Annotated in this window: 101 protein-coding genes and 4 pseudogenes (2 of these 105 running past the window's edge); 61 read left to right on the forward strand and 44 right to left on the reverse strand. The window is 58.6% G+C overall.

Going from position 1 to position 115,343, the window contains the following annotated elements:
• From B3229_RS17895 to B3229_RS17950, 12 genes are all read left to right on the forward strand, one after another.
• On the forward strand, positions 1-747 hold the 3' portion of the coding sequence (locus B3229_RS17895; RefSeq protein WP_286873010.1) for a hypothetical protein. The gene continues 315 nt to the left of window position 1, outside the view; only the last 747 of its 1,062 coding nucleotides appear in the window; its start codon lies off the left edge, out of view; its stop codon occupies positions 745-747.
• A gap of 2 nt (positions 748-749) precedes the next feature.
• On the forward strand, positions 750-1,094 hold the full coding sequence (locus B3229_RS17900; RefSeq protein WP_286873013.1) for a hypothetical protein: 345 nt from the start codon (positions 750-752) through the stop codon (positions 1,092-1,094).
• 142 nt (positions 1,095-1,236) lie between these two features.
• Positions 1,237-2,010 (forward strand): hypothetical protein, encoded by a 774-nt coding sequence (locus B3229_RS17905; RefSeq protein ID WP_286873015.1) that lies wholly within the window; start codon positions 1,237-1,239, stop codon positions 2,008-2,010.
• Complete coding sequence (locus B3229_RS17910; protein ID WP_286873018.1) at positions 2,010-2,381, forward strand: hypothetical protein; 372 nt, start codon at positions 2,010-2,012, stop codon at positions 2,379-2,381. The genes B3229_RS17905 and B3229_RS17910 overlap by 1 nt, the downstream gene beginning before the upstream one ends.
• Before the next feature lie 58 nt (positions 2,382-2,439).
• Complete coding sequence (locus tag B3229_RS17915; RefSeq protein WP_286873021.1) at positions 2,440-3,096, forward strand: Gp138 family membrane-puncturing spike protein; 657 nt, start codon at positions 2,440-2,442, stop codon at positions 3,094-3,096.
• On the forward strand, positions 3,093-3,446 hold the full coding sequence (locus B3229_RS17920) for a hypothetical protein (RefSeq protein WP_286873024.1): 354 nt from the start codon (positions 3,093-3,095) through the stop codon (positions 3,444-3,446). Before B3229_RS17915 ends, B3229_RS17920 begins: the two co-directional genes overlap by 4 nt.
• On the forward strand, positions 3,446-4,648 hold the full coding sequence (locus B3229_RS17925; protein WP_286873027.1) for a baseplate J/gp47 family protein: 1,203 nt from the start codon (positions 3,446-3,448) through the stop codon (positions 4,646-4,648). Before B3229_RS17920 ends, B3229_RS17925 begins: the two co-directional genes overlap by 1 nt.
• Positions 4,645-5,217 carry a DUF2612 domain-containing protein gene (locus tag B3229_RS17930; RefSeq protein WP_286873030.1) on the forward strand — a complete coding sequence of 191 codons (573 nt, stop codon included), beginning with the start codon at positions 4,645-4,647 and terminating at the stop codon, positions 5,215-5,217. Before B3229_RS17925 ends, B3229_RS17930 begins: the two co-directional genes overlap by 4 nt.
• 1 nt (position 5,218) lies before the next feature.
• Entirely contained in the window at positions 5,219-6,067 is an 849-nt protein-coding gene (locus B3229_RS17935; RefSeq protein ID WP_286873032.1) for a hypothetical protein, read from the forward strand.
• Positions 6,068-6,135: 68 nt separating this feature from the next.
• On the forward strand, positions 6,136-6,588 hold the full coding sequence (locus B3229_RS17940) for a tail fiber assembly protein (RefSeq protein ID WP_286873035.1): 453 nt from the start codon (positions 6,136-6,138) through the stop codon (positions 6,586-6,588).
• 208 nt (positions 6,589-6,796) lie between these two features.
• A complete protein-coding gene (locus B3229_RS17945) occupies positions 6,797-7,036 on the forward strand; it encodes a DNA polymerase V (RefSeq protein WP_286873038.1) in 240 nt (79 codons plus the stop codon).
• Positions 7,036-7,356 (forward strand): phage repressor protein, encoded by a 321-nt coding sequence (locus tag B3229_RS17950; RefSeq protein WP_286873041.1) that lies wholly within the window; start codon positions 7,036-7,038, stop codon positions 7,354-7,356. Before B3229_RS17945 ends, B3229_RS17950 begins: the two co-directional genes overlap by 1 nt.
• Before the next feature lie 159 nt (positions 7,357-7,515).
• Here the strand turns inward: B3229_RS17950 and B3229_RS17955 are convergent, their stop codons facing one another.
• Both B3229_RS17955 and B3229_RS17960 read right to left on the reverse strand, forming a co-directional pair.
• Positions 7,516-8,226 (reverse strand): DUF6602 domain-containing protein, encoded by a 711-nt coding sequence (locus tag B3229_RS17955; RefSeq protein WP_286873044.1) that lies wholly within the window; start codon positions 8,224-8,226, stop codon positions 7,516-7,518.
• A 264-nt stretch (positions 8,227-8,490) separates the two neighbouring features.
• Positions 8,491-8,910 carry a YkgJ family cysteine cluster protein gene (locus B3229_RS17960; protein WP_286873047.1) on the reverse strand — a complete coding sequence of 140 codons (420 nt, stop codon included), beginning with the start codon at positions 8,908-8,910 and terminating at the stop codon, positions 8,491-8,493.
• Positions 8,911-9,162: 252 nt separating this feature from the next.
• Here B3229_RS17960 and ompW point away from each other — a divergent pair, with 252 nt between their 5' ends.
• Positions 9,163-9,795: an outer membrane protein OmpW gene (ompW, locus tag B3229_RS17965; protein WP_048781908.1), complete on the forward strand. Its 633-nt coding sequence runs from the start codon at positions 9,163-9,165 to the stop codon at positions 9,793-9,795.
• A gap of 50 nt (positions 9,796-9,845) precedes the next feature.
• Here the strand turns inward: ompW and B3229_RS17970 are convergent, their stop codons facing one another.
• The 6 genes and pseudogenes from B3229_RS17970 to B3229_RS17995 all read right to left on the reverse strand — a co-directional run bounded on the left by B3229_RS17970 (position 9,846) and on the right by B3229_RS17995 (position 16,866).
• On the reverse strand, positions 9,846-10,160 hold the full coding sequence (locus tag B3229_RS17970) for a BON domain-containing protein (protein ID WP_048781906.1): 315 nt from the start codon (positions 10,158-10,160) through the stop codon (positions 9,846-9,848).
• A gap of 145 nt (positions 10,161-10,305) precedes the next feature.
• On the reverse strand, positions 10,306-11,112 hold the full coding sequence (gene trpA / locus B3229_RS17975) for a tryptophan synthase subunit alpha (protein WP_048781904.1): 807 nt from the start codon (positions 11,110-11,112) through the stop codon (positions 10,306-10,308).
• The gene (gene trpB, locus B3229_RS17980) at positions 11,112-12,302 is read right to left on the reverse strand and encodes a tryptophan synthase subunit beta (protein WP_286873051.1); all 1,191 of its coding nucleotides are present in this window, start codon (positions 12,300-12,302) and stop codon (positions 11,112-11,114) included. Before trpB ends, trpA begins: the two co-directional genes overlap by 1 nt.
• Before the next feature lie 43 nt (positions 12,303-12,345).
• Positions 12,346-13,707 carry a bifunctional indole-3-glycerol-phosphate synthase TrpC/phosphoribosylanthranilate isomerase TrpF gene (gene trpCF, locus B3229_RS17985; protein WP_286873054.1) on the reverse strand — a complete coding sequence of 454 codons (1,362 nt, stop codon included), beginning with the start codon at positions 13,705-13,707 and terminating at the stop codon, positions 12,346-12,348.
• Positions 13,708-13,709: 2 nt separating this feature from the next.
• A pseudogene (trpD, locus tag B3229_RS17990) lies at positions 13,710-15,304 on the reverse strand (bifunctional anthranilate synthase glutamate amidotransferase component TrpG/anthranilate phosphoribosyltransferase TrpD).
• Complete coding sequence (locus B3229_RS17995) at positions 15,304-16,866, reverse strand: anthranilate synthase component 1 (RefSeq protein ID WP_048781894.1); 1,563 nt, start codon at positions 16,864-16,866, stop codon at positions 15,304-15,306. The pseudogene trpD and the gene B3229_RS17995 overlap by 1 nt, the downstream one beginning before the upstream one ends.
• Positions 16,867-17,145: 279 nt before the next feature.
• Here B3229_RS17995 and rnm point away from each other — a divergent pair, with 279 nt between their 5' ends.
• Entirely contained in the window at positions 17,146-18,030 is an 885-nt protein-coding gene (gene rnm, locus B3229_RS18000) for an RNase RNM (RefSeq protein ID WP_286873058.1), read from the forward strand.
• 12 nt (positions 18,031-18,042) lie between these two features.
• Entirely contained in the window at positions 18,043-18,663 is a 621-nt protein-coding gene (locus B3229_RS18005) for an L-threonylcarbamoyladenylate synthase (RefSeq protein ID WP_033746785.1), read from the forward strand.
• A gap of 8 nt (positions 18,664-18,671) precedes the next feature.
• Here the strand turns inward: B3229_RS18005 and B3229_RS18010 are convergent, their stop codons facing one another.
• Positions 18,672-19,319 carry a serine protease gene (locus B3229_RS18010; protein WP_179944750.1) on the reverse strand — a complete coding sequence of 216 codons (648 nt, stop codon included), beginning with the start codon at positions 19,317-19,319 and terminating at the stop codon, positions 18,672-18,674.
• Between the two features lie 634 nt (positions 19,320-19,953).
• On the reverse strand, positions 19,954-21,303 hold the full coding sequence (locus tag B3229_RS18015; RefSeq protein ID WP_286873064.1) for an MFS transporter: 1,350 nt from the start codon (positions 21,301-21,303) through the stop codon (positions 19,954-19,956).
• 225 nt (positions 21,304-21,528) lie between these two features.
• Between B3229_RS18015 and rluB the strand changes: the two genes are divergently transcribed.
• The gene (gene rluB, locus B3229_RS18020) at positions 21,529-22,413 is read left to right on the forward strand and encodes a 23S rRNA pseudouridine(2605) synthase RluB (protein ID WP_048781888.1); all 885 of its coding nucleotides are present in this window, start codon (positions 21,529-21,531) and stop codon (positions 22,411-22,413) included.
• Positions 22,414-22,449: 36 nt separating this feature from the next.
• Here rluB and cobO read toward each other — a convergent pair whose 3' ends face one another.
• Together cobO and B3229_RS18030 are read right to left on the reverse strand one after the other, a co-directional pair.
• Entirely contained in the window at positions 22,450-23,040 is a 591-nt protein-coding gene (cobO, locus tag B3229_RS18025) for a cob(I)yrinic acid a,c-diamide adenosyltransferase (RefSeq protein ID WP_286873067.1), read from the reverse strand.
• Positions 23,040-23,801, reverse strand: coding sequence for a YciK family oxidoreductase (locus B3229_RS18030; RefSeq protein ID WP_286873069.1), 762 nt, complete (start codon positions 23,799-23,801; stop codon positions 23,040-23,042). The genes cobO and B3229_RS18030 overlap by 1 nt, the downstream gene beginning before the upstream one ends.
• Positions 23,802-23,976: 175 nt before the next feature.
• On the opposite strand from B3229_RS18030, the gene sohB reads away from it, so the two are divergent.
• Positions 23,977-25,026: a protease SohB gene (sohB, locus tag B3229_RS18035; RefSeq protein WP_033746799.1), complete on the forward strand. Its 1,050-nt coding sequence runs from the start codon at positions 23,977-23,979 to the stop codon at positions 25,024-25,026.
• A 109-nt stretch (positions 25,027-25,135) separates the two neighbouring features.
• On the opposite strand, the gene B3229_RS18040 is transcribed toward sohB, so the two are convergent.
• Positions 25,136-25,384, reverse strand: a complete 249-nt coding sequence (locus tag B3229_RS18040; protein ID WP_286873072.1) for a YciN family protein — start codon at positions 25,382-25,384, stop codon at positions 25,136-25,138.
• A 371-nt stretch (positions 25,385-25,755) separates the two neighbouring features.
• Between B3229_RS18040 and topA the strand changes: the two genes are divergently transcribed.
• The 4 genes from topA (at position 25,756) to acnA (ending at position 33,486) form a co-directional block, all read left to right on the forward strand.
• Positions 25,756-28,353: a type I DNA topoisomerase gene (gene topA, locus B3229_RS18045; RefSeq protein WP_048781879.1), complete on the forward strand. Its 2,598-nt coding sequence runs from the start codon at positions 25,756-25,758 to the stop codon at positions 28,351-28,353.
• A gap of 198 nt (positions 28,354-28,551) precedes the next feature.
• Positions 28,552-29,526, forward strand: coding sequence for an HTH-type transcriptional regulator CysB (gene cysB / locus B3229_RS18050; protein WP_048781877.1), 975 nt, complete (start codon positions 28,552-28,554; stop codon positions 29,524-29,526).
• Between the two features lie 494 nt (positions 29,527-30,020).
• Positions 30,021-30,179, forward strand: coding sequence for a YmiA family putative membrane protein (locus B3229_RS18055; RefSeq protein ID WP_071997406.1), 159 nt, complete (start codon positions 30,021-30,023; stop codon positions 30,177-30,179).
• Positions 30,180-30,804: 625 nt separating this feature from the next.
• On the forward strand, positions 30,805-33,486 hold the full coding sequence (gene acnA / locus B3229_RS18060; RefSeq protein ID WP_286873079.1) for an aconitate hydratase AcnA: 2,682 nt from the start codon (positions 30,805-30,807) through the stop codon (positions 33,484-33,486).
• Between the two features lie 115 nt (positions 33,487-33,601).
• On the opposite strand, the gene ribA is transcribed toward acnA, so the two are convergent.
• Positions 33,602-34,198 carry a GTP cyclohydrolase II gene (ribA, locus tag B3229_RS18065; RefSeq protein ID WP_033746813.1) on the reverse strand — a complete coding sequence of 199 codons (597 nt, stop codon included), beginning with the start codon at positions 34,196-34,198 and terminating at the stop codon, positions 33,602-33,604.
• Between the two features lie 229 nt (positions 34,199-34,427).
• Here ribA and pgpB point away from each other — a divergent pair, with 229 nt between their 5' ends.
• The 5 genes from pgpB to yciH all read left to right on the forward strand — a co-directional run bounded on the left by pgpB (position 34,428) and on the right by yciH (position 38,049).
• The gene (gene pgpB, locus B3229_RS18070; protein ID WP_277268738.1) at positions 34,428-35,192 is read left to right on the forward strand and encodes a phosphatidylglycerophosphatase B; all 765 of its coding nucleotides are present in this window, start codon (positions 34,428-34,430) and stop codon (positions 35,190-35,192) included.
• Positions 35,193-35,320: 128 nt separating this feature from the next.
• Complete coding sequence (locus B3229_RS18075; RefSeq protein WP_033746819.1) at positions 35,321-35,629, forward strand: LapA family protein; 309 nt, start codon at positions 35,321-35,323, stop codon at positions 35,627-35,629.
• Between the two features lie 6 nt (positions 35,630-35,635).
• On the forward strand, positions 35,636-36,805 hold the full coding sequence (lapB, locus tag B3229_RS18080; RefSeq protein ID WP_033790325.1) for a lipopolysaccharide assembly protein LapB: 1,170 nt from the start codon (positions 35,636-35,638) through the stop codon (positions 36,803-36,805).
• A gap of 201 nt (positions 36,806-37,006) precedes the next feature.
• Positions 37,007-37,729: an orotidine-5'-phosphate decarboxylase gene (gene pyrF / locus B3229_RS18085; protein WP_286873085.1), complete on the forward strand. Its 723-nt coding sequence runs from the start codon at positions 37,007-37,009 to the stop codon at positions 37,727-37,729.
• Positions 37,726-38,049 (forward strand): stress response translation initiation inhibitor YciH, encoded by a 324-nt coding sequence (gene yciH / locus B3229_RS18090; RefSeq protein WP_048781865.1) that lies wholly within the window; start codon positions 37,726-37,728, stop codon positions 38,047-38,049. The genes pyrF and yciH overlap by 4 nt, the downstream gene beginning before the upstream one ends.
• Positions 38,050-38,132: 83 nt before the next feature.
• On the opposite strand, the gene osmB is transcribed toward yciH, so the two are convergent.
• The gene (gene osmB / locus B3229_RS18095; RefSeq protein WP_033746828.1) at positions 38,133-38,348 is read right to left on the reverse strand and encodes an osmotically-inducible lipoprotein OsmB; all 216 of its coding nucleotides are present in this window, start codon (positions 38,346-38,348) and stop codon (positions 38,133-38,135) included.
• A gap of 351 nt (positions 38,349-38,699) precedes the next feature.
• On the opposite strand from osmB, the gene araD reads away from it, so the two are divergent.
• The 3 genes from araD to B3229_RS18110 all read left to right on the forward strand — a co-directional run bounded on the left by araD (position 38,700) and on the right by B3229_RS18110 (position 41,724).
• Positions 38,700-39,401 (forward strand): L-ribulose-5-phosphate 4-epimerase, encoded by a 702-nt coding sequence (gene araD, locus B3229_RS18100; RefSeq protein ID WP_048781863.1) that lies wholly within the window; start codon positions 38,700-38,702, stop codon positions 39,399-39,401.
• Positions 39,402-39,733: 332 nt separating this feature from the next.
• The gene (gene kdgT / locus B3229_RS18105; RefSeq protein ID WP_048781861.1) at positions 39,734-40,717 is read left to right on the forward strand and encodes a 2-keto-3-deoxygluconate transporter; all 984 of its coding nucleotides are present in this window, start codon (positions 39,734-39,736) and stop codon (positions 40,715-40,717) included.
• Positions 40,718-40,857: 140 nt separating this feature from the next.
• Positions 40,858-41,724 carry a crotonase/enoyl-CoA hydratase family protein gene (locus tag B3229_RS18110; protein WP_048781859.1) on the forward strand — a complete coding sequence of 289 codons (867 nt, stop codon included), beginning with the start codon at positions 40,858-40,860 and terminating at the stop codon, positions 41,722-41,724.
• A gap of 12 nt (positions 41,725-41,736) precedes the next feature.
• On the opposite strand, the gene pdeR is transcribed toward B3229_RS18110, so the two are convergent.
• From pdeR to B3229_RS18135, 5 genes are all read right to left on the reverse strand, one after another.
• The gene (gene pdeR, locus B3229_RS18115; RefSeq protein ID WP_286873092.1) at positions 41,737-43,722 is read right to left on the reverse strand and encodes a cyclic di-GMP phosphodiesterase; all 1,986 of its coding nucleotides are present in this window, start codon (positions 43,720-43,722) and stop codon (positions 41,737-41,739) included.
• A gap of 159 nt (positions 43,723-43,881) precedes the next feature.
• Positions 43,882-44,166 carry a YbdD/YjiX family protein gene (locus tag B3229_RS18120; RefSeq protein ID WP_033790312.1) on the reverse strand — a complete coding sequence of 95 codons (285 nt, stop codon included), beginning with the start codon at positions 44,164-44,166 and terminating at the stop codon, positions 43,882-43,884.
• Positions 44,159-46,225 (reverse strand): carbon starvation CstA family protein, encoded by a 2,067-nt coding sequence (locus B3229_RS18125; protein ID WP_048781853.1) that lies wholly within the window; start codon positions 46,223-46,225, stop codon positions 44,159-44,161. Before B3229_RS18125 ends, B3229_RS18120 begins: the two co-directional genes overlap by 8 nt.
• 181 nt (positions 46,226-46,406) lie before the next feature.
• The gene (locus B3229_RS18130) at positions 46,407-48,341 is read right to left on the reverse strand and encodes an exoribonuclease II (protein WP_286873097.1); all 1,935 of its coding nucleotides are present in this window, start codon (positions 48,339-48,341) and stop codon (positions 46,407-46,409) included.
• 122 nt (positions 48,342-48,463) lie between these two features.
• Complete coding sequence (locus tag B3229_RS18135) at positions 48,464-50,767, reverse strand: FdhF/YdeP family oxidoreductase (RefSeq protein ID WP_286873100.1); 2,304 nt, start codon at positions 50,765-50,767, stop codon at positions 48,464-48,466.
• Between the two features lie 250 nt (positions 50,768-51,017).
• Between B3229_RS18135 and B3229_RS18140 the strand changes: the two genes are divergently transcribed.
• Positions 51,018-52,604: a PTS transporter subunit EIIC gene (locus B3229_RS18140; RefSeq protein ID WP_048781846.1), complete on the forward strand. Its 1,587-nt coding sequence runs from the start codon at positions 51,018-51,020 to the stop codon at positions 52,602-52,604.
• A gap of 49 nt (positions 52,605-52,653) precedes the next feature.
• Entirely contained in the window at positions 52,654-52,863 is a 210-nt protein-coding gene (locus B3229_RS18145) for a hypothetical protein (RefSeq protein ID WP_033746856.1), read from the forward strand.
• Positions 52,864-52,919: 56 nt separating this feature from the next.
• Here B3229_RS18145 and B3229_RS18150 read toward each other — a convergent pair whose 3' ends face one another.
• Positions 52,920-53,132: a hypothetical protein gene (locus B3229_RS18150; RefSeq protein ID WP_048781844.1), complete on the reverse strand. Its 213-nt coding sequence runs from the start codon at positions 53,130-53,132 to the stop codon at positions 52,920-52,922.
• 285 nt (positions 53,133-53,417) lie between these two features.
• On the opposite strand from B3229_RS18150, the gene B3229_RS18155 reads away from it, so the two are divergent.
• The 3 genes from B3229_RS18155 to B3229_RS18165 all read left to right on the forward strand — a co-directional run bounded on the left by B3229_RS18155 (position 53,418) and on the right by B3229_RS18165 (position 54,979).
• Positions 53,418-53,630 (forward strand): cold shock domain-containing protein, encoded by a 213-nt coding sequence (locus B3229_RS18155; protein ID WP_048781842.1) that lies wholly within the window; start codon positions 53,418-53,420, stop codon positions 53,628-53,630.
• A 17-nt stretch (positions 53,631-53,647) separates the two neighbouring features.
• Complete coding sequence (locus B3229_RS18160) at positions 53,648-53,791, forward strand: hypothetical protein (RefSeq protein WP_286873105.1); 144 nt, start codon at positions 53,648-53,650, stop codon at positions 53,789-53,791.
• Positions 53,792-54,061: 270 nt separating this feature from the next.
• Positions 54,062-54,979, forward strand: a complete 918-nt coding sequence (locus tag B3229_RS18165) for a LysR family transcriptional regulator (protein WP_286873536.1) — start codon at positions 54,062-54,064, stop codon at positions 54,977-54,979.
• Here the strand turns inward: B3229_RS18165 and B3229_RS18170 are convergent.
• From B3229_RS18170 to sapC, 5 genes are all read right to left on the reverse strand, one after another.
• Positions 54,955-56,082: a CMD domain-containing protein gene (locus B3229_RS18170; protein ID WP_286873108.1), complete on the reverse strand. Its 1,128-nt coding sequence runs from the start codon at positions 56,080-56,082 to the stop codon at positions 54,955-54,957. The two genes, B3229_RS18165 and B3229_RS18170, sit on opposite strands and share 25 nt — an antisense overlap.
• 195 nt (positions 56,083-56,277) lie before the next feature.
• A complete protein-coding gene (fabI, locus tag B3229_RS18175; RefSeq protein ID WP_033746867.1) occupies positions 56,278-57,066 on the reverse strand; it encodes an enoyl-ACP reductase FabI in 789 nt (262 codons plus the stop codon).
• Between the two features lie 118 nt (positions 57,067-57,184).
• Positions 57,185-57,988, reverse strand: a complete 804-nt coding sequence (sapF, locus tag B3229_RS18180) for a putrescine export ABC transporter ATP-binding protein SapF (RefSeq protein ID WP_048786201.1) — start codon at positions 57,986-57,988, stop codon at positions 57,185-57,187.
• A complete protein-coding gene (gene sapD / locus B3229_RS18185; protein ID WP_033746872.1) occupies positions 57,989-58,984 on the reverse strand; it encodes a putrescine export ABC transporter ATP-binding protein SapD in 996 nt (331 codons plus the stop codon).
• The gene (gene sapC, locus B3229_RS18190) at positions 58,984-59,874 is read right to left on the reverse strand and encodes a putrescine export ABC transporter permease SapC (RefSeq protein WP_048786206.1); all 891 of its coding nucleotides are present in this window, start codon (positions 59,872-59,874) and stop codon (positions 58,984-58,986) included. The genes sapD and sapC overlap by 1 nt, the downstream gene beginning before the upstream one ends.
• Before the next feature lie 397 nt (positions 59,875-60,271).
• On the opposite strand from sapC, the gene B3229_RS18195 reads away from it, so the two are divergent.
• From B3229_RS18195 to arnF, 9 genes are all read left to right on the forward strand, one after another.
• Positions 60,272-60,481 (forward strand): DUF1471 domain-containing protein, encoded by a 210-nt coding sequence (locus B3229_RS18195; RefSeq protein ID WP_048786208.1) that lies wholly within the window; start codon positions 60,272-60,274, stop codon positions 60,479-60,481.
• Positions 60,482-60,585: 104 nt separating this feature from the next.
• Positions 60,586-60,990, forward strand: coding sequence for a cupin domain-containing protein (locus B3229_RS18200; protein WP_048786210.1), 405 nt, complete (start codon positions 60,586-60,588; stop codon positions 60,988-60,990).
• 799 nt (positions 60,991-61,789) lie between these two features.
• Positions 61,790-62,926 (forward strand): UDP-4-amino-4-deoxy-L-arabinose aminotransferase, encoded by a 1,137-nt coding sequence (gene arnB / locus B3229_RS18205; protein ID WP_286873117.1) that lies wholly within the window; start codon positions 61,790-61,792, stop codon positions 62,924-62,926.
• 1 nt (position 62,927) lies between these two features.
• Positions 62,928-63,914, forward strand: a complete 987-nt coding sequence (gene arnC / locus B3229_RS18210; protein WP_286873120.1) for an undecaprenyl-phosphate 4-deoxy-4-formamido-L-arabinose transferase — start codon at positions 62,928-62,930, stop codon at positions 63,912-63,914.
• Positions 63,911-65,890 carry a bifunctional UDP-4-amino-4-deoxy-L-arabinose formyltransferase/UDP-glucuronic acid oxidase ArnA gene (gene arnA, locus B3229_RS18215; RefSeq protein WP_286873122.1) on the forward strand — a complete coding sequence of 660 codons (1,980 nt, stop codon included), beginning with the start codon at positions 63,911-63,913 and terminating at the stop codon, positions 65,888-65,890. The genes arnC and arnA overlap by 4 nt, the downstream gene beginning before the upstream one ends.
• Entirely contained in the window at positions 65,887-66,771 is an 885-nt protein-coding gene (arnD, locus tag B3229_RS18220) for a 4-deoxy-4-formamido-L-arabinose-phosphoundecaprenol deformylase (protein ID WP_286873125.1), read from the forward strand. The genes arnA and arnD overlap by 4 nt, the downstream gene beginning before the upstream one ends.
• 33 nt (positions 66,772-66,804) lie before the next feature.
• A complete protein-coding gene (gene arnT, locus B3229_RS18225; protein ID WP_286873539.1) occupies positions 66,805-68,466 on the forward strand; it encodes a lipid IV(A) 4-amino-4-deoxy-L-arabinosyltransferase in 1,662 nt (553 codons plus the stop codon).
• Complete coding sequence (gene arnE / locus B3229_RS18230; RefSeq protein WP_286873128.1) at positions 68,463-68,795, forward strand: 4-amino-4-deoxy-L-arabinose-phosphoundecaprenol flippase subunit ArnE; 333 nt, start codon at positions 68,463-68,465, stop codon at positions 68,793-68,795. Before arnT ends, arnE begins: the two co-directional genes overlap by 4 nt.
• Positions 68,792-69,172: a 4-amino-4-deoxy-L-arabinose-phosphoundecaprenol flippase subunit ArnF gene (arnF, locus tag B3229_RS18235; protein WP_286873129.1), complete on the forward strand. Its 381-nt coding sequence runs from the start codon at positions 68,792-68,794 to the stop codon at positions 69,170-69,172. Before arnE ends, arnF begins: the two co-directional genes overlap by 4 nt.
• On the opposite strand, the gene B3229_RS18240 is transcribed toward arnF, so the two are convergent.
• The 7 genes and pseudogenes from B3229_RS18240 to B3229_RS18270 all read right to left on the reverse strand — a co-directional run bounded on the left by B3229_RS18240 (position 69,167) and on the right by B3229_RS18270 (position 77,135).
• A complete protein-coding gene (locus B3229_RS18240) occupies positions 69,167-70,690 on the reverse strand; it encodes a sensor domain-containing diguanylate cyclase (protein ID WP_286873132.1) in 1,524 nt (507 codons plus the stop codon). The two genes, arnF and B3229_RS18240, sit on opposite strands and share 6 nt — an antisense overlap.
• A gap of 174 nt (positions 70,691-70,864) precedes the next feature.
• Positions 70,865-72,361 carry an HAL/PAL/TAL family ammonia-lyase gene (locus tag B3229_RS18245; RefSeq protein ID WP_286873135.1) on the reverse strand — a complete coding sequence of 499 codons (1,497 nt, stop codon included), beginning with the start codon at positions 72,359-72,361 and terminating at the stop codon, positions 70,865-70,867.
• Positions 72,358-73,152 (reverse strand): ABC transporter ATP-binding protein, encoded by a 795-nt coding sequence (locus B3229_RS18250; RefSeq protein WP_048786228.1) that lies wholly within the window; start codon positions 73,150-73,152, stop codon positions 72,358-72,360. The genes B3229_RS18245 and B3229_RS18250 overlap by 4 nt, the downstream gene beginning before the upstream one ends.
• A gap of 1 nt (position 73,153) precedes the next feature.
• Complete coding sequence (locus B3229_RS18255) at positions 73,154-73,882, reverse strand: ABC transporter permease (RefSeq protein WP_033746902.1); 729 nt, start codon at positions 73,880-73,882, stop codon at positions 73,154-73,156.
• 11 nt (positions 73,883-73,893) lie between these two features.
• Complete coding sequence (locus B3229_RS18260) at positions 73,894-74,613, reverse strand: ABC transporter permease (protein WP_286873140.1); 720 nt, start codon at positions 74,611-74,613, stop codon at positions 73,894-73,896.
• A gap of 12 nt (positions 74,614-74,625) precedes the next feature.
• Positions 74,626-75,478 (reverse strand): annotated as a pseudogene (locus B3229_RS18265) (transporter substrate-binding domain-containing protein).
• An 802-nt stretch (positions 75,479-76,280) separates the two neighbouring features.
• Positions 76,281-77,135 carry an alpha/beta fold hydrolase gene (locus tag B3229_RS18270; protein ID WP_286873143.1) on the reverse strand — a complete coding sequence of 285 codons (855 nt, stop codon included), beginning with the start codon at positions 77,133-77,135 and terminating at the stop codon, positions 76,281-76,283.
• Positions 77,136-77,232: 97 nt separating this feature from the next.
• Between B3229_RS18270 and B3229_RS18275 the strand changes: the two genes are divergently transcribed.
• Positions 77,233-77,628: a VOC family protein gene (locus B3229_RS18275; protein WP_286873145.1), complete on the forward strand. Its 396-nt coding sequence runs from the start codon at positions 77,233-77,235 to the stop codon at positions 77,626-77,628.
• A 51-nt stretch (positions 77,629-77,679) separates the two neighbouring features.
• Here the strand turns inward: B3229_RS18275 and B3229_RS18280 are convergent, their stop codons facing one another.
• Positions 77,680-78,768 carry an NADH:flavin oxidoreductase gene (locus B3229_RS18280; protein ID WP_286873146.1) on the reverse strand — a complete coding sequence of 363 codons (1,089 nt, stop codon included), beginning with the start codon at positions 78,766-78,768 and terminating at the stop codon, positions 77,680-77,682.
• 105 nt (positions 78,769-78,873) lie between these two features.
• Here B3229_RS18280 and B3229_RS18285 point away from each other — a divergent pair, with 105 nt between their 5' ends.
• From B3229_RS18285 to B3229_RS18305, 5 genes are all read left to right on the forward strand, one after another.
• Positions 78,874-79,782 (forward strand): LysR family transcriptional regulator, encoded by a 909-nt coding sequence (locus B3229_RS18285; RefSeq protein ID WP_286873148.1) that lies wholly within the window; start codon positions 78,874-78,876, stop codon positions 79,780-79,782.
• Between the two features lie 348 nt (positions 79,783-80,130).
• A complete protein-coding gene (locus B3229_RS18290; RefSeq protein WP_286873150.1) occupies positions 80,131-81,795 on the forward strand; it encodes a ShlB/FhaC/HecB family hemolysin secretion/activation protein in 1,665 nt (554 codons plus the stop codon).
• A gap of 12 nt (positions 81,796-81,807) precedes the next feature.
• Positions 81,808-93,603: a hemagglutinin repeat-containing protein gene (locus tag B3229_RS18295; protein WP_286873153.1), complete on the forward strand. Its 11,796-nt coding sequence runs from the start codon at positions 81,808-81,810 to the stop codon at positions 93,601-93,603.
• Between the two features lie 11 nt (positions 93,604-93,614).
• Positions 93,615-93,866, forward strand: a complete 252-nt coding sequence (locus B3229_RS18300; protein WP_286873155.1) for a MafI family immunity protein — start codon at positions 93,615-93,617, stop codon at positions 93,864-93,866.
• A gap of 631 nt (positions 93,867-94,497) precedes the next feature.
• On the forward strand, positions 94,498-94,902 hold the full coding sequence (locus B3229_RS18305; protein ID WP_286873157.1) for a DUF6911 family protein: 405 nt from the start codon (positions 94,498-94,500) through the stop codon (positions 94,900-94,902).
• Between the two features lie 446 nt (positions 94,903-95,348).
• Here the strand turns inward: B3229_RS18305 and sapB are convergent, their stop codons facing one another.
• The 3 genes from sapB to B3229_RS18320 all read right to left on the reverse strand — a co-directional run bounded on the left by sapB (position 95,349) and on the right by B3229_RS18320 (position 99,148).
• Positions 95,349-96,314 carry a putrescine export ABC transporter permease SapB gene (gene sapB / locus B3229_RS18310; RefSeq protein ID WP_033746932.1) on the reverse strand — a complete coding sequence of 322 codons (966 nt, stop codon included), beginning with the start codon at positions 96,312-96,314 and terminating at the stop codon, positions 95,349-95,351.
• Positions 96,315-97,937 (reverse strand): ABC transporter substrate-binding protein SapA, encoded by a 1,623-nt coding sequence (sapA, locus tag B3229_RS18315; RefSeq protein WP_286873160.1) that lies wholly within the window; start codon positions 97,935-97,937, stop codon positions 96,315-96,317.
• A 596-nt stretch (positions 97,938-98,533) separates the two neighbouring features.
• A complete protein-coding gene (locus B3229_RS18320; RefSeq protein ID WP_286873162.1) occupies positions 98,534-99,148 on the reverse strand; it encodes a TetR/AcrR family transcriptional regulator in 615 nt (204 codons plus the stop codon).
• A 101-nt stretch (positions 99,149-99,249) separates the two neighbouring features.
• Between B3229_RS18320 and B3229_RS18325 the strand changes: the two genes are divergently transcribed.
• Positions 99,250-100,278 (forward strand): NAD(P)-dependent oxidoreductase, encoded by a 1,029-nt coding sequence (locus B3229_RS18325; protein WP_286873164.1) that lies wholly within the window; start codon positions 99,250-99,252, stop codon positions 100,276-100,278.
• A 112-nt stretch (positions 100,279-100,390) separates the two neighbouring features.
• Here B3229_RS18325 and B3229_RS18330 read toward each other — a convergent pair.
• Together B3229_RS18330 and pspF are read right to left on the reverse strand one after the other, a co-directional pair.
• Positions 100,391-100,576, reverse strand: a pseudogene (locus B3229_RS18330) (glutathione peroxidase); the annotation flags it as partial.
• A gap of 128 nt (positions 100,577-100,704) precedes the next feature.
• Entirely contained in the window at positions 100,705-101,694 is a 990-nt protein-coding gene (gene pspF, locus B3229_RS18335; protein ID WP_286873542.1) for a phage shock protein operon transcriptional activator, read from the reverse strand.
• 163 nt (positions 101,695-101,857) lie between these two features.
• On the opposite strand from pspF, the gene pspA reads away from it, so the two are divergent.
• The 7 genes from pspA to tyrR all read left to right on the forward strand — a co-directional run bounded on the left by pspA (position 101,858) and on the right by tyrR (position 107,599).
• Positions 101,858-102,523, forward strand: coding sequence for a phage shock protein PspA (pspA, locus tag B3229_RS18340; RefSeq protein WP_033746938.1), 666 nt, complete (start codon positions 101,858-101,860; stop codon positions 102,521-102,523).
• Between the two features lie 36 nt (positions 102,524-102,559).
• Positions 102,560-102,784 (forward strand): envelope stress response membrane protein PspB, encoded by a 225-nt coding sequence (gene pspB, locus B3229_RS18345; RefSeq protein WP_033746941.1) that lies wholly within the window; start codon positions 102,560-102,562, stop codon positions 102,782-102,784.
• Positions 102,781-103,128 (forward strand): envelope stress response membrane protein PspC, encoded by a 348-nt coding sequence (gene pspC, locus B3229_RS18350; protein ID WP_048786256.1) that lies wholly within the window; start codon positions 102,781-102,783, stop codon positions 103,126-103,128. Before pspB ends, pspC begins: the two co-directional genes overlap by 4 nt.
• 56 nt (positions 103,129-103,184) lie before the next feature.
• Entirely contained in the window at positions 103,185-103,430 is a 246-nt protein-coding gene (pspD, locus tag B3229_RS18355; RefSeq protein WP_048786259.1) for a phage shock protein PspD, read from the forward strand.
• Positions 103,414-104,808, forward strand: a complete 1,395-nt coding sequence (locus B3229_RS18360) for a YcjX family protein (protein WP_286873168.1) — start codon at positions 103,414-103,416, stop codon at positions 104,806-104,808. The genes pspD and B3229_RS18360 overlap by 17 nt, the downstream gene beginning before the upstream one ends.
• The gene (locus B3229_RS18365) at positions 104,805-105,872 is read left to right on the forward strand and encodes a YcjF family protein (protein ID WP_048786264.1); all 1,068 of its coding nucleotides are present in this window, start codon (positions 104,805-104,807) and stop codon (positions 105,870-105,872) included. Before B3229_RS18360 ends, B3229_RS18365 begins: the two co-directional genes overlap by 4 nt.
• A 146-nt stretch (positions 105,873-106,018) precedes the next feature.
• Positions 106,019-107,599, forward strand: coding sequence for a transcriptional regulator TyrR (tyrR, locus tag B3229_RS18370; RefSeq protein WP_033790210.1), 1,581 nt, complete (start codon positions 106,019-106,021; stop codon positions 107,597-107,599).
• A gap of 19 nt (positions 107,600-107,618) precedes the next feature.
• Here tyrR and tpx read toward each other — a convergent pair whose 3' ends face one another.
• On the reverse strand, positions 107,619-108,122 hold the full coding sequence (tpx, locus tag B3229_RS18375; protein ID WP_033790209.1) for a thiol peroxidase: 504 nt from the start codon (positions 108,120-108,122) through the stop codon (positions 107,619-107,621).
• Positions 108,123-108,264: 142 nt separating this feature from the next.
• Between tpx and ycjG the strand changes: the two genes are divergently transcribed.
• Positions 108,265-109,248 carry an L-Ala-D/L-Glu epimerase gene (gene ycjG, locus B3229_RS18380; protein WP_286873173.1) on the forward strand — a complete coding sequence of 328 codons (984 nt, stop codon included), beginning with the start codon at positions 108,265-108,267 and terminating at the stop codon, positions 109,246-109,248.
• Here the strand turns inward: ycjG and mpaA are convergent.
• Positions 109,223-109,930 carry a murein tripeptide amidase MpaA gene (mpaA, locus tag B3229_RS18385; RefSeq protein WP_286873175.1) on the reverse strand — a complete coding sequence of 236 codons (708 nt, stop codon included), beginning with the start codon at positions 109,928-109,930 and terminating at the stop codon, positions 109,223-109,225. The two genes, ycjG and mpaA, sit on opposite strands and share 26 nt — an antisense overlap.
• Before the next feature lie 156 nt (positions 109,931-110,086).
• Here mpaA and B3229_RS18390 point away from each other — a divergent pair, with 156 nt between their 5' ends.
• From B3229_RS18390 to B3229_RS18400, 3 genes are all read left to right on the forward strand, one after another.
• On the forward strand, positions 110,087-111,706 hold the full coding sequence (locus tag B3229_RS18390; protein ID WP_048786274.1) for a peptide ABC transporter substrate-binding protein: 1,620 nt from the start codon (positions 110,087-110,089) through the stop codon (positions 111,704-111,706).
• Positions 111,707-111,825: 119 nt separating this feature from the next.
• Positions 111,826-112,809: a zinc transporter ZntB gene (zntB, locus tag B3229_RS18395; protein ID WP_286873177.1), complete on the forward strand. Its 984-nt coding sequence runs from the start codon at positions 111,826-111,828 to the stop codon at positions 112,807-112,809.
• A gap of 306 nt (positions 112,810-113,115) precedes the next feature.
• A complete protein-coding gene (locus B3229_RS18400) occupies positions 113,116-113,262 on the forward strand; it encodes a hypothetical protein (RefSeq protein ID WP_193390104.1) in 147 nt (48 codons plus the stop codon).
• Positions 113,263-113,313: 51 nt separating this feature from the next.
• Here the strand turns inward: B3229_RS18400 and ttcA are convergent, their stop codons facing one another.
• The 3 genes and pseudogenes from ttcA to B3229_RS18415 form a co-directional block, all read right to left on the reverse strand.
• Entirely contained in the window at positions 113,314-114,243 is a 930-nt protein-coding gene (gene ttcA, locus B3229_RS18405; protein ID WP_048786279.1) for a tRNA 2-thiocytidine(32) synthetase TtcA, read from the reverse strand.
• Positions 114,244-114,322: 79 nt separating this feature from the next.
• Positions 114,323-114,391: pseudogene (locus B3229_RS18410) on the reverse strand (hypothetical protein); the annotation flags it as partial.
• A 158-nt stretch (positions 114,392-114,549) separates the two neighbouring features.
• Positions 114,550-115,343, reverse strand: partial view of an MFS transporter gene (locus B3229_RS18415; RefSeq protein ID WP_286873180.1) — the 3' portion only. It continues 415 nt past the right edge of the window; 794 of the gene's 1,209 nt are visible here — the last part of the coding sequence; the start codon falls outside the window, past its right edge; it ends in the stop codon at positions 114,550-114,552.

Raw genomic sequence — 115,343 nt, forward strand, 5'->3', positions numbered from 1 at the left:
ATGATCTTCAGCGGAGAAATCCGCTATACAGTGACAGGCAAGGACAGCCCGATCGACTCCTATGTGCTGATTCAGGCCGCAGACACAGATCAGGCATTCGCCACCAGCATCAGCGTCCAGACGCTGGCTGCCGGATACACGCCGGCCGACCTGAACCGCGTGCTGATGAAAGATTTTTCCGTACACGGTGCGACCGAAGGGCTGACACCGGAAATGCCTCCCACGGTCTTCCCGCGCGGGCGCGTGGTGTTCGGCATGACCCGGCACCTGATGGACAACGTAGCAGAGCAATGCGACGCGACCTGGCAGTTCGTCGACGGCCAGCGGGTAATGGTCAAAAAAAATGAGGTCGTACACGATGCGATCGTGCTCAACAGCGCGACCGGCTTAATCGGCATGCCGCAGCAGACGATCGGCAACGGCGTCAACGTCCGCGCGCTGATAAATCCAAACATTCGGGTTAACGGACTTATTCAGCTCGATCAGGCCTCAGTGTATCGCACTACGCTGTCGAGCAATGATATTGCGATGGCTGGTGGGCGAATAACGGACCAGAATACGGACGGTAACATAACGATCAACGGGACGACGGCACAGCCCGCCAGCATCGCCACTGATGGCGTTTATATCGTCCGTGGCATTATGTACACTGGCGATACACGCGGGCAGGCGTGGTATATGGACATGATGTGTGAGGCTCGAGGTGCTGCTGACTTGCGGACTCAGGAATCACTTAACAGGGGGTAAACTTGAAAGGAATCATTGTTTTTATTGCCTCAATACTATCTTTTGGGGCTGCAGCAAGCGGCTACACTGCTTATTGTGGGCCTTATACCATTGTCGCAAAATTAGGCGAACTGGACACAATTAACGGTGAGCGAGTTACTTCTCAGAAAATTACATACTTAGGGGCTGACGGGGTAAAGATCGACATGGGCCTTATGCCGGCGCGAGATGGTAACAACTACGGTTTTCAATACATTCATCCGGACGGCAGCACCAAGCGCTGGCTTAACGTCCAACTCCTGCAGAACAGCATGGATGCGCCACGGATCATCGGCTCTTTTCCATGTAAGAAGGTAGCGGCGCGGTAGTCGCACCCATGGTTAGGTTCACTTTTGCCTAGTGACTGCCGATACACATGCCGCAAAGAGTGCGAAGATTTTTGACCGTTGCCTTTTCCATACTGTATCTTTAGTACGTAACTTTGTAAGACCTTAACGTCATGGCGATTAAATGATCCCACCCAAAACAAAAGGATTACATGAGACGATTCAAATGCTTGCGTCTCATATTGAGCATGGAACAGAGCTTGATGCATTTACTTTGAAGCGGACAGTCACAGCTGCTGAAAGGCTTGATGACGCTGCTTCGAAATGGATGCTTCTTGGACTTGCCTACGGGGCAGCAAAGCAGAAAGAGAAAGCCGTAGAGTATTTTAGACTTGGTGCTGAGTGTGGTGATGACAGAGTAGTGATCAACTTCCTGTCTTATCTGAGCCATACCGGGCAATATAATTTGTATCGCGACGAATGCATCAAGCTTGCTCGCCGCTACGAAAATTCTCCTCGTATCTTACGACTAGCACGCAATGCAAGCTATGCTGACGGAGATGGGGAGCTGTCTTTGTACTTTGCTCGCAGGGCACTGGCAATGCTGCCAGATGGTCCAGAGAAAAGTGCATTGCAGGAGGAAGTTGATTTGAGAAACGCCCAGCTAAGCGCATTCATCGAGGTGACTAATTTGGAGACCTCACGGATCTCTGAGTTGACCAGGATGGTTGCCAATACGACTACGAAATACCATGTCATTGCCGTTTCTCATGATTATTATACGAGTCCTGATGGTAGCGCCGCAATCATCTGTGATGTCATCTGCGATGATCCAGATATTATTTCTGATATGGATATTGATATAGCAACTGAGTTAGCCATGTCAGAATTTTACGTGACCAGAAATGTTACAGCCTGGTTTCGAGGAAGGAAACGCGAAGAGGTTCCATATACGTAATGAGCATTCAGGGTAAGGATATTTTACTGGTTGCTGAAAGTTGCGCCGACAAAGCGGAAGAGCATTTTTCTCGCAGCGCTATTTCTCGCGCGTACTATGCGCTCTATCACGAAGCCTGTTCGATATTGCAAAATTGCCCGCCTACCACGCATGACGGAGTGGTGCAGTATTTGCTGACGGATTCCCGCCGGAAAGCCGAACCTTATGAATTAATGGACTTAATTCGTATAGGGGCAGTTTTGAAGCAGCAAAAAGAAAAGCGAAAAGCTGCTGATTATGATCTGGCCCTTCATATAACTCAGACAGAAGCAACTAGCTCTGTTAATGCCGTTAGAAAAATTTTAGATAAAATATCTGAAATCAGAAGTTAAGAGAACATATCCTTACTAACCCGCTTCGGCGGGTTTTTTATTGTCTGGAGAAAATGTAATGGCAATATCAGACCAGACCCGCAGCGGCGATTTAGCCGAAGCTTTCAAATCAGAACGGGCGATGGTTAAAAATCAGCTGCGCGTCGCTATGCCGGGCATCGTTCAGTCGTTTGACCCGGATAAAGTAACCGCCGTCATCCAGCCTGCAATCCGCTACGTCGAAACCGATAACGACGGGAACCGCTCAACTAAAGACTATCCACTGCTCGTCGACGTGCCGGTCATTTTCCCGCGCGGCGGGGGCTGCACGCTGACGTTCCCGATCAGGGAGGGCGATGAGTGCCTTGTCGTGTTCGCCGATCGCTGCATTGACTTCTGGTGGCAAAGCGGCGGCGTGCAGGAGCCTGTTGATCCGCGCATGCACGACCTGTCGGACGCATTCGCTATAGTCGGCCCGCAGTCGCAGGCGCAGAAAATCGCCGGCATCAGTACCAGCGCGGTGCAGTTGCGCACCGACGACGGCGCCAGCTTTGTCGAATTAACGCAGGGCGGCAGCGTCAATATCACCACTTCACTGCTTACAGTGAATGGGGATATTCAGGTTAATGGAGCGATTAAATCGACCGGCGATCAGGTTGCCGCCGGCATTAGTCAGACGAAGCACACTCACACCGGCGTGAAGTCCGGCAGTGATACGTCAGGAGGCCCACAGTGAGATACCGGCGCGAAGATGATGGCGGGGATTACACGTTCGGACAGGGCGATGATACCTGGCTGATTAATTCTCCGGAGGCCGTGGCGCAAGCCGTGAAAACCCGGTTTCTGCTCTGGCGCGGTCAGTGGTTCCTCGATACCACTGAGGGCACGCCGTGGATTCAGTCCGTGCTGGGCAAACAGAAGCCGGAAACCTATAAGCTCGCGATCCGCCAGCGCATTCTCGATACGCGAGACGTTAACTCCATCCTGTCGTTCGATACGACACTGAATACCTCATCCCGCCGCGTGATATTTACCGCGACGATCGACACTCTCTACGGAACGACGACAGTAACAAGCGAGGCGTAATGGCTCTCAATTTAGACACGCTGGGGTTATCGGCAACGGTAACAGCCCAGGGCATCAGTGCGCCTGATTACCAGACAATCCTGAGCACTATCACCGATTATTTTTATCAGATATACGGCAGTGACGCTTACCTCGAACCCGACAGTAAAGACGGGCAGATGGTGGCGCTGGTGGCGCTGGCAATCCATGACGCCAACAACGCGGCTATTCAGGTCTACAACTCCTTCTCGCCTTCTACGGCACTCACCGATGCTCTCACGCGCAATGTCAAAATTAACGGCATCGCGCGCCACGGCGCGACGAACTCAACTGTCGATGTAACGCTGGCGGGAGCCGAGGGGACGACAATCACAAATGGTTCTGTCAGGGACGCTAACGGCATCATCTGGAACCTGCCCGCCAGCGTGACGATCGGCATAGACGGAACCGTGACAGTAGCAGCTACATGCGCCACGGCCGGCGCGGTGGCAGCCATAGCAGGCTCAGTAAACCAGATTAATACACCTACGCGCGGGTGGAAATCTGTGACAAACGCTCTGGCGGCAACAGTCGGAACCACTATAGAGAGCGATGCCGCGCTACGCCTGCGACAGACTCAGAGTGTGGCTTTGCCTGCGGTAACACCTTTTGAGGCCCTGGACGGTGCGATCGCAAATGTCAGCGGCGTAACGAGACATAAACTTTATGAAAATGATACTGAAACGACAGACGAAAACGGCATCCCGGCCCATGCAATAACTGCTATCGTCGACGGTGGCGACGCAGCAGAGATTGCTGAAACTATCAGGAAAAAGAAAACTCTGGGCGCGCCAACTTTTGGCAGCACAACTATTGAGCTAAAAGATGCATACGGAAAGCCTGTAAAAGTTTCCTTTTCCAGACCTGTCGTTGTGCCCATTTTTGCAATGGTTGCAATAACTCCGCTTCCCGGTTATTCAAGTATTATGGGAGATAAAATTGCCAGTGCAGTTGCCTCATATATTAACAATCTCGGAATTGGGGCTAACATTTATTACAGGCGACTATATTCAGCGGCTGACCTGGCTATCGGTGTCGATGATTTAGATAGCCAGTATTATGACGTTACACTAATATTATTTGGCAAAAGCAAAGATAATCTTTATACCACCAATTTAAATATTTCATATGACGAAGCAGCATATTGCAAGCCAGAGAATGTCAATGTGGTAATTAATGGATGAGTAAATATACTAACCTGATAAGCAATTATCACAGGGATAAACCGCGATTCGTTGATCACATCGAATTATCTACTCGCCCCCTGACTGATGTCTCAACAACAATGAAGGGACTTCTCACAGCGTTTGATCTGGACAATGCCGTCGGCGCGCAGCTCGATATAATAGGCGAATGGGTGGGGCGGAACCGGCGTATAGCTGCGCCAATCGAGGATTATTTTTTTACGCTAGACAGTGAAACGCTGGGCTTCGATCTCGGGTCATGGAAAGGACATTACACACCGGAGAGCGGTATTATTGAAGTCGATGATGAGGAATACCGAACTATGCTGCGCGCAAAAATCGGCGCGAATAACTGGGATGGCACTGTCGAACATCTGAAATATATATTAGACAATATTTATCCGAAAAATAATGTCAGGTTGTCATTCACTGATAACCAAGACATGACAATGACAATCTATGTAGATGGTCCCGTAATTTCCAGCATTACAAAGGAGATAATCAGACAAGGTTTCTTATCTATAAAGCCTCTGGGTGTGGCTGCTAAATATATAATTAACGGTGAATGATATGGCTAAAAATGATTTTAAAGCATTTGCAATAGACCAATATGCGAATGTTTTATCGCAAGAAGAATATGAAGCGCTCGAGGCTCTGAAAAGCGGCTTCAGCTCAGGTATTGCCCGTAGCGAACAGTTGAACAAGGTCTGGCGCCAGGCATCGACGATCGCTGCTGTTGTGGCGTCATTCATGGCTGACAAATCAGGTGATGACGTCCTCGATAATGGTGACGTTGAAGGGCTGGAAAAAACACTGGTTAAAGCCTTGCTGGCGGCGTCAAGAGGCGGGCTTGATACCATATATCTTCAGGCAGAAAATAATCTCTCCGAGCTAACGGATAAATCGGCGGCGCGGATAAATCTGGGACTGAGTAAGGTTGGAAACTACAGAGCTGTGCAGGCAAACGGTGGTAAACACTCTTCTGGCGACTACTCGATTTATATGGACTGGGGTTCAGACGGAAAAGTTTATATAACTGTTGGTTCGATTGATGCAGGTGCGGTTTTTACAACGCGCAATCCTCCCAATGCGCAACAGACCGGTGCGTACCCGCTGGCAGATGGAAGCCTGAGCGACTGGTTAACCGGAATAGTAAATACCATTAACAACGTGGCAAGCACTACAAATGATGCCTGGAATAAAGCCAATGATGCTCAGGTAAACCGCGTCGCTGACGTTGCGCTCGGAGCTCGCTGGACAGGTATTTTAAACCCCAGCATCGAATCGCCCGCTGCCGGTTATGTTATGACGGGCTGGTATACAGAGGGGCAGAACCCTGGCGGGGATACGCTTGTATTTCGCCCCATTCAAAAATATTTGCCCTCAATGGGCTGGGTTAACGTAGGACATACAGCATAATGTTGACACTAAAAAATATTAATACCTATGAACCGGATTACTACGAATTAATGCCACGGTGCGTTTATATGCAAACCGAGGATGGAAAGGACTGGTATTACCATCGGCTGAATTTTCAGTCTGACACTTTAAAAGTGTGCTATGGAAGCGATAACGTTATTAGAATGGCAAGCTACAACGTGCAGGCCATCACTCCTCCTGCTGGTTGTTCCGTTTCTGAAGTAGCGCGCGAAGATGTGCCTGAGGATTTTGACGACATGGGGAACTGGGTGTTTGACGGCTCGGCCATTGTCAGACGCGTTTATACGGCTGAAGAGCTCGCTGCTCAGGCGCTGGCGAAAAAAAACATTCTTATTGCCGCTGCGACAGCTGCTATTAACCCGCTACAGGATGCCGTCGATCTCGAGATTGCAACTGAAGACGAGCTGGCACAGCTGCAGGCGTGGAAAAAATATCGCGTATTGCTTAACCGGGTTGTTACCAGTGCGGCAGAAATTGCGTGGCCTGAAGAGCCGAAATGATCGGATGGTTAACCGGCCCCAGCACCGATGAGCATCCGTCCATGTTTAGCTCGGCAGGCCGGTTAACCATGCCCAGTGTGCTTAGTCAAACCCTCGCAGTAAACCCCAGCCCCTAAATCTGACTGCTCAATTTGAGACCCGTTGTAACTTGAAAAAATCCCGGCCTGGCATTACTGTGTTTATATACAGTATTTTCTTTGGGGGAAACATGCCGCGCGAATACGAAAAAGAAGCTGCGTTTAGAAACGCGATCAAACGGGATCAGAAAGGCCGTTACACAGTAACGACGGTCGATTTTGTCGAAGAGTTGGCGAAGCTCAACTGGAATTTCACGTTGAAAGAGGCTAACCGGTGGGTAGAAGTTCACACTACGACATTTCGCGATGTATCAACTCAGGAGGGGGAACAGCGCACGTTTCAGGTTTTCAATCCAAACGGTGGCCTCTGATGGGCTTTCAATCTCCAGCGCAAGACTATATTGAGCGCCGTCTCAGGGTTAGTGATCTGGTTGTGCATAACCCTGCATCAACGCTGATTGTTGAACGCGATGGTGGACTAATGGTGATTGATCGATATGCGCGCGTCACTGCTGGCCATAAAGTTGCGCTGCTGCATGACGGGGAGACACTAATAGCCCGTATGGGGGAGTGCTGTTTGATTACTGAAGATGGGCAGCGCATTGCTGGGGAAGAGCTAGAAGATGTAATAATGCTGGGGAAAATAACCTATGAAATTTTAAGCGTATGGCAGAATAATGGACCTGTATGATCTCAAAAGAGCCAATTTAAATTTCATGATATTTTATAATCAATCGTCATCGAGTGCCAAAAATAAAAAGCAGCTTCATAGAGCTGCTTTTGTTAGGAGCGCGGCTTTGGGAAAATGAAACCTCGCCGTAAGGTTTTAACAAAGTTAATTTTATTAAGTTTACATCCATTCCAATAAAGAATAACCACCTCTTGATGCCGCTGTTTCCTCTATACGATCTAATAACAATGCTAAATAAAGAGCTGTAAAATCAATTCTATTGGCTAAGAATGGGATTTTCTTAAATTGTTTTTCTTCCGATACATAGTTATATAAACCAGAATCAGGTAAACAAAACATTGTTGGAGGAATGGTTTCTTGATTTTGCCATTTCGATAATGCTTTATTTAGGTCCGTAATTGATTGTTTATATGAGAAACAACTTACAGCGGGGTAATACATTTCATCCTTATCTAGTTTGCCACCTTTAGCTGTTTTTAATCCAAGAGGATTTTGAGGATGGAGCGCCCAGGCTAAATTTAAGGTTTGGTGCATGCCATCAGTATCTAAAGAGCTTTTTACTTCAACAGCCCTAAGAACAGAATCTATAAAATAAACTCCGAGTCCATTTTGTTCGATAATCGGAGGGATTTGTCTTTTGTCATAAATTATTATGTCAGTTTGTGGTGAAAATCTATCCCACTTATCAACTATTTGCCCAGAACCTATACCGAAATGTGGAGGCAGCAGAGATTGAAAAAGAGGGATTAAAAAACCTTCCCTGAATGTGCCTTTGACAGTTGTATGAGATATCTGTGATACAGATTCAGCATTCTCATAAGCTTGTTTAATTTTGTTATGCATTATCGTTCTTAAAAACTTACCCGACATATTATCAATTCCTTATGGTGTAGATATGACTAACATTAATGAGAATTTTAATAAATTACTGCATTGTTTATCGACTAAAAATTTAATTCTGTGAATTAAAAAGCACAAAATGCATGGCAGGATGGCAAAAGAAATTCAAGTGGCTAATTTTCATACAATACAAGAAGATGAAACATGTGACTTAACAATATGGTCTACGTCCTCTAATAAGAAAACATCAGACTTAGCCATAAAAAATAACGTGTACACACCCGTGTACATAATCTAATGATCCGCGACTGAATCCGAGCGCAAGGCCGCGCCATTACTGTTCTGATGCGCTTTATCATCCATATAAGGTAAAGAAGGGTGAAAAAGAGGCGGCAGACCATAGCGAGCGCGGGCTCGATCGCAGGCCTCGTTATAAATGCCGTTTTCGCCCGACATGGCGAATTCGCGACAGGGCGAGGGGCGCTGCGCATAGATGCCGCAGGAGGTGCAGCCGCCCGGCTCGCCCTGCAGCGCCACGCAGCGCGGTTCACGCGCGTTGGTGCCGCGCATATTGCGCATCAGCAGGCTTAACGGCTCGGTGAGTTCAACCGGGACCGCGCCGCCGGCGTCATCGGCTTCAGCCCAGTAAAATGAGACGCGGAAATGGGCGCAGCAGGCGCCGCAGGTCATGCAAGGGTTTAAATTATCGCTCATTTGATCGCCCGCCACTCCTGAGGCATCGAACCAAAATCAACACGGGGAAAAAGCAAAATAATCACGCCGTTAAATTTCTTCAAGCGAAATTTCAGGCAAGCCTGTGGGGCTAAAATTGATCTAAATCAATCCCTTGCTTTTTATGTGGTTTTTCGTGATTGATTCGGATGCATTTTTTGCAAAATCCCGTTAGAACGTTGCCCACAACGTCACACCATAATTCCCCCGTTTATCTTGTGCAAAGGAGTGATCATGAAACTGACAAAATGCGCTTTCATACTGGCAATGGCTCTACCGCAGCTGGCCCTGGCTCATCAGGCAGGCGATTTTTTTATGCGCGCCGGCAGCGCGACGGTGCGTCCTACCGAAGGCTCCGATAATGTATTGGGCATGGGCGGCTTCGACGTCAGCAACAATACCCAGCTGGGCCTGACCTTTACTTATATGGCCACCGACAACATCGGCGTCGAACTGCTTGCGGCGACGCCGTTCCGCCATAAGGTGGGCCTGGGCGCGACCGGCACGCTGGCGACGGTGCGTCAGCTGCCGCCGACTCTGATGGCGCAATATTACTTCTTCGACAGCCAGAGCAAAGTACGCCCCTACGTCGGCGTAGGTATCAACTACACCACCTTTTTCGACACCGACCTTAATCAGAATGCCCGTGACAAGGGGCTTAGCGACCTTAGCGTGAAAGATTCCTGGGGCGTGGCGGGACAGGTCGGTCTCGACTACCAGATTAACCGCGACTGGATGCTGAACGCCTCGCTCTGGTATATGGATATTGATACGGAAGTGAAGTTTAAGGCGGGCGGCAAGCAGCAGAATATCGATACGCGCATCGATCCTTTCGTCTTCTTCTTCGGTGCAGGCTACCGCTTCTGATAAAAAAAGGCCGCGAATCGCTCGCGGCCTTTTACGTTTCTGCGTCAGCGTTATTTAATCTGCATGTTGTTCACAACAGACTTCACGCCTTTCACGGTACGGGTCACTTCTACCGCACGGCTGGCCATCTGCGGCGAGCTGACGAAACCGCTTAGCTGCACGCGGCCCTTAAAGGTTTCAACGTTAATCTCGCGTGATTTGAGTTCATCGTCATTCAGCAGCTGTGCTTTGACTTTGGTGGTGATCACCGTGTCGTCGATATAACCGCCGGTGCCTTCTTCCTTCGGGGTTGGCGCGCAAGCGCTCAACGTCAGCGCAACCACTACGGCGACCAGCGCGCCTGCAAGGACTTTAAACAGTTTCATTGCTTCTCTCCCTGTCTCGAACAAGATGCGCCGTTACCATAACGGCGCGCAAAACAAGTGTGGGCGGGAAAAGCGAAAGCGGCAACGTCGGGATGTAAAAAAGAGTGAAAAATCATGCTCCCTCAGCGGAGAGAGCATGAAAAGATCAGCGGGTAGCGGCTTTCAGGCTGCTGACAAAGGCGGTCAGTTTCGCCAGCATCTCTTCCGGCTGCGCATGGTGCTGCTCAATGATTTTCACAATCGCCGAGCCGGAGATGGCACCCGCCGCGCCTGCGCTGAGCGCCTCTTTGACCTGCGCCGGTTCGGAGATGCCGAATCCCTGCAGCGGCGGCGCGGCGTTATATTCGCGCAGTTTGTCGATCAGGCGCTGCAGCGGCAGGCTGCTGGCGCGATTTTCCGCGCCGGTCACGCCCGCGCGCGACAGCAGGTAGGTGTAGCCGCGGCCGTGAGAGGCGACCTCGCGCAGCAGATCGTCACTGGCGTTAGGCGGACAGATAAAGATCGGCGCGATACCGTGGCGCAGCGCCGCCTGGCGGAACGGCGCCGACTCTTCGACCGGCACATCCGCCACCAGCACTGAGTCCACGCCCGCTTCGGCGCAGCGCGCATAGAAGGCGTCGATGCCGTTGGCGAACACCAGGTTGGCGTACATCAGCAGGCCGATGGGCAGATCGGGATATTTCCGGCGCACGCTGCTGAGCAGCTCGAAGCACTGCGCGGTTGTCGTGCCGGCCGCGAAGGCGCGCAGGGTGGCGTTCTGAATAGTGGGACCATCCGCCAGCGGATCGGAGAAGGGAATGCCCAGCTCCAGCGCGTCAGCGCCGCCCGCGACCAGCGCGTCGATCACCTTTAACGACAGCGCCGGCGAGGGATCGCCCAGCGTCACGAAGGGCACGAAGGCACCTTCTTTGCTGGCCTGTAAACGCGTAAACAGCTGTTGATAACGCTCCATCAGATTTCTCCCTGCGCAGTCAGAATATCGTGAACGGTAAAGATGTCTTTATCGCCGCGGCCCGAAAGGTTAACCACCAGCAGCTGCTCTTTCTCTGGATTCTCGCGGATCATCTTCAGCGCGTGGGCGAGGGCGTGCGACGACTCCAGCGCCGGAATAATGCCCTCTGCACGGCAGAGTTCCTTGAAGGCGGCCAGCGCTTCATTATCGGTAATCGACACATAGTCGGCGCGGCCGATGCTGTTGAGATGCGCATGCTGCGGGCCGACGGAGGGGAAGTCGAGACCGGCGGAGATAGAGTAGGACTCTTCGATCTGACCCTCTTCGGTCTGCATCATCGGCGACTTCATACCGAAATAGATGCCGACGCGGCCATGCTTGAGCGGCGCGCCGTGCTCACCGGTCTCAATGCCGTGGCCGGCCGGCTCGACGCCGATCAGGCCGACGCTCTCCTCATTGATAAAGTCGGCGAACATGCCGATGGCGTTCGAGCCGCCGCCGACGCAGGCGATAACCGCATCCGGCAGGCGCCCCTCTTTTTCCAGAATCTGCGCTTTGGTCTCTTCGCCGATCATGCGCTGGAACTCGCGCACGATAGTCGGGAAAGGATGCGGGCCCGCCGCGGTGCCCAGCATATAGTGCGCGGTTTCGTAGCTGCCGGACCAGTCGCGCAGCGCCTCGTTGCAGGCGTCTTTCAGCGTGGCGGAGCCGCTGTGCACCGGGATCACCTCGGCGCCCATCAGTCGCATGCGGAAGACGTTCGGCGACTGGCGTTCGACATCTTTCGCGCCCATATAGATGCGGCACTTCATGCCGAGCAGCGCGCACGCCAGCGCCGAGGCGACGCCGTGCTGGCCCGCGCCGGTTTCGGCGATGATTTCATTTTTGCCCATGCGTTTCGCCAGCAGCGCCTGACCCAGCACCTGATTGGTTTTGTGCGCGCCGCCGTGCAGCAGATCTTCGCGCTTCAGGTAGAGGCGCGTTTTCGTGCCTTTCGTCAGGTTGCTGCACAGCGTCAGCGCCGTCGGGCGTCCCGCATAGTTTTTCAGCAGGTCGGTGAATTCCGCCTGAAACGCCGGATCTTTCTGCGCCTCGACAAAGGCCGCTTCCAGCTGGTTCAGCGCCGGCATCAGGATCTGCGGCACGTACATGCCGCCAAAGTCGCCAAAATAGGGGTTCAGTAGAGTCATGGTTTCATCTTCCTTTTAGGCCCGCCGCAGCGGACCTGACAAATCAGTAGGCGCGCAGCGTGCGGAAAACCGCCGCGATTTTGCTGGCATCTTTAATGCCGGGCGCGCTTTCCACGCCGGAGTTGAAGTCGAGGCCCGCGCAGCCGAGGCGCGCCGCTTCAACGCAGTTGTCTGCGCCCAGGCCGCCGGCAAGCAGCACGTCGCGTAAATCCTGATCCTGCAGCAGCGACCAGTCGAAGCGTTCGCCGCTGCCGCCGTTGCCGTTGTCAAAAACGTAGCGGTCAACGTGCGGCCAGTCGCGCGTGGGCAGCGCGCTATTGATACTGAGCGCTTTCCAGATAGCCACGGCGGCGGGCAGCGCAGCGCGCAGCTCTGCGACATAGGCGCGATCTTCATCGCCGTGCAGCTGAACGGCGCTCAGGCGCAGCGTATCGGCCATCGTGACAACGTCACCGATAGCGCTGTTGCGAAACACGCCGACGTAGCGCAGCGGCGCGCCGGCCATCACCTGCTGCGCCTGCGACGCGTCGAGTCGACGCGGCGAACCGTCGGCGAAGATCAGGCCGCCGTAAAGCGCGCCGGCCTCAAAGGCGGCGCGCGCGTCTTCCGCTCGCGTCAGCCCGCATACTTTGTTGTCGCCCAACAGCACGCGACGCACCGCGGCCGCCAGGTCCGGCTCTTCCATCAGCGCCGAGCCGATCAGGAAGCCGTTGGCAAAGTGGCTCAGCTCGCGCACCTGGGCATAGTTATGAATGCCCGATTCGCTGATCACCGTTACGCCGTGCGACAGGCGCGGCGCCAGCTGACGCGTGCGGTCGAGATCGATCGACATATCGCGCAGGTCGCGGTTGTTGATGCCGACCACTTTTGCCTCCAGCGCAATGGCGCGCTCCAGCTCCGCTTCGTTGCTGACCTCGGTCAGTACGCCCATCTTCAGGCTGTGCGCCACGGCGGCCAGCTGACGATACTCCTCGTCGTTCAATACCGACAGCATCAGCAGGATGGCGTCAGCCTGATAGTGGCGCGCCAGGTAGATCTGATAGGGATCGATAATAAAGTCTTTGCACAGCACCGGCTGGGTAAGCGCCGCGCTGACGATGGGCAGAAAGTCGAAGCTGCCCTGGAAATATTTCTCGTCGGTCAGCACCGAGACGGCGGAGGCGTAGTGGCGATAAACGCCCGCAATGGCCGCGGGATCGAAATCGTCGCGGATCAGCCCTTTGGAAGGGGACGCTTTTTTGCACTCCAGAATAAAGACGGTGCGGGCGCCCTGCAGCGCGTGGTAAAAGCTGCGGGAGGCGGGCTGCACGTCATCCTGAAAGGCGGCGAGCGGCTGTTGCGCCTTGCGCGCCTCGACCCACTGCGCTTTGTCCTGAACAATCTTCTCTAAAATCGTACCTTGCATGGTTATCCTCTTGCTGCCAGAGCGACAACGCGTTCATAGGCTTGTCCGCTGCGGATAGCCTGAAGCGCACGCTGCGCGTTTTCACGCAAATCTTCATGACCGAATACTTTCAACAACATCGCCACGTTGACGGCGACCGCTTCCTCATGGGCCTGCTGGCCATTACCCTGAAGTAATCGGGTCAGAATGTCACGGTTTTCTTCCGGCGTGCCGCCGGCCAGCGCTTCTTTGGGATGGAAGCCGAAACCGAAGTCTTCCGGCGTGAGCTGATAGCGGGTGATCTCGCCGTCGCGCAGCTCGGCGACGTGGGTTTCGCTGTGCAGCGCCACCTCGTCCATACCGCCGCCGTGCACCACCGCGGCGCGCTGGTAGCCCAGCACCTTCAGCGTCTGGGCGATCGGCAACACCAGTTCGGGGCTGTAGACGCCGATCACCGCCAGCGGCGGTCGCGCCGGGTTGATCAGCGGGCCGAGCACGTTGAACAGCGTGCGGGTTTTCAGCTGCTGGCGCACCGGCATCGCATGGCGAAAGCCGGTGTGATACTGCGGCGCGAACAGAAAGCAGACGTTGAGATCGTCCAGCGCCGCGCGCGCCTGCTCGGCGGGCATATCCAGGCTGATGCCGAACGCCGCCAGCAGATCGGAGGAGCCCGACTTGCTGGAGACGCTGCGGTTGCCGTGCTTCGCCACTTTCAGCCCGCAGGTGGCGGCGACAAAGGCGCTGGCGGTCGAGATATTAATGCTGTTGCTGCCGTCGCCGCCGGTGCCGACGATATCGGCGAAGGCGTAGTCAGGACGCGGAAAGGGTCGGGCATCTTCCAGCAGCGCGCTGGCGGCGCCCGCGATCTCCTGCGGCGACTCGCCGCGCACCTTCATGGCGATCAGCGCGGCGGCAAGCTGCGTCGGCTCCAGCTGACCGGTAATAATGGCGCTGAACAGCTGATGGCTTTCGCCCTGAGTCAGCGACTGCGCCTGATAGAGTTTTTCCAGGATGGCATGCATGATCATTCTCCCTGTGATGTCGCCAGCGCCCAGGCCAGCGTCTGCTCCAGCAGACGGGCGCCCTGAGTGGTCAGGATGGATTCAGGATGGAACTGGAAGCCGCAGACGCGATCGGCGTCGTGACGCACCGCCATCACCATGCCGTTGTAGCTGGCGTTGACCGTCAGCTCCGCCGGCGTATTGCTGCCCACCAGCGAGTGATAGCGCGCGACCGGCAGCGGGTTGCTCAGTCCGGCGAACATCGCTTCGCCGTCATGATTCACAGAGGAAGCTTTGCCGTGCAGGATCTCGCCCGCCTGGCCGACATGGCCGCCGTAGGCTTCGACAATCGCCTGATGGCCGAGGCAGATGCCGATAATCGGCAGGCGCCCGCGCAGGGTTCGCAGCAGCTCCGGCATGCAGCCGGCGTCTTTCGGCGCGCCCGGACCCGGCGACAGCATCAGCACCGGATTCTCCATGCGCTGCAGGCGTTCGGTCAGCACCGATGCCGGCACATTGTTGCGGTAGATCACCACGTTGTGGCCGAAGGCGCGCAGCTGATCAACGAGGTTATAGGTAAAGGAGTCGATGTTATCGAGCAGCAGGATATCGGCCATCAGAAAATCTCCTTGCAGTGATGGGCGGTCGCGATGGCGCGCAGCACGGCGCGCGCTTTGTTACGGCTTTCGTCCGCTTCGGCCTGCGGGTTGGAGTCGAGCACCACGCCGGCGCCCGCCTGTACGGTGGCGACGCCGTCCTCCACCCAGGCGGAACGAATAACGATGCAGGTGTCGAGGTCGCCGTTGGCGGTGAAGTAGCCGACCGCGCCGCCGTAGCTGCCGCGGCGCGTGCCTTCCGCCGCGGCGATCAGCTGCATGGCGCGCACTTTCGGCGCGCCGCTCAGGGTGCCCATGTTCATGCAGGCGCGGTAGGCGTGCAGCACGTCGAGGTCTTCGCGCAGCGTGCCGACCACGCGCGACACCAGATGCATCACGAACGAGTAACGGTCGACCTTGGTCAGATCGGCGACGTAGCGGCTGCCCGGCACGCAGATGCGCGCCAGATCGTTGCGCGCCAGATCCACCAGCATCAGATGCTCGGCCAGCTCTTTATGATCGGTGCGCATCTCCAGCTCAATGCGGCTGTCGAGATCGCGATCCAGCGAACCGTCGGCGTGTCGGCCGCGCGGACGCGTACCGGCGATCGGGTAGATTTCGATCTGGCGCGTGGCAGCGTCATACTTCAGCGAGCTCTCCGGGGATGCGCCGAACAGCGCGAAGTCGCGGTCCTGCATAAAGAACATGTAGGGGCTGGGATTGCTGTTCTTCAGCGTTTCGTAGGCGGCGAGCGGCGACGGGCAGGGCAGCGAAAAGCGGCGCGACGGCACGACCTGGAAGATCTCGCCGATGCGAATCGCTTCCTGCATCTGACGCACGGTGTCGCAATAGGCTTCGTCGCTCTGGCTGACGCTCAGCGTCATCTGCTCGACTTTCTGCACCGGCAGCGCCGGCGCGGGCTGCAGCATCTGGCCGTGCAGCTGCTCGATACGGCTTTGCAGACGCTGAAATTCGCTGGTGGAGGGACAGAACAGGCTCGCCTGCAGCGTGGCGCTGCGCGTCTGATGGTCGAGCACCAGCAGCGTTTCCGCCAGGTAGAAGCAGTAGTCGGGGCAGCGCTGCTGATTTTCCAGCGCGGGCAGCTCCTCGAAGCCCGCCACCAGATCATAGGCGAACAGGCCGCCCAGCAGCACCGCTTCGCGCTCGTCCGCTGGCGCGTTCACCAGACGTGGAATCAGGCGCAGCGCGTCGAAAACCGACAGCGCCTGCAGGCGTGAGTCTTCATCCTGCACCGCGTCGGCGGACGGAAAGTGCAGCTCGCGGCCGTCCGGACGCGGTTCGATTTTCACGCCCGCAGGCAGCGCCGCGTCGAGCAGCGGCAGCAGCGCGCGGCCATTCTCCGACAGGGCCTGTACCGTTACGCAGGATCCCAACGCGCTGACGCGCAGGGCGCTGTCGACGATCAGCAGGCTCTTCAGGTTCTGTTTGCTGTCGATATCTGCCGACTCGAGCAGCAGCGTTGCCGGACGTGCGCCGCATAACTGGTGAAACACTGCGGCCGGATCTTCGCGATAGGGCGCGGTGCCGGTAATCAACTTCACTGTAGGTTTCGCATTTGGCATGATGTTCTCTCTGAAATTCGCCTAAAAAAAAGCCCGCTTTAAGCGGGCTCGGGTCTCTGCACTGCGTTACGCAAGGGATGCTGGACGTCGCCCGTCGGGGGAAACATCGCGCCACCAGCCTGCAGAAAGCATCAAAATCGTCGCCATGACAGAGAACCCGTTTAGTTGTGAACTTGTGTACTAGTTAACGGGTTCAGCGGATAAAAGTCAATACGCTTTTTCACCCGAGCATAAAATCGTTATCATGCTGGCCGCTTCATCGTGCAGCAGGAGTGCCATTTGAACGAGATTGCCCGTTTTCCTCTTTATGATTTACACAGCCATACCCGCGCCTCCGACGGGCTGCTGACGCCCGAGGCGCTGGTCGAGCGCGCCGTCGCTATGCGCGTCGGCGTGCTGGCGATAACCGATCACGACAGCGTGGCGGGCGTCGCCGCGGCGCAGCGCGCCGTCAGCGAGCAGGCGCTGCCGCTGAAAGTACTGGCGGGCGTAGAGGCGTCGACGCTGTGGGAAAACCATGAGATTCATATCGTCGGGCTGAATATCGATATCAGCCATCCGGCGATGACCGCCTTTCTGTCGGAGCAGGCGCGCTGTCGTCAGGAGCGAGCGGCGCTGATCGCCGAGCGGCTGGAGAAGGCGCGCATTCCTGGCGCGCTGGCTGGCGCCGCGCGGCTGGCGGATGGCGGTGTGATTACGCGCGGCCACTTCGCCCGCTTTTTAATTGAGCAGGGCAAAGCCGACACGGTGGCGCAGGTGTTCAAAAGCTATCTGGCGCGCGGCAAAACCGGCTACGTTCCGCCGCAATGGTGTACAATTAAACAAGCCATTGATGCCATTCACCATTCTGGCGGCTGTGCGGTGCTGGCGCACCCAGGCCGCTACGGTTTGTCGGCGAAGTGGCTGAAGCGGCTTATCGCGCATTTCCGCGAAGCGGGCGGCGACGCGATGGAAGTGGCGCAGTGTCAGCAGGCGCCCAATGAACGCGCGCAGCTGGCGCAGTACGCCCGCGATGCCGATCTGGCTGGATCGCAAGGTTCCGATTTTCACCAACCCTGTCCGTGGATTGAGCTGGGCCGCAAACTCTGGCTGCCAGCCGGCGTCGAGCCGGTATGGGAACGTTTCCCGGCGCTGGCGCCCGCAGGCTCTAACGCGGACAGGTGATACGAGGTTTTTATGAGTCAACTGTTTCACATTCACCCGGACAATCCGCAGCCGCGCCTGGTTTCGCAGGCGGTCGACTACCTCAATAAGGGGGGCGTGATCGTCTATCCTACCGACTCCGGCTATGCGCTGGGCTGTCGACTGGAAGAGAAAAACGCGCTGGAGCGCATCTGCCGCATTCGTCAGCTGGATGGCAATCACAACTTCACGCTGATGTGCCGCGATCTGTCGGAAATCTCCAACTATTCTCAGGTGGATAACAGCGCGTTTCGCCTGCTGAAAAACAACACGCCGGGCAGCTATACCTTTATTCTGAAGGCGACCAAAATTGTGCCGCGTCGTCTGATGAACGATAAGCGTAAAACCATCGGGCTGCGCGTGCCATCCAATCCGATTGCGCTGGCGCTGCTTGAGGCGCTCAACGAGCCGATGATGTCGACTTCGCTGATCCTGCCGGGCAACGATTTTACCGAATCGGACCCGGAAGAGATCCAGCACAGCATCGGCAAGCTGGTCGATTTAATTATCGACGGCGGCACGCTGGGACAGCAGCCGACAACGGTTGTCGATCTCACCAGCGATGCGCCCGCCGTGGTGCGCGAAGGTTCAGGCGATCCCCGACCTTTCCTGTAACAGCCTGGTCAGGCGCCGCTCTGCGCCGTCTGACCAATATTCTGTTTCAGCCAGTTTTGAAAGTCGGAATAGGGAATATAGAGCGACACATCTTTTAAAACGGTTTTGCCGCTGCTGCTGCTTTTTATTTCATCGCTGAAACCGACAATGACGCCGCCCAGCGTATTATCCGCATTATAAACCGCGCCGCCCGACATCCCTTTCACGACGCCTGCATTTGACGCCATCGCCATACAGGGTTTTTTATTCCAGCTGTTGCGAATGGCGGTGCGCGCTAAATTACTGCCCGACGATTCAACCGGCATGGCGGAAATAAAACTGTAGCCGTACATTTTGACCGGATCGCCGATGGCGCCGCTGCGGAATTTCGCCAGCGTAGCCGCGTCATTCTTGTGGTAAATGATCGCCAGATCGCAATAGGGGTGATACGCCTTTACGCGCTGCACGGCAAACTTCGCCACGTGCGCCGCCGTCAGGCTATATTCAGGCGTGATGGGAATGCTGCTGCCCAGCGTGCCGAGCCCGAGAACCGTAGGAATGCCGGTGAAACTCATGTCCACGTGCTGCATTGCCGTACGGCTATATTCGGTATGGCCCACAGAGCAACCGCTCAAAGCCAGCGCAGCAAACGCCGGCCATAAGAACAGTTTTCTCATGGTGATTATCTTCATGCTGGCATGTCGGAAAATCCCTGGTGAAGATTTTTGACATGCAATTTCAGACTCATCATTGAGCCGTATTAACGCTGCATTTCCGGTAGCGCCGGTTTATTTTTAAAGAAACTGCAAAGAGTAAGTTAAATTCTCGTTAATAACTTTCGCTGGAGCAAGGCTATAAGATTAATAATACGAAAGTGATTATTTGCGTTTCTGGCTCTGATTTTACCGGTAAATAATCCACAGACAATCGATTAAGATTAATCTTAAAAAGAAATGCGAATAAATAGGGTGATAAACCAATCTGTGGTTTTAAAGGCGGGAATAAAGTGCGACGACCAAGCAGGTAACGCGTTCTGCGTAAAATTATCAGAATAATTAACTGCTGGGGTGAGCGTTGCCAGATGAAAAAATGCAGTTGAGAAGTGAGTTAAGCTTAACGCTCTTTTAATTGTATCGTAAAGCTAATGAATCCTCTGCTGCCGCCATACATTAGCAGCAGCAATCAGAGCTTACAGCACGTAAAACACTTTTCGCTTCAGCAGGTTGGCAAGAAAAACGGGCAAAATGTTGATGCGCGGCAGATTAATCATTGCCCCCCGCGAAGAGGGCAATTAACAGGAAGCCGGTCGAGTTAGCGACGCTGCCAGCTGTGATATTCCGCATTGCGCCGTCCCGGCGCAGTTTCCGGCAACCGTGCCAGACCTACCAGAGAGATCGCTCCCAGTACCCCGACATAGATCGCCAGCCCATACCAGTGGCCGTCTGTGACCTGCAGGATTTTAACCGCGGCCAGGCCGAGAATGCCGCTGCCGATCAACGAGCCGATTTGCCAGATCACCGCAATGCCGCTGCAGCGGATATGGGTAGGAAAAAGTTCGGGGAACCACGACGCCTGCGGCGCGTAACACATGCTGTGGCCCAGCGTCAGCGCCACGATCATGGCAATCTGCGTCAGCCAGTAGCTGTTCTGCTGCAGGGCGAGGAAAAAGGGCACGATGGAGAGCACGATCAGCAGCGCGCCCAGCAGATAAACCGGTTTGCGGCCGATGCGATCGGAAAGCGCGCCCATCAGCGGAATGGCGAAAATTTCCAGTATCACCGCCACAATCATGCTCTCCATCAGAATATTGTTGTCGAGCTGGTTCGCTTTGCCCCATGCCAGAATGATCACCGTAAACAGCGCGAAGGCGCAGGCTTCGATCAGCTTTGCCGCCACGCCGTTCAACACCAGCCCCGGATAAGTCTGGATCACCTCTTTCAGCGGCCGCGATTCTGCCGCTTTAGTGGCGCGGATTTCGGCGAACACCGGTGATTCGTCAATGCGCAGGCGGATAAACAGCCCGACGATTACCAGCAGCGCGCTCAGCAGAAAGGGCACGCGCCAGCCCCAGCTCATCATTTGATCCGCTGTCAGCATGGCGTTCAGGATGGCGAACAGCGCCAGCGGCAGCAGAAAGCCGGTCGGCGCGCCAATCTGCACCCAGCTGGCGAAATAGCCGCGCCGCGCGGGCTGCGCATACTCCGCGGTCATTAGCACCGCGCCAGCCTGCTCGCCGCCAACGCCGAAGCCCTGCAGCAAACGGATAACGATAAGAGATATCGGCGCCCAGATGCCGATGGTGGAATAGGTCGGCAGCAGGCCGATGCAAAAGGTACCCAGGCCGACGATGAGAATAGTGACCACCAGCGCTTTTTTACGGCCCACTTTATCGCCGATATGGCCAAAAATAATCCCGCCGACCGGTCGCGCCAGAAAGCCGACGGCGTAGGTGGCGAAGGCGGCCAGGGTGCTGACCAGCGGATTATCGCTGGGAAAGAAGAGGTGGCCGAAGAACAGCACCGCAGCGGTGCCGTAGGCGAAAAAATCATAATATTCCGCGGCGGTTCCGATGGCGGATGCGCTGGCGACCCGGCGTATTACGCTCTTGTTGTCGGCGTCTGCCGCGCTATCGCGCGCGGTTGGGGTAGAGAGAGAAGTCATAGCAGTAGCCCTTATGTCAGAGGTGGGGCTACCATACAAGTCTGCATGGAAATCTGTTGCGAAGATGATCACAGTTGTTAAATAAGAGTCACGGCGGCTATCCTGATTAAGCAGGTTACAAAACCGTAAATTAAAGGTATAATAGGCGGAATGTCATAACTTAAGTTATTGATTTTAAAGAATTTTAACCCAAATGACGCCTGGGAAGGCGACAGTGAGGCCGCTATGAGCGAAAAGTTACAGAAAGTCCTGGCACGTGCAGGCCACGGTTCCCGTCGTGAAATCGAAGCAAAAATCGCAGCCGGTCGCGTCAGTATCGACGGCAAACTCGCCACCCTTGGCGACCGCATTGAAAATGACAAATCCCTGAAAATCCGCATCGACGGTCATCTGGTTTCTATCGCCGAGTCGGCGACAGAGGTTTGCCGCGTGCTGGCCTACTATAAGCCTGAAGGCGAACTCTGTACCCGCAGCGATCCGGAAGGGCGTCCAACGGTGTTCGATCGCCTGCCGCGCCTGCGCGGCTCCCGCTGGATTGCGGTCGGACGACTTGACGTCAATACCTGCGGGCTGATGCTGTTCACCACCGATGGCGAACTGGCGAACCGTCTGATGCACCCGAGCCGCGAAGTTGAGCGCGAGTATGCCGTGCGCGTGTTTGGTCAGGTTGACGACGATAAAATTCGTCAGCTGAGCAAAGGGGTGCAGCTGGAAGATGGCCCGGCGGCCTTTAAAACGCTGCGCTTCGCCGGCGGCGAAGGGGTCAACCAGTGGTATAACGTCACCCTGACCGAAGGACGCAACCGCGAAGTGCGTCGCCTGTGGGAAGCGGTCGGCGTGCAGGTCAGCCGCCTGATGCGCGTGCGCTACGGCGATATCACGCTGCCGAAAGGCTTGCCGCGCGGCGGCTGGATGGAGATGGATCTGGCGGCGGTTAACTATCTGCGCTCGCTGGTAGGCATGGATGACGAGACGGTCACCAAGCTGGCGGTGGAAAAAGATCGCCGCCGCACCAAGGCGAATCAAATTCGTCGTGCAGTTAAGCGCCACACGCAGGTGAGCGGCAGCGGTCGACGCAGCAACAACAGCGGCGGCGGCAAACGCGGCTAATAAAAAACGCAGCTCACGGGCTGCGTTTTTTTTTGCCTACCAGTCGATGCCTTGCTGCGCCTGGATCCCGGCGTCGAAGGCGTGCTTCACGGGCCGCATTTCGGTCACGGTATCTGCGCGCTCGATGAGCGCGCGATGGCAGCCGCGCCCGGTCAGGATCACGCTCTGACGCGCCGGACGGGCCGCCAGCGCGCGCTCCAGATCGTCCAGCGGCAGATAATCCATGCTCACCATATAGGTGATCTCGTCGAGCAGCACCAGATCCAGGGTATCGTCCGCCAGCATGCGCATGGCGTGCTGCCATACCGCCTGACAGGCGGCGGTGTCGGTGGCGCGGTTCTGCGTCTCCCAGGTAAAGCCAGTGGACATCACCTGAAACTCCACGCCGTGCTGCGCCAGCAGATTGCGCTCGCCGTTGGGCCATTCGCCCTTGATAAACTGGATAACGCCCACCTTTTTGCCGTGCCCCACGGCGCGCAGTGCGGTGCCGAAGGCGGCGGTAGTTTTGCCTTTGCCGTTGCCCGTAAAGACCATCATGATGCCGCGCGTTTCCGTCGCGGCGGCGATGCGCGCGTCAACCTGCTCTTTCAGCCGCTGCTGCCGCTGCTGGTGGCGATCGTCGCCCATTACTCTGCCGCTCCGGGCTTGCGTCCGGGCTGGGCGTCGAAGCTGATGCCGGTTTTACGGCGGCTGTCGTCGCCCATGACATAAAGGTAGAGCGGCATCAGATCGGCCGGGGTTTTCAGCTTGTCGGCATCTTCCTGCGGGAAGGCGGAGGCGCGCATTTTGGTGCGCGTGCCGCCAGGGTTAATACAGTTGACCCGCAGCGACTGATTCTTATACTCATCCGCCAGCACCTGCATCATGCCTTCGGTGGCGAACTTCGACACCGCATAGGCACCCCAGCCGGCGCGGCCGGTGCGGCCCACGCTGGAGGTGGTGAAGACCAGCGAGCCGGCGCTTGATTTCAGCAGCAGCGGCAGCAACGCCTGGGTCAGGAAAAAGGTGGCGTCGAGGTTAATCTTCATGACCTGCTGCCAGATTTGCGGATCCAGCTCGGCGAGCGGCACGATCTCGCCCAGAATGCCGGCGTTGTGCAGCACGCCGTCCAGGCGCGGAAACTGCTGCGCCAGCTGGCCGGCCAGCTGTTGACAGGATGCCGGCGTCGCCTGCGCCAGATCGAATACCACGCAGTGCGCCGGGCGCAGGCCCAGCTGCGCGATCGCCTGCTGCGTCTGCTCCAGCCGCGGCAGGTTACGGCCCAGCAGGATCACTTCCGCGCCGTAGCGCGCATAGGTGATGGCGGCTTCGCGGCCAATGCCGTCGGAGGCGCCGGTGACGAGAATGATGCGGTTTTGCAGCAGGTCGCTTTTCGGTTGATAGTGCACGACGTTTTTCCTTGAGCGCGTAAACGGGTTTTTGGCTTTATGCCTCAATTCGCCGGAGGGTGCAATCATCCGCAGGCGCTTTCTGTGCCGGCCGCTGGCATTTCAGGCGACGGGCGGCGCTAAACCCGGTAAACTCTCCGATCGGTGCTAATTCTCTGTTTAATAAGGCGGCAGAATGGATTTACTCTCCAGCTATGGATTATTTCTCGCTAAAGCGGTGACGGTGGTGATCGCCGTCGCCGCCGTTGTGGCGATTATCGTTAACGCGGCGCTGCGCAAGCGCGGCCAGGCGGCCGGCCAGCTGCGGCTGACGCATCTGGGCGACGACTATCAGCAAATGAAGGACGATCTGCAGCTGGCTAAAATGAAGCCGCAGGTGCAGAAAGTGTGGCTGAAGCAGCATAAAAAAGCGGAAAAGCAGAAGGCAAAGGCGGAGAAGCGCGCCGCGAAGCAGGGCGTCGTCGAGAGCCAGAAGCCAACGCTCTACGTGATCGACTTCAAGGGCAGCATGGACGCCGGCGAAGTCACCGCGCTGCGTGAAGAAGTTTCCGCCGTGCTGGCGGTGGCGGAGAAGGGCGACGAAGTGCTGCTGCGGCTGGAGAGCCCGGGCGGCGTGGTGCACGGCTACGGCCTGGCGGCATCGCAGCTGCAGCGCCTGCGCGATCGCGGTCTGCGCCTGACGGCGGCAGTAGATAAAGTGGCCGCCAGCGGCGGCTACATGATGGCCTGCGTGGCGGATCGCATCGTGGCGGCCCCTTTCGCCATCCTTGGCTCCATCGGCGTGGTGGCGCAGATCCCGAACTTCAATCGTCTGCTCAAGCGCAACGATATTGATGTCGAACTGCACACCGCCGGGCAGTACAAGCGCACCCTGACGCTGTTTGGCGAAAATACCGACGAGGGTCGCGAGAAGTTCCAGGAAGATCTCAACGAAACGCACCTGCTGTTTAAAGAGTTCGTGCATCAGATGCGGCCGTCGCTGGATATCGACAAAGTCGCGACGGGCGAACACTGGTATGGCCGCCAGGCGCTGGCGTTAAATCTTATTGACGATATCAGCACCAGCGACGAGCTGATCATCAGTCAGATGGATGTGTTTAACGTGCTGGGCGTGCACTATGCGCGTCGCCGCAAGATGATCGACCGCGTCACCCACAGCGCCGGCTCGGTCGCGGAACGCCTGCTGATGAAGTGGTGGCAGCGCGGCGAGAAGCCGCTGCTTTAACGGCCAGCCTGCAGGCGGAGGTCTGAGCCCAAAGAGCAAAACGTTCCGCGCAAGGGAGTGCGCGGGACGAGCACGCAGGAATGCGTTTTTGCTATCAGGGCCAGGTTTTTTACGCCAGGTGATAGCGTGACGAAAGCGTCAGCGCCAGATATTTAAAAACGTTAAACACCGCCGTGGTCTTCGCCGTCGGCAGCCCTTCGTCATCAAGGAAAAAGGGGCCGCGAAACACCAGCACGTCGCCCTGTTGAATCACTTCGTCGGCTTCCAGACCGGCAAAATAATCGTCGTGTTCCTGAATAAGCGCATTGGCTTTTTCCAGTAGCGCCTGGCGTGAAATGGGTTGCGTATTTTTCTGCATTGAATATCCCCTTTTTGACATCCATAAAATCCTTTCTATATTACGTGCCAAAACCGCTGCGCGGCAAATCAGCAAAACGCGTGAAAATCTGGCGCAAAATTCAACTGAGTGCTAATTAAGTTGCGTAACGAATTTTATCAGGTAGAGTGTGGGCGATTCAGATTTCAGGGAGATCACACCGGGAAGTGTGATTGTGTCAGATGAAAAAGTCGCTCTTATTCATACCCTTGCATAAACATATGCCAGCTGGCCCGAGATTGACCCCGCAGCCTTGAAAAGCAAAAAAGGCGCAACAATATTGAACCCACTGGGTTTCTGGGCATCAAATCCTCTCCCGTTTATCAGGACGTTTTCATTAGGTAAAGGTACATATGGGTAAAGCACTCGTCATCGTTGAGTCCCCGGCAAAGGCCAAAACAATCAATAAATACCTCGGTAGTGACTACGTGGTGAAATCCAGCGTCGGTCATATCCGTGATTTGCCGACCAGTGGTTCAACCGCGAAAAAGAGTGCTGACGGGGCCGGCGACAAAAAAGCGAAAAAAGTTAAAAAAGATGAAAAGGCCGCGCTGGTCAGCCGTATGGGCGTTGACCCCTATCACGGCTGGAAAGCGGATTATCAGATCCTGCCCGGCAAGGAAAAAGTCGTCTCCGAACTGAAAGCGCTGGCGCAGAACGCCGACCACATCTATCTCGCAACCGACCTTGACCGCGAAGGGGAAGCCATCGCCTGGCACCTGCGGGAAGTGATCGGCGGCGACGACAAGCGCTTTAGCCGCGTGGTGTTTAACGAAATCACCAAAAATGCGATTCGTCAGGCGTTCGAAACGCCGGGCGAACTGAATATCGACCGCGTCAACGCCCAGCAGGCGCGTCGCTTTATGGACCGCGTCGTCGGCTATATGGTCTCGCCGCTGCTGTGGAAAAAAATTGCGCGCGGCCTTTCTGCCGGTCGCGTCCAGTCCGTGGCGGTGCGCCTGGTAGTTGAGCGCGAACGGGAAATCAAAGCGTTCGTGCCGGAAGAGTACTGGGAGCTGAACGCCGATCTGCATACCGCGAAAGGCGATCTGCTGGCGATGGCGGTCACCCACCAGAACGACAGCCCGTTCCGTCCGGTCAATGGCGAGCAGACCCAGGCCGCGGTCGCGCTGCTGGAAAACGCCCGCTATGAAGTAGTGGATCGCGAAGATAAACCTACCAGCAGCAAGCCTGGCGCTCCCTTTATTACCTCGACGCTGCAGCAGGCGGCGAGTACGCGACTCGGTTTTGGCGTCAAGAAAACCATGATGATGGCGCAACGCCTGTATGAAGCGGGCCACATTACCTACATGCGTACCGACTCTACCAACCTGAGTCAGGATGCGCTGGCGATGGCGCGCGGCTACATCGACAAAAACTTCGGCAAAAAGTATCTGCCGGAGACGGCGAACACCTACGCCAGTAAAGAGAACTCCCAGGAAGCGCACGAAGCGATCCGTCCTTCCGACGTCAACGTCGTGGCGGAAAAGCTCAAGGATATGGAAGCGGACGCACAGAAGCTCTACCAGCTGATCTGGCGTCAGTTCGTCGCCTGTCAGATGATGCCGGCGCAGTACGATTCCACCACGCTTACCGTTGCTGCCGCCGGCTTCAGGCTGAAGGCGAAAGGGCGCACGCTGCGCTTCGACGGCTGGACGCGCGTGATGCCTGCGCTGCGTAAAAACGATGAAGACCGCACGCTGCCGCACGTCGCCAAAGGCGAAACGCTCGAGCTGCAGCAGCTGACGCCGAGCCAGCACTTCACCAAGCCGCCGGCACGCTTCAGCGAAGCCTCGCTGGTGCGCGAGCTGGAGAAGCGCGGCATCGGCCGTCCCTCTACCTACGCCGCCATTATCTCGACCATTCAGGATCGCGGCTACGTACGCGTGGAAAACCGCCGTTTCTATGCCGAGAAGATGGGCGAGATCGTCACCGATCGGCTGGAAGAGAACTTCCGCGATCTGATGAACTACGACTTTACCGCCACCATGGAAGACAGCCTTGACCGCGTCGCCAATAACGAGGCGGAATGGAAAGGCGTGCTGGATAACTTCTTTAGCGACTTTACTCAGCAGCTGGACAAAGCGGAGAAAGATCCGGAAGAGGGCGGCATGCAGCCGAACCCGATGGTGCTCACCTCTATCGACTGTCCGACCTGCGGACGCAAGATGGGTATCCGCACCGCCAGCACCGGCGTCTTCCTCGGCTGTTCGGGCTATGCGCTGCCGCCGAAAGAGCGCTGCAAGCAGACCATCAACCTGATCCCGGAAAACGAAGTGCTGAACGTGCTGGAAGGCGACGACGCTGAAACCAACGCGCTGCGCGCCCGTCGCCGCTGCCAGAAGTGCGGCACGGCGATGGACAGCTACCTGATCGATCCGCAGCGCAAGCTGCACGTCTGCGGTAATAACCCAGAGTGCGACGGCTACGAGATCGAGCAGGGCGAATTCCGCATCAAAGGTTACGACGGTCCGGTGGTGGAGTGCGAGAAGTGCGGGTCGGAAATGCACCTGAAAATGGGGCGCTTCGGCAAGTATATGGCCTGCACCAACGACGACTGTAAGAACACGCGTAAAATCCTGCGTAACGGCGAGGTTGCGCCGCCGAAGGAAGATCCGGTGCCGCTGCCTGAACTGCCGTGCGAGAAATCGGACGCCTATTTCGTGCTGCGTGACGGGGCGGCGGGTGTGTTCCTGGCAGCCAATACCTTCCCGAAATCGCGCGAAACCCGCGCGCCGTTAGTGGAAGAGCTGCAGCGCTTTAAAGATCGCCTGCCGGAAAAACTGCGCTACCTGGCTGAGGCGCCTGCGACCGATGCCGACGGCAACAAGACGATGGTGCGCTTTAGCCGTAAAACCAAACAGCAGTATGTCGCCTCTGAGAAAGAGGGCAAAGCCACAGGCTGGTCAGCGTTTTATATCGACGGCAAGTGGCAGGAAGCGAAAAAGTAATCTCCTCTCTTTATCTAAGGCCAGCAATGCTGGCCTTTTTCTTAGCCTTATATCAAAACGTTCTACATTCCTCCTCGCGATGATATAGTGGTTATAGCATTTCCGACATGTTCCTGTGCTTTGCCTCTTTTCTCACCGATCCGGCGAAAATACGTCAATCGGGGATGCTGCTCTGTAGCTTACTGGGATGGAACAGATATGAAATTGCAGCAGTTGCGCTATATCGTCGAAGTGGTTAATCACAACCTGAACGTCTCTTCGACAGCAGAAGGGCTTTACACTTCTCAGCCGGGCATCAGTAAGCAGGTGCGCATGCTGGAGGATGAGCTGGGCGTGCAGATCTTTGCACGCAGCGGCAAGCATTTAACCCAGGTCACGCCGGCCGGCGAGGAGATCATTCGCATCGCCCGCGAGGTGTTGTCCAAAGTCGATGCGATAAAATCGGTGGCGGGAGAGCATACCTGGCCGGATAAGGGATCGCTCTATGTGGCGACAACCCATACCCAGGCGCGCTATGCATTGCCTGGCGTCATTAAGGGCTTTATCGAGCGCTATCCGCGCGTCTCACTGCATATGCATCAGGGCTCGCCGACGCAGATCGCCGAAGCGGTCTCCAAAGGCAACGCCGATTTCGCTATCGCCACCGAAGCGCTGCATCTCTACGACGATTTGATTATGCTGCCGTGCTACCACTGGAATCGCGCCATTGTGGTGACGCCCGATCATCCGCTGGCGGGCAAGGGCCAGGTCTCTATCGAAGAGCTGGCGGAATATCCGCTGGTGACCTATACCTTCGGCTTTACCGGGCGCTCGGAGCTGGATACCGCATTTAACCGCGCAGGTCTGACGCCACGCATTGTTTTCACCGCCACCGACGCAGACGTTATTAAAACTTATGTTCGCTTAGGCCTGGGCGTCGGCGTTATCGCCAGCATGGCGGTCGATCCCCTCGCCGATCCTGACCTGGTACGCATCGAGGCGGCGGAAATTTTCACCAACAGCACCACGAAAATCGGCTTCCGACGCAGCACCTTTTTACGTAGCTATATGTATGATTTTATTCAACGCTTTGCGCCGCACCTGACGCGTGACGTGGTCGATGCGGCGGTCGCGCTGCGCTCCAACGAAGATATCGAAGCGATGTTCAAAGATATCAAGCTGCCGTTTAAGTAACGCCGCGTTTCGTTTAGCATTGCTAAAGGCTGCTCAGGCAGCCTTTTTTGTCCGTAGCCGTTAGCGCCACCTTAATGTCGAAAAAAGTTATTATTTTTTTGTAAATGAAACATCGATCACATGTTTTTCTGTTTGCGTTACTTAAATGAGAAACAGTACACAATTTTAACTTTGCCGCTTTGCGCCACGCCAGGATTATTCCCATACTCCAGTTAAGACCTGATGTGAAAGCGCTTTTTATCAGGACTTATAAATTTAACTCAAATTTGAAATGGCCCTAATCGCAATTTAACTCAAATTTGCAATCTAATAATTCAATTAAGGAAATGTGTCGCGGTTCATTATTCCTTAAGTTTTCAGGCCACGTTGATTAATAGCGTTAATCGTTGTGCTCAATAAAAATAACTGGATTTTCGGCCTTAATGAGTTTAGGATTCGTCCTAAATCTTAATCGATGTTATCAATCGTTTTATTGAGAGTGATTATCAAAAACTATGGCTACGAGACTGACTGTACAACCGGACTTCCGGGCAAAAAGCACCAAGGTTGAGCGCTCTGGTAACACCCGTCGCAAGGCCTGGTTAACCGTAATAGCTGCTTCTGCGCTGTTCTGGGTAGTTGTAGCACTGATGATCTGGCGTATATGGGGCTAAACCATGTGGGCAAACACACTCAGCCGTAAACAATCGTTATCCGCGCCACAGCTCCAGGCGCCAGCCTGTAAAGGCAAAGAGAGCAGCGTGACGGAACACAAAGTGACTATCCCGGATAGCTGGGAACTGAGTGAAAATCAGCGTCACTTCATCGAGTCTTTCATGGACACGAAAGCCAAATAAGCTGTCAGCGTAACTGGCTTCGCCAGCGTAATACTTCTTTCCGGTTATCCGGCGGGCAAATTAAAAGCCCACTCTTTTACACTCAGCATAAAAAAAGGTGTCATCTAACCGATGACTGCAGGATTTTTTTACGCCCGAATTCGGGAGGAGTGACGTATGAATATGACTTTTAATAGCATTAAGATCTCCTGGCTGAGCGCATATGCATTCTCGTTTGCATTCTGGGCAGCGGCCGTATGGATTGCTGTATAACCTGAAAGCGGTATTTCTCCTTATTCTTTTCGCTAACGCCCCGCATACTCTGCGGGGCGTTTTCGTTTGTCTGCGCAATGGTGTAGCATTTCGTGTTGTAATCAAAACGTTAAAGAAAATGTAGTCTATCTTTAACATAAACCTTGTTCTCTCTGAGGTTACCGCGATCACGATAAGAAAAGGAGGAGCTATGTCGGACACCCTACGCGAGCAGAGTCGGGACACGCTGCAGGTCGACAAGCAGCAGTATCATATTTTCAGTCTTCCCCGCGCCGCCCAACACCTCGGCAACATCGACCGCCTTCCCAAATCGTTAAAAGTGCTGCTGGAGAATCTCCTGCGCTGGCAGGATGGCGATTCCGTGACGGAAGAGGATATTCAGGCGCTGGTTGGCTGGCAGCAAAATGCGCATGCCGATCGAGAGATTGCCTATCGTCCTGCGCGCGTGCTGATGCAGGATTTTACCGGCGTGCCGGCGGTGGTGGATCTGGCGGCGATGCGCGAGGCGGTGAAGCGCCTCGGCGGCGACGTGGCGAAGGTCAATCCGCTCTCGCCGGTGGATCTGGTTATCGACCACTCCGTTACCGTGGATCACTTTGGCGACGACAGCGCGTTTGAAGAGAATGTCGAGCTGGAAATGGCGCGCAACCATGAGCGCTATGTCTTTTTACGCTGGGGCCAGAAGGCCTTTAATAAATTCCGCGTCGTGCCGCCGGGCACCGGCATCTGTCACCAGGTGAACCTGGAGTATCTCGGCAAATCGGTCTGGCATGAGCAGATCGACGGCAAACAGTTCGCCTGGCCAGATACGCTGGTCGGCACCGACTCGCATACCACCATGATCAATGCGCTTGGCGTGCTGGGCTGGGGCGTCGGCGGCATCGAAGCCGAGGCGGCGATGCTTGGACAGCCGGTATCTATGCTGATCCCGGACGTGGTCGGCTTTAAGCTGACCGGCAAGCTGCGTCCCGGTATAACCGCCACCGATTTAGTGCTGACCGTGACCCAGATGCTGCGCAAGCATGGCGTGGTCGGCAAGTTTGTGGAGTTCTACGGCGACGGTCTGGCGGATCTGCCGCTGGCAGACCGCGCGACGATCGCCAATATGGCGCCGGAATATGGCGCAACCTGCGGATTCTTCCCGGTCGACGACGTTACGCTGGGCTACCTGACGCTGACCGGGCGCGATGCCGAGCAGGTCGCGCTGGTGGAAGCCTATGCCAAAACCCAGGGGCTGTGGCGCAATCCGGGCGACGAGCCGATCTTCACCAGTTCGCTGGCGCTTGATATGGATAGCGTGGAATCGAGTATCGCCGGCCCCAAACGTCCGCAGGATCGCGTTTCCCTTGGCGATGTGCCTGCCGCGTTCAACGCCAGCAACGAGCTGGAGGTGAATCACAGCCAGCCGGCGCATAAATCTGTCACCTATACCGACAGCCGCACCGGTCTCAGCCATGAGATCGAGGACGGCGCCGTGGTGATCAGCGCCATTACCTCCTGCACCAACACCTCTAACCCGAGCGTGCTGATGGCGGCGGGGCTGCTGGCGAAAAAAGCGGTTGAGCGCGGCCTGAAGCGTCAGCCCTGGGTGAAAGCCTCGCTGGCGCCGGGTTCGAAAGTGGTTTCCGACTATCTGGCGGTCGCGCAGCTGACGCCTTATCTCGACAAGCTCGGCTTCAACCTGGTGGGCTACGGCTGCACCACCTGTATCGGCAACTCCGGGCCGCTGCCCGACGAGATTGAAGCCGCGATTAAAGAGGGCGATTTGACCGTCGGCGCCGTGCTCTCCGGCAACCGCAACTTCGAAGGCCGTATCCATCCGCTGGTGAAAACCAACTGGCTGGCGTCGCCGCCGCTGGTGGTCGCCTACGCGCTGGCGGGCAATATGAAGATTAATCTGCAGACCAAGCCGCTGGGGCAGGATGCGCAGGGCAGGGACGTTTTCCTGAAGGATATCTGGCCGTCGCCGGAAGAGATCGCCACTGCGGTGCAGCAGGTGACCAGCGACATGTTCCATAAAGAGTACGCCGAGGTGTTCTACGGCACCAAAGAGTGGCAGGCGATCAAAGTGAGCGAAGCGGCCACCTATGCGTGGGACGAGGGCTCTACCTATATTCGCCTGTCGCCGTTCTTTGACGATATGGAGCGCGAGCCGAAACCGGTTGAAGATATTAAAGGGGCGCGCGTGCTGGCGATGCTTGGCGATTCCGTGACCACTGACCATATTTCGCCCGCTGGCAGCATCAAAGCGGACAGTCCGGCGGGACGCTATCTCCAGTCTCACGGCGTCGACCGGGCCGACTTTAACTCCTACGGCTCACGACGCGGCAACCATGAAGTGATGATGCGCGGCACCTTCGCCAATATCCGTATTCGCAACGAGATGGTGCCCGGGGTTGAAGGCGGCTATACGCGCCATATCCCCAGCGGCGAACAGCTGGCGATTTATGACGCGGCGATGAAGTATCAGCAGGAGGGCACGCCGCTGGCGGTGATTGCCGGTAAAGAGTATGGCTCCGGTTCAAGCCGCGACTGGGCGGCGAAAGGCCCGCGTTTACAGGGGGTGCGCGTAGTGATCGCCGAGTCGTTCGAACGTATTCACCGCTCCAACCTGATCGGCATGGGCATTCTGCCGCTGGAGTTCGCGCCGGGCGTGACGCGTAAAACGCTGCAGCTGACCGGCGAAGAGGTGTTTGATATCGAAAACCTGTCGCAGCTGCAGCCGGGCTGCACGGTGCAGGTCACGATGACGCGCCCGGACGGCACGCGGGAGACGCTGGAGACGCGCTGCCGCATCGATACCGGCAACGAACTGACCTACTACCGCAACGACGGCATCCTGCACTACGTTATTCGCAATATGCTTAACTAAACGCAACGCCGTAAAAGACTCAACCTTTGTCCGTTCGACCTGCGCCATTCATGGCGCAGGTCGGTTTACTCCTCGAGCCCTGCCGCCCGCGTCTCAACATAGAAGCTGAGACCCGTTATTCCGACTTCGGCAGCAGATGGCCCATCTTCGCGGCTTTGGTATCCAGGTAGTGCGCATTCTTCGGGTTGCGACCGACGATCAGCGGCACGCGCTCAACGATATTGATGCCCGCTTCGCTGAGGATCTCCACCTTACGCGGATTATTGGTCAGCAAACGTACTTCGTTCACCCCCAGCAGCTTAAACATATCGGCGCACAGCGTGAAGTCGCGCTCGTCCGCCGCAAAGCCGAGCTGATGGTTAGCTTCGACGGTGTCATAGCCTTTATCCTGCAGCGCATAGGCGCGGATCTTGTTCAGCAAGCCGATATTGCGGCCTTCCTGACGATGATAGAGCAGTGCGCCGCGACCCTCTTCGGCGATGGCGTTCAGCGCCGCTTCCAGTTGAAAACCACAGTCGCAGCGTAAACTGAACAGCGCGTCGCCGGTCAGGCATTCCGAATGAACGCGCGCCAGCACGGGCGTGTTATCGCTGATGTCGCCGAAAATGAGCGCGACGTGATCGTGACCGGTTGCCAGTTCTTCAAAACCTACCATGAGGAAATCGCCCCAGGGCGTGGGCAGTTTGGCTTCTGCCACCCGTTTAAGCTGCATGTGACTCTCCAGAACCTTCAGAGGATGCGCTATTCTAAAACAGCGCACAGGCCAGTATGGCCTGAAAAAATTGGCAATATTGTGCCACAACGTGAAGTTGGGCTGGTAATTTGTCAGAGCGATTGTAGTGATAAAGCACGATTATCCAATGCGCAACAAGTTATGTTATTATTTTTTAAGATAAAGTTATTTGCAAGCGGCAATATGAGGCCGTACCAGAGGAGAAAGGATGCTGCAGATTTTGCGTCGCACTACGGCAGGCATGTTGCTGCTGATGATCATTCCGCTCGTGGTCTGGGCGACCGGCTGGCGCTGGCAGCCCGGCGAAAGCGATGCGCTGCTGCGTGTCCTGTACTGGATGACCGAAACCGTGACGCGCCCCTGGGGCACCCTGACCAGCCTGTTGCTCAGTCTCTGGGTGCTCTGGTGCCTGCGCTTTCGCCTCAAGCCGGCGCTGCTGCTGCTGGTGATCATGAACGCCACCATTCTCACCGGGCAATACACCAAATCCTATATCAAGGATCAGGTTCAGGAGCCGCGCCCGTATGTCGTCTGGCTCGAGCATAACCACGGCCTCGACGATCGCGAGTTTTACAGCATGACGCGTAAAGAGCGCGGTCAGCGGGTCGATCAGCTGCTCGCCAGCGACCGGATGCTGCCAGGCTGGCTGAAGCGCCACTGGGCGTTTGAAACCGGCTTCGCTTTTCCTTCCGGCCATACGCTGTTCGCCGCCAGCTGGGCGCTGCTGGTGTTGAGCCTGCTCTGGCCGCGCCGCCGCTATGTCACCATTGCGGTGGTCGGCGTCTGGGCGGGCGCGGTAATGGCCAGCCGTTTGCTGCTGGGCATGCACTGGCCGGGCGATCTGGCGGTGGCGGTGGCGCTCTCCTGGCTGCTGGTCTCCTTCGCCACCTGGCTGGCGCAGCGCTTTTGCGGCCCGCTTACCTTGCCGCCGGAAGAGCGAAAGGAAGTGGCGCAGCGGGAAAACGGATTGTAATTCCGGACTTTATCCCCATATTATTGATTGCGCTTGCGTAAAAGCGATGCGCCTGGCGCTGCAGGGAGCAGCATTGTTGCCGCTTTTTTGGCATACTTCTACCGGATAACCTCACAACAGGATGCACTGTGAAATATTTGCTGATTTTCTTAGTGGTATTGGTCATTTTTATCATTTCCGTCACCTTAGGCGCGCATAACGACCAGGTCATCACCTTCAATTATCTGCTGGCGCAGGGCGAATTCCGTATCTCTACGCTGCTGGCTGCGCTGTTCGGCGCGGGCTTTGTGCTGGGCTGGGCCATCTGCGGTCTCTTCTGGCTGCGCGTTCGCGTCTCGCTGGGGCATGCGCAGCGCAAAATCAAACGTATGCAGACGCAGCTGGATAAAAGCGCGCCGCCTGCCGCCTCATCGACCGCCGTCGCGGGTCGGGAATAGTCCTCCATGCATGAATTGCTGTTTCTGTTATTGCCCGTCGCTGCGGCTTACGGCTGGTATATGGGGCGACGCAGCGCGCAACAGGACAAGCAACAGGAAGCGAGTCGCCTGTCGCGGGATTACGTCGCAGGCGTTAACTTTCTGCTCTCCAACCAGCAGGACAAAGCGGTCGATCTCTTTCTCGATATGCTGAAAGAGGACAGCGGCACGGTGGAGGCGCACCTGACGCTGGGCAATCTGTTCCGTTCGCGGGGCGAGGTGGATCGCGCGATACGCATTCACCAGTCGCTAATGGAGAGCGCTTCCCTCAACTACGATCAGCGCCTGCTGGCGATCCAGCAGCTGGGTCGCGACTATATGGCCGCCGGGCTTTACGATCGCGCCGAAGATATGTTCAAGCAGCTGACGGATGAAACCGACTTCCGCATCAGCGCGCTGCAGCAGCTGCTGCTGATCCATCAGGCGACCAGCGACTGGCATCAGGCAATAGAGGTTGCCGAGCGGCTGGTGAAGCTAGGCAAAGACAAGCAGAAAGGGGAGATCGCCCACTTCTACTGCGAGCTGGCATTACAGGCGATGAGCAGCGACGATCTCGATCGCGCCATGAGCCTGCTGAAAAAGGGCGAGGCGGCCGATCGCCAGAGCGCGCGCGTGTCAATCATGATGGGGCGTATCCTGATTGAAAAAGGCGAGTACGCTAAAGCGATCGACCATCTACAGCGCGTGCTGGATCAGGATAAAGAGCTGGTGAGCGAAACGCTGCCGATGCTGGAAACCTGCTATCAGCGGCTGAATCAGCCCGATGCCTGGGCGGCCTTTCTGCAGCGCTGCGTAGATGAGAACACCGGCGCGGCGGCTGAACTCTATATGTCTGATATTCTCGAGCGCCATGAAGGGCCGGAAGCGGCGCAGCTCTATATCAACCGTCAGCTGCAGCGTCATCCCACCATGCGCGTTTTTCATCGCCTGATGGACTTCCATCTGCACGAAGCGGAAGACGGACGCGCCAAAGAGAGCCTGATGGTGCTGCGCGACATGGTCGGCGAGCAGATCCGCACCAAGCCGCGCTATCGCTGCCAGAAGTGCGGCTTTACCGCCCATGCGCTCTACTGGCACTGTCCTTCCTGCCGCACCTGGTCTTCGGTCAAACCGATCCGCGGACTCGATGGTCAATAGCCGATCGTCGCGCCGTTTTATGCTGCAACCCTCCTTAGTTACAACATACTATTAAGGCATCAGGAACCTCTGCGCGGCAATGTGCAACTTGTCGCCATGCAGGCGGCAAGGGCGCCGCAAACGTTGTCCCTGGCGAGAGGCGCGGGTAGAATGCTTGCCGTTTGTCCCTTTGCCTGTCGCCGTCAACTACGAGGAAATGCCATGCCTTTATCGTCAACCGTGACCGCGTCGCCCATTGTGGTGGCGCTCGATTATCACGATCTCAACAGCGCATTGCGTTTCGTCGACCAGATTGATCCGCAGAGCTGCCGCTTAAAAGTCGGCAAGGAGATGTTCACGCTGTTTGGCCCGGCGCTGGTGAAGGATCTGCAGCAGCGCGGCTTCGAGGTCTTTCTCGACCTTAAATTCCACGACATTCCCAACACTACCGCTCATGCGGTCGCCGCGGCGGCCGATCTGGGCGTCTGGATGGTGAACGTGCACGCCAGCGGCGGCGCGCGCATGATGAACGCCGCGCGCGAAGCGCTGCTGCCGTTCGGCAAGGATGCGCCGCTGCTGATCGCCGTCACGGTGTTAACCAGCATGGACGCCGAGGATCTGCGCGGCCTCGGCATTACTCTGTCGCCCGCCGAACAGGCGGAACGCCTGGCGAAGCTGACCCGCGAGTGCGGCCTCGACGGCGTGGTCTGTTCCGCCCATGAGGCCGCGCGTTTCAAAACCGCTATCGACGCCGATTTCGCGCTGGTGACGCCGGGCATCCGTCCGGCAGGCAGCGACGCCGGCGATCAGCGCCGCATCATGACGCCGCAGCAGGCGCAGCAGGCAGGGGTAGACTATATGGTGATCGGGCGTCCGATTACCCAGTCGGCCGATCCCGCCGCCACGCTGTCAGCTATTTTAACCTCGCTTAAGGAGTCCTCATGAGCCGCGACAATCCGCTGGTCTACTCCACCGATACGGGCCGCATCGAGCAGCCGCAAGAGAAGGTCGAACGCCCGAAAGGCGACGGCATCGTGCGCATTCAGCGTCAGACCAGCGGCCGCAAAGGCAAAGGCGTCTGCCTGATTACCGGACTCGATCTCGACGACGACGCCCTGAACAAGCTGGGCGCGGAGCTGAAGAAAAAATGCGGCTGCGGCGGGTCGGTGAAAGAGGGCGTTATCGAAATCCAGGGCGATAAACGCGATCTGCTTAAACAGCTGCTGGAAGCGAAAGGGTTGAAGGTCAAGCTGGCGGGCGGTTAAATAAAAATCGGGCTACGTCTGTAGCCCGATGGTTATGTTGATACGCTGTGTAGCCTTTTATTATTAAAACGGCTTTGCGGTCATTAATGGACCTGATGACCGATAACGCCGCCCACCGCCGCGCCGCCCAGCGTGCCGAGCGCGCTGCCGTGCGTTAACACCGAGCCACCAATTGCGCCAGCGCCGGCGCCGATAGCGGTGTTACGATCGCGTTTTGACCAGTTGGAACAGCCGCTCAGCGCGACAACTAAAGTGGTAGCCAAAACAGCTGCGGTAATACGTTTCATGGTTGTTGTCATAAACTTCTCCTTGATTGTGCTCACAGAGGCAACACACTCAGTATAGGTGTTTTTTTCCTCTGTTCTTATATCTACCCGTATTACGCCATCGCTTCTTCCCTGAAGATGCCGATATGCCTTTCACTATGGACAATGTTGTCTCGGGCAGATAAATGCAGTCGGCAAATAGATCCGCCCATTGCATGAGTGAATTCTAAGCCTTATGCAAATTTTCCGAAGAGGGAAGATTCCTAATTCGCGCCACATTTTTTATTTATCAGCCGTTTTCCGCCTCTTTTCCAGCCAGTCTCTCCATAAGCTTTTTAGCCAGCGCCTGCACAATTCAGAGATCAATCTGAGCAGGAGAAAACAATGCTGGAACAACTCAAACAGCAGGTTCTGGAAGCGAACCTGGATTTGCCGCGCTACAACCTTGTGACCTTTACCTGGGGCAACGTTAGCGCGGTGGATCGCGAGCAGGGTTTACTGGTGATCAAGCCTTCGGGCGTCAGCTATGCCAGCATGCAGCGCGACGATATGGTGGTGGTCGATCTCGCCAGCGGCGAGATTGTTGAGGGAAATAAGCGTCCTTCGTCCGATACCGCCACCCACCGCGCGCTCTATCTGGCCTGGCCGGAGATTGGCGGCATCGTGCATACCCATTCGCGCCACGCCACCATCTGGGCGCAGGCTGGTCGCGCGATCCCCGCCTGGGGCACCACGCACGCGGACGATTTTTATGGCGAAATTCCCTGTACCCGCGCCATGTACGACGATGAAATTCAGCGCGACTACGAGTGGAACACCGGCGGCGTCATTATCGAGACCTTCGCCCAGCGCGATCTTTCGCCCAGCGCCATTCCGGCGGTGCTGGTGAACTCACACGGGCCGTTCGCCTGGGGACGCGACGCCCATGCAGCGGTGCACAGCGCCGTAGTGCTGGAAGAGGTGGCCTATATGGGGCTGTTCAGCCAGCAGCTGCGCGCCGACCTGCCGCCGATTAATCAGACGCTGCTCGACCTGCACTACCTGCGTAAGCACGGCAAAAACGCCTGGTACGGCCAAAAAGAGTAATCTGCCGCATCAATGATGTTAAAGATGACGCAAGCATCAACACGCAGGCGGCATCACCGGAGGGTAAGGCGTTCCGCATCAAGGGAATCGACACCACTTTGCCTTCGGTTGATGCCGCCTGCGTGCATCTGGAACAACCGCTAATCTCCTTAGCGATTTCGCTGGTATGGCGACGTCGATCAAAATAACGAAACATACTGGTCACTAAAAATAAAACAGCGTTTCATTTTTACGGCGCGATCACTGTTTTCCCTCGCGGCGACCCGTACTTTGCTGTCACGCCCTCGGGCATAAAAAACGCACCTCCCTCTGGACAGCAAAGGTGATCCCTTATGCATATCAAACGTGCTATCGATAAAATTCCTGGCGGCATGATGCTCATCCCGCTCTTTCTCGGCGCGCTTTGCCACACGCTGACGCCTGGCGCCGGCAAATACCTGGGTTCCTTCAGCAATGGCCTGATGACCGGTACGGTGCCGATCCTCGCCATCTGGTTCTTCTGTATGGGCGCCTCTATCAAGCTAAGCGCCACCGGCACGGTCCTGCGCAAGTCGGGCACGCTGGTGATCACTAAAATCGCGGTGGCCTGGATCGTGGCGGCGATCGCGTCCCGCGTCGTGCCGGAGAACGGCGTCGAGGTCGGCATGTTCGCCGGGCTCTCGACGCTGGCGCTGGTGGCGGCGATGGATATGACCAACGGCGGCCTCTACGCCTCGATCATGCAGCAGTACGGCAGCAAAGAAGAGGCGGGCGCCTTTGTGCTAATGTCGCTGGAGTCGGGCCCGCTGATGACCATGGTGATCCTCGGCACCGCCGGCATCGCCTCTTTTGAACCGCACGTCTTCGTCGGCGCGGTCCTGCCGTTCCTGATCGGCTTTGCCCTCGGCAATCTGGATCCGGAACTGCGGGAGTTTTTCGGCAAAGCGGTGCACACGCTTATTCCCTTCTTCGCCTTCGCGCTGGGCAATACCATTGACCTCACGGTGATCGCGCAAACCGGCCTGCTGGGCATTCTGCTGGGCGTGGCGGTCATTATCATTACCGGCATTCCGCTGATTATCGCCGACCGGCTGATCGGCGGCGGCGACGGCACCGCAGGCATCGCCGCATCGAGCACGGCGGGCGCGGCGGTGGCGACGCCGGTGCTGATAGCGGAAATGCTGCCGCAGTTTAAACCGGTTGCGCCAGCCGCCACCGCGCTGGTAGCGACGTCGGTGATTGTCACCTCTGTGCTGGTGCCAGTGATAACTGCTGTCTATTCAAAACGCGTTAAGCGTTCTCGCGTTGCGGTTGGCCAGCGCGCGGCAATCAAGTAACCCCGCTTAAGCATCCCCGACCTCTAAGTCGGGGATATCTCTGGATTTTACTTTATAAATCAAACTCTCATTTGGTCTGGCCTCTCTCTGCATTACGCTGATGTGGCGTTTAACGCATCAAATAAACAGAGGATGAGACGATGACAGTAATTAACCAACCAACCTGCCGACTGTTCACCGAAGTGGGACAGACCACTCAGCTTGCCGCGTACTACGAAGAGGGCCGCCGCACCATGTGGATGATGCTGCGGGCGCAGCCGCGCCCCAGCTTCAACCATGAATTGATTGAGGAGATCATGAACCTGAGCTATGCGGCCCAGCGCTCCGGTCTGCCGATCGATTTCTGGGTTACCGGCTCGCTGGTGCCGCAGATGTTCAACGCGGGCGGCGATCTGCGCTTCTTCGTCGAGTGCATTCGCAACAACCGCCGCGAGGCGCTGCGCGCCTATGCGCGGGCCTGCGTCGACTGCATTCACTCGGCGGCGCGCGGCTTCGACACCGGCGCGGTCACTATTGCGATGATTGAGGGCAGCGCGTTAGGCGGCGGCTTTGAGGCCGCGCTGGCGCACCACTTTATCCTGGCGCAAAACAACGCGCGGCTCGGCTTCCCGGAGATCGCCTTTAACCTGTTCCCCGGCATGGGCGGCTACTCTTTAGTGGCGCGTCGGGCCGGGATGAAGCTGGCGGAAGAGCTGATATGCGAAGGGGAGTCGCACAGCGCCGAATGGTATGAGACGCGCGGTCTGGTGGACAAGGTGTTCCAGCCGGGCGAAAGCTACCGCTGCACGCGCACCTTTATCGATACGCTGCGGCCGAAGCTGAACGGCGTGCGCGCCATGCTGAAGGCGCGCCAGCGCGTTCTGCAGCTGACGCGCGCCGAGCTGATGGATATCACTGAGGACTGGGTCGATTATGCCTTTACGCTGGAGCCGAAAGACATCGCCTATATGGAACGTCTGGTGCAGTTACAAAACCGCCATAGCGCATCCTTGCGTAAAGCGGGCTAATAACGCGGAGTTTTAAACGCGGGCAGGATGCTTAGCCAGCCAATGCCCGAACTGTTCTGCGGGCATTGGTTTTGCGTAGAAATAGCCCTGACGCCCGTCCACGCCGTTGAGGAGAACAAACTCTTCTTCCGCTTTCGTCTCGATGCCCTCGGCGATGACTTCCAGCGTCAGCGCCTTAGCGACGGCGACAATCGCGCGCACCAGCGACTGAGAGACCGGCTGCTCATTAATATTGCGAATAAAACTTTGATCGAGCTTGATAGCGTTGATCGGCACGCGCGCCAGCTGCGACAGCGAAGAGTAGCCCGTGCCGAAATCGTCGAGATGCACCTGCGCGCCCAGCTCCTGGAACTGCTTCATCAGGGTCAGCGCCTGCGCTTCATTTTCAATCAGGCAGCTTTCGGTCAGCTCGATATCGATCGGGCACTCCGTCAGCCCGCTGTCCATTAACGCCAGCTTGAGATCGCTGTAGATGCTCTGGTCGATCAGCTGCCGCGCCGAGACGTTGACCGCCACGCGTAGATTAATGCCTTCTTCGCGCCAGGCCAGAATCTGCCGCAGCACGGTCAGCATTACCCAGCGGCCGAGCGGCACAATCAGCCCCGACTCTTCGGCATAGGGAATAAAGTCGGCGGGCGAAACCATGCCGCGCTCCGGCGAATTCCAGCGTACCAGCGCTTCCGCGCTGCGCACCACGCCGTCGCTGTCGAGCTTCGGCTGATAGAACACCGTCAGGTGATCCTGATCGAGCGCCTTGCGCAGGTTGGTGTCGAGCCAGAGATACTCAAACACGCGCTGATTCATTTCAGAGGCGAAGACGCAGAACTTGCCGCGCCCGTTCTCTTTGGCGTGATACATCGCGGTGTCAGCGTTGCGGATCAGGCTTTCGCGATCCTCGCCGTGCAGCGGCGCCAGCGCGATGCCGATAGAGCAGCCGCTGTAGACCTCAATCAGACCGATGCGGAAGGGCTGGCGCAGACGCTCGAGAATGCGTGACGCCATCGCCTCCAGCGCCGCCTGGCTGGTATGCTCCGCCAGCACCACGAACTCGTCGCCGCCGAGGCGCGCCAGCGTCTGGTCTTTCCCCAGACAGCTGAGGATCGCCAGCGACACCGCCTGCAGCAGCTGATCGCCGAACATATGGCCGTAGGCGTCGTTCACCTTCTTGAAATTATCGAGATCGAGGTAGACCACGCCGGTCTCATCCTCTTTCGCCAGCTCCAGCGCCAGGCTAATTTGCTGGTGGATCGCGTTGCGATTAGGCAAACCGGTCACGGTATCGGTGTTCGCCATCACCCGCAGGCGCTCCTGAGCCCGTCGCTCCTCGGTTATGTCCGTTCCGGAACAGATGAGGAAAATTTCATTTTTCCCGCTACCGCTGTGAACGAACTTATTACGAAACAGAAAGAGTCGCTGGCCCTTACGGGTCTTCACCCAGCGTTCGACCTCATAGGAATTGCCGTCGCGGAAGAAGCCGGCGATGTTGCGGCGCGAGGCGGCCGCTTCCTGTTTGGTCATAAACAGCTGGAAAACGTTGCGGCCGATCACCTCGTGCTCGTTGAGGCCGGTGTACTCCTCGCTGAGGCGGTTGAAGCGCTGAATATTGCCGCGCTGATCGACAATCACGATCACCGAGTTGGCTTCAGAAACCACCTGTTCGGCAAACGAGAGCCCCAGCGTCAGGTCGCGCGCGACGGCGGAGGTATCGCCCCACGCGGAGGCGGTGCCGGCCCAGCTCGACTGGTTTACCTTGCGGCCGACGAAATGCATCGGCACCGGCGTGCCGTGCAGCGGCAGCGTCAGGTTTACGCTGGAGGTGATCACCGGCATGGCGCGCAACAGGCTGGCCTGCGCGGGCGTCAGCGCAACGGCGATGTTGGTGTGCGCGTTTTCATCCTCTGCAAAATGCAGGGCGTCGCTGTCGGTGGTCAGGCGCCAATGAGGGCTGGTCGTGCCAAACAAGGTATACAGCAACGTTTGCCCTTGTTCATCGGTCATGGAAAGGTCCTCCGGGGGAGTGCTCTACTGGCGTTATCTCATTATTTTATCAACAGTATTCGGCATCTCACTTCAGCACAAGATGCCAGCCAAATATATTTTCCGGTCTGATAAAGAATGGCACAAAAAAGCCCCGCGTCGCGGGGCCGATTTACCTGCTTAACAAGGACATTTTCCCAGCTTACCTGCCTGACTGGGGAACCGGGCATCAAGACAGTAACGATGAAAATCGCGCTCGCTCATCGGGGTCAGATCCGGGTGCTGACGCTGCATATGCTGAAGATAATTTTGATAATCCTGCACGCCCACCATCAGGCGGAAGCTTTGCTGCACGCCGCGCCACAGCGTTCGCCAGCTGAAGCGCCTGGGGGCGTCGAGCGGGCGGCAGCGGGTAATGGTATCGAGGCGCGCCGGACGGACGGCGCGGCGAATCGCATCAGACATGATGGACCTCCTTACGCAGCGACGGCTCCGCTTCGTGCGTGGTCGGCACGTTGCTGCGCAGGGCGCGGCGAATCACGAAGAAGGCGGCGATCAGCATGGTGACCGCCACCAGCATAAAGAAGCCGCACAGCACGGCGTTAATCTGGTTGCTGAAGACGATGGTTTGCATATCCGCCACGCTCTTCGCCGGGGCGATAATCACGCCTTCGTCGATGCCTTTGCGGAACTTGTTCGCCTGCGCCAGAAAACCGATAGCGGGCTTCTCATGAAAAATCTTCTGCCAGCCCGCCGTCATCGAGGTGATAAACAGCCAGACGGTCGGCAGAATCGTCACCCAGGCGTAGCGCTGCTTCTTCATCTTAAACAGCACCACGGTGCCGAGGATCAGCGCCATCGAGGCGAGCATCTGGTTGCCGATGCCGAACAGCGGCCACAGGGTATTGATGCCGCCCAGCGGATCCACCACGCCCTGATAGACGAAAAAGCCCCAGCCGGCCACCGCGACCGCCGTGCCCGCCATATTACCCACCCACGAGCGGTTATTCGCCAGCGACGGCACCACGGTGCCGACCAGATCCTGCACCATAAAGCGACAGGCGCGCGTGCCGGCATCCACCGCCGTCAGGATAAACAGCGCTTCGAACAGGATGGCGAAGTGATACCAGAAGGCCATCATCGCGCGGCTGTTGAAGACGTCGGTGATGATATGCGCCATGCCCACCGCAAAGGTCGGCGCGCCGCCCGCGCGCGACAGCACCGAAGCCTCGCCGACGTCACGCGCGATACCCGAAAGCATCTCCGGCGTCACCACGAAGCCCCAGCCGTTAATCACCTGCGAAGCGTTCTCTACCGTGGTGCCGATCAGCGCCGCCGGCGCATTCATGGCGAAGTAGACGCCGGGATCGATAACCGACGCGCAGATCAGCGCCATGATGGCGACGAACGATTCCATCAGCATCGCGCCGTAGCCGATAAAGCGGATATGGCTCTCGCGCTCTACCAGCTTCGGCGTGGTGCCGCTGGAAACCAGCGCATGGAAGCCGGAGATGGCGCCGCAGGCGATAGTGATAAACAGGAAGGGGAAGAGCTGACCGGCGAAGACCGGGCCGCTGCCGTCGATAAAGCGGGTTACCGCTGGCATCTTCATTTCCGGCATGGCGAAGACGATGCCGACCGCCAGTCCGACGATCACGCCGATTTTCAGGAAGGTGGAAAGATAGTCGCGCGGCGCCAGCAGCAGCCAGACCGGCAGCACCGAGGCGACAAAACCGTAGATTACCAGCACCCAGGTCAGCGAGGTGCCTTTCAGGGTAAAGAAGGGGCCCCAGTAGGGATCCTGCGCCACGTTGCCGCCGTAGATAATCGCCGCCATCATCAGCACAAAGCCGATCAGCGACACCTCCGCGATTTTGCCGGGACGGATAAAGCGCATATAGACGCCCATCAGCAGCGCAATCGGAATGGTCGCGGCGATGGTAAAGAGTCCCCACGGCGAGTTGGCCAGCGCTTTCACCACCACCAGCGCCAGCGCGGAGAGGATGATGATCATCACGCCGAGCGCGCCGAGCATGGTAATCACGCCGGCAAAGGCGCCCAGCTCCTGACGCGCCATCTCGCCCAGCGAGCGGCCGTCGCGGCGGGTAGAGATAAACAGCACGAGGAAATCCTGCACCGCGCCCGCCAGCATGACGCCGACAAGGATCCAGATGGTGCCGGGCAGAAAGCCCATCTGCGCCGCCAGAATCGGCCCGACCAGCGGCCCGGCGCCGGCGATCGCGGCGAAGTGGTGACCGAATAGCACCCATTTATTGGTCGGTACATAGTCGAGGCCGTCGTTGAAGCGCTCGGCGGGCGTACGGCGGCGATCGTCCAGCTCGAAAATATTGCGGGCGATAAACAGGCTGTAAAAGCGATAGGCGATGCTGTAGCAGGCGACGGCGGCCACTACCAGCCAGACGGCGTTAACGTGCTCGCCGCGGTTTAACGCCAGCATGGCGAATGCGCCCGCGCCGACTAACGCCACCGCTAACCAGATGACACTGGTTTTGACGTTCTTCATGACCTCACTCCTTGTATGAACTGAAAGGGACGTTCAAAGACAACGAGTCAAAGGTAATGTAATGGAATGTAAGTGAAAGTTAATGTGTTGAGAAGTGTGAAGCGGGGAACAAATTTAACATTTGTGTAAACAGAGAGGTGAAAATGCGGGATAACAGCGATTATCCCGCATCTTTTCATGCTCAGACGGCCGGGCGGGCCACCACGCTGCGCGTTTCCATGCGCACTTCGGCGATGGTCACGTCGATCACGTCGGTCACGCGGAAGGCGACTTCGCCTTTGATCTGCACGGTGCCGCTCTCCTGGCTGCACACCAGTTCATCGCGCACCGCGTGGATAAAGGGCGCCGGAATAAAGGCGACGGCGCCGTTCTCCAGCAGGCGCACGCGCATGCCGCCGCGCGAGACGTCGATAATCTCGGCGCTAAACTTGCGGTCGGTGCCGGCATGCGGCGCCAGCCAGCGCGCGTAAAGCCAGTCGCCAACGTCGCGCTCCGCCATACGGTTCAGGCGACGACGTTCGCCCATGGTCGCCGTCAGCGCCTCATCCGGACGCGCGCCTTGCTCGCCGCGGATAATCGCTTTCAGCAGGCGATGGTTGATCATGTCGCCCGATTTACGGATCGGCGAGGTCCAGGTGGCGTACGCCTCCAGGCCCAGGCCGAAATGGGGACCCGGCTCGGTGCTGATCTCGGCGAAAGACTGGAAGCGACGGATGCGGCTGTCGAGGTACTGCGTCGGCTGCGCGTCGAGCTGACGACGCAGCTGGCGGAAACCTTCCAGCGTAGTGATGGCGGCGGCATCGACGTTGACGCCGTGGCTGGCCAGCACGGCGGCGGCCTGCTCGGCATTGGTGGCGTCGAAGCCGGTGTGCACGTTGTAGACGCCGAAGCCCAGCTTCTCGCGCAGCACCTTACCGGCGCAGACGTTGGCGAGGATCATCGCCTCTTCCACCATGCGGTTGGCGATGCGGCGCGGCTCGGCGACGATATCCAGCACTTCGCCTTTCTCGCCGAGAACAAAGCGGTAATCCGGGCGATCTTTAAACACCAGCGCATGGTTCTGACGCCATTCGCTGCGCGCCAGGCAGATGCGGTGCAGCAGACGGATCTGCTGGGCGATCGCCTCGCTCTGCGGCTGCCATTCGCCGCTGTTCTCCAGCCAGTCGGAAACCTGGTCATAGACCAGCTTGGCTTTTGATTCGATCCAGGCGGCGAAGAAGTGCACGTCGTCGCCCAGCGAGCCATCCTGCGCCACGGTGACGCGGCAGACCAGCGCCGGACGGCGCACGTTAGGACGCAGCGAACAGACGTCGTCGGAGAGTTCGCGCGGCAGCATCGGGATATTGAAGCCCGGCAGATAGTTGGTGAAGGCGCGCTGCGCCGCCAGCTTGTCCAGCTCGCTGCCTTCCGGCACGTAGGCGGTGGGATCGGCGATAGCGATAGTCAGACGCAGCGTGCCGTCGGCGTTCTCTTCGACGTAGAGCGCGTCATCCATATCTTCGGTGCTGGCGCTGTCGATGGTGACGAAATCGAGCGCGGTAAGATCCTCCCGCGTCAGCTGTTCGTCCAGCATCTCGCCAAAGCCGACCTGCGGCGCTTCGCGCTCCAGGTTATGGCGCGACAGGGTGACCCACCACGGCGCCAGATGATCGTCGGCTTTAACGATAAATTCGGTCAGTTCGGCGTAGAAACCGCGGTCGCCTTTCAGCGGATGGCGGCGCATTTCGGCAACGGCCCAGTCGCCCGCCTGGAAATCATGGCTCAGGCCACGCACCGGACGGCAGGGGATCGCGTCTTTTAACAGCGGATGGTCCGGAACGACGGAAAGACGGTCATCTTTCTTCTGCACGCGGCCGACAAAGCGGCTGAGAAAGGGTTCGATCAGCGTTTCAGGCTCGGCGCTTTCACGATCTTTATCGCTGTGGATGATGGCGGATACCCGGTCGCCGTGCATCACTTTCTTCATCTGCGGCGGCGGAATGAAATAGCTTTTCTGCGCGTCGACTTCAAGGAAGCCGAAACCTTTTTCGGTGCCTTTAACGACACCTTCTGCGCGGGGAGTCTGCGCGTGGAGCTTCTCTTTAAGCTGCGCGAGCAGCGGATTATCCTGGAACATAGTCAGTTTAGTTTCGTGGCCTAAGAGCGGCTGCTAGTTTTACGCGAATCAGGGGCGCGCGGCAAGGCAAAAGAGGGTAAAAAAGCCGGATTAACCGGCTTTTTACTAAGGAAACTCTGCGCTTACGCGATGCGTTGAGTCGGCAGGAAAACCGACAGTTCCAGCTTCACCGGAACCGATTTAGAGGTCGGCGTGCCGCTGATGTCGCCGAAGCTGTTCAGCGGAACCAGCGGGTTGGTTTCCGGATAATAGGCCGCGAGGTTGCCGCGCGGAATATTGTAGGGCACCAGTTTAAAACCGCTGACGCGACGCGAGATATTGTCGTTCCACAGGGTTTCGATATCCACCAGCTGACCTTCGGTAAAGCCGAGCGCCTGCATATCTTCCGGGTTGATAAACACCACTTCGCGCTGGCCGTAAACGCCGCGGTAACGGTCGTCGAGGCCGTAGATCGTGGTGTTGTACTGGTCATGCGAGCGCAGGGTCTGCAGCGTGAAAGGCACTTCCGCCACGTCCAGCGGGAAGAGCGAGGCGGGCAGCGCCGCGCTGCTGAATTCCGCTTTCTGCGTCGGGGTGTTGAAGCGCAGATCCGCCGCCGCGTTGCCAAGGTAGAAGCCGCCCGGCTGGTCGCACTTCTCGTTGAAGTCGGCGAAGCCCGGAATGGTGGCGGCGATATGGTCGCGGATCAGGTTGTAGTCGGCGGCCAGTTTCAGCCACTGCACCTTCTCGTCGCCCAGCACCGCGTGAGCAATGCCCGCCACGATAGCGGTTTCTGAGCGCTGCGTCTCCGCCAGCGGAATGCCGATGCCTTCGGAGGCGTGCACCATGCTGAAAGAGTCTTCTACGGTGATGAACTGATTGCCGGTCGCCTGGGTGTCGCGCTCGGTGCGGCCCAGCGTCGGCAGGATCAGGCTCTCCGCACCCGGCACCAGATGGCTGCGGTTGAGCTTGGTGCTGATATGCACCGTCAGGCCGCAGCGCTGCAGCGCCTCTTCGGTGCGCGGGGAGTCGGGCGCTGCCGCGGCGAGATTGCCGCCCAGCGCGATCAGCACTTTGATCTCGTCGCGCAGCATAGCGTTCAGCGCTTCAACGGTGTTATGACCGTGCTCGCGCGGCGGCTCGAAGCCGAAGTGGCTGCCGAGCGCGTCGAGGAACGCTTTGCTCGGCTTCTCGTCGATGCCCATGGTGCGGTTGCCCTGCACGTTGCTGTGGCCGCGCACCGGGCAGAGGCCTGCGCCTTTCTTGCCGAGCTGGCCGAACAGCAGCTGCAGGTTCACGATTTCGCGTACCGTGTCTACCGAGTGCTTGTGCTGGGTGATGCCCATCGCCCAGGTGACGATAACGCGATCGGCGCTCTGATAGATTGCCGCGGCCTCGCGGATTTGCGCTTCGCTCAGGCCGGACTGCTGCACAATCTGCATCCAGTCGGTGTTGTCGACCGCGTCGAAATAGGCTTCGACGCCGTGCGTGGTGGCGTTGATAAAGGTTTCGTCGAACAGGCCTTTCTCACCAGCCGCTATGCGCGCGCGATGGGTCTCGAGCAGCGCTTTCACCATGCCGCGTACCGCCGCCATATCGCCGCCGAGATTCGGCTGGTAATAGGCGGAGCTGATGGTGCCCGCTTTAGAGGTAACCACCTCCAGCGGCTTTTGCGGATCGGCGAAACGCTCAAGACCGCGCTCGCGCAGGGTATTGAAGGTGACGATCTTCGCGCCGTGATCGGCCGCGTGACGCAGGCTGTGCAGCATACGCGGATGGTTAGTGCCCGGGTTCTGGCCGAAAACGAAGATCGCGTCGGCATGGTCGAAATCGTCAAGACGGATGGTGCCTTTGCCGACGCCGATGCTGCGCTTCAGACCGGCGCCGCTCGCTTCGTGGCACATATTGGAGCAGTCCGGGAAGTTATTGGTGCCCGCCAGGCGGCCGAACAGCTGATAGAGCCAGGAGGCTTCGTTGCTGGCGCGGCCCGAAGTGTAGAGCTCCATCTGGTTCGGGTTGTCCATCGCCTTGATATGCTGCGCGATGAGCGCAAAGGCGTCGTCCCAGCTTACCGGCTCATAGTGATCGGTTTCGGCGTTATAACGCATCGGGTGAGTCAGGCGGCCCTGATACTCCAGGAAGTAGTCGCTCTGCGCATAAAGTTTGGTGACGCTGTGCTGGGCAAAGAAATCGGTGTCAACCACGCGACGCGTTGCTTCCCAGGTCACCGCTTTGGCGCCGTTTTCACAGAAACTAAAGGTGCTTTTGTTATCGTCGCCCCAGGCGCAGCCCGGGCAGTCGAAGCCGCGCGCTTTGTTCATGCGCATCAGGTTGCGCATATTTTTCAGCGCAGCTTTGCTGTCTAAAACGAAACGGGTAGTAGCTTCCAGCGATCCCCAGCCGCCCGCAGCGGCGCGGTAGGGCTTAATTTTACGTTTGAATTTCATGGTGAGTGCAGGCTTATGTTTTTTGTAGGAAGTTTGTTATCAGGATATATCCTGACGGTGAGGGAAGTGTGCGACTGCAATCATAAGTTGTCTAATTGATTGACTTAATGGTGCGATAGCCGCCGTTTATCGTGCCAGATGCAAAATTGTGATGCTGCTCAAATTTTACTCTCTGGCAACCTGTTGATAACGGGAGTTACTGGCGCATCGGGTCAATACTTGCTCCTTCATCTCTTAAAGGGCGCACTCCATGAAACAGCTCACCAGCCAGATCCATGCGTTTGGCAAAGCGTTGATGATGCCGATCTCGGTGATTGCGGCGGCGGGGATCTTCCTTGGCCTCGCCGCCGCGATGCAGAATCCGGCGATTACCGGCGACGCCTTTGCCCAGATGCAGGTGCCGCAGCTGATTATCGGTTTCATCCGCAAAGTGGCGGGCGCGCTCTTCGCCAACCTGCCGGTTTTCTTCGCCGTGGCGAGCGCCATCGGCCTGGCGAAGGCGGAAAAGCCGACGGCGGCCTTCGCCGCGGTAATCGGCTACATCACCATGAACGTCGGCATCAGCGCCACGCTGGCGGCAAAGGGGCTGACGGCGGCGACCACCACGCCGGCCGCGTTACAGCAGGCAGGCATGGACCAGACCACGGCGATGATGACCTCGGCGGAATATATCCAGATGCTGGGCATCTTCACCTATAACATGAGCGTGCTGGGCGGCGTGATTGCCGGGCTGCTAACGGTGCTGCTGCACAATCGCTTCTATACCCAGCAGCTGCCGACCGCCATCAGCTTTTTCGGCGGGCGCCGCTTTGTGCCAATCGTCACCGTGGTTGTGCTGCCGCTGGTGGGCGTGCTGCTGGCGCTGATCTGGCCGACGCTGGGCGCGGGCATCGCCTGGGTAGGTGAGATGATCGGTAAAAGCGGGCAGTACGGCGCGTTTCTGCTCGGCACCGCCGAGCGTATTTTGATCCCTACCGGGCTGCACCACATCCTTAATGAAACCGTGCGCTTTACCCCCATCGGCGGCATCGCCATTGTTGACGGGCAAACGCTGGTGGGCGCGCTCAATATCTTTAACGCGTCGCTGACCCATCCCGGCTCGGTGCCTGACGACGCGCTGCGCAACGCGACCCAGTTTCTCGCTCAGGGCAAAATTCCTGTGATGATGTTCGGCCTGCCGGCCGCCGCGCTGGCGATCTATCACACCGCGCGTCCTGAACATAAGCAGCGGGTCAAGGCGCTGATGATGGCGGGCGCGCTGACCTCTTTCACCACCGGCATCACCGAGCCGCTGGAATTCTGCTTTATTTTCGTCTCGCCGGTGCTCTATCTGCTGCACGCGCTGCTGACCGGTCTCTCTTTTATGCTGATGTCGATGCTGCACCTGATGATCGGCAACGTGCAGGGCGGCGTGATCGATCTGGTGGTGTTCGGCATTCTCGGCGGCAGCAAAACCCACTGGTGGTGGACGCTGGCACTGGGCGTGGTCTATGCGCCGCTCTACTACTATGCATTCCGCTTTATTATCACCCGCATGGGCGTCGAGACGCCGGGACGTGAATCAGAAGATGAAAAGCCGCAGCTGGTGGCGGCGGACGAGCGCACGAAGGTGATTATCAGCGGCCTGGGCGGGCAGGCGAACATTGAAGATGTCGACTGCTGCTTTACCCGCCTGCGCGTCAGGGTGAAAGATATGAAAGAGGTGGTGGATCAGACGCTGCTCACCACCGGCGCCAACGGCATCAACCGCGTCAGCGAGCACGATATTCAGGTTATCTATGGTCCGCAGGTAGAGAAGATTGCCAACGAGGTAAAAAGCGCGCTCGGCGTGGCCTGAAGGATTTACGTCTACACTTAACAGACTGGAAGCGAACGAGGAGACGGAAATGTTTAAACATAAAACCAACGAAGAACGTAAACAGGAAGGGGACGTCAGCAAGAGCGCTCCCGAAAGCACGCCGCACGTCCACAACGCCTATGAAGAGGACGATCATCCGGCGACCGATGCGCCTGCTGAACACGGCGAGATTCCGCGTACCCGTGACGATCATAATGATGACACGAAAGATCCCTACGAGGACCGCGAAAAGAAATAGCACCACGGCGCATTCCCACCTTGCTGAACCGGTAGGTAAAGGTGGGAATCACGCCATCATGACTGAAGGGAGAACTGCCAGGAGCCGATCGCTTTGCGTTCAAGCACCATAATCTTTTCTGTGCCGTCGATAACCACGAAATATTGCTCTTTGACCTTCAGACGCTTAGGAAAATGTTCGTTTCCTTCATAGCGCACCGTGACTTTATTACCAAATATCTCCACGTCTGCGCTTACATCGAACTGCGGAAGATAAATTTTATTTTTCACCTCTTTCTCCTTCTTTATATTTAATTCAAATTCTTAGCCGCGCTCAACACGTCGTAAAGAGTGTAACAGCAAAATTCTTTTTTACTTGCTTGCAATGGCTGCCAATGCGTGCGTAAATGAACGCCTGGTCTGATAAGCAGACAACCTCATCCTCTGTCTCTGTCGTCTCTCTCATTTACGTTAGTGCCGCGCTTAAGCCTCTCTTCTTGAGTTTTATCTCAATCTTACCGATGCGCCTCTGTAATTCAGCTATCATTACTTACAGGCTTAACGTAAAGGGATCTTATGTCTATTAACATGCTCGGCACGGTTAAAGGGTTTAACGCAGAAAAAGGCTTCGGCTTTATTTCGCCTGATGAGGGCGGCAAGGATGTGTTCGTGCACTTTTCTGCTATAGAAGGCAATGACTTCCGCACTCTCGATGAGGGGCAGAAGGTAGAATTCACTGTGCAGGATGGTCCAAAAGGTCCATCGGCTGCCAATGTCACAGGACGCTAAAAATTATTTCAGTCATTATGTCTCTTCGCTGCCCGCATTGTCAGGGCTCGCAATACCGCCGCTCCGTTTTTGACATCAACGTCAAAAACCCGCTTGGCGCAAAATGTATTTTTTGTAAATCGGCCATGATTAAAATAAATCCGCAACCGATCGCTGCCTGATTTTCTTTTTGTTCATCCGAATTACCTTACTTATTCAAGGCCGCCACTGGGCGGCCTTTTCACGTTTTGAACTGAACGATTTGGTCACCGTTTAAAAAGCGGGCTGGTTGGTGAGTGGTAAGAATAATCCTGGTCAACAGCATTGACATCGCCAGCAAGGTACCCGAAGATCTTCTTCAGGATGAATCACTTTTAAGTGGGTACAGGGAAAGGTGCAACATAATATTCCTCCACAAAGTTATGCTTTTATGTCATTGACAGGTAAAGAAAATAGACATTAAACAATTAATTTACCTCTGCAACCTCGAACGTGAACGCCATTTCGGCCGCGCAGCCGAAGCCAGCTTCGTTAGCCAGCCGACGCTCTCTATGCGTCTGAAAAACCTCGAACGCGAACTCGGCCTGTCGCTGATCAACCGCAGCAATAACTTTGTCGGCTTTACGCCGGAAGGGGATCGCGTGCTGGCGTGGGCGCGAGAGATCGTGTCGGTCTATCAGGGACTGAAGCTGGAGGTAGAGTCGCTGAAGCACGGCGTCAACGGCACGCTGCGCATCGGCGTGATGCCGCAGTGCAGCGTGGCGCTGCCGGCGCTGCTGAAAAGGGTGCAGAGTCGCTATCCTCAGCTTAACTACCGCATCGCCGCGCTTAGCGCCGATCAGCTGCTGGAGGCGCTTAACAGTCATACCGTCGACGTCGGCATCGGCTTTTTCGAGCTGGCGACGCTGCGCGAGCTGCATTTTCAGACGGCGTTTCTGCCTGAGCGCGGCGTTGAAGCGATATTTGATCCGACGCAGTTTCCCGATCTGGTGGGCGACGAACCGCTCTCGCTCGCCGATCTCGCCGCCTTGCCGCTCTGTCTCTCCGAGCCGACGCGCTATTTTCGCCGCTATCTCGACATGGCCTTCCGCGAGTCGGGGCTGACGCCGCAGGTAATGGTGGAGAGCGCCGCGATTCTCGAACTGGTGCAGAGCGCGCAGGTGGGGCTGGGGGTGCTGGTGTCGCCTGTCGGTCATCTGCTGCCGTCGATGCTACAGGGCATGGCGCAGCGGCCGATTGCCATTACCCATATGGCGCGCCAGGCGGCGCTGGTGATTGCCGAACCGGGTCGCGCCTCGCCGCTGTCGCAACACTTCTTCGACGAGGCGCGCAGCCACCTTGAAGGCTACGCCGCTTCGCCCATGGCGTAAAACAGCCGGCTGTTCCAGTTGCCGATCGCCACCGCCTGAATCAGGGCGAATAGCGCCTCTGGCTGCCAGCCTTCGGTGACCAGCGGCTGCAGATGCGCCGCGCTGAAGCGCTCAGGCGAGCGGGTCAACTGCGCCGCCAGCGCCACGACGCGGCCCTGCGTCGTTGTCTGACCGGCGGCATCATCCACCGACTCCAGCAGCGTCTCGCGCACCTCATCCGGGAAAAACTGAAACGCCCAGCGGCTGCCGAGCGCGCGCGCGCAGGTCGCCTCCGCCAGCGGGGTAAACGCAGTCGGATTGATGCGCTGGCGCAGGGTTTGCCAGCCGTAGAGCGCGGCGGCATCGTGCGCCAGCAGCCAGACCGCATCGGCGAGATCGGGACACGGCTGGCAGAAGGTGACGGCGGCGAGCTGCTCGGCGCTGGCGTAGCGCAGCTCCAGCGGCTTCACGCCCGGTTTCCAGAGTGGCTTTTCCGCAAACCCGTTGCGGTCGGCATCGGGCGGGGGCGTTACGCCCGGCAGCCAGCGCACCGGCAGCGCCATCAGCGCCTGCAAACCGGCCGCCACCCGCGCCTGATAGCTGACGAAGCCGACGATCTGATTCAGCGTAACGATATCCGGCTCGGTCAGACCCACGGCGTCGAGCGCCCTGAGCGCAGCGGCGTTGATCAGCTCCGGCTGCATCGCCAGCTGGCGCGCATACTGCGTCAGCTGGGTCAGGCGATTATTGCTCTCGCGCGACGAGTCGGGGCCGGGCAGTGGATTAAGACGCGCCGAATAGTGATTGCAGAGTCGCTGCACGCCCGCGACCTGCGCCACGGTCAGCGCGGTGCTGAGGCGATCGTAAAGGGTAAGGGTATGGGTCAGCGTCGCTGCGACGCGATCGGGAAACAGCAGCTGGCAGAGATCGCGTGAGGCCAGCAGCATCGGCTGGCTGGCCTGCAACAGCGGCTGAAGCGCGCTCGCCTCCTGCTGCAGGCCGAGCAGGAAACGATCGTTAATCAGGGCTGCTTCGGGAACCAGCGGCTCAGCCTGAATGGCGTGCGGGCTAGTCTGGCTCTCGTAAAACCAGTGGTTGTGGCCAGGAAAGCGGCGTTGTTCCATGGTTATTCCTTTTGCAAATAACTGGCACGTCGCGCATGGCGTGAATCCGAAACCGTGACGCGCGCCCGGGGGCTGGCTTATCGTCGCTTAACGGCGGGGAAGGGCAAAAGACCGATCGGTGATAATTAATAGCGCGGAGCTATAAGGCGGGGAAAGTGAGCAAAAAAAAGGGCGAGCCAGGCTCGCCCTCAGAACTTATTTCAGTTCCAGTTCGTTCATCGCGGCGATGCTGAAGCCGCCGTCAACGTGAACGATCTCGCCGGTGATGCCGCCGGCCAGGTCAGAACAGAGGAACGCCGCCGAGTTGCCGACGTCTTCGATGGTGACGGTGCGGCGAATCGGGGTGACCGCTTCGCAGTGCGCCAGCATCTTACGGAAATCCTTGATGCCTGACGCCGCCAGGGTACGGATCGGACCGGCGGAAACGGCGTTCACGCGCACCCCTTCCGGACCCATCGCGTTCGCCATATAGCGCACGTTAGCTTCCAGCGACGCTTTCGCCAGACCCATCACGTTGTAGTTCGGGATAGCGCGCTCTGCGCCCAGGTAGGAGAGCGTCAGCAGAGCGGAATTGGGGTTCAGCATCTCGCGGCACTCTTTCGCCATCGCTACAAAGCTGTAGGCGCTGATGTCGTGAGCAATCTTAAAGCCTTCGCGGGTAACGGCGTTCACATAGTCGCCATCCAGCTGGTCGCCCGGGGCGAAGCCGATGGAGTGAACGAAACCGTCAAATTTCGGCCAGGTTTTTGCCAGTTCAGTAAACAGCGATTTGATGCTCTCGTCTTCGGCCACATCGCACGGCAGCACAATGTCTGAACCCAGATCTTTAGCAAACTCTTCCACACGACCTTTCAGTTTGTCGTTCTGGTAGGTGAAAGCCAGTTCTGCGCCCTGCTTGTGCATCGCCTGCGCAATTCCGTAGGCAATAGAGAGTTTACTGGCAACGCCAGTAATCAGAATGCGCTTACCGGAAAGAAAACCCATAGCTGTAATCCTTATGGTCATAGTTGTTGGCGGTCGCATTGGTTAAAAAACAGGCGACCGCGTTAATCGACGTGCGGATTCTAGCACGTCTCAGGCAAATGGGGTAAACCAACCTGAATCAGGCCTCGCGGCGCCAGGCTTCCGCCGTCAGCGCTTCGCCGAAGTGGCTCGAAATCAGCCGTTTAGTCAGATCGTGCAGCGGCGAAGCCAGCACGTCGGCGGTGCCGCCGCGCTCCACCACTTCGCCCTGGTGCATCACCAGCACCTGATCGCTGATGTGCTTCATCATGCCAAGATGCTGCGTCACATAAATATAGGTGATGCCGTGCTGCTCCTGCAGCTCCAGCATCAGGTTAACCAGCTGGGAACGCATCGTCATATCGAGCGAGGCGAGCGCTTCGTCGGCGATAATCACCTTCGGCTGCAGGATCAGCGCGCGCGCCAGACCGAGGCGCTGCTTCTGGCCCGGCGCCAGCATATGGGGATAGTAGCCGGCGTGGTCGCGCAGCAAACCCACCTGGCGCAGCGTAGCGATAATGCGCTTCTCGCGCGCCTCCGGCGTCAGATCGCTGTTGAGGCGCAGCGGCAGGTCGAGGATCTGGCTGACGCGCTGTCGCGGGTTGAGCGAGGTAGAGGGATCCTGAAAAATCATGCGGATGCGCTGGCTGCGGTAGCCGTAGTCGCCGAATTCAAGCGGATGATCGTTAATCAGAATTTCGCCGCTGCTCGGCGCCACCATGCCGCTCAGCATTTTCGCCAGCGTCGATTTGCCGGAGCCGTTCTCGCCGATGATCGCCAGCGTCTGCTTCTCGCGCAGAATAAAGCTCACCGACTTCACCGCCTCGACGTGCTGGCGGCGAAAGAGGCCGGTGCGATAGCGGAAGGTTTTGCTCAGATTGCGCACTTCAAGCAGCGTCTCCATCTACTGCTCCTCCATATTCAGCGGAAAGTGGCAGGCGAAAAGGTGCGTCTTGCTGCCGCTCAGGCGCGGCGTTTCCACGCATTTGCGCTGCGCGTAAGGGCAGCGCGGACCAAGCCGACAGCCGATCGGCAGGCTTTCCAGTGAGGGAATCGCGCCGGAGAGCGTGTTCAGGCGGCTTTTGTGCGGCAGCGCGCGGCCGAAATCGGGCATTGCGCGGATCAGCGCCTGCGTATAAGGGTGGTGCGGCGTAACGATCAGGTCATCGCTGCCCGCGGTTTCAACGGTCTGCCCGCAGTACATCACGTTAATGCGGTCCGCCCACTGGCTCATGGTGCGCAGATCGTGGCTAATCAGCAGAATGGTGGTGTTGTTGTTCTGGTTGAGGCGGCTCAGCAGGCGAAAAATCTGCGCCTGGGTGGTTGGTTCCATGGCGTTAGTGGGTTCGTCGGCGATCAGCAGGCGCGGCTGGTTGGCCAGCGCGATGGCGATCATCACCTTCTGGCACTCGCCTTCGGTCAGCTCGTAGGGAAAGCTGCGCATGATATCTTTATGATCTTTGATGCCGACGCGGTGCAGCAGCTCGATGGCGCGGGTTTTGCGCCAGAACCAGAAGCGTCCCATCCACGCACCTTTATAGGTCCAGCGCGGAATCGCCTGCATCAGCTGGCGGCCGATACGCTCCGAAGGGTCGAGACAGGACTGCGGCTCCTGAAAAATCATCGAGACATTGTGACCGACGATGCGGCGACGCTCGCGCGGCGACAGCCGCAGCAGGTCGATATCGTCGAATACCATGCGATCGGCGGTGACGCGCCAGTTATCCTTGGTCACGCCGCAGATCGCCTTCGCCACCAGGCTTTTGCCCGATCCCGATTCGCCCACTAACCCACGGACTTCGCCTTCCATCAGCGTCAGGTTGATGCGGTCCACCGCCTTAACGGGACCGTCGGCGGTCATAAATTCAATGGTCAGATTACGAATATCGAGTAACGGCATTATTCCACTCCCGCCTCTACAGCGCGGCGGATACCGTCGCCCAGCAGGTTAACGATTAATACGCTGATCATCAGCGCGGCGCCCGGCAGCATCACCGTCCAGGGGGCGACGTAAACCAGCTCCAGCGAATCGCCGAGCATCGCGCCCCATTCGGGCGAGGGCAGCTGCGCGCCAAGATCGAGAAAGCCGAGCGCGGCGATATCCAGAATCGCCAGCGACAGCGAGCGCGTCACTTCGCTGATCAGCATCGGCAGCACGTTGGGCAAAATCGCATGGCGCAGGATATCGACGTTAGTGGCGCCGTCGAGGCGCGCCGCCACCACATACTCTTTTTCCAGCTCGTCGTGCACCGCGCTATAGGTGGCGCGCACCAGACGCGGCAACAGCGCCAGCCAGATCGCCAGCAGCGCGTGCTCGAGGCGCGGGCCTAGAAAGGCCACCACGATAATCGCCAGCAGCAGCGTGGGGATCGACAGCAGGGTATCCAGCACGTGATTCATAACGGCCGAGCGCAATCCGTGCGTAATGCCCGCCAGCACGCCGAGCGCCAGCCCGCACAGCGTGGCGAAGAGCGTGACCAGAATCGCTGAACCCACGGTCGGCGCCACGCCGCTCAGCAGGCGGCTTAACACGTCGCGTCCCAAATCGTCGGTGCCGAGGAAAAAGGAGACGTCGCCGTAGCGCGACCATGAGGGCGGCAGCAGCTGATAGCCGAGAAACTGCTGATCGATGCCGTAGGGCGCCAGCAGCCCGCCGAACAGGCAGAGAAACAGCAGGGCGCCAAAGCCGTACAGCCCGATCATGGCGGTGGTGTTGCGATAAAAATGGTGCCAGCTGCGGCGAAATGCGCCGGGCAGCCGTTTTTCGGCATAGACGTTATCGTAGGGCATGCGCAATCGCCTGAAGGGGAATCAGCGTGGTTTGCAGCGCTTTACATTTTTCACTCATATCAATGCGTTGCCTAAATTTTCAGCGTTAGGGCGTCGGGCTGCGGCGGCGTCGCGTCAGCATGACGAAGTCTGTAGGGATTATCCGTCGATAACCCGCTTACAGGCAAGGAAAGGGCGGCAGCAATTTCGTGTCGGGCGCATGAAAGGTCAGAATTTGCGCCGTTAAGCGGGGCATCGCCAGTCGGGCAGGCAGGCTAAAAAGGAGTAGAAAAGTCTTTCAATATTTTTGTGGTTTAAAAGCAAATATGTCAGCTTTTAAACCGCCTCTCTCAGGCGCATGATGTCTACATTGAGGCAAAACGCCTCACTAACTGAAACCACTCTTAAGGAATCGACCATGAAAACCATCAAAACTTTCGTTGTAGTTGCTGCGCTCTCCTTTGTATCATTCGGCAGCTTCGCTCAGAGCATTACCGCTTCAGCCGCCACGCTCGATGCAGCGGAAGCGCAAATCGCCGCGCAGGCGCATCAGGCTGGCGCAGCATACAAAATTACCGGGGCTCGCTTTGATAACGGCGCCTACGTTTCCGCTGAACTGATCAAATAACGCTGTCGCAATACCTGTTTCAGAGGCCGCTTAGTGCGGCCTTTGGCGTTTCTGGCGCGTCCTGTCCGCTACACTCTATTGAGATTAACGAAACAGGAGAGACCATGACGGAGAAAAAAACCAACTCAGATCAGCGCCCGGCAGAGATCGCGCATCAGCAGCTGTTACAGAGCGGCAGCGCCTGGAATGGCCAGCCCTATGAGGCTTATCCAGCGGGCAAACCGCAGATATCGGTGATGCGCATGTCGTTGCCCGCCCACAGCGAACTCCCCTGGCATACTCATCCCATGCCTAATACCGCCTATGTTCTCTCAGGGCGCCTGACCATCGAAGACAAGCACAGCGGCGAACGATTTCATGCAGGCGCGGGAGAGGCGCTGAACGAAACAATCGACAGCGCGCACCGTGGCTACACCACCGACGAGCCGACCGAGTTAGTGATTTTTTATGCTGGCGTCGAAGGGCAGGAACTTTCTCAACCGCTGCCGGGCGAGGAAGCGGAATTTTAGGCCTAAAGTCCGCCTGGCCGGTAACGCAGCGAGGGCAATATATCGCAATGCGCTGCCGGCAACGGCGGCAACAATAGTTTTATCTTAAACAAAAGATAAACCACTGCTGTTATTCAGCGATAAAAGGGCGCATAAAAGCGCGTTATTTTAGGTGCGCGTCTGTTACAAAACTTTACTCACAGCATAAAGTCGCGCCTGATTTTTCATGCGCAGAAATAAGGTAGCGCGGCTCGTCAATCATTTTTGCCTTGCCTTTTTATTTGGCAGGCTGGCCGGTTTTAACAGTTCTGAAAGAATTTACTTTCGAGAGGAAGTGATTTTAAAAACGGAAATTTAAAAGAGTGCGTTAAAGTTGTAATAAATGTAGATTATTGATTTTGATGTATTTTAAGTTAATGCGGGTGCTAATCAGTAGGGCTGTAATAATAAATTCCGATAAGTTCATTCACCTTTTTTAGACCATGCGGTTTATCTCGATGAAGGTCGATATAAGCTTATGTCGTATCGATCGCGCTGAAATAATTGAAATCTGCTGTGACTGCACTATTTGCATCGCCCCCTCTTTGTTGCCATTGTATTTTCTCCCGCGCCAGATGAAAAAAAAGCGCCAGCCTGATTAAGGCTGTCTTAAGGTTTCGCCAGCATTATTTTCTCAATCCCGTCATGAAGCATGGGCTGGCAAGATTCACCAAACTTACGTCAAAAGGAAACAATTCCTTCATATTTGTAAGATTTATTTCTTCAGGCGGCGCTTACGCATTTATTTATTTCGAACATCTGGAACGGATGGAATTTTATTATGTCATTTCTCCCTTTTTCGCGGCCTTCGTTGGGTGAAGAGGAGCTGGCGGCGGTCAAAGCGGTGTTTGAATCCGGATGGATTACCACAGGTCCGCAAAATGCGGCGCTGGAACAGGCTTTTTGTCAGCTCACCGGCAATCAGCACGCCATCGCCGTCAGCTCGGCCACGGCGGGAATGCACGTGACGCTGCTGGCGCTCGGTATTCAGCCTGGCGATGAGGTGATAACCCCGTCGCTGACCTGGGTCTCCACCCTTAATATCATCACGCTGCTGGGCGCGACGCCGGTGATGATCGACATCGATCGCGATACGCTGATGGTGACGCCCGAACAGATTGAGGCCGCCATTACGCCGCGCACCCGCGCCATCATTCCGGTGCACTACGCCGGCGCGCCGGCGGATGTGGATGCGATCCGCGCGCTCGGTGCGCGCTATGGCATTCCGGTGATTGAGGATGCCGCCCATGCGGCGGGCTGCTATTACCACGGGCGCCATATCGGCAGCGCGGGCACCGCGATTTTCTCCTTTCACGCCATCAAAAATATGACCTGCGCCGAAGGCGGCCTGATTGTCACCGATGACGCGCAGCTTGCGGATCGCATGCGCAGCCTGAAATTTCACGGGCTGGGCGTCGACGCCTACGATCGCCATACCCACGGCCGCAAGCCGCAGGCGGAAGTGGTGATGCCCGGCTTCAAGTACAACCTGCCCGATATCAGCGCGGCCATTGCGCTGGTGCAGCTGAAAAAGCTCGCCGATTTTAATGCGCGCCGCGCCGCCATCGCCCAGCGCTATCTGCGCGAACTCGCCGACACGCCGTTTCTGCCGCTGGCGCAGCCGGACTGGCCGCATCAGCACGCCTGGCATCTGTTTATCATTCGCGTCGACGAAGCCGCTTGCGGCATCAGCCGCGATGCGCTGATGGAGGCGCTGAAGGCGCGGGACATCGGCACCGGCCTGCATTTCCGCGCCGCGCACACCCATAAATATTACCGCGAGCGCTATCCGCAGCTCTCGCTGCCCAACACCGAATGGAACAGCGAGCGCATCTGCTCTCTGCCGCTGTTCCCGGATATGCGCGATGAAGACGTCACCCGCGTCGTCAGCGCGTTGCGTCAGCTGGCAGGAGTCTGAGATGCAGGAAGAAAAAGCGATTCGCCTCGTTTCCGTGGTGATCCCGGTCTACAACGAAGAAGAGAGCCTGGCGGAGCTGGTGCGCCGCACCGACGCCGCCTGCGCCACGCTGGGACTGGAGTATGAAATTCTGCTGGTGGACGACGGCAGCGCTGACCGCTCCGCCCAGATGATCGACGATGCCGCCGACATGCCCGGCAGCCATGTGGTCGGCGTCTTGCTGAACCGCAACCACGGCCAACACTCGGCGATTATGGCCGGCTTCAGCCATGTCTCCGGCGATCTGATCATCACGCTGGACGCCGACCTGCAAAACCCGCCGGAGGAGATCCCGAACCTGGTGCGCGCGGCGCAGCAGGGCTATGACGTGGTCGGCACCGTGCGCCAGAACCGCCAGGACAGCTGGTTTCGCCGCCGCGCCTCGCGCGCCATCAACCACCTGATCCAGCGCGTCACCGGAAAGGCGATGGGGGATTATGGCTGCATGCTGCGCGCCTATCGCCGCCATATCGTTGATGCGATGCTGAACTGCCACGAGCGCAGCACCTTTATCCCCATTCTCGCCAACACCTTCGCACGGCGCACTATCGAACTGCCGGTAACCCACGCCGAGCGCGAATTCGGCGACTCCAAATACAGCTTTATGAAGCTGATTAACCTGATGTACGACCTGGTGACCTGCCTGACCACCACGCCGCTGCGTCTGCTGAGCATCGTCGGCAGCCTGATCGCGCTGGCCGGTTTCGCCTTCTCGCTGGTGTTGATCGTGCTGCGCCTGTTTCTCGGCGCCAGCTGGGCGGGCGACGGCGTCTTTGTGCTGTTCGCCATCCTGTTTATCTTTGTCGGCGCGCAGTTTATCGGCATGGGGCTGCTCGGCGAATATATCGGGCGCATCTACAACGACGTGCGCGCGCGGCCTCGCTACTTTATCCAGCGTGTTATCCACCCCCAGCAAAAAGCCTCTTCTGTACAGGAATCTGAGCAATGAAAACCATCGTCTTCGCCTACGCCGAAATGGGCTGTGCGGGCATCAGCGCGCTTCTGAATGCCGGATATGAAATCAGCGCCATCTTCACCCATGCCGACACCTCGCCGGAAAGCCACGCCTTTCCTTCCGTGGCGCGCCTGGCGGCGGAGCAGGGCATTCCGGTTTACGCGCCGGAAGACGCCAGCCATCCGCTGTGGGTCGACCGCATCAAAGCGATGCAGCCGGACTTTATCTTTTCGTTCTACTACCGCGCGCTGCTGAGCGACAGCATTCTCCGCACCGCCCGCGTGGGCGCCTTTAACCTGCACGGCTCGCTGCTGCCGAAATACCGCGGCCGCGCGCCGCTCAACTGGGTGCTGGTCAACGGCGAAACGGAAACGGGCGTGACGCTGCACCACATGGTGAAGCGCGCTGACGCGGGGGATATCGTGGCGCAGCAGCGCGTGGCGATCAATGCGCAGGACAACGCCCTGACGCTGCACCGCAAGCTGGTCGCCTGCGCCACCGAACTGCTGGAAGGGGCGCTGCCAGCGATGAAGCGCGGCGAGATCGCCGCGCGGCCGCAGAACCACAGCGACGCGACCCTGGTCGGCCGCCGCACGCCGGACGACGGGCGCATCAACTGGGCGTGGCCGGCGCAGCGGGTGAACAACCTGGTTCGCGCCGTCACCGATCCCTGGCCAGGCGCCTTCGCCTTTGCCGGCACGCTGAAATTCGTGGTGTGGAAAGGGCGCGTGCACGCGGACGCGCCGCAGGCGAAGCCCGGCACGGTGCTGTCGGTCGATCCCTTCCTGATCGCCTGCGGCGACGGCGCGCTGGAGGTGCTGACCGGCCAGAGCGACAACGGCGTCTATATGAACGGCAGCCAGCTGGCGCAAAGCCTGGGCATGGTGCCGGGCGCGCTGCTCTATTCGCAGCCGGTCGCCGCGGTGAAGCGTCGCACCCGCGTGTTGATCCTCGGCGTTAACGGCTTTATCGGCAACCACCTGACCGAGCGCCTGCTGCAGGATGACAACTTCGAGGTTTACGGGCTCGATATCGGCTCTGACGCCATCAGCCGTTTCCTCGACCAGCCGCGCTTCCACTTTGTCGAAGGCGATATCAGCATTCACTCCGAATGGATTGAGTACCACATCAAGAAGTGCGACGTGGTGCTACCGCTGGTGGCGATCGCCACGCCGATTGAGTACACCCGCAACCCGCTGCGCGTGTTCGAGCTCGACTTCGAAGAGAACCTGAAGATTATCCGCGACTGCGTGAAGTACAAAAAGCGCATCATCTTTCCGTCCACCTCCGAAGTCTACGGCATGTGTACCGACAACCACTTCGACGAGGATCACTCCAACCTGGTGGTCGGCCCGATCAACAAGCAGCGCTGGATCTACTCGGTGTCGAAACAGCTGCTGGACCGCGTCATCTGGGCCTACGGCGAAAAAGAGGGGCTGCGCTTTACCCTGTTCCGTCCGTTTAACTGGATGGGGCCGCGCCTCGATAACCTGAACGCCGCCCGTATCGGCAGCTCGCGCGCTATTACCCAGCTGATCCTTAACCTGGTAGAGGGCTCGCCGATCAAGCTGATCGACGGCGGGGCGCAGAAGCGCTGCTTTACCGATATTCGCGACGGCATCGAAGCGCTGTTCCGCATTATTGAAAACAAAAACGGCAACTGCGACGGCCAGATCGTCAACATCGGCAATCCAGACAACGAGGCCAGCATCAAAGAGCTGGCGGAGCATCTGCTGGCGAGCTTCGAGCGCCATCCGCTGCGCGACCGCTTTCCGCCCTTCGCCGGTTTCCGCGAAGTGGAAAGCAGCAGCTACTACGGCAAGGGCTATCAGGACGTCGAGCACCGCAAGCCCTCGATCAAAAACGCGCGTCGTCTGCTGAACTGGACGCCGACGGTGGAGATGGACACCACCATCGATAACACGCTCGACTTCTTCCTGCGCACCGTCGAGCTGCAGGAGAAGCCATGAAGAAAGTCGGGCTGCGCGTCGACGTCGACACCTGGCGGGGCACAAAGCTGGGCGTGCCGGCGCTGCTGGAGCAGTTCAGCCTGCATCAGCTGCAGGCGAGCTTCTTTTTCAGCGTCGGGCCGGACAACATGGGACGCCACCTGTGGCGACTGATGAAGCCGCGCTTTCTGTGGAAGATGCTGCGCTCGCGCGCGGCGTCGCTCTACGGCTGGGACATCCTGCTGGCCGGCACCGCCTGGCCGGGACGGGATATCGGTCGCGGGCTGGCTGACATTGTGCGCGCAGCGGCGGAGCACCATGAAATCGGCCTGCACGCCTGGGATCACTTCGCCTGGCAAACCTGGGCGGGCGTCTGGCCGCAGGAAAAGCTGAATCAGCAGCTCGCGCGCGGCAAAATGGCGCTGGAGGCAATAACAGGTGACGTTGTCACTTGCTCCGCCGTGGCGGGCTGGCGCGCCGATACGCGCGTGATTGCCGCTAAAGAGGCATTCGGTTTCCGCTATAACAGCGACTGCCGCGGCAGCGGGCCTTTTATACCGCTGCTGGCCGACGGCCGCCCGGCGACGGTGCAAATCCCGGTGACCCTGCCTACCTGGGATGAAGTGGTCGGCCAGCAGGTGAGCGCGGCGGCGTTCAACGACTACATTCTTGAGCAGATAGCGGCCGCCAGCGGATCGCCCGTCTACACCATTCATGCCGAGGTTGAGGGCATCGTGGGACTGCCCGCCTTCCGCGAGCTGCTGACGCGCGCGGAGCGGATGGGCATTCGCTTTTGTCCGCTCAGCGAGCTGCTGCCTGAGGATCTCGCGACGCTGCCGCAGGGCAAAGTGGTACGCGGCGAGATCGCCGGGCGCGAAGGCTGGCTGGGCTGCCAGCGTTAACTCAAGACAGGACGCTTCTCTATGTGGACACCGATGCGCGCGGGAACGAAAACGGCGCTGCTGCTGGCGCTTTTCGCCCTCTATTACCTGATTCCAGTTGAATTCCGCAGCCTGTGGCAGCCGGATGAAACCCGTTACGCCGAGATCAGCCGCGAAATGGTGGCGGGCGGCAGCTGGGTGGTGCCGCGCTTTTTCGGCCTGCGCTACTTTGAAAAACCGATCGCCGGCTACTGGGTCAACAACATCGGCCAGCTGCTGTTCGGCCACACCCTGTTCGGCGTGCGCGCGGGCGCCATTTTCAGCACCGCGCTGAGCGCGCTGCTGCTCTACTGGCTCGGCGTACGGATGTTCGCCAGCCGCGCCGTCGCGCTCAGCGGCAGCGTGATTTTTCTCACCTCGCTGCTGGTATACGGCATTGGCACCTATGCGGTGCTCGATCCCATTCTGCTGCTGTGGCTGGTGGCGGCGATGTGCAGCTACTGGCTGGCGGCGCAGGCAAGCGGCACGCGGCAGCGGCTGTGCGGCTATCTGCTGCTCGGCGTCGCCTGCGCCATGGGTTTTATGACCAAGGGCTTTCTGGCGCTGGCGGTGCCGGTGCTGGCGATCGCGCCCTGGGCCATCTGGCAGCGTCGCTTCGGCGAACTGCTGCGCTGGGGGACGCTGACCGTCGCGACGGCGGTGGTGATTAGCGCCCCCTGGGCGCTGGCGATCGCGCGGCAGGAGGGGGATTTCTGGCACTACTTCTTCTGGGTGGAGCATATCCAGCGCTTCGCCGACGCCGATGCCCAGCACAAAGCGCCGTTCTGGTACTACCTGCCGGTGGTGCTGGCGGGCTCGCTGCCCTGGCTGGCGCTGCTGCCCGGCGCGCTGGCCGCAGCGTGGCGGCAGCGCGGAAAGCATGCCGACGCCGCCTATCTGTTGAGCTGGGTGCTGCTGCCGCTGCTGTTTTTCAGCATCGCCAAAGGCAAGCTGCCAACCTATATTCTGCCGTGCTTCACGCCGCTGGCGTTGCTGATGGCGCGCTACGCCCACAGCGGCGGCGCGCGGCTCGGCAGGGTGTTCCGCATCAACGGCGGGATCAATCTGCTGCTCGGCCTGATCGCCACTGCGGCGGTCGTGCTGTTTCTCGCGCCCTGGGGAGTGGCGCGCCATCCGCTCTACGCGCGCGACGAGACGCTGCGCGCGGCGGCGGCGGCGGCGGCCTTTGCCGGCTGGGGTATCGCGGGCTGGCTGAGCCTGCGGCCGGGCGACCACCGCTGGCAGCTGGCGGCGCTCTGTCCGCTGGCGCTGGCGCTGCTGGTGGGGTACGCCATTCCGCAGAAGGTGCGCGATTCGAAGCAGCCGCTGAGCTTCGTCAGCGCGCTGCGCGAGCGGCTGGCGGGCAGCCGCTATCTGCTGGCTGATAATCCGGGCGTCGCCTCGGCGATCGCCTGGACGCTGCGCCGCAGCGACATCACCCTCTACGACGCCAAAGGCGAAGTGCAGTATGGCCTGAGCTATCCCGATGCCCAGGCGCGCTACGTCGATGGCGCGGCCTTCGCGGGCTGGCTGCAGGCGCATCGCCGCCACGGCCGCGTGGCGGTGATCATCATGCTCAATTCGGGCGAGAAAGCGCCTGACGCGACGATGCCTACGCCGGACGAGAGATATCGGCAGGGGCGGCTGCTCTACTACGGCTATGACGAAAAACCATGAGCCTGCTGCTGATTGCGCTGGTGAGCCTGCTGAGTTGCCTCGCGCAGCTCTGCCAGAAGCAGGCGGCGACCCTCGGCGCGCGCCACGGTAAAAGCCGCCTGATGCTGTGGATTGGCTTAAGCCTGCTGCTGCTGGGCGTCGCGATGCTGCTCTGGCTCTGGGTGCTGCGGCTGGTGCCGGTCAGCGTCGCCTATCCGATGCTCAGCATTAACTTTGTGCTGGTGGCGCTCGCCGCGCGGCTGATCTGGCAGGAAAGCTACACCCTGCGGCAGTGGCTCGGCACGCTTGCGATTGTGGCGGGCGTGGCGCTGATCGGGAGTCATCTGTGAAGGGCGTTATGCTGGCGATCGGGTCGGTGCTGCTGGTGACGCTGGCGCAGCTGACGCTGCGCCTGGCGATGCGCGATTTCCCGCCCGTCGAAGAGTGGCTGAGTCTCGACGGGATGCGTCACGCCAGGGCGCTGCTGCTTGCTGCCGGACTGGGAGCCTATGCGCTTTCCATGCTCTGCTGGATGCTGGCGCTGCGCCATCTGCCGCTCAACCGGCTCTATCCGCTGCTGAGCCTGAGCTACGTGCTGGTATGGCTGGCTGCGGTGCTGCTCCCGGCGTTCGGCGAGCCGTTTCGCTGGAGCGGCCTGGCGGGCGTGCTGCTGATCGTGCTGGGCCTGCTGGCGATTGCCGTGCCGCCGCGCCGGAAAAAGCTATAACAGGCAGATACCGTCTGTTCCGGCAATGCAGTTGCGTCCCGCTTTTTTCGCCACATAGAGCGCCTCGTCGGCGGCCAGCTTGAGCGAATCAGGCGAGTCGCCGGGCGGCGAGGCGCTGATACCCGCGCTCAGGGTGACGATTTTATCCGGCAGATCGCTCGCCTCATGGGGCAGCGCCGCGCGGCGGATCGCCTCCAGCGCGCGGTGAGCGACATTCTCAGCGTCGCGGGCGTGGGTGCCCGGCAGAATAATGGCGAACTCTTCGCCGCCGTAGCGCGTGACCCGGTCGGTGCCGCGCAGCGGCAGGTGTTTGAGCACCGCCGCCACTTCCTGCAGACAGCGATCGCCGGCGATATGACCATACTCATCGTTGTAGCGTTTGAAAAAGTCCACATCGAACATAATCAGCGAGACGGGCGAGGCGGTGCCCTGCAGGCTCTTCTCCAGATAAAAATCGAACTGCCGTCGGTTGCCCAGCCCGGTCAGGCCATCCAGCATCGCCAGATCGCTCAGCGTGCCGTTGAGGCGCGTCAGCTCATCCTGCGAGCGCATCAGCGCCTGCTGGCTGCGCTGGTTGGCGCGCAGCTGACGCAGCACCAGATAGCCGAACAGCAGCACCAGCAGCCAGGTGAAGATATTCACGCCGATGCCGGTGATATTGCTCTTCCACCAGGCGTGCCGGATCGCCCGGGTTTCATAGCCGACCGCCACGACCAGCGGATAGCGCTCCAGCCGGGCGTAGCCGAAGAGACGCTCTTCGCCGTCCAGGCGACTGTCCCAGGTGGCGCTGCCGATGCGCGACTGACTCAGCAGGCGGGTAAACAGCGGGCTGGAAGAGAGGCTGCGGTTGAGCATACTGTCGGGAAAAGGGCGGGCGTAAAGCAAGACGCCATCGGTGTTCATCAGCGCCAGCAGATCACCCGGGCTCTGTTCATACCAGCCGTAAAACTGGCGGAAAAAAGCGACTTTTACCGAGCCGAGCGCCACGCCGCGAAAATTGCCCGCCGCGTCGTTGAGCCGCAGAGAAACCGGGATTACCAGCTCGTCGGCGCTGCGGCTGCGAATGACGTGGCCGATATGCGCGCCCGGATCGGCATGGTCGCGGTGCCAGATAAAGGACTCGCGGTCGGCGTTGTTCATCTGCTTAAACTGCATGTCGCGCGAGGTGGCCAGCCAGTTGCCCTCTTTGTCATAAACAAAGAGTCCGGCCAGCTGCGGCAGCGGCAGCGAGAGTCCGGCGAGAATGCCGTTTCTGCCGCTGTAAGCCTCAGGACGGCTAAACACCTCATCTCCCTGGCGGGCGATCTCATCCAGCGCGATATTGACCTGCAGAAAGGTGTCCTGCGCCTGGCGAGAGAGCGAAAGCGACTGGTTGCGCGCCTGCACCGAGACATCCTGCAGCCGGTTCTGCCACGACTGCCAGAGCGCCCAGCTGCATGCCGTCACGATAAAAACGCTGATAAAAAGCAGAAACAGCAGCACAAAGCGCTCTGTTTTCCTGGAGCGGGGCAGTGGCAAAGTCTCTCTCCGGTAAAAACAACGGGTTATCTGTAAAAGGTAGCAGTAAAAAGCGGACCTGGCGGCGGGCGGGAAGCGAGAGGGAGGCAGGCGCGTCGGAGAAGCGCAGCGGCAAAGCGGACCGTGCCGCGGCGGGTTGATGCCCGCCGGGCGTAGAGAGCCCGCGACAGGGCATTACGACTGGTTAAAATCTGGCGTGCTTTTCAGTACCTCGACCGCCTGGGCGATATCGGGCGCCAGCCAGCGATCCTGCTGCCAGTTGGCTACCACTGCCCGCAGGCGGTGCAGCGCTCGCCGCGTGCCCGAGGCGAGCGCCGCATCGCCGTGAAAATCGAGCGCCTGGGCGGCGAGCAGATACTCGATAGCCAGTATATGCCAGACATTTTCCAGTAGCTTCAGCAGCTTGAGCGCCGCACCGGTGCCCAGACTGAGGTGATCCTCCTGCAGACCGGAGGTGACATAGTTATCCAGCACCGCAGGCTGCGCCAGCTGGCGATTCTCCGCGCAGAGCGACGCCGCCACATACTGCGCGATCATCATGCCGGAGTTAACGCCCGGCTGCGCCACCAGAAAGGGCGGCAGGCCGCTCACCAGCGGATTAACCAGCCGGTCGAGCCGCCGCTCGGCGATGCTGCCGATCTCCGCCATGGCAATCGCCAGCAGATCCGCCGCCATCGCCACCGACTCGCCGTGCGGGTTGGCCTGCGACACCACGCGCCAGCTGTCCGGCGTGCCGAGCACCAGCGGGTTGTCGGTGCAGGCGTTGAGTTCGGTTTCGATCTGGCGCACGGCGTGCGCGAACTGATCGCGGCTGGCGCCGTGCACCTGCGGCATCGATCGCAGGCTGAGCGCGTCCTGCGTGCGCACGCCGACGCTGGCCGCCAGGAGTGGGCTGTCGCCCAGCAGCTGACGCAGCCGCTGGCCGCTGATCTGCATGCCGGGACTCGCCTTAAGCGCCAGCACCTCGGGGTCGAACGCTGCCAGCTGGCCGCGCAGCGCCTCGAAGCTCATCGCGCCGGTGACGTCCGCCCAGTTCAGCAGGCGCGCGGCATCGTCCAGCGCCAGACAGGCGAGACCGGTCATGCAGGGCGTACCGTTCACCAGGCTCAGCCCCTCTTTAGCGCCGGGACGCCAGGGCGCGAGGCCAGCCAGCGCGAGCGCCTGCGCGGCGGGCATGCGCTGGTTTTGATACTCCACCTCGCCGACGCCGATCAGCGCCAGACCGATATGCGCCATGTGGCTCAGGTAGCCGACCGATCCCTGCGACGGCACCTGCGGCGTGATCTGATGATTCAGCAGCGCCAGCATATGCTGCACCAGCCCGGCCGATACGCCCGACTTGCCGTGGCTGTAGTTGGCGATCGCCGCGCACAGGATGGCGCGCGCCTGCTCGCGCGTCAGCAGCGGGCCGACGCCGCAGGCGTGACTCAGCAGGGTATTGCGCGACAGCTGGCTAAGCTGCTCGTCCGCCAGCGTGATATTGCACAGCGCGCCGAGGCCGGTATTGACGCCGTAGGCGATCTGCCCGCTGGCGACAATCTCATCGACAATGGCGCGCCCCTGACCGATCCGCTGCCAGGCGCTGGCGCTTAAACTCAACTCTGCATCGTGCCGCGCTACCGCGACCAGATCCTGCCACCGCAGCGGCCCGTCACCCCAGACCAGGGTCATGACGGCTGCCCCGCGCCGTGGTGGCTGGAGATAAACTGCTTAAAGCGCTGCGAGCCCTGCTGGCCGAACATCGCTTCGGGTTCGCCCTGGCAGTCGATGGTGCCCTGATGCATAAACACCACGCGGTTGGAGACGTTGCGCGCGAAGCCCATTTCGTGCGTCACCACCAGCATGGTGCGTCCCTCTTCGGCCAGGCTGCGCATCACTTTCAGCACTTCGCCCACCAGTTCGGGATCGAGCGCGGAGGTTGGCTCGTCGAACAGCATCACCTCGGGATCCATCGCCAGCGCGCGGGCAATCGCCACGCGCTGCTGCTGACCGCCTGAGAGCTGCGCCGGATAGAAATCTTTGCGGTTGAGCAGGCCAACGCGATCCAGCAGCTGCTCCGCCTGGGCGATGCAGCTTTTTTTATCGCGCTTCAGCACGTAGTGTGGCCCTTCAATGACGTTTTGCAGCACCGTCATATGCGACCAGAGATTAAAACTCTGAAACACCATGCCGAGCCGGGAGCGCAGGCGCTCGATCTGCCGGGGATTGGCCGCCAGCTGGTGGCCGCGCGCATGGCGCTTCATTTCGATGGTTTCGCCGCCGACGCTGACCACGCCGGCATCCGGCGTCTCCAGCAGGTTAATGCAGCGCAGCAGGGTGCTTTTTCCCGAGCCGCTGGCGCCGAGAATCGAAATAACATCGCCTTTGTGCGCCTGCAGCGAAATGCCTTTCAGAACTTCCATGGCGCCGAAGGATTTATGAATATCCGTGGCGGACAGGGTAACGGGGGATGTGGAATGCATATTACTCTCCGACAAGCGGTTTAACGGCGGATAACGGCTTTTTTGCCGTGCGATGCACCGGGGTCAGACGACGTTCCAGCAGCGCGTAGAGCTGGACGATAATAAAATTCAGCAGCAGGTAGATCGCGGCGGCGCAGAGAAATACCTCCATAGTGCGGTAGGTGCGCTGGATAATTTGCTGCGCCACGCCCGTCACGTCCCAGACGGTGACGAGGCTGGCCAGCGCGGTGGATTTCACCAGCAGAATCGCCTCGGTGGAGTAGGCGGGCAGCGCATAGCGCAGCATCACCGGCGCGATAATGCGGCGCAGCAGCAGCCAGCGCGACATGCCGCAGGCGAGGCCGGCCTCGACCTGACCGGCGGGCACGGCGAGCAGCGCGCCGCGCAGGATCTCCGCCGTATAGGCGGCAGTACAGAGCGACAGCGCCAGCACCGCGCAAATAAACGGCTCACGCAGAAACGGCCAGACGATGCTGTGGCGGATCACGCCGAACTGCCCAAGCCCGTAGTAGATAAGGAAGAGCTGGATCATCAGCGGCGAGCCGCGAAATACCAGAATGTAGCCGCGCGCGAAGCCGCTCAGCAGACGCCAGCGGCTCATGCGCAGCGCCAGAATGCCGATCGCCAGCACGCCGCCGCACAGAAAGGCGCTGATAAACAGGCCGAGGGTCACCGGCAGGGCGGCGCTCAGCTTAAGAAAGGTGTCGGAGAGAAAGGCGAAATCAATCATGCTGCTGCTCCTTAATGCTGCGCCGCGGTGCGGCTCTGCCACGCGCGTCCGAGGCGCGACTCCGCCCGACGAAATGCCTGATTAGACAGCAGCGTCAGCACCAGATAGCAGGCGCCGCCGACCAGGTAAAAGGTGAAGTAATCGCGGGTGGAACCGGCGGCGACCTGGCTGGCGCGCATCAGTTCGACGATGCCGGTCACCGAGACCAGCGCCGAATCCTTCAGGCTCATCTGCCAGACGTTCGACATGCCGGGCAGGGCGTAGCGCACCACCTGCGGCAGCAGAATGCGCTGCGCGATGCGCCAGCGGGGCATGCCGATCGCCACCGCCGCTTCTACTTCGCCTTTGGCCAGCGCCAGGCGCGCCGCGCGATAGACTTCGCCCTGATAGGAGCCGGAGATGAGCCCGATCGCCAGCGCGCCGATCAGAAACGGCGGCGCCTCGATAAAGCCGTCCGCGCCGAACAGCTGGCCTACCAGCGTAATCAATCCGGATCCGCCGAAATAGAACAGGTAGATCACCAGCAGTTCCGGAATGCCGCGAAACACCACCGAATAGCTTTCGCCCAGCCAGCGCAGCCAGCGCTGGGGGGAGAGCTTGGCGGCCGCCACGCCGGAGCCGACCAGGGCGCCGATGATTAGCGCCGCCAGCGACAGCAGCAGCGTGGTGCAGGCGGCGCTCAGGATCAGTCGGCCCCAGCCGTCTGGGCCAAAACTCAGCAGGCTCATCATCTTTTACCTCTCTTACGGGGTGACGTCGGTTTTAAACCATTTTTCGCTCAGCTTTTTCACCGTGCCGTCGGCCAGCGCGGCATGAATCGCTTCGTCGAGTTTGGCTTTGAGATCGTTGTCGGCCATGCGCACGCCCATCGCTTCGCCTTCGCCCCAGATCGGACCGCCCAGCTGCGGACCGCTGAAGCTCAGGTTGGCGTTCTCTTTGCGCGCCAGCATCGACTGGGCGAAGGTGACATCATCGAACACCGCGTCGATGCGGCCCGATTGCAGATCGAGAATGGCGTCTGCCGACGAGGTGTATTCCCGCACCTCGGCGTCGCCTTTGAAGTATTTATCGATAAAGGGGGGTATAAACGGTGCCGGAGGCGATGCCGATGGTTTTGCCTTTTAGCGCCGCTTTGAGCGGAGCGATCGCCGCGTTGATCGCGGCCTCGTCGTCGTGCAGCTTAATGATGTGGCTATCGGCCGGCAGCAGCGGATTATCTTTGCTGGTAATAAAGGTAGCGGGCGTAGAGGCGTACGGCGTGGTGAAGTTGACCACTTTTTTACGATCTGGCGTAATCACGATCGCATCCATGATCACATCGTATTTGCCGGCATTGAGTCCGGCGATCATGCCGTCCCAGTTCTGCACCACCAGCTTGCACTGGACGCCCATGCGCTTGCAGAGGTCTTCCATCAGTTCTGGTTCAAAGCCGCCCAGCTTGCCGCCCGGCAGCGTCAGGTTCCAGGGTTCATAGCTTCCTTCGGTCGCTATGGTAATCGATTTCCACTCTTTGGCCTGCGCGGCCGCGCCGCTCAACATCAGCGTGGCGAAAAGGGTGGTGAGGCAAAAAAGGCGAACGGGTGCGCGTTGCGTCATGCGGCTTCTCCTGGTGAGTAATCGATTCAGGCCATCTCATGGTGAAATCTGTGCAAATGACATTTCATGTATATACAAGTAAAACCGTTCTGATACATCGATGATTTGCCCAGATTGTGAGCATCACTTGATAAAATTTTGTTAAATGCAGAACAGAATTAACTTGTACATACAAGCTGCAAAAGTTGTGCCAGCAAACGGGCAGGCGAAACCGGTAAAACAGGGGCTAAATCGAGGGACACGCCGCGCTTCTGCACGGAAACAGCGCATTGCTGCATGAAAAAAGTGCAAAAGAGGTGCGGCGGAAGGTCATGCGAGCCACTTATTTATTTTCATCTTAAGGTCTGGTTAATCATAGAGATAAACCTTTAGATTTAAGGCATCAGGACGAGCGCGCTGGCGATGTTATGTCGACTTAAGACAGGCTGGTAGCAGAAAATGTTGATTTTTTTTGATAGTTAAAACCTTTCCCAGCGATAGGTTTTACTGATGTATCAATTTATTTCAGGATATTTAATAGTGTATTTACGATACAACTTTTAATCAGTAACCATGATGAGCAGCTTTTACTACCTTACTCTGGAATGCGATCCCTCTGGCTGTTTTGTTCTGCATACCAAAGCCTGTGTCCGGCTTCCCGACGTGGCGCTAAGGGTATTTATCGGCACGTTTTATCATCCCCGCGACGCGCTGCTGACCGCAAAAAACAGAAAGGTGAATACAAAACCCTGCCGCGAATGTCTGAAGGATATTTGCCGTTAAAGGCGGCGCTGGCCGTTACCTGGTCAGAGCCGCCATGCCGCTACTGAAAAAAGCGCAGCAGCGCGGCGCTCAGCTCTTCAGGCGCCTCTTCCGCCATATGATGGCCGCTGTTAATCGCGTGGCCGCGCACATCCGGCGCCCAGCGCCGCCAGATAGCGAGTATATCGCCGTACAACTCCTCCAGATCGTCCTGCTTCGACCATAAACATAAGGTTGGGCAGGTGATAAGACGTCCCGCCTCTCGATCCTGCGCTTCGTGCTCTCTGTCTATCGACAAGCCTGCGCGATAGTCCTCAAGCATCCCGTGCACGGTGGCGGGATCGTGAATGGCTTGCCGGAACGCCTGATACTCCTCATCTCCCATCGTTTTCGGCTGCGGACCGTACCATTCGTCTGGATCGGCCAGAATCGCGCGTTCAGGCTTTTCAGGCTGGGCAAAGAAAAACCAGTGATACCACTGACGCGCGAACCTCTCGTTACAGCGTTCGAGAGCTTCAAGGATCGGAACAGAATCGAGAAGCGCGAGGCGAGTGATGGTGTCGGGATAATCGAGCGCGGCGCGATAGGCCGTATAACTCCCTCTGTCATGGCCGACCAGCGCAAAACGCGCAAAGCCAAGATGGCGCATCAGCTCAATGCAGTCTTTCGCTTTCGCTCTTTTGGCAGAGCCTGCGTGATCCGGCAAATCGGCAGGTTTTGACGAGCTGCCGAAGCCGCGCAGGTCTGGGCAGACCACGGTAAAAAACTTAGCCAGCTGCGGCGCGACTTTTGACCAGGTGACATGGGTGCGGGGATGGCCATGCAGCAGCATGAGCGGCGGGCCGCTTCCGCCATAACGTACGTTGATTGTCGCGTCGGAAAGCGCTATTTCTGTATGAATAAATCCTTCAAACATATTTATTTTCCAGGCAGGCGGGTTGTACAGATTATAGCCATAGTCGGCAGCGTGGGCGTACAGCAGCGATCCATCTGGAGCATACAGAGAGGCGGCAATGGAATTTCAGCATATGCGTATTGCCAGGCCGGTGAGCCTGTTGAGCAAAAGCGGTGAGATGTACGTCAGCGGACTGGATCTGCAGATCATCGGCGAATTTCGCGATCACGAGGGTTTTAGCGGCTGTATGTTAGGGCGCGACGATTTGCCCTGGCATCTTGAATTTACGCAGTGTCATTTTCATCCGGTCACGCCGTCTCCGTCTGCCGAAGATCTGCTGGTGCTCTACGTGCCTGACCAGGATAGCCGGGAGAAGCGCTGCGCGAAGATGGATCAGGCTGGCTTTGTCAGGGTGAAATCGTTCAATCCCTACTGGGAGAGAAGGGGCGTGACATTCCAGGATGTCGATGGTTATCGCGTTGTGATTCAGCAGATGCGCTGGGGCGAGCGCTGATGACTATGCCGGACCTGCATCTACAGCAACGGCCCGGCATGCTGGCGGAAATTAAATTTCGCCTGGTTTGATATTCGCCACCGGCGACAGCACGTTTTCCGGCAGCGCGCGCAGCGGCGCATTTTCCGCCACGCGCGTCGGCCAGTCGTGGTTAGCCAGCGCCGCCTTACCGATCGCCACAAAGTCGGCCCCTTGTTCAAGCTGCTCTTCAGCCAGGTCGCCGGTATCGAGGCCGCCGTTAACGATAAGCACGGTATCCGGCGCCGCCTCGCGGGCGATAGCGGCAAAAGTCTGTTCGCCGTCGCTAAAGGCGGGTTTCCACGCCTGATATTCCGTCACGTGAATATAATCCACGCCCGCGGCCTGTAGCAGAGCGAACACTTTCGCGGCGCCCGCTTCACCTTCTTTCCATTTGTGATGGAAATCGTTGACCTTGCCCTGCGAGATGCGCACGCCCAGGATGGCGTCAGGCCCGATTTGCGCCCGCACCGCCTTGATCACCGCCAGCGTCAGGCCAAGGCGCGCCTCGATGTCGCCGCCCCAGCGATCGGTGCGCTGATTGGTGTAGTCGGTCAGGAACTGATCGAGCAGATAGCCATTGGCGGAGTGGATCTCGACGCCGTCAAAACCCGCCGCGTTGACCGCGCGCGCTGCGCTGGCGGCAAAGGCGCTAATCGCCTGCTGGATCTGCTCCTCGCTCATCGCCTCGGGCAGCGCATAGTCGCCCTTACCATGGTAAAAGCCGAGCTGCTGGCCGACCGGCTGCACTGCTGAAGGGGCGACGGTCGAGCGGCGATAAATATTGGCCTGCGACAGCGCGCCGCCATGGATAAGCTGCGCGATAAACACGGCGCCCTGGCTTTTCACGGCGTCGACCACCTTGCGCCAGCCCTCGACGTGCTCGTCGGTGACGATGCCAGGCTGAAAAGCGTAGGTCTGTGACCAGGCCTGGTCGACATAGAGTCCCTCTGAAATCACGCCGCCGAAGCCGCCGCGCGCAAAGCTGGCGTAGTAGCGCTGCACGATCTCGCCCGGCACGCCGGTTTCCGAAGCGGAGATGCGGGTCATCGGCGCCACTATGGCGCGGTTGTTAAAGCGTGTGGCGTTGATAACGCCGGCCGTAAAAATTTTTTTAGCCATATCGGCAGGATCTCCTGAGTGATTATCTACTGAAGCTATTGTAATGCAGCGGCCAGCGGCGAATAATCGCCAAAATCGACAAGCTGTATAACGGATAACGTTACAATGGACTTAAAGAACGTTGAGATTTTCTGCAGCATCGCCGACACCGGCAACCTTACCGAGACGGCCAGACGGGTTAACGCAACGGCCATGACCATTTCGCGACGGTTAGCGCAGCTGGAGAGCGAACTGGGCGTGCGCCTGTTTCAGCGCACGACGCGCGCGGTATCGTTAACCAGCGAGGGCGAGGAGTTTTTGCCCTATGCGCGCCTGATGCTGGAGGCGGGAGAAACCGCCAAAAGCCTCTTTAATTCAGCATCGCAGGGCGCCAGCGGGCTGCTGCGCGTGACGGCGGCGTCGGAATTCGGCAAGCGCCATCTGCTGCCGCTGCTGCCTGCGCTGATGGAGGCGAACCCTGCGCTGCGGGTCGACCTCAACCTGAGCGACAGCGTGGTCGATATCGTCGGGCAGGGCTATGACATGGCGCTGCGGCTGGCGCCGCTGAAGGATTCAACGCTGATCGCCCACCGGCTCGCCGATAATCCACGCATACTCTGCGCCGCGCCCGGCTATCTGGCGCGCTATGGCCAGCCGACCCGCCTCAGCGATCTGCAGCAGCATCGCTGCCTGAAAATTTCCGGGGTGGCGCACTGGATGTTCGAGCAGCACGGACAGGTGGTGAACTGCCCGATCGCCGCGCGCTTTAGCTGCAGCAGCGTCGAAGGCGTGCGGGAGATGTGCGCAGCCGGGATCGGCATTGCGCAGCTGACCTTTCTCGATGTTCGCGACGAGCTGCGCCGGGGAGATCTGGTGGAGATTGCGCTGTCAGACGCCAGTCGACACGCGCTGGCGGTCTGGGCGCTGCTGCCGACCCGACAGTACATGCCTTATCGCACGACGCTGCTGCTGAAGGCGCTGAAGGCGGCCCTGCAGGAATTCGATGCCGGGCAAAACGGTGAAAATCCGCTTTAACGGCCGCTGAAAAGGTGACGCGATGCCGTGCGGCGGAGACTCGCTTTTCCCGCCTGAGGCGATGCATCAGCGCCTGCTTTATTTATCAGTCGCGTCACGGATCATATTAAAAGCGAGGTTAACGTTAATCGTTAATATCAGGATCTCGCCCGATTAATTAGCCATTAATATGCAATGCCATCTTTAATTCTCTCCATTTGAGTTAATTTATCATTTAACGCTTTGCTATAAAAAACCAGGGCGAGATTAATTTTTTATGCATTTAACCGGAACTTTCCCATTGTTTCAGTGATATTCTGTGTCGCAGGGAAGAACGAGCAGTGACAATTAACTTAACTTAAGTTTTTGATGATGGCTAAATCAGGGATGTTACTGGCGCTGTGCGTCAGCTTATTGACAACTTCGGCTATGGCGGCGCCGTTAAATCCCGCCGACCGCGATTATATTCAAAATCAGCAGCAGCAGCGACTGAATCAGGATCAGCAGCAGCGCGACGCTCTGTGGCGCGCGGTGACGCCTGAACGCATGCCCGCCGCGGCCTCCTCGCAAGGCGGCCCCTGTTTTCCGATCCACGCCATCGATATCCGCCACGCTTCACTGCTCTCTGCGCGCCAGCGGGAAAGGATTGTCGCGCCCTATATTAACCGTTGCCTTAACTTAACAGAAATAAACGCGCTGGTGCACAGCATTTCCGACTGGTATATGCAGCGCGGCTATATTACCAGCAGGGCGTTCCTTACCGAACAGGATTTATCAAAGGGCGAACTGACCATTCCGGTGCTGGAAGGAAAACTGGATGAAATTCGTCTTGAGGGCCAGCATCCGCGCGCCCTGACGATGGCCTTTCCCGGGCTGGAAGGCAAAATCCTTAACCTGCGCGATATCGAGCAGGGCATGGAGCAGATTAACCGGGTGCGCAGCACGCCGGTGCAGATCGATATTCAGCCGTCGCCCAAAGCGGGCTATTCCGTGGTTAATCTCACCGCGAAGCCGGAATTTCCGCTGAGCGCCGCTGTGGGCTTTGACAACAGCGGACAGAAAAGCACCGGCGTCGGCCAGCTCAGCGCCTCGCTCACCGGCAATAACCTGCTTGGGCTGGCGGATCGCTGGTTTATCAGCGGCGGACGCAGCAGCGCCTTCAGCGACTGGCGCGACGCGCAGAACCTGCAGGCGGGCGTCAGCGTGCCGTACGGCTACGGCCTGCTCGACTACAGCTACAGCTGGAGCAGCTATCACAGCAGCTTCGTCAACAATGGCTTTACCTGGCTGAGCAACGGCGACAACGTCGCGCACCGCCTGAGCGGCGCCTGGGTGCTGTTTCGCAACGGCGATATTAAAACCGGCGTGCAGCTCGGCCTGAACCATTACAGCAGCCATAACTTTCTCAATCATACGCTGCTCTCCGGCAGCAGCCGCAAAATCACCAGCCTCCAGCTGGGGCTGAACCACACGCAAAAAATGTTCGGCGGCGTGGCCACGCTGAATCCGACCTTCAGCCGCGGCATGCCCTGGTTTGATGCCGAAAGCGACGCGGGCAAAAACAGCGAGCTGCCGAAGGCGCAGTTCCGCAAGTGGAGCGTAGGCGGCAGCTTCCAGCGTCCTCTGACGAACGATCTCTTGTGGCTCAGCAGCGTCTATGGCCAGTGGTCGCCCGATCGGCTTTACGGCAGCGAGCGCCTGACGCTCGGCGGCGAAAGCTCGGTGCGCGGCTTCAAAGAGCAGTATCTCTCCGGCGACGCTGGCGGCTACCTGCGTAACGAGCTCAGCTACCGCCTCTTCACGCTGCCGGTCATGGGCGAGGTCAGCGCGCTGGCCGCGGTGGACGGCGGCTGGCTGAAAAGCGACGCGCTGAACCGGGAAGGGACCGGCACGCTGTGGGGCGGCGCGGTCGGGCTCGGCACGCGCGGCCGTTACTTTTACACCCAGTACACCCTCGGCATTCCCCTCAGCTATCCCGGCTATCTGCAGCCGGATCGCGTCAGCATTTACGCCCGCGTCGGGCTGGTTTTCTAAGAGGCAAAGATTATGGACGATCGTCAACCTGTTTCCCTTGCCCGCCGCGCGCTGAGCTACCTCATCTGTTATCTGGTGGCCGTGCAGCCGATGCTGCCCGCCGTGGCGGCGCAGATTACGCCGGTTACGCCCGGCACGCAGATGGATGCCGCGGGCAACGGCGTGCCGGTGGTCAATATCGCCACGCCGAACGGCGCAGGCGTTTCGCATAACCAGTACCAGCAGTACAACGTCGGGCAGGAAGGGCTGATCCTCAATAACGCCACCGGCCAGCTTAATCAGACGCAGCTGGGCGGCCTGATCCAGAACAACCCCAACCTGAAAGCCGGGCAGGAAGCGCGGGCGATCATCAACGAAGTCACGGGCGCGAACCGCTCCCAGCTGCAGGGCTACACCGAAGTGGCGGGCAAAGCCGCCAACGTGATGGTCGCCAACCCGTACGGCATTACCTGCAACGGCTGCGGTTTTATCAACACCCCGAACGTCACGCTCACCACCGGCAGGCCGCAGCTGGATGCAAACGGCAACCTCGCCGCGCTGGAGGTGAGCAAAGGCGCGGTGATCGTCGAGGGCAAGGGGCTGGACGGCAGCAGCGCGGACGCGGTGTCGATCGTCGCGCGCGCCACGGAAATCAATGCCGGCATTCATGCGAAAGATCTCTCGGTGACGGTGGGCGCGAACCGCGTCGGCGCAGACGGGTCAGTCACGCCGATCGCCGGCGAGGGGGCCGCGCCGTCGGTGGCGGTAGATACCGGCGCGCTGGGCGGCATGTACGCCAACCGCATTCGCCTGGTCTCAAGCGAAAAGGGCGTGGGGGTCAACCTCGGCAATCTGGTGGCGAAACAGGGCGATATCCAGCTCGACAGCAGCGGCCAGCTGACGCTGAATACCAGCCTGAGCAGCGGGTCGCTGACGGCAAAAGGCGCGTCGGTCGCGCTAGGAGGCGATAACAAAGCAGCCGGGCAGATTGCTGTCAACGCGCAGCAGGATGTCGCCATCGGGCCAGGCGCGCTGGTGAGCGATGCCGGCATCGCCGTGTCGGCCAGCGGCAATCTTACGACGCAAGGCGCCAGCCTGACGGCGGGGCGAGATATCCGCTTAAGCGGCGGCACGCTGTCGGCAAACCAGGCCAGCCGGGGAAATGCGGGCGAGACGATTCAGCTGCAGGCGGCTAAGCAGCTGAGCAATGCCGGGCAATTTACCGCTGGCAACACGCTCTCTGCCACCGCGCAGCAGCTCGATAACCGCGGTTCGCTTGCCGCGGCGGCCACCACGCTCAGCGCCGGCACCTTAACCAACCACAGCGGCGGCGCCCTTGCCGGCACTGGCAGCCTGGCGGTGCGCAGCGATTATCTGCTCAACCAGGGCGTGCTCTCCGCGCCTGCGCTGACCCTCGACAGCGCGCAAACCGACAACAGCGGGCTGCTGCAGGGCGCGGATGCGCTCAGCTTTAGCGGCAGTCAGTTCAATAACCTGGCGGGCGGCACCCTCAGCTCAAATAACGGCTTCTCACTCAATTTCCAGACTCTGGACAACGGCGGCCTGATCAGCAGCGGCGCGACGCTGACGCTGGGCGGCCGCAGCCTGACCAATCGGGGTGAAATCAACGCCGCGAACCTGACCGCGCTCAATGAGACGATCGGCAACAGCCAGGGCGGATCGCTGCTCGCGGAGCACCGCCTGCAGCTGAACAACAACGCGCTGGACAACAGCGGAACGCTGCAGGCGAAGCAGACGCTGGAGACGCAGGGCCAGCAGCTCGACAACCGCGGCACGGTGCTGAGCGACGGACAGCTAACCCTCAATGCCGACACGCTCAGTAACGCAGGCTCGCTGCAGGGACAGCAGTTAACCGTCACCGCCAACAGCGGGCTGAACAGCGGCAAGGTGCTGAGCCTGGGGAATGCGTCGATCACCCTGAACCACCTCAACAACAGCGGCAGCCTGCTCAGCCAGCAGGCGCTGCGGCTGAGCAGCGGGGAAACCGACAACAGCGGGCTGATTCAGGGCACCCGTGCGCTCAGCCTGACGGGACAACGCCTCACTAACCTGGCGCAAGGCACGGTCAGCTCTGAGAACAGCTTTGGGCTGAATCTGCCCGAGCTGAACAACCTGGGCCTGATTACCAGCGGCGGCACCCTGACGCTGGCCGGCGCCAGCCTGATCAACGGCGGCGAGATCAACGCGGCGGATATCGTTGCCAGCAACGGCAGCTTCAGCAACCAGCAGGCGGCGCGGCTGCTGGCGGATAACGCCCTGCAGCTAAACAACGCCAGGCTGACCAACGGCGGAGAGATCGCCGCCAGCCAGCTGGATATCGACGGCGGCACCCTGGACAACAGCGGCACCCTACAGGGCAAGCAGGCGCTGCTCGCCGCAGCCCAGCAGCTCAGCAACAGCGGCACCCTGCTGAGCGGCGGGGCGCTGAAGCTGGACGCCGACCAGCTTGAAAACAGCGGCCTGATGCAGGGCGAGCGGCTGAACCTGACGGCCGCCGACTGGCAAAACCGCGGCAACGCGCTCAGCGTCGGCGACGCGCAGCTCAAGGCTGACAGCCTGAACAACAGCGGCAAGATCCTGGGACAGCAGGGCGTGCAGCTGCAGGCGGGCAAAACAGACAACAGCGGCTGGCTGCTGGCGCAGGTGCTGACGTTGCAGAGCGATCTGGTGAACAGCGGGCTGATGCAGGGCACGGACGCGCTGACGCTCCAGGGCAACCAGCTCAGCAACCAGGCGAACGGTCAGCTGCTCAGCGGCGGTACGCTGGCGGTGCAGGGCGATAATCTCACTAATCAGGGCAGCCTGCAGGGCGACCGGCTCGACCTGCGGGTAAACCGCTGGCAGAACCCGGGCAGCGCGCGCGCTGCCTCGCAGCTCACCGCAGCGGTCAGCGGCCTGCTGGATAACGGCGGCGCGCTGCTGAGCGAGAAGCGTTTTGACCTGACCAGCGGCGAGACGCGCAATGCCGGTACGCTGGCGGCGGACCAGCTTGATGTCACGGCAGCGAATCTCTCTAACGCGGGTCTGCTGCAGGGCAACAGCGCGCTCACCCTCAGCAGCGCCAACATTACCAACGCGGTCGGCGGCCAGCTTATCAGCGGCTCCTCGCTGCTGCTCTCGCCGGTGATGCTGACCAACGCGGGACTGCTGCAGGTTTCTGGCGACTTTGACTTAAACGGACGCGACTTCAGCAACAGCGGACGGGTCACGGCGGACAACGTTACCACCCGTCTGACCGGCACGTTCAGCAACGGCGACGCCGGGGTGCTGCTGGCGCGTCAGCAGGCGACGCTGCAGGCCGCGACGCTGGACAACGGCGGCACGCTGGCCGCGCAGCAGCTCGCTGCGTCAGGCGATACGCTGACTAATCGCGCTCTTATGCAGGGCGACGCGGCGCTTTCGGCCGATTTTGGTCAGATCGACAACCTGAGCGCGGGCACGCTGCTGAGCGGCGGCGATCTCGGCCTGCAGGCAAGCAGCGGCAACAACGCTGGCGCGATGCAGGGCAGCGATTTGCACTATCAGTTCGGCGCGCTGACCAACAGCGGCACGATAAACGGCATCGCGACGCTGACCGGCACCACCGCCGGGCTGCTCGACAACAGCGGTGCGATGGTGACAAAAGGCAGCGCCAGCCTGACGGCGGGTCGGCTGGACAACCGCGGCAGGTTAATGGCGGATAGCCTGGCGCTGCGCGGCGATACGCTCAGCAACGGCGGGCTATGGCAGGGCAGCACGCTGCTGGACGTGCAGGCGACGGGCGACATCACGCAGACATCGTCCGGTAAGGCCCTGAGCGGCGGCGATCTGCTGCTCAGTGCGCGCGGCCTGAACACCGACGGCACGCTGCAGGGTAACGGCGTGCAGATCGACGCTGAGAGCTGGCAGCATCAGGGCTCGCTGCTGAGCAGCGGCAACCTCACCGCATCGGTCAGCGGCGCGCTGCGCAACGGCGGCGCGGTGATGTCGCAGGGGACTTCGGTGATTACCGCGCAGGATACCGAGAACAGCGGCTCGCTGCTGGCAGAAAAAGCGATGACGCTGCGGGGCGGCGTGCTCAACAACGGCGGCACCCTGCAGGGCGAGACGTTGACCATTACGCCCGCCAGCGTCACCAATCAGGGCAGCCTGATCGGTCTGCAGTCGCTGACGCTGGGCCCGGCCGCAGCGGTCCGCGGCCTGCGCCTGCTGGCGGTACAGGCTCAACCGGCGCGCGTCTTGATCAACAATCCCGGCGGGCAGTTGCTGACGCAGGGCACGCTAAGCATTACCGGCGATACCGTCACCAATAACGGAACCTGGCAGGGGCAGCAAATTCTGCTGAACGCCACGAGCCTCGCCAACGGCGGCGCGATCCAGAGCGCCGACGCCATGCAGCTCAGCCTGCGCGACCGGCTCTCATCCTCGGCGGGCAGTAAAATCACCGCGAACGGCGCCGCCGCGCTCAGTGCGCTCAGCCTCAGCAATCAGGGACAGTGGATAGCGAAAAACCTGACGCTGAACGGGACCACGTTAGACAACAGCGGTGAAGTCTCTGGCGTAAACGGGCTGACGGTGATACTCGGCAATACGCTGACGCAGCAGCAGAACGGCTCGATGCTGAGTGGCGGTCGGCTGGAGCTGCAGGCCGCCGCCGTCACCAACGCCGGACGGGCGCAGGGTGCGGATCTGATCATGACCACCGGCGCCGTCGCCAACAGCGGGCGCCTGCAGGGCGACAACAACCTGCTGCTCACCGCCAGCGGCCGCGTGACCAATGAGGGCAGCGGCACGCTGCTCAGCCAGAGCGGACTGACGCTCACCACGCCGGAGCTCTATAACTACGGCCTGATTCAGGGCGCGAACAGCCGCCTCACCGCAAACAATTCGGCAACCAATACCGGCAGAGTGCTGTCGGCCGGGGAGCTGACGCTGAACGCCCCGCAGCTGACCAACAGCGGCTGGCTGCAGGCGACGCAGCTGACGCTGAATGCGGCAAACGCCAGCAACAGCGGCACGCTACTGGCCGATGGACAGGGCACGCTGACCGGCACGCAGTTACAAAATCAGGGTACCGCGCAGGGCGGCAGCCTGACGGTGAATTACGCGCAGCTCACTAACAGTGGAACGCTGCTGGGCGTCAGTCAGCTTAACGTGAAGGCGTCGCAGGTAACGCAGCAGACGACCGGCAGACTCTTCAGCGGCGGCAACCTGCTGCTGGAGAGCGGCGGCTTCGATCAGCTGGGTCAGGTGGTAGCGCTCGGCGACGCCGCCCTGAACCTGATTAACGGCTTTACCGCCCGCAACACGCTGGCGGCGGGCAATCGTCTCAGCATCAGCAGCAACGGCGCGATCGATAATCAGGGCACCCTGCAGGGCCAGGCGCTGACGCTGAGCGCGGGCGGCGATTTGTCCAACAACGGGCAGATCACCACCGGGAGCGGCGACAGCAGCCTGAGCGGCAACCGCATCGCCCTGAACGGCAGCGGCACGTTACAGGGCGGCGGCAACGTCAGCCTGAACAGCCGCAGCGACATCGCTGTTGATGGTTTTACCGGTACGCTGGGCAGTCTGACCCTCAGTTCGCCAGGCAGCATCGTCAACGCTGCGCTGCTCTATGCCGGGCAAAACCTGGCGCTCTATGCGAACAGCATCCGCAACCAGCGCGGGGATATGCTGGCGGGCAACAGCCTGTGGATGCAGGGAGATGCGGCGGGGAATGCTAACGGCGAGGTGATCAATACGTCGGGCACCATTGAGTCGCAGAATGGCGATATCAATATCAGGACCGGGCATCTGCTGAATACGCGGGATGGGTTAAGTACTCATGATGAGGTCACTCAGTTAGCTACTCCCTCATGGGCGAATGGTACCAATGTCAGGATCCCGTTTACGTGGTTTAAGTCCAGCGATTACAGCCAATACGTTAGTGGTACCCAATATCATCACGGTCATGGGGATGACTGGGAAACCCATACATACAGCTACAGACCCAACGCTGATGTTCAGGTGCAAAAGGTGGCGTATCAGTCGATTGCCGTGACCGCCACTGCCAACGGAGGAGCAGGACGTATTGCAGCGGGCAGGGATCTGAATGTACAGGCCGCGCAGCTGGTCAATTCCGCGTCCACTCTGCTTGCCCGTAACAATATGGCGCTGTCAGGCGATCAGCTGAATAACCAGAGCTGGACGGATGGCACGACAACGGTTTACCAGATCTACCGTTATAACGGCGGCGCGTCCTCAAGCTCATTTGGCTATACGCTTGATGGCAGCCCGGTATATGAAACGACCGGCAGTGGTAACGTCTACCGCAGCGTCATTCAGGCGGGGAATACCATCAATGCTGACTTTAGTCAGAACATCAGCAACACCTCCACCGATCCGCATGTAAGTGGAAGCGTAAACACGCTTAACGCACCGGTATTAAATACGCTGACTCAGCTGACGATAGGTGGAACGGCTCAGAAGCAATCACCTGGAACAGCAGACAAAGTCGCGGTGAACTCCCCTGCGTGGAAAGACCAGGTCCAGAACGCACTTCTACAGATCAACGGCACTGGTGCGCTGGCAGCGGAAAGCAATGATACTAAAGTCCTTGCTGACAGGTCCGTTAGCCAGAAAGGCCGCGTCGGTTTTGGTATATCAAATGCCCTGAAAGATGCCGGGTCTGATGCCAAAGAAACCACGCTGAAAAACTTTCAGGGTAGAGCGGTTGATATTAGCGCGTATCCGATACCAGTCAGTGACAACGGCTATTTTGTTGTTTCCACCAGTTCCTCAAGTCCTTATCTCATCACGGTCAACCCGAAGCTGGATGGGATGGGTCAGCTGGACACTCATCTGTTTAGCGATCTCAATAAGCTGCTGGGAAAACAGCCTGGCAGCGCGCCAAAGGAAAATCGTCAGCAGTATACGGATGCGAATGCTTTCCTTGGCTCTTCATACCTGCTCGACCGCCTCAATCTGAAACCTGAGCGAGACTATCGATTCCTCGGCGATGCGGCTTTTGATACCCGTTACGTCAGCAATGTGGTGCTAAACCAGACCGGCAGCCAGTATCTGAATGGCATCGGGTCGGACCTGGAACAGATGCAGTATTTGATGGATAACGCAGCAGCGACTAAACAGTCGCTGGGGCTGCAGTTTGGCGTCTCACTTTCCGCCGATCAGATTGCCTCTCTCGACCATAGCATTCTGTGGTGGGAGTCGACGACCATTAACGGCGAAACCGTCATGGTGCCTAAACTCTACCTTTCAGCCAAAGATACCGCCGTTAATAACGGTAGCGTGATTGCCGCTAAAAATGTCAACGTGGCCGCTGGCTCATTAACTAACAGCGGCAGTACGCTGCTGGCGTCAGACAGCCTGTCTCTCGATAGCCAGAACAGTATCAGTAACCTGAATGATGGGCTTGTGAAAGCGGGTAACAGCCTGAATCTCAGCGCAATTGGTGATATCAACAATGTCAGCAGCGTCCTTCAGGGTAAAACCGTCGCACTGGAAACGCTAAATGGCAGCATTAACAACATCACGTTATCTAATCCGCTTGGGATAGTCAGTAATAGCCTGAAAAACGTTCAGACTGGCAGCATTGCCGCCATCACTGCAGATCAATCCTTAACACTCAATGCGGGTAAAGATATTACGCTTGAAGGAGCATCTCTTTCCTCAGGCAGCAATCTGTTAATGAGCGCCTGGGGCGACATTGCCCTGAACGCCAATCAGCTAGCCACAACATCTGGCAGTGGTTATAAGCCAGTTCAGAACGACAAAGTTACCTATCAGGGAAGCCGGGTCAGTGCTGGCGGTAACCTTCTTATTGAGGCCGGACACGATGTGGCGATTACGGCCAGTGATGTTAGTGCCAAAGGCAATGCCACCCTCAGCGCGGCAAACAATCTGCAGCTTAACGCCGCGCAAACCAGTGAGAGCAGCAAGCAGAGCAAGGGGAACAAGGAGACGCATAGCTCTGGTTCAGATCGCACGACAATTTCTTCGGGTGGGAATCTGGTGCTGGCTGCAGGTCAGGATCTCACCAGCCAGGCAGCAGCAATTGTTGCAGACGGCGATGTCGGGCTGCAGGCCGGACGCGATATCAACCTGAACGCGGAAGAGAGCCGAACCGGCAACAGCGAACGCGGCAGCAAGAAAACCGTTATTAATGAAACGGTACGTCAGCAGGGCACTGAGATTGTCAGCGGCGGCAGCGCTACGCTGGTGGCTGGAAACGATATTACCAGCCAGGCAAGCACCCTCACTGCGAACAACGATCTTGCGCTGCAGGCCGGTCATGACGTGAACATCACGACCGCCACGGAGAGCGATTACGCCTACAAAGAGGAGACGAAAACCAAAAAAGGGCTGTTCAGCAAAAAGACCACCCACACCATCAGCGAAGAGAGCGCCACCGCTGAGAAAGCCTCGCAGCTGAGCGGCGATCGCGTTTCAATCATCGCGGGCAATGACCTGACGGTGAAAGGATCCTCGGTGATTGGCGAAGGCGATGTGAGCCTGAAAGCCGGGAACGATCTCACCATCGCGGCGGCTACCGATACCCAGACCAGCTATCGCCTGAGCGAAACCAAAAAGAGCGGCATGTTTAGCGGCGGCGGCATTGGCGTGACCTTTGGCAGCGCCTCCTCGAAACAGCAGCTGAAGCAGGACGGTACCACCCAGAGCCAGAGCGCCAGCACCATCGGCAGCACCGGCGGCAACGTGACGCTGGTTGCCGGTCACGATGCGCGCGTGGCGGGTTCTGACGTGATCGCGAAGCAGGATATCAGCCTGGTTGGCGGATCGGTTACTATCGATCCGGGCAACGACACGCTGACGCGACGTCAGAGCTATGAGCAGAAGCAGAGCGGCCTGACGCTTCAGCTCACCAGCCCGATCACCGACGCGCTGCTGAGCCTGGGCTCGCAGGCGAAAGAGGCCAGCCAGGCGGGGGACGATCGCCTGAAGGCGCTTAACGCCGTGAAGATGCTGGAAAGCGGCTGGGCGATGGCAGACGCGGCCAAAGATTCTGCGTTGGCGCTGGCAAATGGCAAAATCGACGATGTCGGCATTAAAATCGCGCTTAACGTCGGGTCCAGCAAGAGCAAATCCTCATCGGAATACAGCAGTAATACCGTCAGCGGCAGTTCGCTCAGCGGGGGCGGTAGCGTCGCCGTCGTCGCCACCGGCGCGAACGGCGCCAGCGGCGATCTGACGGTGGCAGGCAGCGGTATCACTGGCAAAGACGTGACGCTGGCCGCCGCGCACGACCTGAACCTGGTCGCCGCCAGCAACCATACCGAACAGAAGAGCAGCAACAAATCATCCGGCTGGAGCGCCGGAGTGCATGCCGCCATCGGTAAGCAAACCGGCTTCGGCGTACAGGCCAACGGCTATATGGCTAGCGGCGGTGAGAACGGCGACAGCACGACCAACGTCAATAGCCGCGTTAACGCGAAGGATAACCTGACGCTCAGCAGCGGCAACGACATGCTGCTCTCCGGCGCGCAGGCGCTGGGCGACAGCATCAGCGTCAACGCAGGCAATAACCTCACGCTCACCAGCCTGCAGGACACCGATAACTATCAGAGCAAACAGCAGAGCGCCAGCGGCGGCTTCAGCTTCACATGGGGCACGGGCGGTTCGGCCGGGCTGAGCCTCAGCAAAAGCAAGATAAACAGCGAGTACGCCAGCGTCGGCGACCAGAGCGGGCTGTTTGCGGGCGACGGCGGCTATGACATCTTTGTCGGCAACCATACACAGCTTAACGGCGCGGTCATCGCCTCTACTGCGGATGCGGCGAATAACCGCCTGTCTACCGGCACGCTGGGCTGGGACAGCATTGATAATCACGCCTCCTACAGCGCCAGCAGCGCCTCCTTCGGCATCAGCGGCGGATATAAAAGCGATAATGCGCCGGGCCAGCAGTTTGCGGGCGGCGCGCTGCCGACCTTTGTGAACATGAGCGGCAGCGCCTCCGGCACCACGCGCTCGGCGGTGGCGGACAGTACAATCACGGTGCGCGACGCTCAGCATCAGACGCAGGACGTGACGGGCCTCAGCCGCGACACCGAAAACGCCAACGGCCGCATCGACAAGATTTTCGACAAGGATAAAGTCAACAACCAGATGGCGTTTGCGCAGGGCGTCCAGCAGCTGGCAGGGAACATTTATGGCGACGTGAAAGCGTGGAAGCTGAATGCGGCCGCCAAAGAGACCTCCGAGCGCCTGCTTAGTGAGCATCCTGACTATGCCCGCCTCCCACAGGATCAGTTCAGCACAATCGTGCAGAGCGACCCTGGCTACAAAGCGGTGGCGGCGCAGTGGGGCACGGGCGGCACCTATTCGATGGTGGCGACCGCGGTGGCGGGCGCGCTGGGCGGGCTGAGCGCCAGCAACCTGGGCGCCGCAGCGGGCGGCGCGATGGCGCCGTACCTCGCTAACGCCATCAAGAAAGCCACGACAAGCTATGACGCCCAGGGTAACCCGCACACCGACGTGCTGGCGAACACCATGGCGCATGCGGTCGCAGGCGCGGTGCTGGCGCAGATAGCGGGCGGCAGCGCGGCGGCAGGCGCAGCGGGTGCAGCAGGCGGAGAGCTGGCGGCGAAAGCCATCGTGAAGGTGATGTATCCGGACACGGACATTCGCGACCTGACGGAGAGCCAGAAGCAGACGGTCAGCGCGCTGAGCCAGATGGCGGCAGGACTGGCGGGCGGGATAGCATCAGACTCGGCGCTGGGAGGCGGGACCGGGGCGGGGGCCGGGAAGAATGCGGTTGAGAATAATACGCTGAGTCCGTCAAAGAATGATGCCCTGAATAAAGCTCTCGAAGATCAGAAAGCCGGCAAGAACCTGCTGGAGGCCTCTCGGAATATTGTCACACTAACCAATGAAGACAAAGCAAGTAATGTTCTTCTGGATAAGTATCAAAAAGGCCAACTGAATGAGGTAGAAAAGCAGCAACTTGCCGGACTGCTCAATCAATATGGATATGAACTTCAGACAATGTATGGTTACTCAGAGCAGCAGGCAGCAGAAGCAATTCAGGCGCTTGTTAAAGGTGGGGCCTTTGTAGCATCGGCTGCGGATGCTAAAGCCTACAATGAGGCGCTAGGGTATTTGAAAGCCTACAGTATACAGTCAGGTCAGGCAGCAGTAGGAACAGATGCGCTACTGGTTCTTCCTGGTGTTCCGGGTGCATTGGTACGGGGTACGCTGGTTGCTGGCGGGTCCCATCAGGTTGGTACTGGCGTAGGTCAGATAGCCGATGGCAACTATGTGGATGGTGGTCTGAATGTAGGTCTGGGCACAGCAGCGATATTTGGAGGGATGTCTGGACAGGGTATTATCTCCAAAGTAGATAAGGGAACACCATCGGCGGGCAGTCCTTCAGTTTGGCAAGGAAATGGTCAATCAATAGGAAAAAACATATTCCCGGATAATAACACCAACATTAGCCCAGAAAACCGGAAGTATGTTGATATCCTTTCGCCAGAGGCGAAGCAGCATATTTTATACGGGGAGAATATGAGTAGTGGCGGGCATTTTTATCCAGGTAATCCAGGAAAGACTATTTATCCACCGACATGGTCAGCCGATAAAATCGTTCATGTTGTTGGGGACATTGCAACCTCTCCAGATACTCAATGGTATGCTCAAACTGGCACTGGAAGCTTTTATACAAAAGCAGGACAGCCAGCCAGGTGGGTTGCATGGGAAGTTCGTGATGATGTACGTATGCGGGTAGTCTACGAACCAGCGAGTGGTAAGATCATCACTGCATTCCCAGATAAAAATCCAGCACCACCAAAGTTGAAGCCAATAAAGTAAGGAAATTAAGTATGGATATTAATGAACAGATTAGAATATTCGGAGAGGGACTGAAAGATCGTATAGATCCAATAGTCATTGATTTTGATTTAGAATATATGGAGCATTCGGAAAGCACCCTTGCTTTTGAAACATTATGTGATCATATTGCTGACTATGGCATACCCATAACAAAAGATGAATATAAAAAAATACTTGATATTGCAAATGAATTGCGCTTGGAAATAAATAACAGGTATTTATATATAAATCCTGAAAAATGACGTTGAGAATAATTGTTTATCAGGCAAACAGACACGTCAGACGATAAAGCAATCGGAATATATCTCTCGCTAGTTGAATAGCATATAAATAACTCGGGTGATTACTTATGGGAAGTAAGAATAATTTTTATCAGGAAGTGGAAACATCCTATAGCGGAAAGGAAAAAAATAAGGAATATGCAGGTAAAAGGGCGGTGTGATGAGAGCAAATTAGGAGGGTGAGATACTATATGGGTACTCAATAAAGCTTAATGATGAGGAGCATTTGTTATCTTTTGGTAAAGATGAAGCCATCCCCACAGGTAAGCAGCTCACTCAAGACTTTTTTATTAAGCTTTAGGAAAAACGAATCCCAGTCTTCAACGGCTTGTTTTTTTTAATTGTTATCTGACCAGTAACCCTCCCTTCTTTTCGGCCTGACCATAGCCTAGAACAACCAAGATGCCGAATTCATGAATAACTAAGTTAGGGAAGGTCTGGAGAGCGGATAATATCTTTCATTGATAAAAGTATTATTAAATCTTGTGAAAATCAAAGAAGTGCGTGGGTAATATATTTAGCATAACTGATTTTAATAAAAGGCTTATATGTGTGTGTCCGGCATGAAATTGATAAAGGAGATTAAGAAGTAATGATTAAATTTGAACTGGGTGGGTATTATTTAGACAATGGTGGGCGTGTGCAACTGCCTCTAATTTTACAACCATCAATTTCTCAGGTGATGAACTACCTGAGCATACTAGAAGGCCATAGTGGAGTCCTTGTTCTTGATAATGATCAAGAGGATAAATATGTTCCTTATAAAATGGTATTGTATTCTGAATATAGTATCTACATGGTCTTACTTGAAACAAGCATGGAAGACGGTGATATAGATGTTAGGACTTTTTATAACGAAAGTTACGCCAGAGAACTTATACCAATTCTTGGAGAATCCCTTTCAAAGGCATCAACAGTTAAAGATTTTTCTTATGTGATAAAAGCATTTAAGGAGTTTTACGAGGCTGGTGATGTTAATAGAGGGTTATTAAATTAAATTCTTAAACCTTCATTCATTAATAAAAGTTCTATATATAATCTGGTCAGATTTACCTTCAGTCAATTGGGCGAAAAATTGTCCAGCTTATAAGGTAATTTTAATTTTCTATTTTCTATCGGGTATCAAAACTAACAATATTTTATTATTCAGTAGTGCTTCAACTTCATAGGGGATTATTGCTAAAAACTCTCTTTTCTCGAATGTAATCCTGTGTATGACGAGGTTTTGGCTAAATCGCACTCTAAATTATGGATTCACATATGATAAACCTTCTGGCATAATTTCTAAGGTAGGCCTTAGTTTAGTTAAGTGTGAATTGTTGTCACCATTGATGGGCAGCGGCTGAGACTGATGCAGCCAAGGGTCATTGGCTGATCCGTCAGCAAAGTAATTTGCCCCTCACTAGCATCAGATCTACATGGCCGCACCAAATACATCTTTCCCTACCGCAACGCATACCACTCTTTATGCTTCAGCGGATTCATCGCCGCGCCAATAATATCGGAAACCACGTTCACCAGAATCACCAGACCGCCAACCACCATCACGCCTGCGGAAATCGCCGCATAATCCTGCTGACGAATAGCATTAATTAGCCACCGGCCCAGCCCAGGCCAGTTGAACACCATCTCGGTGATCATCGCCAGCGTCAGCATGGTGGAAAACTGCAGGCCCAGACGCGGGATCACCGGCGGCAGCGCATTATGCAGCACATGGCGGCGGATCACGGTAAAACGCGACAGCCCGCGCGTGGCGGCCGCCTTCACGTAGTTCTTATCCATCACCTCGCTGGTGCTGGCGCGCAGCAGGCGGATCACTTCGGTGGCAGGGGCGACCGCCAGCACAATCACCGGCAGGATCATATGCGTCATTACGCTGACCAGCATCTCATGACGCCACGGCGACGGGCTCAGCCAGGCGTCAACCAGCGCAAGGCCGGTAATATTTTGCACCGGGTAGAGCAGATCAAAACGGCCGGACACCGGCAGCCAGCCGAGCGTCAGGGAGAAGAACAGCGTAAACAGCAGCGCCAGCCAGAATACCGGCATCGAGAAGCCGAGCAGCGCCAGCGCGCTAATCACCTTATCCTGCCACTTATTACGCGTCACGCCGGCGCAGATGCCGAGCGGAATCCCGGTCAGCAGCGCCAGCACAAACGCCAGCACGCACAGCTCCAGCGTGGCGGGGAACACTTCGCGCAGTTGCAGGCCAATCTCCTGACCATTGGTGCTGGAGACGCCAAAATCAAACTGCAGCATGCCGCTGAACCAGAACCACCACGCATCGAACAGCGAAGCGCCTTCCAGCGGCGCGTTGGGCGTGAAGTAGCTCAGGCTAAAGCCCACCAGCGACAGCAGAAACAGGGTAATCACCAGCAATAACAGGCGACGCAACATATAGATGATCACTTACGGCTCCTCGCGCTCATCACGGTAGACTCCGGCAAAAGAGGCGTTGCCGAACGGACTTAACACCAGGCCTTTAATATCGTGGCGGTAGGCCTGCAACCGCAGCGAAGAGGCGAGCGGCAGCACCGGCAGATCGCGTGCCAGCATCTGCTGCGCCAGGTGATAGTTCTCAATACGGCCCGCCAGCTGCTGCGACAGCAGCGCCTTTTGCAGAGCTTCATCGAAGCCGGGCGAGCACCAGTGCGCATAGTTGGTCTGCGAGCGAATCGCCGCGCAGCTCAGCAGCGGGCGGAAAAAACTGTCGGGATCGTTACTGTCGGTCGCCCAGCCGGTAAGGGTGAGATCGTGGTTCATCGCCATCAGCTGCGCTTCCTGAAAGCGGCCCTCTACCGGCGCGATGCTCACCTTAACACCAACCTGCGCCAGATCGGCCTGCAGCAGCTCCGCCGTTTTCAGCGGGCTAGGGTTCCAGGCCTGCGAGGCGGAGGGCACCACCAGACGCAAATGGAGATCGGTTATGCCCAGCGACGCCAGCATCGCGCGCGCTTTTTTCGGATCATACTCGGTGACGCGCGCTTCGCTATCGTAAGCCCATGATGCGCGCGGCAGCACCGAGGCGGCAGTTTCCGCCGTACCGTAGTAGATCGACTCCATCAGGCGTTCGTTATTGATCGCCAGCGCCAGCGCGTGGCGCACTTCCGGACGGTCCAGCGGCGCTTTGCGGGTGTTAAACGCCAGATAGGCGATGTTCATGCCGGGGCGCAGCGTCATGCGCAGGCGGGGATCGTCGCGCAGGATAGAGATCTGACTGGCGGCGGGATAGGCGAGCACGTCGCACTCTCCGGTCAGCAGCTTAGACAGGCGGCCCGTTCCGCCTGCGCCCATATCGATTACCGCCTGCTGCAGGCGCGGCACGCCTTTCCAGTAGGCGGGATTGCGCGCCAGCCGAATATACTGTCCGGCGCGATATTCGCTGAGCTGGTAAGGACCCGTACCCACCGGCTGGCGATCAAGCTCCTCCTGGCGGCCGCTACGGGTCAGCTGATCGGCATATTCCGCCGACAGCACCGGCGCGTAGTGGGTCGCCAGATGCCAGAGAAAGGAGGCATCCGGGCTGTTGAGTCGGATCTCAACCGTATTACCGTCGAGCTTTTTAACGCTCTGCACCGAATCGGCGAACTGCAGGCTGTCGAAGTAGGGATAGTTGCCGCCATTAACGTTGTGCCACGGATGGTGGCGATCGAACATGCGGGCAAAGCTGAATACTACGTCATCGGCGTTCATTGCGCGCGTCGGCGTAAACCAGGACGTGCGCTGAAAAGAAACCTTGCTGCGCAGGTGGAAGCGGTAGGTCGCGCCGTTATCGCGCACTTCCCAGGAAGAGGCCAGATCGGGCACCAGACGATAGGTGTAGGGATCGACATCCAGCAAACGATCGTATAGCTGCGCGGCGAGGGTATCGACGGCAAGGCCGCTGCTCGCCATCTGCGGATTGAAGGTATTCAGCGTGCCGTTGACGCAGTAGACGAAGCCGCTGTGGCGAATATCGCGACTCTCTGCCGACCAGGCAGACGCGCTGAATAGGCTGAGAATAAGCATCAGCGACGGGATTAATTTTGACATAGAACTCAACGGTGTTCGGGCAATAGGCTGAGTGTATCGCAAAGGCGGCGATGTCCCAAAATATGGTGACGCGGCTGGGGGGATTTTCGCCAGAGAGCAGAAAATAGACACACCCTTGCTGTGGTAATGAGAAAAATTCTCAATTAGAGCTTTACAAGTGAGAACAAGAATGATTATTATTTAATTGCGCTTCAGCGGTGGCTCTACCGGTGAAGAGCACGACATTGCTCACATTGCTTCCAGTATTGTTGCCCGCGCAAGCGGGCTTTTTTTTGCCTTCATACTGGCTGCGTTACGCGACTTCAGACATCTGGGGAAGTACGCTCAGGTGGACAGCGCACAAGCAGAGAAGTAGAAGGGCAGGCGCATGTACGACCACACCGGACTGAAAAAGACGCAAGCAAACCCCGCATGAACAGCTTACGTATTAATAGCAATCTGCCGGCTACGGCGTTGCAAGAAACAAACGCTGCCAGCAGGAGAAAATGTCGGCAGTAACTATGAATCTATTAGTCACTCTGGAATAAGGATAATGCTTTTAATAATTCCAGGCACCACTACGCCTGGAGAGTTTACAATCGGACCATACCTGTCTTTCAGCTTGCACTCGTCTGCTCCAGTCCTTTGATCAGGGAAGCGAAGGCTGCAACCGCTTCAGTCTCCTTGAGTCGCCCACGAGTAAGCGCAACGGACAGCGCCTCTCCCGCGCCGACCAGGCCGATGCAACGTTGTAGTAACTCCTGCGGCGACATATGTAGATGTGGTGTCAGAACTGTCACAAACATTGCGACACAATTGTCCAGGAGTTCCTGGAAAACCACCGCCTTCTCTTCGCTCCCCGCCAGCGCCGCACCTACTGCATGAAACTCGTCCGTTTTGTCCGCGGCGCAGTGAATATAAGCACTCGCCAGTACTTGTACGGTTTCCTGCAGGTTTCGGGGGGGCGTGCTTATGGCCTCAGTGAACCTCCTGATCCGTTCCATATCAATCCATCTGTACAGATCAATCAGCAACGCCGAGCGAGTCGGGAAGTGATCATAAACCACGGGTTTAGAGACACCGGCACGTACAGCCAAATGTCCCAGAGTCAGTCGATCTGCATTTTCCTCTCGCACGATCATAAGCGCGGTGTCGAGGAGTTGCTGTCGCCGTTCTGCCTTCGATAATCTCCGTGCAGGCGACCTGGCTAACGAAGCGTTTTGTTCTCTCATTATATTTTTCTCATATAACCTACTAAAGGTAGCTTATGCTCGCAAGTGGTGCTACCTTTCCTACTATTGGTAGCTTATCACGTTAATAAGGAACCACGCTTATGTCATTTGACCCTGTGTTACTACTGGGCGGCTCCGGAGCAATTGGCCGTCAGACTGCTCGGGCAATCCACGCGACTTATCCTCACCTTCCTTTGCTGATAGGCAGTCGAGATCTTTCCAGAGCGCAGAACGCAGCGAAAGAAATGGGAGGCGCGCAAGGGGTAGTCATCGATACCGCATGCGCAGATCTCGGCCTCGGCGAACAAAAAATCAGCGCGGTGGTCGTTCTCTATAAAGACCATTCTCTCGCTGCACTCCGTTTTGCTCAATCCCGTGGCGTATCACATCTCAGTATTTCTTCTGGTGTGTTCGAGATTGCTCCGGAAATTGCCAACTTTATGAATGCCCCGCATGCGGCGGCAGTGGTGCTTGGCTATGAGTGGTTGGTAGGTGCCACGACAGTTCCTACGCTTCATCTGAGCAAGGCGTTCAGCCGGGTACATAAAATCCGTATTGGGGCGTTAGTCGATGAAGAGGATGTCGGCGGCCCAGCGGTCGCCGCTGATTTCGAACATCTGAATCACCTGATGCCTGCCGCGCTAACGCGCCGGGCCGGCGTCTATATATGGCGGGAGGGCAATGATGCCAGGACTACATTCTCAGCAGTCGACGGCACCGAAATAGGCGCTACCGGTTTCTCGTCGATTGACGTTGCTGGACTGGCATCAGCAACTGGCGCGCATAGTGTCCAGTTTGACCTGGGCACGGGTGTCAGTTCGAGTCGGCGTGACGGCGGAAAATTCTCGACCGAAATCATTATTGAAATTTCGGGGCTGGATCTGGCTGGACAAGCTCTTCATACCCGACATGCGGTAGTACATCCGGGTGGCGCAGCACCCTTGACAGGTATGGGAATTGCCTTGCTTCTTGAGCGACTGGTCGGGCTAGATGGAAAGCCACCGGTTGCGCCAGGCCTCTATTTTCCTTATCAGATTCTGGAAACGTCGCACTATTTAGCACGGCTTGCGGAAGAAGGAGGGCAGCTTATGGAACTGTCGTTGCCATCCGGGTCAGGCACAGAGCAATAACTGAAAAACTTGTCCCGCACCTGCGTTTCCTGAATATTTTTCCTGTGAACGTAACGATGCAATATCGGGGTAAGCGTGAAAGCTGGCTGATAGCTTTTCAGCCAGCATGTATACCGTCGCGTCCGATCAGGAACTCAGTTAAGTTCCATTTGAGGCGCCCGCCTGGCACGCTGGGCAATGCGTCTTTCAGATAACGAAACACCGGGTGCGTTAAGGCGCCGTTGACCTCAACTTTCTCGAACATCGGGAAGCTCACGCCATAATTGATGTGGCAGGTCTGCGCGATTTCGTCAGCCTCGCACAGCTCCATGGAACAACTTTCTCTAAAACTATTTAAAATAGCTGCAAAAACAGGCTGTTAAGAGATGATGCATGAAGTTTTGAAAGTCAGATTTTTTTATGTAATCCATTGAAATAATGATGAAATCACTCCTTCTCTATACCGTGCTTCTTCATCATCGCCCGCAACTGATGATAGGTCACACCCAGCAGTTCTGCGGCGCGGCGCTGGTTATATTTCGCCTGCTGCAGGCTGGCTTCCACCAGCGCGCGCTCCTGCTGATTTTGCCACAGCCGCAAATCAAGCGGCAAAGCGGGAAGGGAGCCTGAAGAGTCATCCGGCGCGGCGGCCGTCGGCAGTTCGCGCGGCGCAAAGGGATTGATAATAATCCGGTCGAGCGGCTCGTCGCTGCTGTGATGACGGTAGACCGAGCGCTCCACCACGTTTTTTAGCTCGCGCACATTGCCAGGCCACTGATACGCCAGCAGGGTCTCCTGCGCCTCGGGCGTAAAGCCTGGGAACAGCGGCAGGCCCAGCTCGCGGCACATCTGAATAGCGAAATGCTCCGCCATCACCAGAATGTCGCTGCGCCGCTCGCGCAAGGGCGGCAGCTGCACCACGTCAAAGGCGAGGCGGTCAAGCAGGTCGGCGCGGAATTTCCCTGCCGCCGCCAGCGCGGGCAGATCCTCGTTGGTGGCGCATACCAGCCGCACGTTAACCTGCAACGCGTGATTGCCGCCGACGCGCTCCAGCTGGCCATACTCGATGACGCGCAGCAGCTTCTCCTGCACCAGCATCGGCGCCGTCGCCAGCTCATCGAGAAACAGCGTGCCGCCATCCGCCCGCTCGAAGCGGCCCAGATGACGCTTCTGCGCGCCGGTAAAGGCGCCCGCCTCATGGCCGAACAGCTCGGAGTCGAGCAGATTTTCGTTCAGCGCGGCGCAGTTAAGCGAAATAAAAGGGCCCTGCCAGCGGTCGGAGAGGTAGTGCAGGCGGCTGGCGATCAGCTCTTTGCCGGTGCCGCGCTCGCCGACCACCAGCACCGGCTTCTCCAGCGGCGCCAGCATGGATACCTGCTCGAGAACTTCGAGAAAGTTATTGGATTCGCCTAACAGGTTATCGTTGCTGTCTACCATGATGAAATTCACCACCTCTTAATCAATTTAACTACCTTACGCGACCTGCGCAACGCTGTAAAATATAAATAGCTATAAAAATCAGTGAAATAAAAACTGGCACGCCTTTTGAATATAACAATCAGCGCATGGCGCACCAACATAATCAAAGAGGAACATCATTATGGGTATTTTTTCTCGTTTCGCCGACATCGTTAACGCCAACATCAATTCGCTGCTGGAGCGTGCGGAAGATCCGCAGAAACTGGTACGCCTGATGATTCAGGAAATGGAAGACACGCTGATTGAAGTACGTTCTACCTCGGCGCGCGCGCTGGCGGAGAAAAAACAGCTGAACCGCCGCATCGAACAGGCGGAAATCCAGCAGGCCGAATGGCAGGAAAAAGCGGAGCTGGCGCTGCGCAAAGAAAAAGATGATCTGGCGCGTGCGGCGCTGATCGAAAAACAGAAGCTGACCGACCTGATCGCCTCGCTGCAGCAGGAAGTGGTTCACGTTGAAGAGACGCTGGAGCGCATGAAGGGCGAAATCGGCGAGCTGGAGAAAAAGCTGAGCGAAACCCGCGCTCGTCAGCAGGCGCTGACCCTGCGTCATCAGGCTGCTTCTACCTCGCGCGACGCGCGTCGTCAGCTCGACAGCGGCAAGCTGGATGAAGCCATGGCGCGCTTTGAATCTTTTGAGCGCCGCATCGACCATATGGAAGCAGAAGCGGAAAGCCAGCGTTTCGGCAAGTCGAAGTCGCTGGACGCGCAGTTTGCCGATCTGCAGGCCGATGACGAAATCAGCCAGCAGCTGGAAGCGCTGAAAGCCAAAATGAACCGTAGCGAATAACACTATTTGATTTGCGAGAGTGATTAAGGAGAGTCAATGAGCGCACTTTTTCTCGCTATACCGCTGACCATTTTCGTGCTGTTTGTCGCGCCGATCTGGTTATGGCTGCACTACAGCAATCGCCGCAGCGGCAACGAACTGTCGGCAGGCGATTTGCAGCGCCTGCAGCAGCTGACGCAGGATGCGGAACGTATGCGCGACCGCATCCATGCGCTGGAGTCTATTCTGGACGCCGAGCATCCTAACTGGAGGCAGCCATGATTAAACGCAAGCTTTGGCGCAAGCCGGACGAAGGGAAGCTGATGGGCGTCTGCGCCGGCGTGGCGGAGTACCTGGATATTCCGGTGCGGCTGCTGCGCGTTATCGTGGTGCTGTCGCTGTTCTTCGGCCTGTTCGCGATTACTATCTGCGCCTACTTCATTCTGGGGTTCGTGCTTGACGTGAAACCGGCGGATGCCGAAGAGGGCGCGACCAGGCCCAACGCCGGCGAACTGCTCGACCGGCTGGAAAGCGCGCTGCGGCGCGATGAGTACAGCGTGCGCGAGATCGAACGCTACGTCACTTCTGAAACCTTCAGCGTGCGTAGCCGCTTTCGCCAGCTCTGACTTTCCCTGAACGGGGCCGCTTTGGCCCCGTTATACCCGTCAACCGGAGGTATACTTTGTTATATTCACGCACGTCCTCTTTTCGCCGCCGCGCGACCCCCGCGTTGAAGTCGGTCGGGAAATTCATCATTATCAATGCCGTGAGCTATGGACCGGCCGGGCTGACCGGCTGGGCGGTAAAATCGGTTGCGCGTCGCCCGCTGCGCATGCTGCTTTCCCTGGCGCTGGAGCCGTTGCTGCAGCGCGTTATGAAGCGGGCGGCGGCGCGCTTCATCAGGGAAAAAGATGATAAACAAGTCTGAGCTACTGTCATTATTCAACCGCGGCGCGGATCGTCATCTGCGCCTGGCGGTAACCGGCCTGAGCCGCAGCGGTAAAACCGCCTTTATCACCTCATTAGTCAACCAGCTGCTTAACGTGCACAGCGGCGCGCGGCTGCCGCTCTTTTCCGTGGTGCGCGACGAACGCCTGCTGGGCGTCAAGCGCATTCCGCAGCGCGATATGGGCACGGCGCGCTTCACCTACGACGAAGGGCTCGCGCAGCTCTACGGCACGCCGCCCGCCTGGCCGACGCCAACGCGCGGCGTCAGCGAAATGCGGCTGGCGCTGCGCTACCGCTCGCAGGATTCGCTGTTGCGCCACTTCAAAGAGAGCGCGACGCTCTATCTGGAGATCGTTGACTATCCCGGCGAATGGCTGCTCGATCTGCCGATGCTGGCGCAGGACTATTTCGACTGGTCGCGGCAGATGGTCGGGCTGCTGCAGGGCGATCGCGCCCAGTGGGCGCAGCCCTGGCGCGAACTCTGCGCGTCGCTCGATCCCTTTGCGCCCGCCGATGAAAACCGGCTGGCCGCCATCGCCGCCGCCTGGACCGACTATCTGCACCGCTGCAAGGCCGAAGGGCTGCACTTTATTCAGCCGGGGCGCTTTGTGCTGCCGGGCGAGATGGCGGGCGCGCCCGCGCTGCAGTTCTTTCCCTGGCCGCTGACGGACGAGGCGGAACGCGGCAAGCTGGCGCAGGCTGACAAAGGCAGCAACTTCGCCATGCTGCAGCAGCGCTTTCGCTACTACTGTCAGCATGTGGTGAAGGACTTTTACCGCAACCACTTCCTGCGTTTCGACCGCCAGATCGTGCTGGTGGACTGCCTGCAGCCGCTGAACAGCGGACCGCAGGCGTTTAACGATATGCGGCTGGCGCTGACTCAGCTGATGCAGAGTTTCCACTACGGGCAGCGCACCCTGTTCCGCCGGCTCTTTTCGCCGGTGATCGACAAGCTGCTGTTCGCCGCCACCAAAGCGGACCATATCACCGCCGATCAGCACGGCAATATGGTGTCGCTGCTGCAGCAGCTGGTGCAGGACGCGTGGCAAAACGCCGCCTTCGAGGGCATCAGCATGGACTGCGTCGGCCTCGCGTCGGTGCAGGCCACCCAGAGCGGACTGGTGGATCACCGCGGCGAAAAGATCCCGGCGCTGCGCGGCGAGCGGCTGGCGGACGGCGAAGCCCTGACCTTCTATCCAGGCGAAGTGCCGCCGCGCCTGCCGGGCCACGCCTTCTGGCAGCAGCAGGGATTTCAGTTTGAACAGTTCCGGCCGCAGCCGCTCGATATCGATCGACCGCTGCCCCATATCCGCATGGACGCCGCGCTGGAATTTTTATTAGGAGACAAGCTGCGATGAACGACGAACAACTCAAGCCGCGTATCGATTTCGCCCGTCCGCTGGACGCCCCGCGCGAGCCTGCGCTGCGCCCGGCGCAGGCTTTCGACGGCGAGGCGCGGCAGGCGTTTCTCGCCGTCGACGAGCAGGCCGACGAGGTAATGGAAGAGGGCGCGGGCGAGCGGGCGGTGGAGCAGGCGCTGCGGCCGAAGCGCAGCCTGTGGCGCCGGCTGGTCGGCGCGGGCGCGGCGCTGTTTGCCGTCAGCGTCGCGGCACAGAGCGTGCAGTGGATGCACGACGCCTGGCTGACGCGCGACTGGTTTGCCCTCGGCAGCGGCGCGGCGGGCGCCTTAATTGTTATTGCCGGCGTCGGCGCGCTGACCAGCGAGTGGCGCCGCCTCTATAAGCTGCGCGCCCGCGCCGAAACGCGCGACGTCGGACGCGAACTGCTGCACAGCCATAGCGTCGGCAAAGGGCGCGCCTTCTGCGAAAAACTGGCGCAGCAGGCGGGTCTCGATCAGGCGCATCCGGCGCTGCAGCGCTGGCACGCTTCGCTGCATGAAACCCAAAACGACCGCGAAACCGTCACGCTCTACGCGCAGCTGGTGCAGCCGGTGCAGGATCGCCAGGCGCGACGCGAAATCGGCCGCCACGCCGCGGAGTCGACGCTGATGATCGCCGTCAGCCCGCTGGCGCTGGTGGATATGGCGTTTATCGCCTGGCGCAACCTGCGGCTGGTAAACCGCATCGCCGCTATCTACGGCATTGAGCTAGGCTATTTCAGCCGGCTGCGGCTGTTTCGGCTGGTGCTGCTGAACATGGCGTTCGCCGGCGCGTCGGAGCTGGTGCGCGAAGTCGGCATGGACTGGATGTCGCAGGATATCGCCGCCCGGCTCTCTGCGCGCGCCGCGCAGGGCATCGGCGCCGGTCTGCTCACCGCGCGGCTCGGCATCAAGGCGATGGAGCTGTGCCGCCCGCTGCCCTGGCTGGAGGAGGATAAGCCGCGGCTGGGCGATTTTCGCCGCGATCTTATCAGCCAGCTTAAAGAGACGCTGCCGAAAAGCGGCGTAAAGCGCGAAGGCTAAGCGCTTTCCCCTGCTGGTGCGCCGCCGCTCGCGCGGCGCGCACCGCAGGCTGAACACCACTGTCAACTTTTGCTTCCACGCCTCTTCAGACCTGCCGCAAGTTAGCGTATTATCTCCAGATTCTTCACCTGACTAAGGCCATCGCAATGCGTCTTGAAGTCTTCTGCCAGGACCGCATCGGTCTGGCACGCGAGCTGCTCGATCTGTTAGTCGCCCGTAACATCGATTTACGCGGCATTGAAATCGCGGCGCTCGGCCGTATTTACCTTAACTTCTCTGCGCTTGAATTCGACCAGTTCAGCAGCCTGATGGCGGAGATTCGCCGCACGCCCGGCGTGACCGACGTGCGCACCGTCGCCTATATGCCTTCGGAGCGGGAGCACCGCGCCCTGAGCGCGCTGCTGGTCGCCATGCCGGAGCCGGTTTTTTCTATCGATCTCAAAAGCAAGGTCGAGCTGGCCAACCCGGCGGCGCAAAATCTGTTCGACCTCGACGAACAAAAAATTCGCAACCACAGCGCGGGCAACCTGATTAGCGGCTTCAACTTCCAGCGCTGGCTGGAGAGCGACCGCGTTGAGGCGCAGGCGCAGCATGTGGTGATCGACGGCCGCGATTTCCTGATGGAGGCGCGTCCCATCTACCTGACCGCCGACGAAGGCGCAGGCGATCAGCCGGTCGGTGCGATGGTGATGCTGAAGTCCACCGCCCGCATGGGGCGTCAGCTGCAAAACCTGGTGGTGACCGACGAGTCGGAGTTCGACCATATCATCGCCGTAACGCCCAAGATGCGTCAGGTGATCGATCAGGCGCGCAAGCTGGCGATGCATGATGCGCCGCTGCTGATCGTTGGCGATACCGGCACCGGCAAAGATATGCTGGCGCGCGCCTGCCATCTGCGCAGCGCGCGCGGCAAGAAGCCCTTCCTGGCGCTCAACTGCGCCTCGCTGCCGGACGACGTCGCGGAGAGCGAACTTTTTGGCCATGCCGCCGGCGCCTATCCCAACGCGTTAGAGGGGAAAAAGGGATTCTTCGAGCAGGCCAACGGCGGCTCGGTGCTGCTCGACGAGATCGGTGAAATGTCGCCGCGCATGCAGACCAAGCTGCTGCGTTTTCTCAACGACGGCACTTTCCGCCGCGTCGGGGAAGAGCATGAGGTGCATGTCGACGTGCGCGTCATCTGCGCCACGCAGAAGAACCTGATCGAGCTGGTGCAGCGCGGGGAGTTCCGCGAAGATCTCTTTTACCGTCTGAACGTGCTGACGCTGCATCTGCCGCCGCTGCGCGAGCGCCCGCTCGATATCCTGCCGCTAACCGAGATGTTTGTGGCGCGCTTTGCCGACGAGCAGGGCATTCCGCGTCCGCGCCTCTCGCCGCAGCTTAACGGCCTGCTGACGCGCTACAACTGGCCGGGCAACGTGCGCCAGCTGAAGAACGCGCTCTATCGCGCGCTGACGCAGCTGGAGGGGCACGAGCTGCGTCCGCAGGATATCGTGCTGCCTGAGCAGGCGCTGGACGCCTCGCTGGGCGAAGAGGCGATGGAGGGCACGCTCGACGAGATCACCAGCCGCTTCGAGCGTTCCGTGCTTACCCGTCTTTATCTCTCCTATCCCAGCACCCGTAAGCTGGCGAAACGCCTTGGCGTCTCGCATACGGCTATCGCCAACAAGCTGCGTGAGTATGGGTTAGGGCAGAGGCGCGGCGAGCAGGAAGAGAAAAACGGCGGCTAACCGCCGCCGGGGGGTAACGCTATTTCAGTACGGCCAGCGCCGCGTCGTAATCGGGTTCCGTGGTGATCTCGTCGACCAGCTGGCTGTACAGCACCTTGTCATGCTCGTCCAGCACCACCACCGCGCGCGCCGTCAGGCCCGCCAGCGCGCCAGCAGAAATCGCCACGCCGTAATCCTGTTTGAATTCCGCGCCGCGCAGCGTCGAGAGCGTCACGACATTATTCAGGTTGTCGGCGCCGCAAAAGCGCGACTGCGCAAAAGGCAGATCGGCGGAGACGCAGAGCACCACCGTGTTGGTCAGCTCGCTGGCCAGCTGGTTAAAGCGGCGCACCGAGGCGGCGCAGACGCCGGTGTCCACGCTGGGAAAAATATTCAGAACCTTGCGTTTTCCTGCATACTCAGAGAGCGACACGTCGGAGAGATTTTTCGCCACCAGCGAAAAGGCTTTAGCCTGCTCGCCTGCCTGGGGAAAGTGACCAGCAACCTCAACCGGGTTGCCCTGAAAATGAACAGTGTGAGACATAGCGATTCCTTAAATGTCAGATAACTGGCTACAGGTAAGTATGGTTTGAAAAAAGATTTATGACATATCTATAAGAGACTTACGAGCGGAAAACGCAGATTATCCGAGACGACGCGCAGTTATCGAATGACATGGAGAGAGTATGAGAACGGTAAAAAGCTATCCCGAGTCCTGGCCGCTGCATACCCCTTTCGTCATCGCCCGCGGCAGCCGCACCGAAGCGAAAGTGGTGGTGGTGGAGATTGAAGAGAATGGCGTCAAAGGCACCGGCGAGGCGACGCCCTATGCGCGCTACGGCGAAACCGAAGCCTCCGTGCTGACGCAGATCGCCGAGATCCTGCCTTCGCTGCAGCAGGGCATGACGCGCGACGCTCTCCAGCTGGCGATGCCGGCCGGCGCGGCGCGCAACGCTGTCGACAGCGCGCTGTGGGATCTGCAGAGCCGCCAGCAGCGCCAGGATCTCTGGGCGCTAAACGGCGTTGCGGCGCCCGCAGAGGTGGTGACGGCGCAGACCGTCAGCATCGACACCCCCGAAGCGATGGCGAGCAGCGCCCGGGCGCTCTGGCAGCACGGCGCGACGCTGCTGAAAATCAAGCTGGACGACACCTTTATCACCGAGCGGCTGGTGGCGATCCGCACGGCGGTGCCGCAGGCGACGCTGATTGTCGACGCCAACGAGTCCTGGCAGGCCGAAGGGCTGGCGGCGCGCTGTCAGCTGCTGGCGGATCTGGATGTGGCGATGCTGGAGCAGCCGCTGCCCGCCGGACAGGATGCGGCGCTGGCGAACTTTATCCATCCGCTGCCGATCTGCGCCGACGAAAGCTGCCATACCCGCGACAGCCTGCCTGCGCTGCAGGGACGCTATGAGATGGTCAATATCAAGCTGGATAAAGCGGGCGGGCTGACCGAAGCGCTGGCGCTGGCGGCAGCGGCGAAGGCGCTCGGACTGGAGGTGATGCTCGGCTGCATGATCTGCACCTCGCGCGCGATCCATGCCGCGCTGCCGCTGGCGCCGGCGGCGCGCTTCGCCGATCTCGACGGGCCGACCTGGCTGGCGGTGGATGTCGAGCCCGCCATTCAGGTCAGCGCCGGCAAAGTGGTTATCGCTGCCAGCGCAGCAGGTTAATCATCGGCTCCAGATAGCGCTCTGTCGCTTCATCCACTGAAATCGCCGGCATTTCGGCGGTAATGCAGGGCAGGCCGAGGTCGTTGCACCAGCTGCCGAACGAGCCGGGCGTGTCGTAACCGACGCTGCCTACCAGCGGCAGCGCGGTCTGCTGCGCCAGCCAGTGGCCAAGTTCGCTGCTGCGCGGATCGTCGATGCAGGCCAGCGGCTCGTGCCAGGAGACTACCCAGCGCGGCTTCAGCCCGTGGATCAGCTCGCACAGCGCCTGGGTCTCCGGCTCGGAGCCAGGCCGATCGCCGGTCGAGAGCAGCACGTCGCGCGCCTCGGCGGCGCTGTTCCAGCGATAGACCGTCTCGCCGCTCTGCCAGTTGGCCGCCGGAAAGTTGCGGTTGAGATCGACGCCGTGCGCGTTGGCGCGCAGGCCCAGCTGACAGCCGTCCGGATTGACCGCCAGGACCACGTGATGACGCCGCAGCCGGTCCGGCAGCGTGCGCATCGCCGCGGACAGGGTGGCGACGGCGGCGTTTTCATCGCCATGGGTGCCCGCCAGGATCAGCCCGCTGTCGCTATCGGCGGCCGGCGCGGGAAACCAGAGCAGCGGCGCGCCCAGCACGCTGTCGCCGTAGCGCTGATACGGAATCTCAAGTTTGCCGCGTCGTGGTCGCGGGTGTAACACCGTCATCGGCTTTCTCCTTTATTGCCCTGTTCAGACAAAGTAGCGGAAAAGCCGCGCGCGGAAAATCGCTATTTATCCTTCAGGCATTTGCGCTACAGTGCCTGGGTCATGCTGCGCCCTGCAGTGCGTTGCGCAGCGCTTCATTAGGGTAAGGGAGTGAAGATGAAAAGCACATTTCGCAAGACGCTGACGGCGCTGATCCTCGCCGCCATCGCGACGCCGACGCTGGCGGCGCAGCTGCCGGCCGGCGCGCAGCTGGCCGCCCAGCAGGAGATTGTCCGCCATATCAAAGACGAGCCCGCCTCGCTCGATCCGATGAAAGCGGTCGGCCTGCCGGAAATTCAGGTAATTCGCGATCTCTTCGAAGGACTGACTAATCAGGATGCGCAGGGCAATATCGTGCCGGGCGTGGCTGAAAGCTGGAGCAGCAGCGACAATAAAACCTGGATCTTTACGCTGCGCGGCAACGCGAAATGGTCCAACGGCGAGCCGGTGACGGCGCAGGATTTCGTCTACAGCTGGCAGCGTCTGGTCGAGCCGAAAAACAGCTCGCCTTTTGCCTGGTTCGCCGGGCTGGCGGGCATCAGCAACGCGGGCGCGATAACCAAAGGCGAGATGCCGGCGGATCGGCTCGGCGTCAGCGCCGTCGACGCGCAGCATCTTAAAGTGACGCTGGATCGTCCGGTGCCCTGGTTCCCGGCGCTGGCGGCCAACGTGGCGCTCTTCCCGGTGCCGCAGCGCGTTATCGCCAGCGCAGGCGACGGCTGGACCGCGCCGGGCAAGCTGGTGGGCAACGGCGCCTATCAGCTGGAATCGCGCGTGGTGAATGAGAAAATTGTGCTGACGCGTAATCCAGCCTACTGGGACAACGCGCATTCAGTGCTGACCAAAGTGACCTTTATTCCCATCAACGAAGAGTCCAGCGCCACCAAGCGCTACCGCGCGGGCGATATCGATATCACCGAATCGTTCCCGAAAAACCTGTACGCACAGCTGAAAAAAACGCTGCCGGGCGAGGTCTATACGCCTGACCAGCTCGGCACCTATTACTACGCCTTCAACACCCAGAAGGGCGCCACGGCGGATGCGCGCGTGCGTAAGGCGCTGTCGTGGAGCATTGACCGCCGCATTATCGCGGAAAAAGTGCTGGGCACCGGCGAGAAGCCCGCCTGGCGCTTTACCCCCGACGTGACCGCAGGCTTCAAACCGGCGCAGTCGTATATTGAGCAGCACAGCCAGCAGGAGCTTAACGCTCAGGCGAAGGCGCTGCTCACCGCCGCAGGCTACGGCCCAGGCCGACCGCTGCACCTGACGCTGCTCTACAACACCTCGGAAAGCCATCAAAAAATCGCTATCGCCGTCGCGTCGATGTGGAAGAAGAACCTTGGCGTTCAGGTCACGCTGCAGAATCAGGAGTGGAAAACCTATATCGACAGCCGCAACAGCGGCAATTTCGACGTGATCCGCGCCTCCTGGGTCGGCGACTACAATGAACCGTCTACCTTTCTCAGCCTGCTGACCAGCGGCAACAGCAGCAACATCGCGCGCTTCAGCAACGCCGACTACGACGCGGTGCTCGCCAGAGCGAGCGGCGAAACCCAGGCCGAGGCGCGCAACAGCGACTACAACAAGGCGGAGCAGATTCTGGCGGACCAGGCGCCGATCGCGCCGATCTATCAGTACACCAACGGCCGCCTGATCAAGCCGTGGGTGAAAGGCTATCCCATCAACAACCCCGAAGATGTCGCCTACAGCCGCGAGCTGTGGATCGAAAAGCACTAAGTCCTGCGCGGCCTGCCTGGCAGGCCGCCTGCAGACACCTTTGCTCACAGCCTGAGGATTGCAACTCAACCGCGCCGCGCTAGACTGTATCGTATTGATTTTTTTAGTGAGGCAAGTGAGTGAACGTCATTGAAGGCAAAGCGTTGCAGGTATCCGACGCCATAATCGCCTGCCAGCTTGATGGCAAGGGCGGCTTGATCCCCATCGAAGATAAGGACGTCATCCACTGCGAGCGTCCCTGCTGGCTGCATCTTAACTATACCCATCGTGAGAGCGCCGACTGGCTGCAGTCTACGCCGCTGATCCCCGACACGGTGCGCGACGCGCTGGCGGGCGACAGCATGCGGCCGCGCGTCAGCCGACTTGGCGACGGCTTTATGATCGTGCTGCGCAGCGTCAACCACAACGCCGACTCTCGGCCGGAACAGCTGGTGGCGATGCGGGTGTTTATCAACGACAAGCTGATCGTGTCGACGCGTCGCCGTAAGGTCTATGCGGTGGACGCGGTGCTGACCGATCTGCAGAACGGCAACGGCCCGGAAGATGGCGGCAGCTGGCTGGTGGATATCTGCGACGCGCTGACCGATCACGCCAGCGAATTTATTGAAGAGCTGCATGACAAAATCATCGTGCTGGAGGATGCGCTGCTGGACCAGCGCGTGCCGGCGCGCGGCGAGCTGTCGCTGCTGCGCAAGCAGCTGATCGTGATGCGGCGCTATATGACGCCGCAGCGCGACGTCTATTCGCGCCTCGCCAGCGAGAAGCTGCCGTGGATGGATGACAGCGACCGCCGCCGTATGCAGGAGGTCTCCGACAGGCTAGGGCGCGGGCTGGACGATCTCGACGCCGGCGTGGCGCGCACCGCCGTGCTCGCCGATGAGGTCGCCTCGCAGATGGCGGAGGCGATGAACCGCCGCACCTACACCATGTCGCTGCTGGCGATGATTTTTCTGCCGACCACCTTTCTGACCGGGCTGTTCGGCGTTAACCTCGGCGGCATTCCGGGCGCCAACTGGCATCTCGGCTTCACTGTTTTCTGCCTGCTGCTGCTGATTATGATTATCGGCGTCGCATGGTGGCTGAAGCGACGGCGCTGGCTGTGACAATAATGTAATCAACTGGTTACTAAGGTTAACGTCAGGACAATAATGCGCGGTGAGAGGCAAAAAGGGAAAAAAAGCTGATCGAGGTCAATAACCCTGCAGGGCAACAGCGGCAAACTCAGTCCCGCAGGTGAATGCAACGTCAAGCGATGGGCGTTGCGCTCCATATTGTCTTACTTCCTTTTTTAGAATTACTGCATAGCACATATTAATTCGATACGCCGGCCTTATCCGCCGGCTTTTTTTTTGCCCCTGCGGCTGAGTTATACCTATGCTTGAAGGACAACGACCTCAGAGGAGCAGGGTATGACATCCATTTTCGCCAGCGATCCGATTCCTACCGATCCCGTCCCGATCCCCGATCCAATACCGCAGCCGCCGCCGAGTCCGCAACCGGATCCGCAGCCAGAGCCGGGCTATCCGCCGATCCTCGATCCGCTGCCGCATCGGTAAAAAAAAGGGCGCGCTGACTGAACAGCGCGCCCTTTTTAGTTCGGCTGCGGATTAGGGCAGCTGCAGCACGTCGAGGCGTACCGCCGGCGCCGTCTCGTCCTCTTCCTGCCAGCCGGCAGGCTGCACCGGCAGCGTTTCACGGTCAAAGGCGAGATCGCCGCCGTCCACCACCGCATCGCCATGCTGGATGCCTTTAAAATCGAACAGCGCGGTATCCGCCAGATGCGACGGCACGACGTTCTGCATCGCGCTGAACATCGTCTCAAGCCGTCCCGGATAGCGCTTATCCCAGTCGCGCAGCATATCGCCGATCACCTGGCGCTGCAGGTTCGGCTGCGAACCGCAGAGGTTGCACGGAATAATCGGGAACTTGCGCGCCTCAGAGAAGCGTACGATATCTTTTTCCCGGCAGTAGGCCAGCGGACGGATCACGATATGTTTGCCGTCGTCGCTCATCAGCTTCGGCGGCATGCCTTTCATTTTTCCGCCATAGAACATGTTCAAAAACAGCGTCTGCATAATGTCGTCGCGATGGTGGCCCAGCGCGATTTTCGTGCAGCCCAGCTCGGTGGCGGTACGATAGAGAATGCCGCGGCGCAGGCGCGAACAGAGCGAGCAGGTGGTTTTGCCTTCCGGGATCTTCTCTTTAACGATGGAGTAGGTGTCTTCCTCAACGATTTTGTATTCGACGCCCAGCGATTCCAGATATTCCGGCAGGATATGCCCCGGAAAGCCCGGCTGTTTCTGGTCGAGGTTGACCGCCACCAGCGAGAAGTTAACCGGCGCGCTCTGCTGCAGATTGCGCAGGATCTCCAGCAGCGTATAGCTGTCTTTGCCGCCTGACAGGCAGACCATAATGCGGTCGCCCTCTTCAATCATGTTGTAATCGGCGATAGCGGCGCCGACGTTGCGACGCAGACGCTTCTGAAGTTTGTTGAGGTTGTACTGTTCTTTCTTGTCAACCGTTTGATTTTCTTGCATTAAGTTATATCTCAGCAACCAAAAGAGGGCAGATAACGCGCAGCGCTTCGGCGCGCCATCCTGCTATTCAGCGTAGTCAGCAGGCAAAAGTATGCCGCGTATGGTACGGATTACGGCGGCGAATGCCAGCACGTTTTATGGCGGCATCAGACAGAAGTCGCTGCGGCTTTACTCTCTCTTATGTCGCGAGCAGGGGTATCGGCGCTTCCTCATGCCCTGGCTGGGCTAAGGAAATAAAACGGGCGTAAAAATAACGCGCGAGCAAAGAGGCTGTAATCGATTTTCTCTGTTACAGCCTGATAGCCGTTATGTGAGCTTAAGGCTATCTCGATTCATAAACCAGATCCCCAGCGCCAGCGCCAGAAATCCCGCCGCGCCGATCATGACCGCACTCCAGCCGCCAGCGTGCCACAGTATGCCCGCCAGCGCTGATCCTATCGCCGCGCCGATAAAGTTAGAGACGACAAAGATGGTGCTCAGGCGACTGCGCATCGCCGGATTAATTGAAATGATGCGTGTCTGATGCAACACGTTTAACGTCTGTACGGCGATATCGATCAGGATAATCGCCAGGACGATTAACCCGATGCTGTTGCGGCCCCAGGCGGCAACACCGATAGCCACCAGGGCCAGTAGCAGCGCCAGGCCCGTCGCCGTCACCGAGTGACCCCGGTCATGCAGAATGCCTGCCCGTCTGGCCATCAGCGCGCCTGCCAGTCCTGCCAGTCCCGTCAGGCCAATCTGGCTGACCGTATAAGAGTAGGGTGCCGCACTCAACAAAAAGGTCAGGCTGGTCCAGAACATCGTGAAAACAAGAAAGCCGCAGGCAGCGATAAGCAGGGTGATACGCACCGTTGCGCTTTCCGCTATCACCGACAGCAGCGAGCGCATTAATACTCTGTAACTGAGATGCTGGCGAGGAATATCGGCTGGAAGCATTCGCAGCATCAGGAGCGACAGGATGAACGCGCCGCCCGCAGCGATAAAATAGACCGCACGCCAGCCGAGCAAATCGGCAATTACTCCGCTGACGGTTCTCGACAAGAGAATGCCGATAAGCATTCCTGAAATGATAGTGCCCAACACTTTTCCTAACTGAG

The sequence above is a fragment of the Pantoea sp. UBA5035 genome (assembly GCF_002415245.1).
GTDB classification, from domain to species: domain Bacteria; phylum Pseudomonadota; class Gammaproteobacteria; order Enterobacterales; family Enterobacteriaceae; genus Pantoea; species Pantoea septica.

Excerpts from the sequence above, each read along its gene's own strand:
- B3229_RS17905 (WP_286873015.1), top strand. The coding sequence starts at position 1,237 with ATGATCCCACCCAAAACAAAAGGATTACATGAGACGATTCAAATGCTT.
- B3229_RS17910 (WP_286873018.1), top strand. The coding sequence starts at position 2,010 with ATGAGCATTCAGGGTAAGGATATTTTACTGGTTGCTGAAAGTTGCGCC.
- B3229_RS17915 (WP_286873021.1), top strand. The coding sequence starts at position 2,440 with ATGGCAATATCAGACCAGACCCGCAGCGGCGATTTAGCCGAAGCTTTC.
- B3229_RS17925 (WP_286873027.1), top strand. The coding sequence starts at position 3,446 with ATGGCTCTCAATTTAGACACGCTGGGGTTATCGGCAACGGTAACAGCC.
- B3229_RS17930 (WP_286873030.1), top strand. The coding sequence starts at position 4,645 with ATGAGTAAATATACTAACCTGATAAGCAATTATCACAGGGATAAACCG.
- B3229_RS17935 (WP_286873032.1), top strand. The coding sequence starts at position 5,219 with ATGGCTAAAAATGATTTTAAAGCATTTGCAATAGACCAATATGCGAAT.
- B3229_RS17940 (WP_286873035.1), top strand. The coding sequence starts at position 6,136 with ATGCAAACCGAGGATGGAAAGGACTGGTATTACCATCGGCTGAATTTT.
- B3229_RS17945 (WP_286873038.1), top strand. The coding sequence starts at position 6,797 with ATGCCGCGCGAATACGAAAAAGAAGCTGCGTTTAGAAACGCGATCAAA.
- B3229_RS17950 (WP_286873041.1), top strand. The coding sequence starts at position 7,036 with ATGGGCTTTCAATCTCCAGCGCAAGACTATATTGAGCGCCGTCTCAGG.
- B3229_RS17955 (WP_286873044.1), bottom strand. The coding sequence starts at position 8,226 with ATGTCGGGTAAGTTTTTAAGAACGATAATGCATAACAAAATTAAACAA.
- B3229_RS17960 (WP_286873047.1), bottom strand. The coding sequence starts at position 8,910 with ATGAGCGATAATTTAAACCCTTGCATGACCTGCGGCGCCTGCTGCGCC.
- ompW (WP_048781908.1), top strand. The coding sequence starts at position 9,163 with ATGAAACTGACAAAATGCGCTTTCATACTGGCAATGGCTCTACCGCAG.
- B3229_RS17970 (WP_048781906.1), bottom strand. The coding sequence starts at position 10,160 with ATGAAACTGTTTAAAGTCCTTGCAGGCGCGCTGGTCGCCGTAGTGGTT.
- trpA (WP_048781904.1), bottom strand. The coding sequence starts at position 11,112 with ATGGAGCGTTATCAACAGCTGTTTACGCGTTTACAGGCCAGCAAAGAA.
- trpB (WP_286873051.1), bottom strand. The coding sequence starts at position 12,302 with ATGACTCTACTGAACCCCTATTTTGGCGACTTTGGCGGCATGTACGTG.
- trpCF (WP_286873054.1), bottom strand. The coding sequence starts at position 13,707 with ATGCAAGGTACGATTTTAGAGAAGATTGTTCAGGACAAAGCGCAGTGG.
- B3229_RS17995 (WP_048781894.1), bottom strand. The coding sequence starts at position 16,866 with ATGCCAAATGCGAAACCTACAGTGAAGTTGATTACCGGCACCGCGCCC.
- B3229_RS18005 (WP_033746785.1), top strand. The coding sequence starts at position 18,043 with ATGAGTCAACTGTTTCACATTCACCCGGACAATCCGCAGCCGCGCCTG.
- B3229_RS18010 (WP_179944750.1), bottom strand. The coding sequence starts at position 19,319 with ATGAGAAAACTGTTCTTATGGCCGGCGTTTGCTGCGCTGGCTTTGAGC.
- B3229_RS18015 (WP_286873064.1), bottom strand. The coding sequence starts at position 21,303 with ATGACTTCTCTCTCTACCCCAACCGCGCGCGATAGCGCGGCAGACGCC.
- rluB (WP_048781888.1), top strand. The coding sequence starts at position 21,529 with ATGAGCGAAAAGTTACAGAAAGTCCTGGCACGTGCAGGCCACGGTTCC.
- cobO (WP_286873067.1), bottom strand. The coding sequence starts at position 23,040 with ATGGGCGACGATCGCCACCAGCAGCGGCAGCAGCGGCTGAAAGAGCAG.
- sohB (WP_033746799.1), top strand. The coding sequence starts at position 23,977 with ATGGATTTACTCTCCAGCTATGGATTATTTCTCGCTAAAGCGGTGACG.
- B3229_RS18040 (WP_286873072.1), bottom strand. The coding sequence starts at position 25,384 with ATGCAGAAAAATACGCAACCCATTTCACGCCAGGCGCTACTGGAAAAA.
- topA (WP_048781879.1), top strand. The coding sequence starts at position 25,756 with ATGGGTAAAGCACTCGTCATCGTTGAGTCCCCGGCAAAGGCCAAAACA.
- cysB (WP_048781877.1), top strand. The coding sequence starts at position 28,552 with ATGAAATTGCAGCAGTTGCGCTATATCGTCGAAGTGGTTAATCACAAC.
- B3229_RS18055 (WP_071997406.1), top strand. The coding sequence starts at position 30,021 with ATGGCTACGAGACTGACTGTACAACCGGACTTCCGGGCAAAAAGCACC.
- acnA (WP_286873079.1), top strand. The coding sequence starts at position 30,805 with ATGTCGGACACCCTACGCGAGCAGAGTCGGGACACGCTGCAGGTCGAC.
- ribA (WP_033746813.1), bottom strand. The coding sequence starts at position 34,198 with ATGCAGCTTAAACGGGTGGCAGAAGCCAAACTGCCCACGCCCTGGGGC.
- pgpB (WP_277268738.1), top strand. The coding sequence starts at position 34,428 with ATGCTGCAGATTTTGCGTCGCACTACGGCAGGCATGTTGCTGCTGATG.
- lapB (WP_033790325.1), top strand. The coding sequence starts at position 35,636 with ATGCATGAATTGCTGTTTCTGTTATTGCCCGTCGCTGCGGCTTACGGC.
- pyrF (WP_286873085.1), top strand. The coding sequence starts at position 37,007 with ATGCCTTTATCGTCAACCGTGACCGCGTCGCCCATTGTGGTGGCGCTC.
- yciH (WP_048781865.1), top strand. The coding sequence starts at position 37,726 with ATGAGCCGCGACAATCCGCTGGTCTACTCCACCGATACGGGCCGCATC.
- osmB (WP_033746828.1), bottom strand. The coding sequence starts at position 38,348 with ATGACAACAACCATGAAACGTATTACCGCAGCTGTTTTGGCTACCACT.
- araD (WP_048781863.1), top strand. The coding sequence starts at position 38,700 with ATGCTGGAACAACTCAAACAGCAGGTTCTGGAAGCGAACCTGGATTTG.
- kdgT (WP_048781861.1), top strand. The coding sequence starts at position 39,734 with ATGCATATCAAACGTGCTATCGATAAAATTCCTGGCGGCATGATGCTC.
- B3229_RS18110 (WP_048781859.1), top strand. The coding sequence starts at position 40,858 with ATGACAGTAATTAACCAACCAACCTGCCGACTGTTCACCGAAGTGGGA.
- pdeR (WP_286873092.1), bottom strand. The coding sequence starts at position 43,722 with ATGACCGATGAACAAGGGCAAACGTTGCTGTATACCTTGTTTGGCACG.
- B3229_RS18120 (WP_033790312.1), bottom strand. The coding sequence starts at position 44,166 with ATGTCTGATGCGATTCGCCGCGCCGTCCGTCCGGCGCGCCTCGATACC.
- B3229_RS18125 (WP_048781853.1), bottom strand. The coding sequence starts at position 46,225 with ATGAAGAACGTCAAAACCAGTGTCATCTGGTTAGCGGTGGCGTTAGTC.
- B3229_RS18130 (WP_286873097.1), bottom strand. The coding sequence starts at position 48,341 with ATGTTCCAGGATAATCCGCTGCTCGCGCAGCTTAAAGAGAAGCTCCAC.
- B3229_RS18135 (WP_286873100.1), bottom strand. The coding sequence starts at position 50,767 with ATGAAATTCAAACGTAAAATTAAGCCCTACCGCGCCGCTGCGGGCGGC.
- B3229_RS18140 (WP_048781846.1), top strand. The coding sequence starts at position 51,018 with ATGAAACAGCTCACCAGCCAGATCCATGCGTTTGGCAAAGCGTTGATG.
- B3229_RS18145 (WP_033746856.1), top strand. The coding sequence starts at position 52,654 with ATGTTTAAACATAAAACCAACGAAGAACGTAAACAGGAAGGGGACGTC.
- B3229_RS18155 (WP_048781842.1), top strand. The coding sequence starts at position 53,418 with ATGTCTATTAACATGCTCGGCACGGTTAAAGGGTTTAACGCAGAAAAA.
- B3229_RS18160 (WP_286873105.1), top strand. The coding sequence starts at position 53,648 with ATGTCTCTTCGCTGCCCGCATTGTCAGGGCTCGCAATACCGCCGCTCC.
- B3229_RS18170 (WP_286873108.1), bottom strand. The coding sequence starts at position 56,082 with ATGGAACAACGCCGCTTTCCTGGCCACAACCACTGGTTTTACGAGAGC.
- fabI (WP_033746867.1), bottom strand. The coding sequence starts at position 57,066 with ATGGGTTTTCTTTCCGGTAAGCGCATTCTGATTACTGGCGTTGCCAGT.
- sapF (WP_048786201.1), bottom strand. The coding sequence starts at position 57,988 with ATGGAGACGCTGCTTGAAGTGCGCAATCTGAGCAAAACCTTCCGCTAT.
- sapD (WP_033746872.1), bottom strand. The coding sequence starts at position 58,984 with ATGCCGTTACTCGATATTCGTAATCTGACCATTGAATTTATGACCGCC.
- sapC (WP_048786206.1), bottom strand. The coding sequence starts at position 59,874 with ATGCCCTACGATAACGTCTATGCCGAAAAACGGCTGCCCGGCGCATTT.
- B3229_RS18195 (WP_048786208.1), top strand. The coding sequence starts at position 60,272 with ATGAAAACCATCAAAACTTTCGTTGTAGTTGCTGCGCTCTCCTTTGTA.
- B3229_RS18200 (WP_048786210.1), top strand. The coding sequence starts at position 60,586 with ATGACGGAGAAAAAAACCAACTCAGATCAGCGCCCGGCAGAGATCGCG.
- arnB (WP_286873117.1), top strand. The coding sequence starts at position 61,790 with ATGTCATTTCTCCCTTTTTCGCGGCCTTCGTTGGGTGAAGAGGAGCTG.
- arnC (WP_286873120.1), top strand. The coding sequence starts at position 62,928 with ATGCAGGAAGAAAAAGCGATTCGCCTCGTTTCCGTGGTGATCCCGGTC.
- arnA (WP_286873122.1), top strand. The coding sequence starts at position 63,911 with ATGAAAACCATCGTCTTCGCCTACGCCGAAATGGGCTGTGCGGGCATC.
- arnD (WP_286873125.1), top strand. The coding sequence starts at position 65,887 with ATGAAGAAAGTCGGGCTGCGCGTCGACGTCGACACCTGGCGGGGCACA.
- arnT (WP_286873539.1), top strand. The coding sequence starts at position 66,805 with ATGCGCGCGGGAACGAAAACGGCGCTGCTGCTGGCGCTTTTCGCCCTC.
- arnE (WP_286873128.1), top strand. The coding sequence starts at position 68,463 with ATGAGCCTGCTGCTGATTGCGCTGGTGAGCCTGCTGAGTTGCCTCGCG.
- B3229_RS18245 (WP_286873135.1), bottom strand. The coding sequence starts at position 72,361 with ATGACCCTGGTCTGGGGTGACGGGCCGCTGCGGTGGCAGGATCTGGTC.
- B3229_RS18250 (WP_048786228.1), bottom strand. The coding sequence starts at position 73,152 with ATGCATTCCACATCCCCCGTTACCCTGTCCGCCACGGATATTCATAAA.
- B3229_RS18255 (WP_033746902.1), bottom strand. The coding sequence starts at position 73,882 with ATGATTGATTTCGCCTTTCTCTCCGACACCTTTCTTAAGCTGAGCGCC.
- B3229_RS18260 (WP_286873140.1), bottom strand. The coding sequence starts at position 74,613 with ATGATGAGCCTGCTGAGTTTTGGCCCAGACGGCTGGGGCCGACTGATC.
- B3229_RS18270 (WP_286873143.1), bottom strand. The coding sequence starts at position 77,135 with ATGTTTGAAGGATTTATTCATACAGAAATAGCGCTTTCCGACGCGACA.
- B3229_RS18275 (WP_286873145.1), top strand. The coding sequence starts at position 77,233 with ATGGAATTTCAGCATATGCGTATTGCCAGGCCGGTGAGCCTGTTGAGC.
- B3229_RS18280 (WP_286873146.1), bottom strand. The coding sequence starts at position 78,768 with ATGGCTAAAAAAATTTTTACGGCCGGCGTTATCAACGCCACACGCTTT.
- B3229_RS18285 (WP_286873148.1), top strand. The coding sequence starts at position 78,874 with ATGGACTTAAAGAACGTTGAGATTTTCTGCAGCATCGCCGACACCGGC.
- B3229_RS18290 (WP_286873150.1), top strand. The coding sequence starts at position 80,131 with ATGATGGCTAAATCAGGGATGTTACTGGCGCTGTGCGTCAGCTTATTG.
- B3229_RS18295 (WP_286873153.1), top strand. The coding sequence starts at position 81,808 with ATGGACGATCGTCAACCTGTTTCCCTTGCCCGCCGCGCGCTGAGCTAC.
- B3229_RS18300 (WP_286873155.1), top strand. The coding sequence starts at position 93,615 with ATGGATATTAATGAACAGATTAGAATATTCGGAGAGGGACTGAAAGAT.
- B3229_RS18305 (WP_286873157.1), top strand. The coding sequence starts at position 94,498 with ATGATTAAATTTGAACTGGGTGGGTATTATTTAGACAATGGTGGGCGT.
- sapA (WP_286873160.1), bottom strand. The coding sequence starts at position 97,937 with ATGTCAAAATTAATCCCGTCGCTGATGCTTATTCTCAGCCTATTCAGC.
- B3229_RS18320 (WP_286873162.1), bottom strand. The coding sequence starts at position 99,148 with ATGAGAGAACAAAACGCTTCGTTAGCCAGGTCGCCTGCACGGAGATTA.
- B3229_RS18325 (WP_286873164.1), top strand. The coding sequence starts at position 99,250 with ATGTCATTTGACCCTGTGTTACTACTGGGCGGCTCCGGAGCAATTGGC.
- pspF (WP_286873542.1), bottom strand. The coding sequence starts at position 101,694 with ATGGTAGACAGCAACGATAACCTGTTAGGCGAATCCAATAACTTTCTC.
- pspA (WP_033746938.1), top strand. The coding sequence starts at position 101,858 with ATGGGTATTTTTTCTCGTTTCGCCGACATCGTTAACGCCAACATCAAT.
- pspB (WP_033746941.1), top strand. The coding sequence starts at position 102,560 with ATGAGCGCACTTTTTCTCGCTATACCGCTGACCATTTTCGTGCTGTTT.
- pspC (WP_048786256.1), top strand. The coding sequence starts at position 102,781 with ATGATTAAACGCAAGCTTTGGCGCAAGCCGGACGAAGGGAAGCTGATG.
- B3229_RS18360 (WP_286873168.1), top strand. The coding sequence starts at position 103,414 with ATGATAAACAAGTCTGAGCTACTGTCATTATTCAACCGCGGCGCGGAT.
- B3229_RS18365 (WP_048786264.1), top strand. The coding sequence starts at position 104,805 with ATGAACGACGAACAACTCAAGCCGCGTATCGATTTCGCCCGTCCGCTG.
- tyrR (WP_033790210.1), top strand. The coding sequence starts at position 106,019 with ATGCGTCTTGAAGTCTTCTGCCAGGACCGCATCGGTCTGGCACGCGAG.
- tpx (WP_033790209.1), bottom strand. The coding sequence starts at position 108,122 with ATGTCTCACACTGTTCATTTTCAGGGCAACCCGGTTGAGGTTGCTGGT.
- ycjG (WP_286873173.1), top strand. The coding sequence starts at position 108,265 with ATGAGAACGGTAAAAAGCTATCCCGAGTCCTGGCCGCTGCATACCCCT.
- mpaA (WP_286873175.1), bottom strand. The coding sequence starts at position 109,930 with ATGACGGTGTTACACCCGCGACCACGACGCGGCAAACTTGAGATTCCG.
- B3229_RS18390 (WP_048786274.1), top strand. The coding sequence starts at position 110,087 with ATGAAAAGCACATTTCGCAAGACGCTGACGGCGCTGATCCTCGCCGCC.
- B3229_RS18400 (WP_193390104.1), top strand. The coding sequence starts at position 113,116 with ATGACATCCATTTTCGCCAGCGATCCGATTCCTACCGATCCCGTCCCG.
- ttcA (WP_048786279.1), bottom strand. The coding sequence starts at position 114,243 with ATGCAAGAAAATCAAACGGTTGACAAGAAAGAACAGTACAACCTCAAC.